113 protein-coding genes, 1 pseudogene and 1 riboswitch (2 of these 115 cut by a window edge) are annotated in these 115,343 nt (G+C 43.9%); of the genes and pseudogenes, 37 read left to right on the forward strand and 77 right to left on the reverse strand.

Translation table 11 applies throughout. The features are described 5' to 3' along the window. Window positions 1-428, reverse strand: the 5' portion of a protein-coding gene (locus ACNAZ4_RS04780) for an alpha/beta fold hydrolase (RefSeq protein ID WP_415813065.1). 364 nt of this gene lie to the left of the window's left edge; 428 of the gene's 792 nt are visible here — the first part of the coding sequence; its start codon is at window positions 426-428; the stop codon falls past the left edge of the window. Between the two features lie 161 nt (window positions 429-589). On the opposite strand from ACNAZ4_RS04780, the gene ACNAZ4_RS04785 reads away from it, so the two are divergent. Beyond that, window positions 590-1,735 carry a glycoside hydrolase family 18 protein gene (locus ACNAZ4_RS04785; RefSeq protein ID WP_415813066.1) on the forward strand — a complete coding sequence of 382 codons (1,146 nt, stop codon included), beginning with the start codon at window positions 590-592 and terminating at the stop codon, window positions 1,733-1,735. Window positions 1,736-1,835: 100 nt separating this feature from the next. Next, window positions 1,836-3,896, forward strand: coding sequence for a metallophosphoesterase family protein (locus tag ACNAZ4_RS04790; protein ID WP_415813067.1), 2,061 nt, complete (start codon window positions 1,836-1,838; stop codon window positions 3,894-3,896). Window positions 3,897-3,915: 19 nt separating this feature from the next. Here the strand turns inward: ACNAZ4_RS04790 and ACNAZ4_RS04795 are convergent, their stop codons facing one another. The 5 genes from ACNAZ4_RS04795 to ACNAZ4_RS04815 all read right to left on the reverse strand — a co-directional run bounded on the left by ACNAZ4_RS04795 (window position 3,916) and on the right by ACNAZ4_RS04815 (window position 8,704). Further along, a complete protein-coding gene (locus tag ACNAZ4_RS04795; protein WP_415813068.1) occupies window positions 3,916-4,185 on the reverse strand; it encodes a hypothetical protein in 270 nt (89 codons plus the stop codon). 131 nt (window positions 4,186-4,316) lie between these two features. Continuing rightward, window positions 4,317-4,586: a DUF1292 domain-containing protein gene (locus tag ACNAZ4_RS04800; protein ID WP_415813069.1), complete on the reverse strand. Its 270-nt coding sequence runs from the start codon at window positions 4,584-4,586 to the stop codon at window positions 4,317-4,319. Window positions 4,587-4,652: 66 nt separating this feature from the next. Then, window positions 4,653-5,567 carry a CBASS cGAMP-activated phospholipase gene (locus tag ACNAZ4_RS04805; RefSeq protein WP_415813070.1) on the reverse strand — a complete coding sequence of 305 codons (915 nt, stop codon included), beginning with the start codon at window positions 5,565-5,567 and terminating at the stop codon, window positions 4,653-4,655. 123 nt (window positions 5,568-5,690) lie between these two features. Then, on the reverse strand, window positions 5,691-7,151 hold the full coding sequence (locus ACNAZ4_RS04810) for an alanine/glycine:cation symporter family protein (protein ID WP_415813071.1): 1,461 nt from the start codon (window positions 7,149-7,151) through the stop codon (window positions 5,691-5,693). A 686-nt stretch (window positions 7,152-7,837) separates the two neighbouring features. Continuing rightward, entirely contained in the window at window positions 7,838-8,704 is an 867-nt protein-coding gene (locus tag ACNAZ4_RS04815) for a dimethylarginine dimethylaminohydrolase family protein (protein ID WP_415813072.1), read from the reverse strand. 173 nt (window positions 8,705-8,877) lie between these two features. Between ACNAZ4_RS04815 and ACNAZ4_RS04820 the strand changes: the two genes are divergently transcribed. From ACNAZ4_RS04820 to ACNAZ4_RS04850, 7 genes are all read left to right on the forward strand, one after another. After that, on the forward strand, window positions 8,878-9,021 hold the full coding sequence (locus tag ACNAZ4_RS04820; RefSeq protein ID WP_415813073.1) for a hypothetical protein: 144 nt from the start codon (window positions 8,878-8,880) through the stop codon (window positions 9,019-9,021). Between the two features lie 13 nt (window positions 9,022-9,034). Further along, window positions 9,035-9,181: a Fur-regulated basic protein FbpA gene (locus ACNAZ4_RS04825; RefSeq protein ID WP_415813074.1), complete on the forward strand. Its 147-nt coding sequence runs from the start codon at window positions 9,035-9,037 to the stop codon at window positions 9,179-9,181. 79 nt (window positions 9,182-9,260) lie between these two features. Next, window positions 9,261-9,584 carry a MerR family transcriptional regulator gene (locus ACNAZ4_RS04830; protein WP_415813508.1) on the forward strand — a complete coding sequence of 108 codons (324 nt, stop codon included), beginning with the start codon at window positions 9,261-9,263 and terminating at the stop codon, window positions 9,582-9,584. Window positions 9,585-9,721: 137 nt separating this feature from the next. Then, window positions 9,722-11,023: an ammonium transporter gene (locus tag ACNAZ4_RS04835; RefSeq protein ID WP_415813075.1), complete on the forward strand. Its 1,302-nt coding sequence runs from the start codon at window positions 9,722-9,724 to the stop codon at window positions 11,021-11,023. A gap of 98 nt (window positions 11,024-11,121) precedes the next feature. Then, a complete protein-coding gene (locus ACNAZ4_RS04840) occupies window positions 11,122-12,084 on the forward strand; it encodes a DUF294 nucleotidyltransferase-like domain-containing protein (RefSeq protein WP_415813076.1) in 963 nt (320 codons plus the stop codon). A 4-nt stretch (window positions 12,085-12,088) separates the two neighbouring features. Further along, window positions 12,089-12,823: an exonuclease domain-containing protein gene (locus tag ACNAZ4_RS04845; RefSeq protein ID WP_415813077.1), complete on the forward strand. Its 735-nt coding sequence runs from the start codon at window positions 12,089-12,091 to the stop codon at window positions 12,821-12,823. 157 nt (window positions 12,824-12,980) lie between these two features. Beyond that, entirely contained in the window at window positions 12,981-14,000 is a 1,020-nt protein-coding gene (locus tag ACNAZ4_RS04850; RefSeq protein WP_415813078.1) for an LLM class flavin-dependent oxidoreductase, read from the forward strand. A 46-nt stretch (window positions 14,001-14,046) separates the two neighbouring features. Here the strand turns inward: ACNAZ4_RS04850 and coaW are convergent, their stop codons facing one another. From coaW to ACNAZ4_RS04945, 19 genes are all read right to left on the reverse strand, one after another. Beyond that, window positions 14,047-14,850, reverse strand: coding sequence for a type II pantothenate kinase (gene coaW / locus ACNAZ4_RS04855; RefSeq protein WP_415813079.1), 804 nt, complete (start codon window positions 14,848-14,850; stop codon window positions 14,047-14,049). A gap of 209 nt (window positions 14,851-15,059) precedes the next feature. Beyond that, window positions 15,060-16,259 (reverse strand): ABC transporter substrate-binding protein, encoded by a 1,200-nt coding sequence (locus ACNAZ4_RS04860; protein ID WP_415813080.1) that lies wholly within the window; start codon window positions 16,257-16,259, stop codon window positions 15,060-15,062. A gap of 90 nt (window positions 16,260-16,349) precedes the next feature. Continuing rightward, complete coding sequence (locus ACNAZ4_RS04865; RefSeq protein WP_415813081.1) at window positions 16,350-17,057, reverse strand: ABC transporter ATP-binding protein; 708 nt, start codon at window positions 17,055-17,057, stop codon at window positions 16,350-16,352. Then, window positions 17,050-17,814: an ABC transporter ATP-binding protein gene (locus ACNAZ4_RS04870; protein WP_415813082.1), complete on the reverse strand. Its 765-nt coding sequence runs from the start codon at window positions 17,812-17,814 to the stop codon at window positions 17,050-17,052. The genes ACNAZ4_RS04865 and ACNAZ4_RS04870 overlap by 8 nt, the downstream gene beginning before the upstream one ends. 2 nt (window positions 17,815-17,816) lie before the next feature. Next, the gene (locus ACNAZ4_RS04875; RefSeq protein ID WP_415813083.1) at window positions 17,817-18,836 is read right to left on the reverse strand and encodes a branched-chain amino acid ABC transporter permease; all 1,020 of its coding nucleotides are present in this window, start codon (window positions 18,834-18,836) and stop codon (window positions 17,817-17,819) included. Beyond that, entirely contained in the window at window positions 18,836-19,699 is an 864-nt protein-coding gene (locus ACNAZ4_RS04880; RefSeq protein ID WP_415813509.1) for a branched-chain amino acid ABC transporter permease, read from the reverse strand. Before ACNAZ4_RS04880 ends, ACNAZ4_RS04875 begins: the two co-directional genes overlap by 1 nt. 42 nt (window positions 19,700-19,741) lie before the next feature. Further along, window positions 19,742-21,421, reverse strand: coding sequence for a long-chain fatty acid--CoA ligase (locus ACNAZ4_RS04885; protein WP_415813084.1), 1,680 nt, complete (start codon window positions 21,419-21,421; stop codon window positions 19,742-19,744). A gap of 12 nt (window positions 21,422-21,433) precedes the next feature. Then, entirely contained in the window at window positions 21,434-23,158 is a 1,725-nt protein-coding gene (locus ACNAZ4_RS04890; protein ID WP_415813085.1) for an alpha/beta hydrolase fold domain-containing protein, read from the reverse strand. Between the two features lie 8 nt (window positions 23,159-23,166). Then, window positions 23,167-24,225: a phosphotransferase family protein gene (locus tag ACNAZ4_RS04895; RefSeq protein ID WP_415813086.1), complete on the reverse strand. Its 1,059-nt coding sequence runs from the start codon at window positions 24,223-24,225 to the stop codon at window positions 23,167-23,169. Window positions 24,226-24,250: 25 nt separating this feature from the next. After that, window positions 24,251-25,420, reverse strand: coding sequence for a thiolase family protein (locus ACNAZ4_RS04900; protein WP_415813088.1), 1,170 nt, complete (start codon window positions 25,418-25,420; stop codon window positions 24,251-24,253). Between the two features lie 15 nt (window positions 25,421-25,435). Then, a complete protein-coding gene (locus ACNAZ4_RS04905) occupies window positions 25,436-26,209 on the reverse strand; it encodes an SDR family oxidoreductase (RefSeq protein ID WP_415813089.1) in 774 nt (257 codons plus the stop codon). A gap of 12 nt (window positions 26,210-26,221) precedes the next feature. Continuing rightward, the gene (locus ACNAZ4_RS04910; protein WP_415813091.1) at window positions 26,222-27,427 is read right to left on the reverse strand and encodes an acyl-CoA dehydrogenase; all 1,206 of its coding nucleotides are present in this window, start codon (window positions 27,425-27,427) and stop codon (window positions 26,222-26,224) included. Between the two features lie 57 nt (window positions 27,428-27,484). After that, entirely contained in the window at window positions 27,485-28,630 is a 1,146-nt protein-coding gene (locus ACNAZ4_RS04915; RefSeq protein ID WP_415813092.1) for an acyl-CoA dehydrogenase family protein, read from the reverse strand. A 147-nt stretch (window positions 28,631-28,777) separates the two neighbouring features. Continuing rightward, window positions 28,778-29,185: a MaoC/PaaZ C-terminal domain-containing protein gene (locus tag ACNAZ4_RS04920; RefSeq protein WP_415813094.1), complete on the reverse strand. Its 408-nt coding sequence runs from the start codon at window positions 29,183-29,185 to the stop codon at window positions 28,778-28,780. Then, window positions 29,182-29,631 (reverse strand): MaoC family dehydratase N-terminal domain-containing protein, encoded by a 450-nt coding sequence (locus ACNAZ4_RS04925; RefSeq protein WP_415813095.1) that lies wholly within the window; start codon window positions 29,629-29,631, stop codon window positions 29,182-29,184. Before ACNAZ4_RS04925 ends, ACNAZ4_RS04920 begins: the two co-directional genes overlap by 4 nt. Window positions 29,632-29,648: 17 nt before the next feature. Continuing rightward, complete coding sequence (fabG, locus tag ACNAZ4_RS04930) at window positions 29,649-30,413, reverse strand: 3-oxoacyl-ACP reductase FabG (RefSeq protein WP_415813096.1); 765 nt, start codon at window positions 30,411-30,413, stop codon at window positions 29,649-29,651. A 46-nt stretch (window positions 30,414-30,459) separates the two neighbouring features. Beyond that, the gene (locus ACNAZ4_RS04935) at window positions 30,460-31,635 is read right to left on the reverse strand and encodes an acyl-CoA dehydrogenase family protein (RefSeq protein ID WP_415813097.1); all 1,176 of its coding nucleotides are present in this window, start codon (window positions 31,633-31,635) and stop codon (window positions 30,460-30,462) included. A gap of 175 nt (window positions 31,636-31,810) precedes the next feature. Next, window positions 31,811-32,122 carry a DUF3892 domain-containing protein gene (locus tag ACNAZ4_RS04940; RefSeq protein WP_415813098.1) on the reverse strand — a complete coding sequence of 104 codons (312 nt, stop codon included), beginning with the start codon at window positions 32,120-32,122 and terminating at the stop codon, window positions 31,811-31,813. A gap of 81 nt (window positions 32,123-32,203) precedes the next feature. Further along, the gene (locus ACNAZ4_RS04945) at window positions 32,204-33,097 is read right to left on the reverse strand and encodes a superoxide dismutase (RefSeq protein ID WP_415813099.1); all 894 of its coding nucleotides are present in this window, start codon (window positions 33,095-33,097) and stop codon (window positions 32,204-32,206) included. Between the two features lie 150 nt (window positions 33,098-33,247). On the opposite strand from ACNAZ4_RS04945, the gene ACNAZ4_RS04950 reads away from it, so the two are divergent. Then, window positions 33,248-34,297 (forward strand): M42 family metallopeptidase, encoded by a 1,050-nt coding sequence (locus tag ACNAZ4_RS04950; RefSeq protein WP_415813100.1) that lies wholly within the window; start codon window positions 33,248-33,250, stop codon window positions 34,295-34,297. A gap of 264 nt (window positions 34,298-34,561) precedes the next feature. Here ACNAZ4_RS04950 and ACNAZ4_RS04955 read toward each other — a convergent pair whose 3' ends face one another. From ACNAZ4_RS04955 to ACNAZ4_RS05040, 18 genes are all read right to left on the reverse strand, one after another. Next, on the reverse strand, window positions 34,562-35,776 hold the full coding sequence (locus tag ACNAZ4_RS04955) for an acyl-CoA dehydrogenase family protein (RefSeq protein WP_415813510.1): 1,215 nt from the start codon (window positions 35,774-35,776) through the stop codon (window positions 34,562-34,564). A 203-nt stretch (window positions 35,777-35,979) separates the two neighbouring features. Then, the gene (locus ACNAZ4_RS04960) at window positions 35,980-37,194 is read right to left on the reverse strand and encodes an iron-containing alcohol dehydrogenase (RefSeq protein ID WP_415813101.1); all 1,215 of its coding nucleotides are present in this window, start codon (window positions 37,192-37,194) and stop codon (window positions 35,980-35,982) included. Between the two features lie 348 nt (window positions 37,195-37,542). After that, window positions 37,543-38,436 (reverse strand): R2-like ligand-binding oxidase, encoded by an 894-nt coding sequence (locus ACNAZ4_RS04965; protein WP_415813102.1) that lies wholly within the window; start codon window positions 38,434-38,436, stop codon window positions 37,543-37,545. Between the two features lie 23 nt (window positions 38,437-38,459). Next, a complete protein-coding gene (locus ACNAZ4_RS04970; protein ID WP_415813103.1) occupies window positions 38,460-39,977 on the reverse strand; it encodes a class I adenylate-forming enzyme family protein in 1,518 nt (505 codons plus the stop codon). Window positions 39,978-40,019: 42 nt separating this feature from the next. After that, window positions 40,020-40,907: an MBL fold metallo-hydrolase gene (locus tag ACNAZ4_RS04975; protein ID WP_415813104.1), complete on the reverse strand. Its 888-nt coding sequence runs from the start codon at window positions 40,905-40,907 to the stop codon at window positions 40,020-40,022. Between the two features lie 92 nt (window positions 40,908-40,999). Further along, the gene (locus ACNAZ4_RS04980; RefSeq protein ID WP_415813105.1) at window positions 41,000-41,998 is read right to left on the reverse strand and encodes a phosphotriesterase family protein; all 999 of its coding nucleotides are present in this window, start codon (window positions 41,996-41,998) and stop codon (window positions 41,000-41,002) included. A 14-nt stretch (window positions 41,999-42,012) separates the two neighbouring features. Beyond that, window positions 42,013-42,987: a quinone oxidoreductase family protein gene (locus ACNAZ4_RS04985; protein WP_415813511.1), complete on the reverse strand. Its 975-nt coding sequence runs from the start codon at window positions 42,985-42,987 to the stop codon at window positions 42,013-42,015. A 17-nt stretch (window positions 42,988-43,004) separates the two neighbouring features. Further along, the gene (locus ACNAZ4_RS04990) at window positions 43,005-43,796 is read right to left on the reverse strand and encodes an enoyl-CoA hydratase/isomerase family protein (protein ID WP_415813106.1); all 792 of its coding nucleotides are present in this window, start codon (window positions 43,794-43,796) and stop codon (window positions 43,005-43,007) included. Between the two features lie 21 nt (window positions 43,797-43,817). Further along, complete coding sequence (locus ACNAZ4_RS04995; protein WP_415813107.1) at window positions 43,818-44,597, reverse strand: SDR family NAD(P)-dependent oxidoreductase; 780 nt, start codon at window positions 44,595-44,597, stop codon at window positions 43,818-43,820. A gap of 45 nt (window positions 44,598-44,642) precedes the next feature. Further along, complete coding sequence (locus ACNAZ4_RS05000) at window positions 44,643-45,044, reverse strand: acyl-CoA thioesterase (protein ID WP_415813108.1); 402 nt, start codon at window positions 45,042-45,044, stop codon at window positions 44,643-44,645. A 90-nt stretch (window positions 45,045-45,134) separates the two neighbouring features. Beyond that, on the reverse strand, window positions 45,135-45,698 hold the full coding sequence (locus ACNAZ4_RS05005) for a TetR/AcrR family transcriptional regulator (protein ID WP_415813110.1): 564 nt from the start codon (window positions 45,696-45,698) through the stop codon (window positions 45,135-45,137). 82 nt (window positions 45,699-45,780) lie between these two features. Beyond that, window positions 45,781-47,394, reverse strand: a complete 1,614-nt coding sequence (locus ACNAZ4_RS05010) for a long-chain-fatty-acid--CoA ligase (RefSeq protein WP_415813111.1) — start codon at window positions 47,392-47,394, stop codon at window positions 45,781-45,783. 28 nt (window positions 47,395-47,422) lie between these two features. Then, complete coding sequence (locus ACNAZ4_RS05015; protein WP_415813112.1) at window positions 47,423-48,175, reverse strand: SDR family NAD(P)-dependent oxidoreductase; 753 nt, start codon at window positions 48,173-48,175, stop codon at window positions 47,423-47,425. Window positions 48,176-48,318: 143 nt separating this feature from the next. Beyond that, window positions 48,319-49,098, reverse strand: a complete 780-nt coding sequence (locus ACNAZ4_RS05020; RefSeq protein WP_415813113.1) for a class I SAM-dependent methyltransferase — start codon at window positions 49,096-49,098, stop codon at window positions 48,319-48,321. A gap of 19 nt (window positions 49,099-49,117) precedes the next feature. Next, window positions 49,118-49,612, reverse strand: coding sequence for an NUDIX hydrolase (locus ACNAZ4_RS05025; protein ID WP_415813114.1), 495 nt, complete (start codon window positions 49,610-49,612; stop codon window positions 49,118-49,120). Between the two features lie 130 nt (window positions 49,613-49,742). Beyond that, a complete protein-coding gene (locus ACNAZ4_RS05030; RefSeq protein ID WP_415813115.1) occupies window positions 49,743-50,804 on the reverse strand; it encodes a DUF3900 domain-containing protein in 1,062 nt (353 codons plus the stop codon). A 105-nt stretch (window positions 50,805-50,909) separates the two neighbouring features. Further along, entirely contained in the window at window positions 50,910-54,047 is a 3,138-nt protein-coding gene (locus ACNAZ4_RS05035) for an SbcC/MukB-like Walker B domain-containing protein (RefSeq protein WP_415813116.1), read from the reverse strand. After that, entirely contained in the window at window positions 54,044-55,189 is a 1,146-nt protein-coding gene (locus ACNAZ4_RS05040) for an exonuclease SbcCD subunit D (protein WP_415813117.1), read from the reverse strand. The genes ACNAZ4_RS05035 and ACNAZ4_RS05040 overlap by 4 nt, the downstream gene beginning before the upstream one ends. Before the next feature lie 250 nt (window positions 55,190-55,439). Here ACNAZ4_RS05040 and ACNAZ4_RS05045 point away from each other — a divergent pair, with 250 nt between their 5' ends. Beyond that, window positions 55,440-56,282: an STAS domain-containing protein gene (locus tag ACNAZ4_RS05045; protein WP_415813118.1), complete on the forward strand. Its 843-nt coding sequence runs from the start codon at window positions 55,440-55,442 to the stop codon at window positions 56,280-56,282. A 167-nt stretch (window positions 56,283-56,449) separates the two neighbouring features. Here ACNAZ4_RS05045 and ACNAZ4_RS05050 read toward each other — a convergent pair whose 3' ends face one another. Next, on the reverse strand, window positions 56,450-57,703 hold the full coding sequence (locus tag ACNAZ4_RS05050; protein ID WP_415813120.1) for an ATP-binding protein: 1,254 nt from the start codon (window positions 57,701-57,703) through the stop codon (window positions 56,450-56,452). A gap of 130 nt (window positions 57,704-57,833) precedes the next feature. Between ACNAZ4_RS05050 and ACNAZ4_RS05055 the strand changes: the two genes are divergently transcribed. Beyond that, window positions 57,834-57,998, forward strand: coding sequence for a hypothetical protein (locus ACNAZ4_RS05055; protein ID WP_415813121.1), 165 nt, complete (start codon window positions 57,834-57,836; stop codon window positions 57,996-57,998). A 254-nt stretch (window positions 57,999-58,252) separates the two neighbouring features. On the opposite strand, the gene ACNAZ4_RS05060 is transcribed toward ACNAZ4_RS05055, so the two are convergent. From ACNAZ4_RS05060 to ACNAZ4_RS05080, 5 genes are all read right to left on the reverse strand, one after another. Continuing rightward, complete coding sequence (locus tag ACNAZ4_RS05060) at window positions 58,253-59,326, reverse strand: thermonuclease family protein (protein WP_415813122.1); 1,074 nt, start codon at window positions 59,324-59,326, stop codon at window positions 58,253-58,255. 85 nt (window positions 59,327-59,411) lie between these two features. After that, entirely contained in the window at window positions 59,412-60,089 is a 678-nt protein-coding gene (locus ACNAZ4_RS05065) for a hypothetical protein (protein WP_415813123.1), read from the reverse strand. 81 nt (window positions 60,090-60,170) lie between these two features. Next, window positions 60,171-61,133 carry an ArsA family ATPase gene (locus tag ACNAZ4_RS05070; RefSeq protein WP_415813124.1) on the reverse strand — a complete coding sequence of 321 codons (963 nt, stop codon included), beginning with the start codon at window positions 61,131-61,133 and terminating at the stop codon, window positions 60,171-60,173. A gap of 11 nt (window positions 61,134-61,144) precedes the next feature. Beyond that, the gene (locus tag ACNAZ4_RS05075) at window positions 61,145-61,408 is read right to left on the reverse strand and encodes a cory-CC-star protein (RefSeq protein ID WP_415813125.1); all 264 of its coding nucleotides are present in this window, start codon (window positions 61,406-61,408) and stop codon (window positions 61,145-61,147) included. Window positions 61,409-61,464: 56 nt separating this feature from the next. Then, entirely contained in the window at window positions 61,465-63,207 is a 1,743-nt protein-coding gene (locus ACNAZ4_RS05080; RefSeq protein ID WP_415813126.1) for a carbon starvation CstA family protein, read from the reverse strand. A gap of 317 nt (window positions 63,208-63,524) precedes the next feature. Between ACNAZ4_RS05080 and ACNAZ4_RS05085 the strand changes: the two genes are divergently transcribed. The 6 genes from ACNAZ4_RS05085 (at window position 63,525) to ACNAZ4_RS05110 (ending at window position 73,474) form a co-directional block, all read left to right on the forward strand. Then, the gene (locus ACNAZ4_RS05085) at window positions 63,525-65,111 is read left to right on the forward strand and encodes a M4 family metallopeptidase (RefSeq protein WP_415813512.1); all 1,587 of its coding nucleotides are present in this window, start codon (window positions 63,525-63,527) and stop codon (window positions 65,109-65,111) included. A gap of 172 nt (window positions 65,112-65,283) precedes the next feature. Next, a riboswitch (SAM riboswitch) is annotated at window positions 65,284-65,395 on the forward strand. 135 nt (window positions 65,396-65,530) lie between these two features. Beyond that, complete coding sequence (locus tag ACNAZ4_RS05090; protein WP_415813127.1) at window positions 65,531-66,646, forward strand: methionine biosynthesis PLP-dependent protein; 1,116 nt, start codon at window positions 65,531-65,533, stop codon at window positions 66,644-66,646. Continuing rightward, window positions 66,643-67,824: a cystathionine beta-lyase gene (gene metC, locus ACNAZ4_RS05095; RefSeq protein WP_415813128.1), complete on the forward strand. Its 1,182-nt coding sequence runs from the start codon at window positions 66,643-66,645 to the stop codon at window positions 67,822-67,824. Before ACNAZ4_RS05090 ends, metC begins: the two co-directional genes overlap by 4 nt. Then, entirely contained in the window at window positions 67,824-69,686 is a 1,863-nt protein-coding gene (locus tag ACNAZ4_RS05100) for a bifunctional homocysteine S-methyltransferase/methylenetetrahydrofolate reductase (protein WP_415813129.1), read from the forward strand. Before metC ends, ACNAZ4_RS05100 begins: the two co-directional genes overlap by 1 nt. Next, window positions 69,667-73,119: a methionine synthase gene (metH, locus tag ACNAZ4_RS05105; RefSeq protein WP_415813130.1), complete on the forward strand. Its 3,453-nt coding sequence runs from the start codon at window positions 69,667-69,669 to the stop codon at window positions 73,117-73,119. Before ACNAZ4_RS05100 ends, metH begins: the two co-directional genes overlap by 20 nt. Before the next feature lie 136 nt (window positions 73,120-73,255). Further along, window positions 73,256-73,474, forward strand: a complete 219-nt coding sequence (locus tag ACNAZ4_RS05110) for a hypothetical protein (protein ID WP_415813131.1) — start codon at window positions 73,256-73,258, stop codon at window positions 73,472-73,474. A 40-nt stretch (window positions 73,475-73,514) separates the two neighbouring features. On the opposite strand, the gene ACNAZ4_RS05115 is transcribed toward ACNAZ4_RS05110, so the two are convergent. The 3 genes from ACNAZ4_RS05115 to ACNAZ4_RS05125 form a co-directional block, all read right to left on the reverse strand. Continuing rightward, entirely contained in the window at window positions 73,515-73,817 is a 303-nt protein-coding gene (locus ACNAZ4_RS05115; protein WP_415813132.1) for a hypothetical protein, read from the reverse strand. Window positions 73,818-73,906: 89 nt separating this feature from the next. Beyond that, window positions 73,907-74,056 carry a hypothetical protein gene (locus ACNAZ4_RS05120; protein WP_415813134.1) on the reverse strand — a complete coding sequence of 50 codons (150 nt, stop codon included), beginning with the start codon at window positions 74,054-74,056 and terminating at the stop codon, window positions 73,907-73,909. A gap of 108 nt (window positions 74,057-74,164) precedes the next feature. After that, complete coding sequence (locus ACNAZ4_RS05125; RefSeq protein ID WP_415813136.1) at window positions 74,165-75,172, reverse strand: VanW family protein; 1,008 nt, start codon at window positions 75,170-75,172, stop codon at window positions 74,165-74,167. Window positions 75,173-75,339: 167 nt separating this feature from the next. Between ACNAZ4_RS05125 and ACNAZ4_RS05130 the strand changes: the two genes are divergently transcribed. Next, window positions 75,340-75,768 carry a DUF4395 domain-containing protein gene (locus ACNAZ4_RS05130; RefSeq protein WP_415813137.1) on the forward strand — a complete coding sequence of 143 codons (429 nt, stop codon included), beginning with the start codon at window positions 75,340-75,342 and terminating at the stop codon, window positions 75,766-75,768. A 26-nt stretch (window positions 75,769-75,794) separates the two neighbouring features. Here the strand turns inward: ACNAZ4_RS05130 and ACNAZ4_RS05135 are convergent, their stop codons facing one another. Both ACNAZ4_RS05135 and ACNAZ4_RS05140 read right to left on the reverse strand, forming a co-directional pair. Beyond that, window positions 75,795-76,316, reverse strand: a complete 522-nt coding sequence (locus ACNAZ4_RS05135) for a DUF1572 family protein (protein WP_415813138.1) — start codon at window positions 76,314-76,316, stop codon at window positions 75,795-75,797. A gap of 100 nt (window positions 76,317-76,416) precedes the next feature. Further along, window positions 76,417-77,784 (reverse strand): MATE family efflux transporter, encoded by a 1,368-nt coding sequence (locus tag ACNAZ4_RS05140; RefSeq protein ID WP_415813139.1) that lies wholly within the window; start codon window positions 77,782-77,784, stop codon window positions 76,417-76,419. A gap of 244 nt (window positions 77,785-78,028) precedes the next feature. On the opposite strand from ACNAZ4_RS05140, the gene ACNAZ4_RS05145 reads away from it, so the two are divergent. After that, window positions 78,029-78,865, forward strand: a complete 837-nt coding sequence (locus tag ACNAZ4_RS05145) for a GDSL-type esterase/lipase family protein (RefSeq protein WP_415813140.1) — start codon at window positions 78,029-78,031, stop codon at window positions 78,863-78,865. A gap of 24 nt (window positions 78,866-78,889) precedes the next feature. Here the strand turns inward: ACNAZ4_RS05145 and ACNAZ4_RS05150 are convergent, their stop codons facing one another. Together ACNAZ4_RS05150 and ACNAZ4_RS05155 are read right to left on the reverse strand one after the other, a co-directional pair. After that, window positions 78,890-79,039 (reverse strand): hypothetical protein, encoded by a 150-nt coding sequence (locus ACNAZ4_RS05150; protein WP_415813141.1) that lies wholly within the window; start codon window positions 79,037-79,039, stop codon window positions 78,890-78,892. A 232-nt stretch (window positions 79,040-79,271) separates the two neighbouring features. After that, window positions 79,272-80,810 carry a DHA2 family efflux MFS transporter permease subunit gene (locus ACNAZ4_RS05155; RefSeq protein ID WP_415813142.1) on the reverse strand — a complete coding sequence of 513 codons (1,539 nt, stop codon included), beginning with the start codon at window positions 80,808-80,810 and terminating at the stop codon, window positions 79,272-79,274. Window positions 80,811-80,994: 184 nt separating this feature from the next. On the opposite strand from ACNAZ4_RS05155, the gene ACNAZ4_RS05160 reads away from it, so the two are divergent. Further along, window positions 80,995-81,861 carry a TetR/AcrR family transcriptional regulator gene (locus tag ACNAZ4_RS05160; protein ID WP_415813143.1) on the forward strand — a complete coding sequence of 289 codons (867 nt, stop codon included), beginning with the start codon at window positions 80,995-80,997 and terminating at the stop codon, window positions 81,859-81,861. Between the two features lie 270 nt (window positions 81,862-82,131). Here the strand turns inward: ACNAZ4_RS05160 and ACNAZ4_RS05165 are convergent, their stop codons facing one another. Further along, the gene (locus tag ACNAZ4_RS05165; RefSeq protein ID WP_415813144.1) at window positions 82,132-82,845 is read right to left on the reverse strand and encodes a DUF2161 family putative PD-(D/E)XK-type phosphodiesterase; all 714 of its coding nucleotides are present in this window, start codon (window positions 82,843-82,845) and stop codon (window positions 82,132-82,134) included. A gap of 121 nt (window positions 82,846-82,966) precedes the next feature. Between ACNAZ4_RS05165 and ACNAZ4_RS05170 the strand changes: the two genes are divergently transcribed. Next, window positions 82,967-83,269 (forward strand): hypothetical protein, encoded by a 303-nt coding sequence (locus tag ACNAZ4_RS05170; protein WP_415813145.1) that lies wholly within the window; start codon window positions 82,967-82,969, stop codon window positions 83,267-83,269. A gap of 38 nt (window positions 83,270-83,307) precedes the next feature. Here the strand turns inward: ACNAZ4_RS05170 and ACNAZ4_RS05175 are convergent, their stop codons facing one another. Together ACNAZ4_RS05175 and ACNAZ4_RS05180 are read right to left on the reverse strand one after the other, a co-directional pair. Beyond that, on the reverse strand, window positions 83,308-83,757 hold the full coding sequence (locus ACNAZ4_RS05175) for a CoxG family protein (RefSeq protein ID WP_415813146.1): 450 nt from the start codon (window positions 83,755-83,757) through the stop codon (window positions 83,308-83,310). Between the two features lie 567 nt (window positions 83,758-84,324). Beyond that, window positions 84,325-85,290 carry an alpha/beta hydrolase gene (locus ACNAZ4_RS05180; protein ID WP_415813147.1) on the reverse strand — a complete coding sequence of 322 codons (966 nt, stop codon included), beginning with the start codon at window positions 85,288-85,290 and terminating at the stop codon, window positions 84,325-84,327. Between the two features lie 148 nt (window positions 85,291-85,438). Here ACNAZ4_RS05180 and ACNAZ4_RS05185 point away from each other — a divergent pair, with 148 nt between their 5' ends. From ACNAZ4_RS05185 to ACNAZ4_RS05200, 4 genes are all read left to right on the forward strand, one after another. Continuing rightward, window positions 85,439-85,747, forward strand: a complete 309-nt coding sequence (locus ACNAZ4_RS05185) for a hypothetical protein (protein ID WP_415813148.1) — start codon at window positions 85,439-85,441, stop codon at window positions 85,745-85,747. Window positions 85,748-85,918: 171 nt separating this feature from the next. Then, window positions 85,919-86,509 (forward strand): biotin transporter BioY, encoded by a 591-nt coding sequence (locus tag ACNAZ4_RS05190; protein ID WP_415813149.1) that lies wholly within the window; start codon window positions 85,919-85,921, stop codon window positions 86,507-86,509. 240 nt (window positions 86,510-86,749) lie between these two features. Next, entirely contained in the window at window positions 86,750-86,950 is a 201-nt protein-coding gene (locus tag ACNAZ4_RS05195) for a cold-shock protein (RefSeq protein WP_023614374.1), read from the forward strand. 186 nt (window positions 86,951-87,136) lie between these two features. After that, entirely contained in the window at window positions 87,137-87,835 is a 699-nt protein-coding gene (locus ACNAZ4_RS05200) for a DUF421 domain-containing protein (RefSeq protein ID WP_415813150.1), read from the forward strand. A gap of 189 nt (window positions 87,836-88,024) precedes the next feature. Here the strand turns inward: ACNAZ4_RS05200 and adhE are convergent, their stop codons facing one another. The 3 genes from adhE to ACNAZ4_RS05215 all read right to left on the reverse strand — a co-directional run bounded on the left by adhE (window position 88,025) and on the right by ACNAZ4_RS05215 (window position 92,073). Next, window positions 88,025-90,628: a bifunctional acetaldehyde-CoA/alcohol dehydrogenase gene (adhE, locus tag ACNAZ4_RS05205; protein WP_415813151.1), complete on the reverse strand. Its 2,604-nt coding sequence runs from the start codon at window positions 90,626-90,628 to the stop codon at window positions 88,025-88,027. Window positions 90,629-90,762: 134 nt separating this feature from the next. Beyond that, on the reverse strand, window positions 90,763-90,990 hold the full coding sequence (locus ACNAZ4_RS05210; RefSeq protein ID WP_415813152.1) for a hypothetical protein: 228 nt from the start codon (window positions 90,988-90,990) through the stop codon (window positions 90,763-90,765). 189 nt (window positions 90,991-91,179) lie between these two features. Further along, window positions 91,180-92,073 (reverse strand): oxidoreductase, encoded by an 894-nt coding sequence (locus ACNAZ4_RS05215; protein ID WP_415813153.1) that lies wholly within the window; start codon window positions 92,071-92,073, stop codon window positions 91,180-91,182. Between the two features lie 134 nt (window positions 92,074-92,207). On the opposite strand from ACNAZ4_RS05215, the gene ACNAZ4_RS05220 reads away from it, so the two are divergent. From ACNAZ4_RS05220 to qoxD, 5 genes are all read left to right on the forward strand, one after another. Further along, complete coding sequence (locus tag ACNAZ4_RS05220; RefSeq protein WP_415813154.1) at window positions 92,208-92,372, forward strand: hypothetical protein; 165 nt, start codon at window positions 92,208-92,210, stop codon at window positions 92,370-92,372. A gap of 291 nt (window positions 92,373-92,663) precedes the next feature. Beyond that, the gene (gene qoxA, locus ACNAZ4_RS05225; RefSeq protein WP_415813156.1) at window positions 92,664-93,668 is read left to right on the forward strand and encodes a cytochrome aa3 quinol oxidase subunit II; all 1,005 of its coding nucleotides are present in this window, start codon (window positions 92,664-92,666) and stop codon (window positions 93,666-93,668) included. Continuing rightward, window positions 93,658-95,637, forward strand: coding sequence for a cytochrome aa3 quinol oxidase subunit I (gene qoxB / locus ACNAZ4_RS05230; RefSeq protein ID WP_415813157.1), 1,980 nt, complete (start codon window positions 93,658-93,660; stop codon window positions 95,635-95,637). Before qoxA ends, qoxB begins: the two co-directional genes overlap by 11 nt. Then, window positions 95,627-96,232, forward strand: coding sequence for a cytochrome aa3 quinol oxidase subunit III (qoxC, locus tag ACNAZ4_RS05235; protein ID WP_415813159.1), 606 nt, complete (start codon window positions 95,627-95,629; stop codon window positions 96,230-96,232). The genes qoxB and qoxC overlap by 11 nt, the downstream gene beginning before the upstream one ends. 1 nt (window position 96,233) lies before the next feature. Then, window positions 96,234-96,536 carry a cytochrome aa3 quinol oxidase subunit IV gene (gene qoxD / locus ACNAZ4_RS05240; RefSeq protein WP_415813160.1) on the forward strand — a complete coding sequence of 101 codons (303 nt, stop codon included), beginning with the start codon at window positions 96,234-96,236 and terminating at the stop codon, window positions 96,534-96,536. An 86-nt stretch (window positions 96,537-96,622) separates the two neighbouring features. Here qoxD and ACNAZ4_RS05245 read toward each other — a convergent pair whose 3' ends face one another. Together ACNAZ4_RS05245 and ACNAZ4_RS05250 are read right to left on the reverse strand one after the other, a co-directional pair. After that, entirely contained in the window at window positions 96,623-96,832 is a 210-nt protein-coding gene (locus tag ACNAZ4_RS05245; RefSeq protein WP_415813161.1) for a hypothetical protein, read from the reverse strand. Between the two features lie 158 nt (window positions 96,833-96,990). Beyond that, window positions 96,991-97,803 carry a DUF2935 domain-containing protein gene (locus tag ACNAZ4_RS05250; protein WP_415813162.1) on the reverse strand — a complete coding sequence of 271 codons (813 nt, stop codon included), beginning with the start codon at window positions 97,801-97,803 and terminating at the stop codon, window positions 96,991-96,993. A 160-nt stretch (window positions 97,804-97,963) separates the two neighbouring features. On the opposite strand from ACNAZ4_RS05250, the gene ACNAZ4_RS05255 reads away from it, so the two are divergent. Continuing rightward, window positions 97,964-98,431, forward strand: coding sequence for a hypothetical protein (locus tag ACNAZ4_RS05255; protein ID WP_415813163.1), 468 nt, complete (start codon window positions 97,964-97,966; stop codon window positions 98,429-98,431). A gap of 56 nt (window positions 98,432-98,487) precedes the next feature. After that, window positions 98,488-98,643 (forward strand): hypothetical protein, encoded by a 156-nt coding sequence (locus ACNAZ4_RS05260; RefSeq protein ID WP_415813164.1) that lies wholly within the window; start codon window positions 98,488-98,490, stop codon window positions 98,641-98,643. A gap of 332 nt (window positions 98,644-98,975) precedes the next feature. On the opposite strand, the gene ACNAZ4_RS05265 is transcribed toward ACNAZ4_RS05260, so the two are convergent. The 3 genes from ACNAZ4_RS05265 to ACNAZ4_RS05275 all read right to left on the reverse strand — a co-directional run bounded on the left by ACNAZ4_RS05265 (window position 98,976) and on the right by ACNAZ4_RS05275 (window position 101,907). Next, a complete protein-coding gene (locus ACNAZ4_RS05265) occupies window positions 98,976-99,599 on the reverse strand; it encodes a class I SAM-dependent methyltransferase (protein WP_415813165.1) in 624 nt (207 codons plus the stop codon). Window positions 99,600-99,818: 219 nt separating this feature from the next. Next, complete coding sequence (locus ACNAZ4_RS05270) at window positions 99,819-100,985, reverse strand: TraB/GumN family protein (protein ID WP_415813167.1); 1,167 nt, start codon at window positions 100,983-100,985, stop codon at window positions 99,819-99,821. Window positions 100,986-101,349: 364 nt separating this feature from the next. After that, complete coding sequence (locus ACNAZ4_RS05275) at window positions 101,350-101,907, reverse strand: YdhK family protein (RefSeq protein ID WP_415813168.1); 558 nt, start codon at window positions 101,905-101,907, stop codon at window positions 101,350-101,352. 171 nt (window positions 101,908-102,078) lie between these two features. Between ACNAZ4_RS05275 and ACNAZ4_RS05280 the strand changes: the two genes are divergently transcribed. Then, window positions 102,079-104,016, forward strand: a complete 1,938-nt coding sequence (locus ACNAZ4_RS05280; protein WP_415813169.1) for an alkaline phosphatase family protein — start codon at window positions 102,079-102,081, stop codon at window positions 104,014-104,016. A gap of 36 nt (window positions 104,017-104,052) precedes the next feature. Here the strand turns inward: ACNAZ4_RS05280 and ACNAZ4_RS05285 are convergent, their stop codons facing one another. The 5 genes from ACNAZ4_RS05285 to fdhF all read right to left on the reverse strand — a co-directional run bounded on the left by ACNAZ4_RS05285 (window position 104,053) and on the right by fdhF (window position 109,474). Beyond that, on the reverse strand, window positions 104,053-104,520 hold the full coding sequence (locus tag ACNAZ4_RS05285; RefSeq protein WP_415813170.1) for a GNAT family N-acetyltransferase: 468 nt from the start codon (window positions 104,518-104,520) through the stop codon (window positions 104,053-104,055). Between the two features lie 253 nt (window positions 104,521-104,773). Then, complete coding sequence (gene fdhD, locus ACNAZ4_RS05290) at window positions 104,774-105,568, reverse strand: formate dehydrogenase accessory sulfurtransferase FdhD (protein ID WP_415813513.1); 795 nt, start codon at window positions 105,566-105,568, stop codon at window positions 104,774-104,776. Window positions 105,569-105,795: 227 nt separating this feature from the next. Next, window positions 105,796-106,008, reverse strand: a complete 213-nt coding sequence (locus ACNAZ4_RS05295; protein WP_415813172.1) for a heavy-metal-associated domain-containing protein — start codon at window positions 106,006-106,008, stop codon at window positions 105,796-105,798. A gap of 12 nt (window positions 106,009-106,020) precedes the next feature. Further along, window positions 106,021-106,518: a helical membrane plugin domain-containing protein gene (locus ACNAZ4_RS05300; protein WP_415813174.1), complete on the reverse strand. Its 498-nt coding sequence runs from the start codon at window positions 106,516-106,518 to the stop codon at window positions 106,021-106,023. Continuing rightward, a complete protein-coding gene (fdhF, locus tag ACNAZ4_RS05305; protein WP_415813176.1) occupies window positions 106,493-109,474 on the reverse strand; it encodes a formate dehydrogenase subunit alpha in 2,982 nt (993 codons plus the stop codon). Before fdhF ends, ACNAZ4_RS05300 begins: the two co-directional genes overlap by 26 nt. A gap of 192 nt (window positions 109,475-109,666) precedes the next feature. Between fdhF and ACNAZ4_RS05310 the strand changes: the two genes are divergently transcribed. Continuing rightward, window positions 109,667-109,885, forward strand: a complete 219-nt coding sequence (locus tag ACNAZ4_RS05310) for a hypothetical protein (RefSeq protein WP_415813177.1) — start codon at window positions 109,667-109,669, stop codon at window positions 109,883-109,885. Between the two features lie 151 nt (window positions 109,886-110,036). Here the strand turns inward: ACNAZ4_RS05310 and ACNAZ4_RS05315 are convergent, their stop codons facing one another. Continuing rightward, window positions 110,037-110,585 (reverse strand): lysozyme inhibitor LprI family protein, encoded by a 549-nt coding sequence (locus ACNAZ4_RS05315; protein WP_415813178.1) that lies wholly within the window; start codon window positions 110,583-110,585, stop codon window positions 110,037-110,039. 118 nt (window positions 110,586-110,703) lie between these two features. Then, window positions 110,704-111,414 (reverse strand): DUF4230 domain-containing protein, encoded by a 711-nt coding sequence (locus ACNAZ4_RS05320; protein WP_415813180.1) that lies wholly within the window; start codon window positions 111,412-111,414, stop codon window positions 110,704-110,706. 208 nt (window positions 111,415-111,622) lie between these two features. On the opposite strand from ACNAZ4_RS05320, the gene ACNAZ4_RS05325 reads away from it, so the two are divergent. Then, on the forward strand, window positions 111,623-112,408 hold the full coding sequence (locus ACNAZ4_RS05325) for an SDR family oxidoreductase (RefSeq protein WP_415813514.1): 786 nt from the start codon (window positions 111,623-111,625) through the stop codon (window positions 112,406-112,408). A gap of 50 nt (window positions 112,409-112,458) precedes the next feature. Here the strand turns inward: ACNAZ4_RS05325 and ACNAZ4_RS05330 are convergent, their stop codons facing one another. Together ACNAZ4_RS05330 and ACNAZ4_RS05335 are read right to left on the reverse strand one after the other, a co-directional pair. Continuing rightward, window positions 112,459-113,004 (reverse strand): GNAT family N-acetyltransferase, encoded by a 546-nt coding sequence (locus ACNAZ4_RS05330; RefSeq protein WP_415813181.1) that lies wholly within the window; start codon window positions 113,002-113,004, stop codon window positions 112,459-112,461. Between the two features lie 286 nt (window positions 113,005-113,290). Further along, window positions 113,291-114,280 (reverse strand): annotated as a pseudogene (locus ACNAZ4_RS05335) (glycoside hydrolase family 1 protein); the annotation flags it as partial. A gap of 292 nt (window positions 114,281-114,572) precedes the next feature. Here ACNAZ4_RS05335 and ACNAZ4_RS05340 point away from each other — a divergent pair. Next, window positions 114,573-114,791: a hypothetical protein gene (locus tag ACNAZ4_RS05340; protein ID WP_415813182.1), complete on the forward strand. Its 219-nt coding sequence runs from the start codon at window positions 114,573-114,575 to the stop codon at window positions 114,789-114,791. A 39-nt stretch (window positions 114,792-114,830) separates the two neighbouring features. On the opposite strand, the gene ACNAZ4_RS05345 is transcribed toward ACNAZ4_RS05340, so the two are convergent. Next, window positions 114,831-115,343, reverse strand: partial view of an amidohydrolase gene (locus ACNAZ4_RS05345; RefSeq protein WP_415813515.1) — the 3' portion only. It continues 666 nt past the right edge of the window; the window shows 513 of its 1,179 coding nt (coding positions 667-1,179); the start codon falls outside the window, past its right edge; its stop codon occupies window positions 114,831-114,833.

Consider the following 115,343-nt stretch of genomic DNA (forward strand, 5'->3'; position numbering starts at 1 on the left):
TCCTCCTGTATTTTTTCGGAATTCGCATCCCTGCCTTTTTTAGCTTCTTCACTGTCAGCATTTGCCGTGGAGTGGACCAATGAAAACCCATTCAAGTACTGAGGATAAAGCTCAGCAAAAGCCAGAGTAATATAACCGCCAAGTGAATGGCCAAACATTGTCACTTCCTCAAGCCTTAAATGATCTATAAGTTCCTTAATCGTTCCTGCCATATCCTCAACCGAATAATGATCCTTCGCCATGCCAGATTCTCCATGTCCATGGAGATCCACGGCAATCACGCGATTCTCTTTAGCCAGAACAGGAATGATTTTGTCCCAATACTCTTTCCCGCCGGCAAAACCATGAATAAGGACAATCGGTTTTCCCTTTCCTTCGTCATAAAAACTAATTTCTGTGTCTGCTGCCTTTATTTTTTGTGTATTCATTGCATTCGCTCCAATCTTTTATACTAATTAGTTTATTCCCTGAAACCCAGTTACTAATCTCTTGCTTAGATAATTTAGGATTTAGCCTGATATTACCACAGCTCTTATGACGCTTTCTCTGTTACAATTTTGAAGTTGACTAAACTCAGGAGGATTCCTAAATGAGAAAACGTTTCCTGCCCATATTGATTATCATGCTAACCTTCATAGGGGGCTTTTTATCAGGCTCATTATTTGCCAATAAACCACATAACAATGAGAAAGTCTCCAGTACGCCTGCCTCATTGTCTGCCAAATCATCCATTTTGAAAAAAGTACCTGAGAAAAGACAGGACTCAAAGGTATTGATCGGATATGTACAGGACTTCCGTAATCCTGCGGAAATCGATTACAAAAGTCTGACCCATGTCATATTTTCGTTTGCGCATCCAACTGCTGATGGCAGGATTCTATTGAATGGAGACCAGGCAATCAAAAATCTGAGGGCAATCGTGGACAATGCCAGGAAGCACGAGACAAAAGTCATTTTGGCAATCGGTGGCTGGTACCATATCAATGGTGGAGAATCTTATGATTATTTCAAGGCGGCCATTTCAACTCCGGCTTCTAGAAAAAAACTAGTCCACGAGCTTGTTAGTATTGCAGAAAGGGAGAACCTCGATGGGATTGACATCGATTTCGAGCATCCCAGATCTGCAGATGATGCCCAATTTCTGGCTGAGTTCTCTAAAGAAATGAGTGAACAGCTGCAACCAATGGGCAAAGAACTATCGATAGCTGTAAACGCCAAGGTGCACAGTGTAACAGGGACTGAAATTCATTCTGTTGTTTTTGAGCCTGCGATGTTCGGGTATTTTGACCATGTCAATTTGATGGCATACGATGGTCAGTGGGATGGAGAGTATAACGCGGCGAATCTGTCTCCTTTCTCCTATTCAGCCAATATCGTAAACTATTGGACCTCTCTATTTGATTCACATGGATTTTCGAGGGAGAAACTTGTCCTTGGAGTCCCTCTTTATGCACAGCCAGAGGACCCTTCGGCAAAGCAAATCTCGTATGAAGCACTTCTTGATCATATCCTTGAAAATGCGGGCAAGGATCAGGTCAATATCAATGGAACCACATACCATTATAATGGCCATTCTACTTTGAAAAAGAAGACTGACCTCGCTCTTTCTGAGCAGTTAGGCGGCATGATGCTATGGGAAGCAGGGCTTGACGCGCAAGGAAATCAGAGTGCAGCCAAACTGATTGCTAATGAATTGGTGGAGCACCAAGACGCTCGTTACTTTACAAGAAAGTGAAAAAAGCCTTATACGGGCTTTTTTTGCTTTATACTGCTGGACACCGTTCCGAACCTGCTTGAATAAGGTAGCAGTAAAGAACATAACGGTGGTGCGTGCGATGAAGTTACCTTTTATTTTATCCGGTCCAATCCTCAGGAGGGTTGAACCGACATCCATTTTCATTTGGATTGCTTTGAGCCGCGATGTCAAGATGGACGCTCAATTATTTCAAATCGATGAGGATACCTATATCCCTTTGGAAATTAATACTGAGACAAAAAGGTTCAGAGCCGGCAATCAATTATATATTTACCTGATTAAGATTTCACCGAGCAAGGCTCCTTTCCCTTCCTGCACTCTCCTGGGCTATAATTTATTTTTTAAAAAAGGCCAGGTGGTCCGTGATCTGGGAAGCTATGGCCTTCTTACCAAGGAGTTTAACCAATCTATTGTATACGGGAACCTCAAGTATCCAGCATTTTATATCGATCATGAAAGCCTGCCGACAAATTTGCTTTATGGCTCCTGCCGAAAGCCCCATGGCGTTGGGGATGATGCCTTGATTGCAGCAGATTCGCTTGTGGAGCAGAAACATCTGGATCATTCACAAAGGCCCAATGGATTATTTTTTATGGGTGACCAGATTTATGCTGATGATGTTGGGGACCCTCTGTTCCCGATTCTGTCTGTGCTTGGCTCGGAATTAATCGGGCATAGTGATCACAGTAAATTGACTGATTTGATTCCTGATGTATTGTACCCGCGGCTTCCTTTGGTAAATGGACGCCAATTCCTGATTGAAAACCTGGCAAATTTTTCGACCGGAAAAGGTGATAACCATTTGATTACATTTGGAGAATATGCAGCTATGTATTTAATCAGCTGGAGCCCAGAAATTTGGGAATCCATCCAGGAAAACGATCTAATCCATTCCTTCAGGCAAATGATTGATGACAAACAGCTGCACTTGAAATTCGAGGGGGAACCGCAAAAGCGGGAAAAGGAGCTTTCCATGCTGAAAGCCAGATATGAAGAACAAATGGAACAGATAAGGGAATTCATAGTTTCTATTTCCGCAATCAGACGATTAATGGCAAACATACCAACCTATATGATCTTTGATGACCATGATTTGACGGACGATTGGAATATATCCGAAAAGTGGACAGAAACGGTCAGAAACTCACCGCTGGGCAAATATATCATTGGCAACGGATTGGCGGCTTATTGGCTGTTCCAAGGCTGGGGCAACAACCCTGAAACCTTTGACGAACCTTTCCGAAATAAAATCGAAAAATATCTCAGGTCCGGTAACGTGGAATCACTGGATTATAAAGAAGGACTGGATTTTTTATGGGACTATCATTCCTGGCATTTCATTGCTCCTACCGTTCCTAAAACCGTTTTCCTGGATACGCGTACACATCGTGAATTCGATCCAATGCCGAGAACAGTTAAGTTTGGCAGTTTGATTGAGGAGACATCCAGGACACCTTTGCTGATTTCTGAAAAAGGCTGGCAAAGCACGACCGAAAAACTTCTAAAGAGCGGCTGGAACAAGCATACTCCTTTGAATATTGTCTCACCTACCCCTGTATATGGAATGGGCCTGATCGAATCCTTCCTCCATAAATATGTATATCCATTCAAAGTATTAGGTTTTCCTGTCCAGACGTCCTTTGATTTTGATGGCTGGAAGTATAACGGGAAAGGATTCTATGCCTTCCTTTCAAGAGTCTCCAGCTGGGACCCAAGTTACGTCATATTGCTATCAGGAGACGTCCATTTCTCCTCAGCGGTAAAATCAGAAGTCGAACTAAATGATGGTAAAAAGCTTTCTTTCTATCAGTTCACAAGCAGCCCCATCAAAAATAAAAGTTTTACAGGAATGTGGGGATTTCTAAAGAAGTCGATGATGTGGCTCAATGCTCAAAAAAGAAAGGATCAATCCCTGTACCGCAGCTGCAGCACTAACTATAGCCTGAGCCTTACCAAAGATAAAACAGGTCTCCCGAAGCAAAAGCTCTGGGAAGAAACGATTAACTACTATTCATTCGATGGCGGCACCATTGCTGAAACAAAAAACTCGATCGGTTACCTACATTTTAATAACTCAGTATTTGAGAATACCTTACTGTTGGCAACGGAACCGATCGCGAATGATGAAAATGTAAAATAAAACCGATTGTCTTAGCGTCCTATGAACCTATCTCTTCAAATTCTTTTATCTTCTCAAGTCTCTCTACCACCACCATGCATTTTTTATCCCCAATTTCATATATATACATTTTGTGGCCATGCTCTTTTAGGAGCTTCTTGAATTGGATTTCGCCAGATAGATCATATCCCTTAGCCAAATCAGTGATTTTTTTGAGGATCTGCTCTCTGCTTGGTTCCGTAGTAGATGCTATTTTAATAGGAATCGGTATTCCCTTGATTTTAAAGGTTACGAGGATGACGCTATCCAATGGTATCAACTCCTTTAAAAGTCTATTCGACAGTCGCGAATGATTTCCTTCTATTTACCACTTTTTTACGAATATACTTCATATGTATATATACCAAAAAAGGAGAGGAGCTTAACCTCCCCTCCTCCCCACTATTCTTCTTCATTCATCATTTCATCAAAAGCTGCAGAAACCTTTTCGAATTCCTCATCAGATTCGATGGCAGCGAAATCTCCTTCTTCATCGATCTTGAGGAAAAAGATATCAATATCTTCATCAGATTCTGTTTGCAGGTCGTCAACAAAGCTGACAGCTACATAGTCAGATCTGTCAATGTTCAATGTTCCGATTACTTCGACCTCCTGCTCCATATCGTTTTCATCGCTAATTGTAAAAACTTCACCAACTTCAATTTTTTCCATTGGGATTCCTCCTCTAATTAATAAATATATTATTCCCGAAGATGCTCATTCTGTAAAACAAATGGCTTAACTCTCGGAAAGAAAAGCTGTGATTTGTTCTTTGTTCTGCTCAAAAACCTGTTTTCCCAGTTCCTTTAATTTCGCCGTATAGCTAAAATCGTCAAATGGCACTTCCTCCGATAACTCTGTATTCAAGCGGAGGTAATGGTCGCGCAGCAAAAGCCTGCAATGGTATGAGACAGATTCAGAAGATAAGTCCATTGCCAGATCCAAAAGCTTTGGGGTCACTTTCATCGATGGAAAATGGAATGGCAGCCACTGGCGAATGCCCCAATGTTTGTCTTCCTGAATCGTAAAGTCGATGTTCTGCTGGCCAGTTCCAATTGAGAGAATATGAATTTCATCCAAACTGATCTTAAAATGGTGCAATGCCTCCGTCACACAAACCAATGAAGGATTATTGGCCCACAACCCCCCGTCTATCGATAAATATTGGTTGTTTACATTGTTGGGAGGAAAATAGATTGGCGCAGAACAGGATGATAGCACTGCATCCCACAACTTGATGGATAGTTCACTTTCCGACGAATAACCAAAGTCAGTACGGTGTACATAAGGTTTTCCATGGGTGATATCAACAGCGGGTATCAATAAAGGCTTTTTAATTTCCCCTAGGCTAAGGTCTTTGAAAGCATGCTTTAACAGCCTCCGCAAATAACGGTCACTGTATACACTTTTGAAAAAGCCTACCTTCGATTTTTTGACAAAAATCTTTTCCCCATAATTCTCGTACTTTTCCATCAACTCTTGCATTGAAGTATTCAATGCTACCGAAGCAGCAATGATAGCCCCGGTGCTGGTGCCTGAGATCACATCAAAAAGCTGGCCTACAGGCTTGCCATACTCTTCTTCAATCGCAAGGAGGATGGCAATCGGGAAAACTCCTCTAATTCCGCCACCGTCAATGCATAACAACTTCATGATATTCCCCCGCTACGTCCTTGATACTATCATCCTTCCCATTCCACCAAAACAATATGAATAAACCGTCTGGACTGAAAGAAGAGCTGCCTATGTTTAGGCAGCTCTTCATAATGATCCATCTTATGATACTTTTTCTTTTTCATGATTGAAAGAATATTCTTCTTCCCAGTACTCAGCATTCTTAATGCCCAGCTTTTTGGAATTGAAGACCGGATCCAGCCCTTGCTTCCTCTGTTCCTCGTAATCCTTCAAGGCTATCAGTGCCGGTTTCGCAAGCAGGACGATGGCAATCAGGTTGAGCCATACCATCAATCCAAGACCTGCATCGCCAAGTGCCCATGCAAGTGATGCTTCTTTTACAGCACCATAGAAAGTTGCCCCAAGGATGACAATTTTAAGGATAAACATCGGAACCTTTCCGTTTCTTCCTCTGAGAAGATAGGCGATGTTAGTTTCTGCCATGTAATAGTAAGCCATGATTGTCGTAAATGCGAAGAAGAATAAAGCAACTGCAACGAACTCAGCACCGAATCCTGGAAGGACCGAATCAACGGCAGCCTGAGTATATCCTGGACCTGCTTCGACACCTTTAAGGTTTTCGACGATGAAACCTCCGTCAGCGCCAACCGTGTTGAACATGCCTGTGAACAGGATCATGAATGCCGTAGCGGAACATACGAATAAGGTATCGATATAAACGGAAAATGCCTGTACAAGACCTTGTTTAGCCGGGTGGGAAACCTCAGCCGCAGCAGCTGCGTGAGGACCTGTACCCTGTCCTGCTTCATTGGAATAAACCCCGCGTTTTACCCCCCATGCAATCGCACTGCCCAGAATTCCTCCAAACATGGAATCAGCACCGAATGCACTTTTAAAAATCAAAGCGAAAACCGCAGGGACTTCGGCGATATTCATGCCGATAATGACAAGGGCAACTAGAATGTAACCAACAGCCATGAAAGGAACTGTATACTGAGCAACTGTAGCGATCCGTTTCACGCCGCCAAAAATGATCAAGCCCAGCAGAGCGATGACAACCAATCCTGTCACAGATTTGCTTACACCAAAGGCATTCTCAAGGCCTAGTGCAATCGAGTTCGACTGGATTCCCGGCATCAGCAGGGACATTGCCAGAAGTGCCGCGATGGCGAACGCTACTGCAAACCACTTGATACCAAGACCTTTTTCAATGTAGTAAGCAGGACCGCCTCGATAAAGACCATCTTGCTTAACCTTATAAATCTGGGCCAATGTTGACTCTACAAAGGCACTTCCTGCCCCGATGAATGCAATCGTCCACATCCAGAAAACCGCACCAGGACCACCCATTGCAATCGCAGTGGCGGTGCCAGCGATGTTACCAGTTCCTACACGGCCGGATAAAGCGATAGATAAGGCCTGAAAAGATGAAACCCCCGCATCGGAACTTCTCCCTTTGAACATAAGCGTAACCATGTCCTTCAAGAGTCTAACTTGCAAAAAACGTGTCAGGATTGAAAAAAGCAGACCGATACCAAGAATGATATAAATGACCGGGTTACTCCACAAAATCCCATTGAGCCAAGAAATAAAAGCTTCCAAATGAATCCTCCTTTACTTGTTTGATTTCTTTCTATTTTGAATTATAAGATAATTAAACTCAAAGGACAATCAAAAATTGATATTAAACAGCAAACTATTTTTTGTACTGTTGCAAGTACAGATTTCGACAGCATTAGCTGGGACATTGGTTCGGTCGGCTTTTCGACTTTGGATACCAAAGCTGTCCGAAGTAGTTCCAAGTTCGGACAGCTTTTTGTCTGTGAGCACCGAAGCTGTCCGAAGTAGCTCCAAGTTCGGACAACTTTTTGTCTGTGAGCATCAAAGCTGTCAAAACTAGATCCAAGTTCAGACAGCTTTTCGATTGTAAGCACCAAATCTGTCCTAATTAGCTCTAAGTTCAGACAGCTTTTCGCCTGTAGACACCAAATCTGTCCGAAGTCACCCTGAGTTCGGACAGCTTTTCGTCAGTGAGCACCAAATCTGTCCGAAGTAGCTCCAAGTTCGGACAGATTTTCGCCTGTGAGCCCCAAATCTGTCCGAAGTCACCCTTAGTTCAGACAGCTTTTCGATTGTAAGCACCAAATCTGTCCGAAGTAGCTCCAAGTTCAAACAGCTATTCCCCTGCAGTCACCAAAGCTGTCAAAAGCAGCCATAGTAAATATGAAAAAAGCAAATGACGGCGGTCACCTGCTTCAGGATTTCTCATAATTTAGGGAAAGGAAAAACTATTGTACATTCCTCTCGCGTAAAATCGGCAATGTGCAGCAGCGGAATGAGCCTCCTGATTTGATAATCTCTGTAATATCGACTTCTATTACTTCAAACCCTTTACTGCTGAGCTGTTCATTGACTCCTTTATTCACTGGAAGGCTGAGGATCTTTTTGTTTCCGATTCCCAGGACATTGGTCCCCAGTGTGAATTGTTCCTCTTCACTTACATCGATCAGGTCATACCGTGAGCTGAATAATTGGATGTCTTCATCTGTCAATGCAGGACGATAAATCAAAGCGATTTCCGGTGAGACGACGTTGAAAACACAATCAAGGTGAAGGTACTCAGCTTTGAAGGGAATGGCCCGGACCTTAAAATTCGGCATCAATCCTTGTAAATGATCAGCCGCCTGCTGGTTGGTACGATTGCTCAAACCTACATATACTGTGTCTTGGTCAATGACTACGTCTCCGCCTTCAATCTGATCCCCCAGCAAATTATAATAGGATATTTCTTCATCCTCTAACCACTGTTTCAAGACATCCTCTTCGCCTTTACGGACTTCACTGGCCATATCTGCTACAAAAATAGTTTCACCCAGGGTAAACCCTATGTCCCTCGTGAAGACTTGCTCTGGAAATTTTTTATGGTACGGGAGCAGGATGACCTCTATGTCATGATTTTTTAAAGTGCTCACAAACTGATTATGCTGCTCCAAGGCAACGTCAATATGTATGCCTTCATCTTTAAAGTGTTTCTGAGTTTCATTAATGACATCCCGGATGGTCATATATTGTGGCTGGCAAAGAATGACTTTCTTCAGTACATCATATTCATTTATGATATACCCTCGATTTTGGGGCTGTATATTCTGTTCCATCCTTACTCCTCCTTATGGACAAATGATCATTATAGGTTTTCCGGTTCGTGCGCAATTCATTACTTCTGACGTTAAAAATCCTGTCAGATATCCTTCCGAACTTAATGAATGCACTAGAGCTATGAGCTAATATGAATAAAATTAAATCAACTAAAAGGAATGAGGAGAGTTCAATGAACAGAAAGAGCCAAAAGGATTTAGCGCACTTGATTGTCATGATCGATCTTTTTTGTGATGAATTGTATGAGCAGCTTTTGAAAAAAGAAGGCATGAGGGCTTTAGAAATTCTGCGTGAAGTTCAAAATGACTATTTTTAAGGAGGGATTCTCTGTGTCATTACATTTGCGGACTGCCGTGGATAAACTGAAAGAACATTATATCCAGCATTTGATAAATTCAGGAATTTCGAAAAAAGATGAAAAGGAATTAAGGAAACTCACACTGACTGAACTGAAGAATTTATTAAATGGGTGTTAATCGAAACTGTTTTTATTTACAGCACGCTATCTCATGTGAGAAAATATAACATATAAATAATAAGAGTGTGGTGATCATCCTGGCTGCCGATTCATCCTATAAAGATAAAAAAGTCATTACGATCGGGATTGTAAGTGAACTTACTGGACTTTCAGAACGGCAAATACGGTATTACGAAGAAAGAAAATTAGTGTTTCCCGATCGTACCAAAGGCGGAAGCAGAAGATATTCTTTTGCAGATGTAGAGCTGTTAGTGGAGATTGCCAATAAAATCGAAGACGGTGTCCAGACGTTTGAGATCCGGCAGGAAATGGCGAAACAAAAGAAACGAAATGAAGCAGAAGAACATAAGAAAATGATTCAGGGCCAAATAAATGCCAGGTTTGGTATTCGAAAAAAATGATGGCAGAACCTTCTTAAAGAGAAGGTTTTTTCTTTTGCTTCAAAAAAGCATGTAAGGTTACCTTACATATATGTAGTTTCATTCCCGATTAGATGACAAAATACATATAACATTCAAACAACAAGGGAGTTGAGTAAATGGATACTGTTTTTTTATTGAATAGTTTATGGGTGATGATTTCTGCAGTATTGGTGATTTTGATGATTGGTGGTTTCATTTTACTTGAAACAGGATCAACAAGGATGAAAAACGCCGGACATATCGCTGGCAAAACGATTTTAACCTTCGGAATTTCCTCGATTGTTTTCTGGGCTATAGGCTATGGGCTGATTTTTGGTGAAGGAAATTCTATTCTGGGCTTCTCGGATTTCTTTTATTCAGGCTATGAAGTTGAAGGATTAGGACTTTCAGGGCCCGTCTTCTTCCTTTTCCAATTAGCTTTTGCCGGCATCTCGTTAACGATTGCCTTTGGCGGTTTTGCTGAAAGAGCAAAACTATCTGTATATCTAGGTTTCGCCCTGCTGTTCTCCGTTTTTGTTTACCCTTTTATTGCCCACTGGATTTGGGGAGGCGGTTGGCTTGCTGAGCAAGGGAAGCAGGATTTCGCCGGCTCTACGGTAGTCCATCTTACAGGAGCAATGGCCGCACTGGCAGCAACGATCCTTCTGAAGCCGAGAATCGGGAAATTTAACAAAGATGGGTCACCGAATAATATAGAAGGCCACAATCAGGTGTTTACTGCATTAAGTGTGTTGTTATTATGGGTAGGCTGGTTTGGGTTCAATGCCGGGAGCACTTTATCGGCAGATGGTGCATTTTTCGGATTTGTCGCTCTTAATACTAATCTTGCCGCAGCAGCCGGTACTGTAGCAGCGATGCTGATTTCCTGGATTGTAGTTGGAAAGGCAGATGTACCGATGATGTTGAACGGTGCACTTGCAGGGCTTGTTGCAATCACCGCATCCTGTGCCTTCGTCGACACCTGGGCCGCAGTTCTGATTGGCTTTGTAGCAGGAATCCTCGTATTTTACAGTATACGTTTCTTTGAAAACAGAAAAATTGACGACCCGATCTTTGCACTTTCTGTACACGGGACAGCAGGTGTTTGGGGAACATTATCTACCGGTTTCTTTGCTACCAAAGAACTTGCAACAGTTGGCAGACCTGGCTTGTTCTATGGAGGAGGTTTTGAACAATTGGGCGTGCAGGCTCTCGGAGTATTGGTTTGCGGTGGGTTCGCCTTTATCGTTTCTTTTATCCTTTTATCGATCCTAAAGGTTTCCATGAGGGGCCTGCGTGTAACTGAAGAGGAAGAAATCATCGGTCTTGACCTTAGTGAGCATGGGAGCTACGGATATCCCGAATTGGTTAAAAGAGAAGTTGAGTCAGCCGGCACTGTAAATGGTGCTTCCCCTCATTCAATTAACACGGCTAATTAGTACTTTAAAGAAATATCAGCAATAGACCAATTATTAGGCGGCCTCTATATTAATAGGGGCAGCCATCTTTTAGTTTTATAGGATCGGAGGAATGCATCATGGCGAATGAATACTCGGAAATGCACGAAATTTGGTTGCTGAATATGAATGACGATGCCCAGGACAATGAGACATTAAATCTTTTTCATGATTCAGTTTATCAAAGGATTATCTCCATGGCACTGAAAAATACATCACTGAAATACGGCTCTCCCCCCTCTCCATTCGTATTCTTTGTTATGGGGAGTGCCGGTAGGAAGGAACAATCTCTATGGAGTGACCAGGATCATGGAATGGTTTTTACCGCGGATACATCAGAAGCACAGGATTATTTTCTCAGGCTCGGTATTGAAATCTCTAATGGACTTGAACAATCAGGCTACCAGAGGTGCACAGGTAATGTAATGGCTGACAATCCCCTCTGGTGTAAATCCTTGAAACAGTGGGAGAAACAGCTTGATTCTTGGGTCAGGGAATCCTCCTGGGAATCGATTCGTCATTTGTTGATTTTCGCTGATGCACGAGCTTTATATGGTGAGTCATACCTGATTGCCACTTTAAAAGAGCGGTCAATCGAGGCGGTGAAGCAATCGAACCTGTACACCAGAATGCTTCAAAATACTATGCATATCAAAAAAGGCGTCGGTTTGCTTGGTCAGTTTTTAGTTGAAACCCATGGTTCGCTTTCAGGTTCAATCAATTTGAAGGAAACCGCTTTTTTACCATTTGTAAACGCATCAAGGCTGATTTCCTTCATCGAGGAAAACAAGGAAACTACAACGTTATTGCGTATCAAACAAGGAGATACGTGTTTATCCTTTGAGGAAAAGGAGTATTTCAGCAAGTCCTTCGCTCTCCTTTTGGAATTCCGCCTACACCACAGTGATCATAGGGATTATGAATCCGGCCATTATATCCATGTTGGTCATCTGACGAAACAAGATAAAAAAACGCTCAAGGAAATCCTTAAGGCCGCAGAAAGGTTTTATGAAAAAATCAGGAATTTAATTAATGGGATGTGAAAGTATGGGTATGAATGATATGGTTCGTTTCATTAGAGAAATGACTGGTAAATTAGGATCAGATATATATGGAGGCATCCAAACTCAGTCCAATCCGCAGCAAATTTCGTTTTTAAGACAATTACAAAAAGAAATGAAGCAAACTAATATCCTTGATTGTCCGTTGGAGAAATTGAACATAGTCGTTTTTGATTTGGAAACGACGGGGTTCAACCCGGATAAAGGTGATAAGATCATCTCAATCGGGGCTGTGAAAATGGTTGGTTCCATAATAAATGAAGAGGAAACCTTCTATTCATTGGTAAACCCGGAAATTCCCCTTCCTGAATATATTTCAAGATTGACAAACATTACTGAAGAGCAGTTAGCAGGAGCTCCTTCAGCGTCTGAAGTCCTACTGGATTTTTATAAATTTATTGGGAGTTCTGTCTTAGTTGCCCATCACGCTAGGCATGAACAGGCATTCATGAAAAAATTATCAAGTAGCCTCTTGCGGATGAATTTTGATCACAGAGTAATAGATACTTCTTTCTTAATTAGATTATTCCAGCCTGCAGCTCCAACCCTGCAACTTGAGGAAATATGCAATGAATGCGGAGTAGAAGTTAGCGGGAGGCATCATGCTCTCTCAGATTCAATGATGACCGCTAAAGTTTGGAGTTTTTATATTGAAAAAGCACATGAACATGGCTACACAAACCTAAGGGAAATATATGAATTTCTTTCCCGCTTAAGGTAAACCCCTACTCACTGTCCCCTCCCTTCATTCCTCGTGCCTCAAGTCATTTTATTTTGATTGCCGAAAGATTATTGTTACTATTGGATTGTATAAACGCTGGGAATAGTATAAAAGCTATCCTGTAAGTTAATATCATTCAATAAAGGAAGATGTAATTATGACGGACGGCAAACGTTTAAACGATATCAAATTTTCTGTGCTCGATCTTGCTCCTATCCTTCAAGGGGGCACAGCTTCAGATGCACTTCAAAACACGCTCGATCTTGCCAGGCATGCGGAACAATGGGGTTATCAACGCTACTGGCTGGCAGAGCATCATAATATGCCAGGAATCGCCAGCTCTGCGACTTCGGTTGTTATTGGACATGTAGCAGCAGGAACATCGAAGATCAGGGTAGGCTCAGGCGGTATCATGCTGCCGAATCATGCCCCGCTTGTGATTGCAGAACAATTCGGGACACTGGAATCTCTTTTCCCAGGGCGGATCGACCTTGGTCTCGGACGCGCCCCTGGTACCGACCAGGTGACAGCCTATGCCTTAAGGCGCGAACGGCGCAATGATGGCCAGGACTTTCCTGAGCAATTAGATGAACTCCGTGCATACTTTAACCCGGAACTTGATTCACAATTCCGAAGTGTCCGCGCAATTCCGGGTGAGGGCTTGAACATACCGGTCTGGCTGTTGGGATCCAGTGGTTATAGTGCCCAGCTTGCTGGACAACTCGGCTTGCCTTTTTCTTTCGCCAGCCACTTTTCACCGGAGAATACATTAGGAGCTCTCAAGCTCTACCGGAGGAACTTCCAGCCTTCTGATGTATTGGACCAGCCATATGCAATGGTTGGCGTAAATGTGATTGCTGCGGAAACAGATGAGGAAGCGGAATTTCTGGCCACATCCATGCAGCAGCAATTCCTGAATCTTTTCAGGAATAACCCAAGTCCCCTGCTGCCGCCTGTAAAAGATTTTGATAACCAGGTCAGCGATTATGAAAAGATGCTGCTGGACAGCCGAATCGGTTCTTCGATTGTTGGCGGCCCGCAGACCATTAAAACAAGGCTGCAGCAATTCCTTGATGAAACTCAGGCAGATGAAATGATCATCAACGCACAAATCTTTGATCACAAAGCCAGATTGAAATCCTTTGAAATCGTCTCTGATGTATTTAAAAACAGATAAAATCAGCAAAAGAGAAGGAGCCAAAGCGGCTTCTCCTCTTTTGCCATTATGAGAGCATTGCGCCGATCGCCCCGCTAAACTCACCATTTTCCAGGAAAAACGGTTCAATGCCAGACATTCTGCAATATGTCTCCAGACTATTCTGGAGAGGTTTATTTCCTGCAAGTGTACTGCCGATAAAGACGGCCTGTTTAATATTGTGGAGACTGGCAGCCTGGACCGTGAGAAGAGTTAAAGTTTCTGCGATCATATTGTTCAGGGAAGCCATTTTGTCCGCCGGAGAGCTTGAGGTAATCTCTTGTGACTTTGCGAAATTGCTCGCTGTTAACTCACCATCAATCGGAGCTTTTTCCGGATAATAGATATCCTTTACAAGCAGGTCAACATTCGACTTATCACCAGAAGCTGCCAAACTTACGAGATCGAAGAAACCATCACCTTCTGAGAAAATCCTGCCCAATCCCATAAAAGTTCCGCCGCCCATTCCACTGCCAAGAACCCGTTCATACTCTGCCCCGTCAACAGTAAACCAGGAAGTGCCTGTCCCGATGTTGACCAATATGTAAGGAGCACTGCCAGACATCGCTTCCTTCATTTTCAAATGCCTGCTGCCTTCGCATACAGCAGAAAATTCATCTATTATATTTGCCTCAGGGAAAAAATTTGCTTTTATGGTCCCTGCCTTACCGCCAGTCAGATAGAATGATCTATTTCCTGCAATGATTTTCAGCCATTGCAATGCCTCATCCAGTTCTGAATTGGGCTGTTTTCGAAAATGCAATCTGCCATTTTCTTCATATGCAATTTTAATTAATGATCCTCCCGCGTCAATTCCGATTCTATTATCCATGCTAACCACTCCTTTCAGGAACGTGCTTGCTGACAATAACTTATTTCTTATTGTATTGCCTTGCGGTGCGCGAAATCAAAGAAAAAGCGGCAGTTCATCTTGACTGCCGCTTCGATCATTCCTTTACTCGCTTGATTGTAGACTGATTGACAAGCAGCCAGTCTTTGTTTCTCTTCTAACCGGCTATTTTAGAACTGTGCTACATTGAATTAATCAACTTTAATTGGCACGATTTTTCCGTCCTCAATTGCCGCTACGACCAATTCACTTTCAAACCCGCCATTTGGGTCGATTTTCGGAATAACATATACTCTTTTGTCTTCCGGAAGGTTATCCAAGCCATCCTGCATATGGGCCATGATTTTTTCAGGATCATCGACAGACCCGGCAGCTTTTATGGCTTCAGCAAAAACATGCATGGCAATGTAATTCAATCCTGCTTCAGAACCTGGATCCTCTTTGTATTTTGCATTATAGTTTTTCACAAACTCAGGAATGGCGGGACTTTCGGAATTGACGAGCGGCATGACACCGATTGCACCATTTAGCACGTCATAGGTGCCTGTTACCTTCTTCATCTCATCGAACTTTGCCTGGTCCATGACGATAAAACCGCCTTTGAAGCCAAGTTCTCTAGCCTGTTTGGCAACCTTTGCAGTCGGTTCGGATGCTCCGCCGATAAAAAGTACATCAGGCTTTTCCTTTAAGGCATTTGTGATGATCGTGAAGAAATCTGTATCTTTCGCAAAATCGATTGCTGAATTGTAGACCACTTCACCGCCAGCTTTTTCCCAGTGAGGCTGTAGCTTTTCGGCCCAGTCCTTTCCATACTGTGATGCAGTCGGCAGGAAGGCGATTTTTTTGCCGAACTTCTCCATCGTATAATTGGTGAAAGGTTCAAGATAGCCATCATAACGAGGTGGGATCCTGACCGTTAATTTATTCCCAACTTCGGTTACCTTCGGTTCACTGGTGTATGCGCCAATAATGAATTTATCCTGCTGGTTGAACACCTGCAAAGCTGCCACGCCGCCGCTGTGAGGTGTGAAAATGATCGGTGTCTTATTTTCCTGCATTAGCCTTTTCGCGTTCGCACCGGCTTCATTTGGCAAGTATTTATCGTCAAGGGAGACGATATTGAATTTATACTTCTTGCCATTCACTTCGACCCCGCCCGCATTGTTGATTTCTTCCGCGGCCATCTGGACTCCGTTCAACGTCCTCTCTCCATAGAACGCTGCTGGACCGCTCAATGGTCCTGTATATCCAATATTGATTGTACCCTCACCAGCGTCTGCTTGATTATCCTTTCCTCCTGAATCTGTTTTTTCTGAGTTATTGCAAGCGGCTAGACTGAAAATCAAGGCAAACATTACACTTAAGACCAACAGCAATTTGGACTTCTTCATTCGTTTTCCCCCTCGAGAAATAATTTTAAATATTCAGAAATCTGTGTGCGTACCGCTCGTCAACCACCTCCCCAAAAGACAGAAGCAGTTCTAGGCACCGATGTAAGCCTTCTTTATTTCATCATTCGCAAACAATTCATCGGAGGTCCCTTCAAGGACTACGGAACCATTTTCGAATACGTAGCCTCTATTGGCAATTTTCAATGCAGCATTCGCATTTTGTTCAGCCAGGAGGATTGTTGTTCCTTCACGATTGATGGTCTGGATGACATCAAACATCTGCTCAACAATCAATGGAGCAAGTCCGATTGAGGGTTCATCAAGAAGCATCAGTTTTGGTTTTGCCATCAATGCCCTTCCGATCGCTAGCATTTGCTGCTGGCCGCCGCTGAGTGAACCTGCCATATCATGCTGTTTCTCTTCCAGTATCGGAAACAGTTCAAAAACATGCTCAATCGATTCCTTAATCATTTTCCGATTCTTCCGATGAACATAAGCACCCATTTTTAAATTTTCATGTACTGTCATTGATGGGAACAGCTTTCGTCCTTCCGCACATTGGACAATTCCCGACTGGACAATTTTATCTGGTGTTCGTTTATTTATTGATTCTCCTTCAAACAGGATGTCTCCGGATGAATTTTTATTCAAACCGCTGACTGTCTTGAATACTGTACTTTTTCCTGCCCCATTCGAACCCAGAAGGACAACGATTTCTCCTGTGCCGACTTCAAGGTTCACATTGCGGACCGCTGTATAAGACCCATATTTAACTGTAATGTCTTTTAGTTTAAGCACTGGCGCTACCTCCAAGATAAGCCTTGATCACTAAGGGATCATTCCTGATTTCCTCTGCATTCCCCTCAGCGATTTTTTCTCCGTAATTGAGGACCATTATTTTGTCCGCCAGCTTCATGATCATTTGCATTTTGTGTTCGATCAGGCAAACGGTGATTCCTTGATCGGCCATTTTTTTCATCAATTGAGCCAAACCCTCTGTCTCGTCAGGGTTAACCCCGGCTGCAGGCTCATCCAGGAAGACGATTTCAGGGTCTGTTGCCAATGCCAGCGCAAATGCTGTCCGTTTTTTCTCTTCCTGCGTGAGGCTTCCAACAAGTTTATCTGCCACTTTTTCCAATCCTGCGAATCCGAGCACCTCGAACGCCTTCTCCCGGCATTTCTCTTCTTCCCTCTTTAATCTTTTCGACCTGAACACAGCATCCAGCAAATTGGATTTGGTCCTCAACCGATGGCCGACAATCACATTGTCAAGGACAGTCGATTGTTCAAACAGATTGGTACTTTGAAACGTTCGGGCTATTCCCAGTTCAGCTATTTTGTTTGAAGGCAATTTTGTAATATCCTGTCCTTTAAAAATTATGCTCCCCGATGTCGGAGGATGGAAGCCGCTGATGAGATTGAAAAAAGTGGACTTGCCGGCTCCATTCGGCCCAATGATCGCATTGATTTTTCCTTTTTCAATCGAAAAATCAACAGCGTTAACGGCCGTCAGACCGCCGAATTTCTTCGTTAAATTCCTCGTTTCCAGGAACATCTCTACCCCTCCTTCACCTGGTTGTCTACAGTGATTGCATTTTGTGTGAATCCCTCTTTCATCTCAGTTTTTTTCTTTTCAGAACGCTTCAAACTCCAGTCGCTTACTGCACCAGCTATTCCACGCGGGTAAAATATGACCAGGAGAGTCAGCATGGGACCGAAAATTAGCATCCGGTAATCTTGAAGGAACTGAAGCTGCTGGGAAACCCAAACCACTAAAAATGTGCCAACGATTGGTCCGGTTAGCGTGCCGATTCCGCCGATCAGCAGGTATGTCAGCAAATCAAACGTGATGACGATGTTGCCGATATCCGGTCCGATGAAACGGATGAATGACGCGTAGAGGGCTCCTGAAAGACCGGCGAAAAAAGTCGAGAGCACGAAAACCTCCAATTTATTTTTCATTGTTGAAATTCCGATTGTCTGTGCAAGGTCTTCGCTATTGCGGATTGCAATGTACGTCCTTCCAGTCAGGGAATGCACGATTCGATAAACAATCAGGATCACGAGCAGCAATACCATCAAAACAAGATAATATTGTGACAGGGATGATTCAAAGGAGATCGGGCCGATATTCCCTGGTGCAGGGATTCCGATCAACCCGCGGACACCTTCAGTTAAACTGTCCCATTTATCAATGACAAGGTAGATGATATAGCCGACACAGAGAGTATAGATGGCAAAAAAATGTTCTTTTGTCCTTAAGGCGATGAGACCGACTAAAAATCCTATAATACTTGTAATGATGAGCGACAGGGCAAAAGCAAGCCAGAAATTCATCTGTGCCTTTACTGTCAGGAGGCCCAATGAATAAGCTCCGATCGCGAAGAATCCAGCATGTGCCAGCGAGAGATAACCTGTATATCCTGCCAATAGGTTAAGCCCATAGACGCCGATCATCCAGATGAATGACAAAGTCATTACATGGATGAAATAGTCGTTTTGCGTTACGAATGGAAAAACGATGGCAAATAACAAGAGTGCTAGGATGATCCTACGTTTATTGATTACTTTTGCCATCAATGTCCCCCCTTTGCAAACAGGCCGGTTGGTTTTAGTGTCAGGATGATGATCAGCAGGATGAACGCAATGATATCTTTATAATCATTGGAAATGTAAGTGGCCCCGAGGCTTTCACTGAAACCCAGGATATAGCCTCCAATGATCGCACCAGGAATGCTGCCCATCCCTCCCAGGATAATGATGACAAAAGCCTTTAAGATAACCAGCTGCCCCATTCCGGGAAAAACCAGATTAATAGGTGCTGCCAGAGAGCTGGCTATTGCAGCAAGCCCTCCGGAAATCAGGAATGTCAGCATTGCCACTCGGTTCGTATTGACTCCTACAAGATTAGCTCCATCGCGGTCCTGGGACATCGCAATGATCGTCGCACCGGTGAACGTCTTTTTCAGGAACAGGTAAAGCAGTACCATCACACCGATTGCAGCAATGATGATCAGCAATCTCTGCATTGTGAACGTCAGGCCGAACACCTTGACGACCTGTCCATAAGGGGACGGCATCATTTGATAATCCGCGCCCCAGATGAATTGGGCAAAGGCTTCCAAAAATAACAGGATTCCGATTGCCGCAATTTTGTCATGGATCGGCGGTGCATGTCTTAACGGGTGGAAGACCAGTCGTTCCATCAGAACGCCGATTAGTCCGACAGCAATGACAGAAATGAGAATGGCCAGCCAGTAATGAAGGCCATATTGGACCATCATCATCAAGGTGATATATCCACCCATCATGTATAAAGCTCCATGGGCAAAGTTCGGTATATGAAGGATACCGTAAACAAGAGTGAGTCCAAGAGCGACAAGAGCATAAACACTGCCAATGGTGAGTCCATTGAACAGCTGCTGAACCAAAATCTCCATCATGATCCTCCTTGTAATTTTGATAGATGCTGTGACAGAGTTTTATTGCCTTACTTGTTTTTCGGCTTTCTCCCTTTCTTCCTCCTGAAGCTTCCGCCACAGGATTTTGCCGCTACTTGTCATAGGAAATTGCGTCCTGAATTCAACCTCGCGCGGATATTTATACGCGGCCATATGTTGTTTGGACCATTCGATGATTTCTTCTTCACTGATCTTGCCGTCATACCCATCATTTAAAATGACAAATGCTTTTACCGATTCGCCTCTTCTTGGGTCAGGTATCCCAACAACTACTGCCTGCTGGATTGCCGGATGCTTGTATAGGTAAGATTCGATCTCCGTAGGCCAAACCTTGTAACCGGATGCGTTGATCATCCTTTTCACACGGTCGACCATGAAATAATAGCCCTCCTCATCATAACGGCCAATATCGCCTGTCCGGAAAAACTCCTTGCCGTCGATCTCGATGAAGGAACTCCTGTTCTCATCCTTCCTGTTGTAATAGCCCACCATCACCTGCGGCCCATTTACGACGATTTCCCCAGGTTCACCAGGACCAAGTTCTTTTCCGGTAGCTGGTTCGATTACCCTCGCATCGACATCAAAGGATGGAATGCCAAGACACTGCATTTTAGGCCGGTCTGGCGGATTGAAATGGGTCTGGGCGATTGTTTCTGAGAGCCCGTAACCCTCTACAAACCTGCGTCCAGTCAACTTGAATAATTTTTCCCCGACTGCCTCAGGGAGAGCAGCGCCGCCGCCGGAAATCGAAGTTAACGTCGCGATATCATTAGCATCAAGGTTTGGATTCGCAAGGAAATCGACGATCATCGTCGCGATTGCTACCCAGTGCGTGCATCCTTGTGACTTGATCAATTCCACGGCTGCCTCACGGTTCCATCTCGTCATCAGGACCATCGTGCTGCCGGAAAAAATCGGCATATGCATGCTGTGTACCATGCCTGTCACATGGAATAACGGCAATGTCGTCAGGTGAACGGCACTTGTTGTCGAGCTCGACCAGTGATAGGCACCGATGGTATTCGCCTGGACGGTCCGATTGGTATGCATGCAGCCTTTTGGAAGCCCAGTTGTGCCTGAAGTGTAGGGAAGCACAACAAGATCATCTGCTTTTGTACTATGGACATCTGGCTCGTACTGCGCAGACATCGCTTCTTTCCAGTGAAAATGTCCATGCTGGTCATAGACCACCCGTGCGGCCTCGACCTCTGGCGGAACGATGCCATTAAAACAATCTCCTTTGTAATCTGAATAAGCAGCAACCACCACATTCTGTAAAGGGGTAGTATCAATCAGCGGTTCAACTTTGTCATAAAGCTCCTGCCCAACCAAGGCCGAAGTAATCTCGCAATCCTTGATGTAAAAGCTCAATTCGTCTGCCGTCAGCATAGGGTTGATTGGCACGACAACCGCATCAGCACGTGAAATTGCATAGAATCCAATGACGAACTGGGGAGAATTTTGCATGAATAATAAAACTCTGTCTCCCTTTGCAACCCCAAGTTTCTGCTGAAGGAATCCAGCAAGCGAATTTACTTCTTGATCAAGCTCTTTGTAGGAAATGTCATTTCCATAGTAAGAGATTGCACTTTGGTCTGGATATCTCTCTGCACTGACTTTCAGATTTTCATAGAGTGAGGTTTCCGGCAAGGTAAGTGATTTAGATATTTTTGGCCAGTGGTCAAAGTGTAGATTAGGCATCGAAATTCCCCCTCATAGATTATTATCGACCGGCTTAAGAGCGCTTCTTTTCTTAAAGGCTTCCGCAGCAGCCTTGATTTCTTTCTTTCCATCATGCAAATATTCGGTCATCCCCAGGAAACCATGGAGCATCCCTGGAGCGCAGACATACTCGGTCTCCACGCCTGCATTCCTTAACTTCATTGCAAAATGCTCTCCGCCATCACATAATGGATCGAGCTCCGCTGTCAGGATATACGCCGGAGGCAGCTGTGATGCAGATTCATCAGGAATCAACATTGGTGCAGCCAGCGGATTATGAGTGTCGTCTGGTGAGTTCAGATATTGTTCACGGAACCAATTCATTGTTGCCTTCGTCAAATAATAGCCTTCGCCGTATTTTTCATAGGAAGGAGTGTATTCAAAGCCTGTAGACGGATAAAACAGCATCTGATAAGCAATCGATGGAGTCTTCCTCTGGATTGAAAGGTAACTGACAACAGCAGCGAGATTTCCGCCTGCACTATCTCCTGCCACAGCAATAAAGTTTTCATCGATATTCAACCCGTCAGCATTGTCAAAAACCCATTTGGCTGCCAAATAGGAATCTTCGACAGCAACTGGGAATTTACTTTTTGGTGCGAGACTATAATCCACGGAAACTACGATGCATCCTGCTTCATTGGATAAAGTGTGGCAAAGGGCATCGTGAGTTTCGATATTGCCGATCACCCAGCCGCCTCCGTGATAGTAAACAATCGCAGGAAGCCTGGTTGCTGAAGCTTCCTCTGGTGTATAAACTCTTATCTTAATCTCATCCTTGTATCCTTTGATTTTAAGATCCTGTGTGTTTGCAAGTTTCTCAGCTTTGCTCATAAGTTTTGCAGACTGTTCAAACCCTTTTCTTGCTTCCTCAAGCGGGAGCTGCTCCAATGGGGGCATTGGACTCTGGGCAAATGTTTCAAGCAAAGCTTTTACTTCGGGCTTCAATGCCATATTGCCATCTCCTTTTATGAAAACGCTGTCATTTTTAACGGCGACCATCCTTTTTTTATCTATTAACATAGGAACAGTGGAAAAAATATTCTCTTGGGAGACAAATTCAATTTCCTCATCAAATCCATGTTTACTAAGCATCCGGCCGACTCTTGAAGCTTTTAATATATGATCACTGTTCTGATTGTGGGCATGGTAGTAACTATGTGCAGCATAGGCTGAATCCGTAAGGTATACATCCTTGCCATATTCCTTGATCAGACAGTCTATCAAGCAGCCAGCTCCCTGGAAATCTTCTACATTGAACTCATTAGAAGAACCTGAGCAGACAACGACAATCGTCTCGCCCTGAAAATCTTGTAAAATATGTCGGGCAACTGCCTCGCAGTTCAAAAGGGACGCAGCATAGACTCTGTTCGCATCTGCAGAGTTTTTAAGTGCCACAGTTCCGTTGGTGGTCGATAGGATGACGGACTTTCCCTCGATTTTCTCTCTCAATTCCAGCGGATTCGGTGACAGGAAACCATCGATTGTTCTCCCCTGATATTCGCCGACGAGTACGAAACGATCTTTTTCCCTGCCTTCAGCTTCTTTTTCGGCTTCCTTTCCATCAAGGACCGGAATCACTTCTTTGGCACCGAACTGCAGGGCTGACGAGATCGTGGAGGTAGCCAACAGGACATCAAAGACGACTGCGATCTTGTTATTCGCCATCTTTTTTCTGTCGATATCTTCTTTTTTTAATAAAAGGTGAATTTTCATCCTGTTCCTCACCCTTTCTTTTCTGCGGTATACAACGCATATTGGATCAGGCTGCTGACAAACGAGTCAAGGTGCGCAAAGCGGCTATCCTTTGTCTGTCCCTTTTTCCACCTGTAATAGATTTGCTGGCAAATGACGGCAAGCTTGAAATAAGCGAACGTTTGGTAAAAGTTCATGTTTGCAAGGTCCCAGCCGCTTTTCTTCGCATACCTCTCCATGAATTCATCACGGTTCATAAAACCTGGTAAAACTGTGACTGGCGGCTTTCCCATCCCTCTTTTTAACAGATCGGGATCATCCGGTTGAATCCAGTAGCTCATCGCCACACCCAGATCGGCCAGCGGGTCACCTACCGTCGTCATCTCCCAATCGAACAGGCCGACCATTTCCGTTAAATTCTCATTGAACATGGAATTATTCAATTTATAATCGTAATGAATGATCGCAGGCGTACTGGATTCAGAAACATTTTTCAACATCCACTGCTTCAAGTGCTCCACACCTTCGACCACATCCGTCTCAGCCCTCTCATAGCGGCGGATCCAGCCTATGACCTGCCGTTCCATGAAGCCTTCGGGTTTTGTCATTTCAGTCAGCCTCGTCTTCGTATAATCGATACTGTGCAGCTCAACAAGGTGGTCGACCATCGTTTCCGACAGGGATCTGCACATTTCGTTAGTCGGCGTGACACCTTCAGGGAAGTCTGTATCAAGAACAATGCCGCGCTTTCTTTCCATTACGAAAAATGGACTGCCAATGACATTTTCATTCGCAAATAAATAGGGCTTCGGAGCAGCTGCAAAGTGGGGGCTGATCTCTTTAAGTATCTTGTACTCCCTTTCCATGTCATGCGCTTTTGGAGCTACAGGACCAAGCGGCGGACGCCTTAAAACAGCTTCCCATTCTCCGATTTTCAACTCGTAAGTAAGATTTGATTTTCCGAAACTGAACTGGTCGATTGTCAAATTGCCTTCAGGGAGATTGGGCAATTGCTCCCTCAGGTACTTTTCGATTACTTCCGTATCAAGTTCTTCTCCTTGCCTGATCGGTATCGTATCAGAAGCCATAAATCCCATTCCTCCTTTTGAAAATTCATTCTCTTTCAATAATAGCGGCAATTCCCTGGCCGCCTCCGATGCAGGCCGTGATCAGCGCGTAACGCCCATCTCTTCTTTCAAGCTCATAGACTGCTTTCGTAATTAAGATCGCACCGGTCGCTCCCAGCGGATGGCCATGTGCAATCGCACCGCCATTCACGTTGACCTTTTCCATATCCATGTTGAGCTCCCGGTTGCAGGCAATCACCTGGGCTGCGAAGGCTTCGTTTATCTCAATCAGATCCATGTCCCCGAGTTTGAGACCGGACTTTTCAATCACTTTTTTAACTGCAGGTACTGGGCCAATGCCCATGATGTTCGGGTCGACCCCTGCTATAGCCTGCTCCCTGATTACGGCCAGCGGTTTAACGCCTAATTCCTTAGCTTTCTCTCTGGACATGATGACTAGTGCGGCTGCAGCATCATTCAGGCCGGAGCTGCTTCCGGCTGTTACGGAACCTCCCTGTAAAAAGGCAGGGTGCAACTTGGAAAGTGCTTCAATTGTAGTTTGCGGCCTTGGGTGTTCATCTTTCTTAAAAACGATGGGTTCCCCTTTACGGATCGGAATCGTGATTGGAACAATTTGCTCGTCAAAACGCCCTTCAGCCATCGCAGCAGCCATTTTTTGCTGACTTGCCAGGGAGAATTCATCTTGTTCTTTTCTTGAAATTGAGTACTTTTCTGCAAGGTTTTCTGCTGTGATGCCCATTGGCGGATTGCCGATTTCCTCCGGGGACAGCCGGGACTTCCTGAAGCTTGGCGGAACAGGGCTATATGGTTTCTCGGGTTTATCCATCAAGTATGGTGCACGGCTCATGCTTTCAATCCCGCCTGCAACATAGACATCACCATCACCTGCCTTAATCGCCTGGGCAGCGAGGATGACCGCGTTGATTCCCGATCCGCACTGACGGTCGATCGTCAGGCCGGGCAATTCGAGTGATAGTCCCGTTTGCAGGGCGGTCAGGCGGGCAATATTGCCACCGCCGCTGATGACATTACCCATGATTACATCTTCGATCATTTCAGGCTGGACATTCGCCCTCCTGATAGCTTCCTTTATGACTTCTGCTCCAAAGACATGGGCAGGGACGGAAGCGAGCGCTCCGCCCTGTCTGCCGATGGCTGTCCTGACAGCGGAAACGATAACAGCATCTCTTTTCAAAACAGTATCCTCCTTTTAAAGCACATGTGTCCCGCCATCCACAACGATCACGTCGCCAGTGATGTAATCAGAAGCCGGTGCCGCCAGGAATACAGCGACCCCTTTAAGGTCAGTATCAGATCCGAATTTCCTTAGTGGCGTTCCTTCGAGGATTGCCTGGCCGCCTTTTTCCAGCAGGCCTTTTGACATCTTTGTCGGGAAAAAGCCAGGCGCTATGGCATTGACAAAGATGCCCCGCGGTCCCCATTTTACTGCCAGGTCTTTCGTAAAAGTGATCACGGCTCCCTTGCTGGCGTTATAGCCGATTGCATCCATCACCTTTGGATTGGAACCTTTCAATCCTGCCACCGATGCAATATTGATGATTTTGCCTGAACCCTGTTCAAGCATGACTTTACCTACTGCCTGCGACATCAGGAATGTTCCAGTGACATTGACATTCATGACTTTCTGCCAGGCCTCCAGCGGCATCTCTTCCGCCGGCGCCCCCCATGATGCCCCGCTGTTATTGACGAGGATATCGATCCGGCCGAATTTCTCTACAGTTTGGTCGACGACATTTTTCACGTCTTCCGGGTTCGTGATGTCACATTTCAAAGCAAGAGATTCCACACCGATTTCCTTCAGTTTTTGGCTTACTTCCTCACACGCCTCAACTCTGCGGGAACATAAAACTACATTGGCTCCTGCTTCCGCAAAACCAACAGCGATCTGTTCTCCAAGACCGCGTCCGCCCCCGGTGACAATGGCGACTTTTCCTTTTAGTGAAAAAAGTTCTGATACATGCATTGCTGCTCCCCCTTACATATATTTTTTCAATTCGTACCTTGCGATTGCCCGTTTGTGCACTTCATCCGGGCCATCCGCCAGCCTCAGTGTCCTGATGTTCGCCCAGGAAGCAGCTAGTGTGGTATCATCACTTACTCCGGCTGCGCCGAAAGCCTGGATCGCCCTGTCGATGATTTTCAACGCCATATTTGGGGCGACGACCTTGATCATCGCAATTTCTGCTTTCGCTTCTTTGTTACCAACCGTATCCATCATATAGGCAGCTTTCAATGTCAGGAGTCTGGACTGCTCAATTTCGATTCGTGCCTCCGCGATCCATTCCTGAATGACCCCCTGCTCGGCAAGTTTCTTGCCAAAAGCAGTTCTCTCAAGGACCCGTTTGGACATTTCTTCAAGCGCTCTTTCAGCCGCTCCGATCGTCCTCATGCAGTGATGGATCCTGCCAGGGCCAAGACGCCCCTGAGCAATTGCAAAGCCTTTCCCTTCATCCCAAAGCATATTGGAGGCAGGCACTCTGACATTCTTGTATTCTATTTCTGCATGGCCATGCGGAGCATGATCATAACCAAAGACAGGCAGAATCCTCTTGATTGTCACTCCGGGGCTGTCCAGAGGTACGAGAATCATAGATTGCTGCTCATGCTTTGGAGCATTTGGGTCATTTTTGCCCATTACGATCGCAATCTTGCAGCGCGGATCGCCAGCACCAGAGGACCACCATTTCGTCCCGTTGATGACATACTCGTCGCCATCGCGAATGATGCTAGCCTGGATATTCGTTGCATCAGACGAAGCGACATCGGGCTCTGTCATCGAGAAACAGGATCGGATCTCACCGTTCAAGAGCGGTTTCAGCCATTTTTCCTTATGCTCTTCAGTTCCGTAGCGGACAAGCACTTCCATATTCCCGGTATCAGGTGCCGCACAATTGAATACCTCTGGCGCGATGCTGGACCTGCCCATGATTTCACATAGGGGGGCGTACTCGAGGTTTGTCAGTCCTTCACCATATTCGCTCTCTGGCAAAAACAGATTCCAAAGACCTTTTTGTTTTGCCTTTTCCTTCAGCTCTTCCATGATGGGAGGAACTTTGGAAAACGGGTCCTTCTTGTCAATTTGTTCTTTATACAGTTGTTCATTTGGATAGATAAATTCATCCATGAACTCTGTCAGCCTGGCCTGGTATTCTTTGACCTTTTCTGTATGGTCAAAATTCATTTACTCCACCTCTTTCTAATATTTTCATGCATACTAACTAGTAGGTATGTTTGTGGTCTAATATTCCTTTTCCAGCTGTGCCGCTATGATGTTTTTCTGGATTTCGGAGGTACCTTCGTAGATCCTTGTAATCCTGGCATCCCGGAAAAATCTTTCCACAGGATAATCAGAAATGTAGCCGAGCCCGCCGTGGATTTGAACGGCTTTATCTGCCACCCGGTTATACACCTCCGAACCATAAAGTTTCAGCATGGCCGCTTCCTTGATGACCTTCTTTCCAGAATCCACCATCCAGGCGACTCGGTATGTAAGCGACCGGAGCGCTTCGATTTCAACTGCCATTTCCGCGAGCATATGGCTGACCGCCTGGTGCTTGATGATCGGGGTCCCGAATTGGATCCTTTCCTTTGCATGAGCAACAGACATGTCGAGGAGCTTCTGGCAGGACCCAAGATTGCGTGATGCAAGTCCCGCCCTACCGTTGGCAAGGATTTTCAAGGCGTTCACATAACCCTTTCCTTCTTCTCCAAGCACATTTTCAACAGGTACTTCGCAATCCTCGAAAACCAATTCAGCTGAATGAGAACCTTTAAGTCCCATCTTTTTTTCGACTTTGCCAAGCTTGAAACCAGGGAAGTCTTTCTCGACAATGAAGGAAGTGATTCCCTTTGCACCTTTTTCAGGATCGGTCACCGCCATCACTGTAAAAACACTTGCCTCTACAGCATTTGTTATATAATGCTTCAAACCATTCAGTACGTACTTATCGCCTTTCCTTACTGCTGTCGTCTTGATGTTTGCCGCATTGGAACCGGCATCAGGCTCTGTGAGGGCGAAAGCGCCGATTTTTTCACCACTGGCCATCGCCGGCAAGTATTTGCGTTTCTGCTGCTCATTGCCCATCTCGACAATGCCTACCGTGCCAATACCGGTATGCGCACCTATTAACGTCGTATAACCGTTGTGTGTCTGGCCGATTTCTTCATACAGGGCACATTTTTCAACCATGCCGATTCCGAGACCTTCGTATTCTTCCGGGATACTGAGACCAAAAAGCCCCATTTCCTTTGAAAGCTGGATAATCCGCTCTGGGATTTTGTCTTCTTCTTCAATTTGCATCGCAACGGGCTCGACTTCACCCTGGATGAAATCGCGGACATTGCTTCTTAATGCTAATAAATCATCATCAAAGTCAAAATTCACTTTTATTTGTCACCTCGTTTCTGGAAAAAACAAAAGTTTTTTAGTAAAAGGAGATATTGCAGAATCGATTGGCAGCAGATATGCCACCTATATGCTGCACCATCTATAGCAATAAACCCAGCAATGGTTTGCCGGGTCTTTGTGTTATTAAGAAGCATACAGCTGGTACGAAACATCACCCTTAATGACTTCATTGCCGTTTTGGTTCACTGCGCGGACGAGGAAGCGCAGATTGTTTTCATTTTCTTCTGCCAGTTCCGCTTGGAGAGTGACAATGTCATTCAGGAAAACCATCCCTTTGAAGCGGATTTTATAGTCCTGAATGAATCCTTCCTCGTAAAAATCAGTGAACAGTTTTGCCAGGTTGCCCATCGTCCACATTCCATGTGCGATAATTCCCGGCAGTCCTGCCTTCTTTGCTTCTTCGTCTATTGTATGGATCGGATTATAGTCGCCGGACGCACCAGCATACTTAATCAAGGTAATCCGGTCCACCGGATCAAGCTGGATTTCCTTTAGAGAATCACCAAACTTCATTTCTGCCAGTCTGCTCATCCAATCAGCTCCTTCCTTACTGCTTCAGTAATAATGACTGTTTGTTTAGAGGTAAAAACAATCTGGCCCATTTCGTCCTCGCCAAAGCTCTCCAGGACAAGGAATCCCATGTCTCCTTGAGTGCCTTTCTTTTCAATGTAATTTTTAACTACGGAATAGCAGGTGATTTCTTCACCTACCAATAATGGACGTTCGTAGTGGTAGGTTTGTTCACCATGGATCAGTCCTTTATTAGGAAGGTTCAGTCCGTCGATTGTTCCATAGTCAAAAACCCTCGGAAACGTTGGCGGTGCGATGTTTCTGCTGTATCTGGAGTTTTTGCCTGTCTCCTCGTCGACGAAAATGGGATGCAGGTCCCCGATAGCTTCAGCGAATTTTTTGACAGCGCCGCGCTCGACCATGTTTTTCACTTTATTCGATTGCTTGCCAATATGCTCTTTGAACATGGATCCTTCACCTCACGTTAATTTTTTGGCCCGCCTGCTACATAGATGACCTGGCCATTTACAAAGGATGATTTTTCATCTGCAAAGAATGCGACAGCATTGGCAATATCCTCCGGCTTACCGCTTCTGCCAACAGGAATTCCCGCTACACTGTGTTTAACCAAATCCTCAAAAGGGATGCCTATTCGGGCTGCAGTTTCTTTTGTCATTTCTGTTTCGATAAACCCAGGTGCGACTGAGTTCGCGGTAATGCCATAACGCCCGAGTTCAATGGCCAGGGTTTTGGTGAATCCCTGAAGGCCTGCCTTGGCTGCAGCATAGTTTGCCTGTCCTCGGTTTCCGAGTGCGGATGTGGACGAAATATTGATGATTCGGCCATATTCCTGCTCGACCATGTACTTTTGAGCAGCCTTGGCAGCATTGAATGATCCTTTCAAATGGACATCCATTACCGTCTGCCAGTCAGAGTCGGTCATCTTGAATAGAAGGTTGTCACGAATGACGCCCGCATTATTCACCAGGATATCGACAGAACCAAAGGCATCATTCACCTCTTTGAAAGCCTGTTCAACTTGCTCTGCGTCGGTGACATTCGCTACCTTTGAGTACACTTCATATCCTTTTTCACGAAGCTCATTCGTTGTCCCAGCCAGAGCTTCCTCGTTCAAATCAATAAAAGCAACTTTCGCTCCTTCTTGCGCGAAAAGCTGGACGATCCCTTGTCCGATACCCCGGCTTCCTCCAGTTACAAAAGCCACACGGCCATCAAATCTTCCCATCATGATTCCTCCCTATCTAGTAAACTGTTAACGCTTACAAATTCACTTATCAAACAAACTGTCCAATTTTCACATGTCCTTTTAACAGGTCCCTCGCGATGATCATGCGCTGGATTTCATCAGTGCCGTCGTAAATTCTCCAAAGCCTTGCTTCACGGTACCAGCGCTCGATTGGCAATTCCCTTGTGTATCCCATGCCGCCATGAATTTGCATGACACGGTCAACTACTCTGTTCCCCATATTGGAGCCATACAATTTAGCCATCGAGGCCATATGTCTGTTGTCTTCACCTGCATCCAGCGTATAGGCAGCGTTCAATACCAGCCACCTGGCAGCTTCAATTTCCACAGCCGAATCAGCAATCATCCACTGGATGGCTTGTCTTTCAGCAATCGGCTTGCCAAAGGTGATACGTTCTTTGGAATAGTCAATCGCCATTTGGAGGAGGCGTTCAGCAGAACCGATTGCCCTTGCGCCAACAACCCATCTCGCAAAGCCAATCCATTCAAGTCCTAATTTGTAACCGCCATCGACTTCACCAAGAATGTTTTCTTCTGGAACGCGGACATTATCAAACACAAGCCCGGCTGGACCCCACTCGCCCATCGTATGTATATACTCCGACTTCCAGCCCATATCCCGGTCAACGATAAAGCAGGTCACTCCATCCCGGCCAGTTGCACGGTGCTTCTCTTTATCGGTGATGGCAATGACCATGACGAAGTCCGCTTCATTCCCGCCTGTTATAAACGTCTTTTCACCATTCAAAACCCACTCGTTGCCATCCTTGACCGCGGTCATTTTAATATTCCTTGTATCCGATCCCGCGCCTGGCTCTGTCATAGCGAAGCAGGACTTTTTCTCCCCGTTGATGGTTGGGATTAAATATTTCTGCTTCTGCTCTTCGTTCCCATAGTAAAGAATATTGTCTGCTGACCCACCGAATTGGAAAGGAACAAAGGTCTTGGAAATTTCCATCAACACGATGGCCATCATCATCTGCCCAAGGTCGGCACCGCCATATTGTTCCGGTGTGTTGATTCCCCAGAACCCTGCTTCCTTTGCCTTTAATTGCAGCTCCTTTAATTTACCTGGCGCAAGGCTTGGACGTCCTTCCCTCTCATTCCTGAGAACCTCATTTTCCAGAGGGATCAGTTCTTTTTCCACGAACCTGCGGATGGTCTTCTGGACCATTTTTTGTTCTTCTGTAAGACGTAAATGCATTCAAGTCACTCCCCTAACTTTTTCTTGTAATCTGCATCATCTCTATTAAAAATTGTATGCTACCAACCTTTTTCACATACCTACCGGTTGGTATGTTAATTTTAATTTTAGATTGAAATTTCTGAAAAATCAAGTTTTTTATCGTAAAAACAAAAATAGCAGGGGAAGTTCCCTGCTAAAAATCTGGAAGATGATCGAGATTGTTCTCTTTGATTCCGTCCGGCTCGCTCCTGAGGATATCCCGTCCGTATTTATGGAATACATCCACATGTGCGAGATTTCCCGCCTTTGCTTCATTAAGGGCAGTGACATAATCGAGTTCCCTGCCGCTATCTGTCTTGAATGCGATCAGGTCCCCGTCGTCATTTTTCCGCACAGCCACAATTTGTTCTTTCCCAGGTTGGGCTGTGTTTGCTTCGGTTACTGCCTGTGTTCTGCTTTGTTCCCTATATTCATTGTAGATCTGGTTAAAATCTTTATTATCCAAAATACCACCTCCCGAACATATGTTTAGTCTTTGCCAAAGGGAAGGATTTATACAAAAAAAGAGTGACGATCAGTCACTCCTCTAAAATGGCTGCCAAGCTAAAGTCCTTGCTTTGTTGAACCGCTGCTCGACTTCCTTCCAGTTGACGACATTCCACCAGTTTTCAACATATTTTGCCCGTTCGTTTTTATATTGCAGATAGTAGGCATGCTCCCAAACATCCAAAACGAGAAGTGGAACAACATCCCACTGTGTCAGGTTTTGATGCTTCTCAGCCTGGAGGATTTCAAGGCGGTGTGAGCGCGGGGACCAGACTAGGATGGCCCAGCCTACAGCTTCTACATTTTTAGCGGCTTCTGAAAAATGTTTTTTAAATCCCTCAAAGCTGCCGAATGTATCATTGATGGCTTTACTTAGCTGTCCCTTTGGAGTACCTCCGCCGTTCGGGGTCATGATGCTCCAAAATATCGTATGAAGATAATGTCCTGCTCCGTGGAAAGCTGCTTCCCTTTCCCAATGTTTGATCAATGAGAAATCGCCGGTTTGCCGGGCTTTCTGCATTTCTTTTTCTGCTTTGTTCAACCCATCCACATAGCTTTGGTGATGCTTTAAGTGATGAAGCCTCATGATTTCTCGATCGATCACAGGCTCTAGCGCACTATAGCCATATGGCAATGGCGGCAATTTGTGGCCTCCTATAGGGACCGGCTGAAGTCTCTGGTCTTGCTCGCGGCCATTTTCCTTCTCATTCGTAAAATTTGAAAGTTCATCAAATAACTTTCTCGCTTGGACATATAACTCTTCCTCATCCGAATTGTTTTCTGCCTTCTTTTTTAAAGTGGACAGATTTTCTTCCCATTGGTGCAATGTGTCTTGATGTTCTGATTCTCTAAGCTGGTCTTTCACGGAATCCCATTTCACTTCCATTTCCCTGCACCATTCAAGCAATGAATATCTGAACCAATAGCCGTTCATTTTATCGCCTCCCCAAAACTGCGTCCATAATCAAAATATGAATAGTCTGCTTTGGAGATTACAGTATTTAGCGATTAAAGGTACTTTGAGTGAGGGAAAAAGTTTATAATAAGAATTATGTGAAGATTTATTTTAAGGAGGAGCTATAGTATGACATACCCAAATACGGATGAGACTTTGAACCTGTTAAATGAACTGGTCAGCATCCCGAGTCCTTCAGGGAATACAAACGAAGTGATTACATATGTAGAAAATTATTTAAAGGAATTGCAGGTAGAAACGAAAAGGAATCGCAAGGGAGGCTTGATTGCCACCTTGCCTGGAAAAGATGATCAAAACCACAGAATGCTGACTGCCCACGTCGATACCCTTGGCGCAATCGTAAAAGAAATTAAGCCAAGCGGACGCCTAAAGCTTGATTTGATTGGGGGCTTTAAGTACAACTCAATCGAAGGCGAGTATTGTGAAATTGAAACTTCCAGCGGCAAAAAATTCACGGGGACGATTCTGATGCACCAAACCTCCGTCCATGTCTATAAAGATGCCGGGAAAGCAGAGCGCAACCAGGATAACATGGAAGTGCGCGTCGATGAAAAAGTCCATAACGCTGATGATGTGAGAGCACTTGGCATCGAGGTTGGCGATTTTGTTTCGTTCGATCCGCGTGTACAACTTACGCCATCCGGATATATTAAATCACGTCATCTGGATGATAAAGCAAGCGTCGCGATCCTGCTTCAATTAATCAAACACATGAAGAGCAAGATTATTGAATTGCCATATACAACACATTTCCTGATTTCAAATAATGAAGAAATCGGCTATGGAGGCAACTCGAATATCACACCAGAAACCGTCGAGTACCTGGCGGTGGATATGGGTGCGATGGGTGACGGTCAATCAACCGATGAATATACGGTTTCGATCTGTGTGAAGGATGCGAGCGGTCCATATCATTATGATCTCCGTAAGAGGCTGACACAACTGGCCATCGAAAATGGAATCGGCTACAAACTTGATATCTATCCGTTTTACGGATCGGACGCTTCAGCTGCAATCCGTTCAGGACACGATATCATCCACGGTCTGATCGGACCTGGGATCGATTCATCACACGCATTTGAAAGAACACATAAAGATTCAATTGAAAATACGGCTAAGCTGCTTTATCACTACGTACAATCTGAAATGGTTTTATAATTGGAGGTTGTATTTCGTAAGTATTGTTGTTAAAATCCTTAAGCCGATTTTAACGTGATCATAGCCATTGTGTATATCGGTACTAAGTTTACAAGCTCTTTTCTCATAATAGTCTTGAATTGTGTGAACAAACTTAGGTAATTCAATCCTATTTTGTAGCCAATAGCAACAAAGTTTGAGAAAAGAGCCTAATTGGAAAAAGGAGATGCGCTTCGGTATAGAAGTGCATCTCCTTTTTTCATAGACTGAAGGAATTACCAGGATTCATTTCATGATTTCTTCTGATACCGACTCGAAAGGCCATGCTGGGAGCATATTTGAAAGAGGTTTATCAGCTCGATAGCCTAGCGCATATTCCGCCTGCATGACTGTATGGATTTCCCGCGTTCCTTCATAAATCACCGGCGCTTTGGCGTTTCGCAAATATCGCTCGACAGGATATTCGTTTGAGAAACCATAGGCACCATGGATTTGCACGGCATCATTTGCCGCTTCAAATGCATAGTCGCATGCCTGCCATTTTGCCAGAGATGTTTCGCGGGTATTCCGTTTGCCCTGATTTTTGAGGCAGCCTGCACGGTAAACAAGCAAGCGGGATTGTATCAGCCCTGCTTCCATCTTCGCAATCATCTGCTGTACGAGCTGATGCCTGCCGATTTCCTTGCCGAATGTACTTCTTTCATGGCAATATTTCAAGCTAGCTTCAAGACTTGCCATGATTGTTCCGCAAGCACCTGCGGCCACCGTGAAACGGCCATTATCCAGGGCGGACATTGCGATTTTAAAACCTTCACCTTCACTGCCAAGCAGATTTTGCTTTGGAACCTTTACATTGTCAAAAAGGATTTCACCGGTATTCCCCGCCCTGATCCCAAGCTTTCCTTTGATCGCCTTGGAGGAGAAGCCTTCCCAGCTCCTCTCCACGATGAAGGCCGAGATTCCATGGTGTTTCTTACTTTTATCCGTATAGGCAAAAACGAGGAAATAGTCAGCAACATCACATAATGAAATCCATGTTTTCGACCCATTCAGAATATAATGATCTCCCGCATCTGTGGCGGTTGTCTGCATAGCCGCGACATCCGATCCCGCATTCGGCTCGGTCAATCCAAACGCCCCAACCTTTTCCCCTTTTGACTGAGGAATTAAATACTTTTGTTTTTGCTCTTCATTCCCCCATTGCAGGATAGTCATGCTGTTGAGGCCAGTGTGAACGGAGACCGCGGTCCTGAAGGCAGTATCACCGCGCTCCAGTTCTTCACACACGATCGCCAGGGAATTATAATCCATCCCGCTGCCGCCATATTGTTCAGGTATGCAGACTCCCATCAGGCCAAGATCGGCAAGTCTACTCAAAATACTGGTCTCAAAATGCTGCTTTTCATCCCATTCTTTAATATATGGCATGATTTCCCTATCAACAAAACTCCTGACTGTTTTCCTTAATAACTCTTGTTCATCAGTAAAATCAAAATTCATCATTGAAGATCACTCCTTAAAGAAAAGCATAAGCGCCATGGTCAGCCTCGACATGCGTTGGAGGGCCGGGTCGGTGAGGTCGTTCTTTCACTTCATTGGTCGGACTGAAACGACTCGAGAGGCTGGGCGCAGAATGTGGGCATTTTTATAAGTTATTCTGCTAAAAGGGGAAACCAGTGATGGATTCCCCTTTATTAGTATTTTTACTTTACGCCAATCGGCACAACCTGCTGGCCGACAGCACGGATCAGTTCAGGCGCCATTGGGAATGCTGCCGCTGCAGGGTCTTTTGCTACAGCTAAGGCAACCCTCTCCAGGTCTCCCTCTGTTAAGCTGTACTGTGAAAAATCTGACGGCAAACCAGTTTTATGCTGAAGTTCCCTGATCTTTTCAATGACTTTTGCCAGCACAGTCTCATTATCATCGACTTCATTGAATGTAACCCGCAAAGCAGATGCAAGCTCTTTTACCTTAGGAAGATACAAATCTGGCACATTTTCAATGACGACAGGAAGGAAAACAGCATTCGCCAGGCCATGGGGAATCCTGAAGATTGCGCCGTAGGCATGTGCAAAGTTATGGACCGGGATCGCGTTCAACGCAAAGCTGAACGCGGTGATTCCCATTAAGCTTGCCTGCAGCATTTCCATTCTTGCATGAACATTGGAGCCATCAGACACAACGACAGGGAGATTCTTTTCAATGAGCCTGATTGCGTGCAATGCATGGGCATCTGTCAGTGCATTTGCGTTTGGCGATGCGAATGCCTCAATAGCGTGTGTCAGTGCATCGAAGCCTGTGAACGCAGTGATTGCCGGCGGCAGCCCCACGGTAAGTTCAGGATCGAGCACGGCAATATCCGCGCTGATGAACGGATTGATGATATTTCCTTTCATTTGGCTATCTTCATTGAAAATGACCGCAATCGGCGAAACCTCTGAACCGGTACCAGCTGTAGTTGGTACTGCGATATGCGGGATCGGAATCTGGGTTGCTTGCGGGAATTGTTCATATAAAAAGCCTCCAGGAATAGCTTCCTTTATGTCAGTCAATCCTTTATGCATGGCAAACTTTACGCCTTTGACCGTGTCCAGTACGCTTCCGCCGCCAACAGCAAGCAAGCCATCGGCACCAACTTCCCTTGCATACCGTAGTGCCTCATTCACTGACCGGCTTTCCGCGTCCTGAGCAATATCCACATAAATACCAGCTAATTCAGGACCCGCCCCTTTGGACGTCAATTCAAAAATCTGTGCAACCTTTTCGACTACGCCTGCTTTTTCAAGACCCCTGTCGCTAAAAAGAACCACCCTTTTCGCACCCAATCCTTTGATTAGATCAGGCACCAATGCCCGAGAGTTAGAGCCGCTATAGATTGCAGAGCGGAGAGAGAATTGCGATAATGTTATACCTTGCATCCTTTTCACCTCGTTATTATTTTTACAGCACTGCCGGAAAGCAGTAAACCGCCGATAGAATTTCGAAACCGCTTATTGGAGCCTCGGTTTACCAGAAAAAAGGAGAATTACGTTATCAATACGGCTTATTGGAACCNCTGTTTACCATAATGTGGAAATNNNTGTCGCNNATGCGNCTTATTGGAGCCTCGATNTNCCAGAANAAGGAGATTNGNGTNACCAATACAGCTTATTGGGACCTCGNTTTACCAGAAAAAGGAGAACCACGTCACCAATGCAGCTTATTTGAACCTCGTTTAACTATAATCTGGATTCTTCTTTCACCTCTAAGTACATATTAACTAGTACTTATAAAACTCCCATCTCAGTCTCTGAAACCCTATAAATCTCTTCAATACGCTTTCCTCTTGCTCGCGAAAGGATTTCCATCCGGACAGACAGTTGTTTTAAAGTGAAGTTCATTGTGTCTTCTATCTGGTTGCCAAAGGTGCTGACATCCTTGCCACGGAAGCCTTCCTGGTTCAGGCGGATGGCCAGCGGAGTGAGCTCCTGCATTTTCCCTTCTACATATTCGTATAAATGTGGATGCTCGCAGATCAACCTTTGCAGCAGAAAGGTTCCATAGCCGATATGTCTAGACTCGTCCCTTTTCAAATTGCCGATTCCCTTGAGAAGCCCTGGCATCAGGCCGAGGGTTTCGAGATTTCGATAGAAGGAATAATAGCCTGTTTCGGCAAGGACTCCTTCAACGAACATGTTATAGACGGTGGCTGCTTCTGTGATGGCTTCCGGTGATTGGTCAGTCAGCAGGCGAGACATCGCTGTTGGCAAAATTTCATAGAATATCGTTTTGTAAGTCTCTGTATGGTGTCCAGAAAGGTCACCTGTTTCTCCCAAGGCGTTCAGAACAAGCCTGAAGAACTCAGTATGCTTGGCTTCTTCAAACAAGAAGGTCGTTAAGAACATTTCTTCCTCGAGCCTGCCTTCTTTGGCGATTGCCATGATCAACGGCAGCAGGTCGAGTGTGACTGCCTCCTCACCGGCCTGAAATTGCGAGATCAGGCGGAGGATATCATTTTGCTGTTCGGCGTTCAGCTGCTTCCAGTCTTTTTGATCCTGGGAGAAATCAATATCTGCCGGATTCCAGATTCCGAATTTCTTCGCTTTTTGATAGAGCCGAAATGGGAATGATTCGACCTGCAGCCCTCGCTTGCTTGTCGTTAAAATCGTTCTATGTTCCATTTGCAATCCTCCATGATAAAAGTTTATTGAGTACTGATTCCTGCAGCCGTTTCCCGTAATCTTGTTTTGAGGATTTTGCCTACACCATTCCGTGGCAATCCCTCCATGAATACAATTTTTTTTGGTGTCTTATTCCTCGCAAGGTGATCCTGGCAGTATTGAAGCAGTTCCTCTTCTGTCGGATCGGCTTCCGGATTTTTCACTACACAGGCAACAATCTCCTCACCCATCCTTTCATCAGGAATGCCTATGACTGCCGCTTCCGAGATAGACGCATGCGCATTAAGGAGCTCTTCGATATCACGAGGATAGATATTGAAACCGCCCCTGATGACCAGATCTTTTTTCCGGTCGACGATAAAAAGATAGCCGTCTTCATCAACTCTCGCCAGATCACCGGTATGCAGCCAGCCATCTTTGATGACACGGTTTGTCTCTTCTTTGTTCTGATAATATCCGGGGGTGACGTTGTCGCCGGAAACGAGCAGTTCGCCAACAACTCCAACTGGCACCTCGCTGCCCTCGTTATCAATGATTTTTATCTGGACACCTGGAATCGGGATTCCGACTGAGCCAGGTTTAATGGCGATTTTTTTATTATGTGCGGTCACGACGGGGGCAGCCTCCGATAATCCATAGCCCTCCAATACCTTCGCACCAAATCTTTGGCGGAATCCATTCAACAGTACGATTGGCAGTGGTGCCGAGCCCGAACCAATCCATTCCAGAGAGGAAGTATCATATTGATCAGCCTGGGGACTCCCAACCATAGCGTGAATCATGGTAGGTACTGCTGAGAAGGATCTAACTTTGTAGGTCTCTATGGCTTTAAAAATTTCCTGTGGATCAAATCTTGAGAAGACGACAACAGAGCTTCCCGTTATATAGCACGTATTCGAGATTGTCAGGCCATATACATGTGCTAACGGGAGGACGCCGATTGTGACGCCTCTGTCGGTTTCATTATGGGCTACAGAGTTAAAGGCGTTGGTGTAGAGATTTTTGTGGGTCAACAGAACGCCTTTTGGGTTTCCGGTCGTTCCCGAGGTGTATAAAATGACAGCGGTGTCATTTTCATGGGCATTTTCTTCGTTGGCAGTTGAATTCACGGACATTAAATCATAAAGATTGACCATCTCATCGCTTCCTGGAAGATCGGCTACAACAAGGACCGGTTTCACTTCGAGCTCATCAATGGCCTTCTTCATGTTTTCTGCCGTATAAGCAGATGCAATCACGACTTTGGCCAGGCAGTTTTTGATAATATACTGGATTTCCTTAGGATGAAGGGTGAACATGATTGGAACGATCACGGCACCGCTTCTGGTAATTCCCTGATAGGAGAAAATCACCTCAGGATTGTTCGGCATGCAGATGACAACCCTGTCACCATTTTCGACGCCGAGTTTCCTAAGGCCATTCGCGACCTGGTCAGCATACTTTTTTGTTTCCACATTGGTAAACTGCTGATTCTGATAAAAAATAAATGGGTATTCACCATATTTGCTGATATTGTTTTCAAGCAGTTCTGCAAGCTTCATATAACCCTCTCCTTTTCAAAAAGAAAGATAGGCCTAGCGACTTCACAGCAATCGATAATAAAAAATGGCGTCTCGTTGCTCTTTCATCACCTCATTTTGTGCTTCCATCAAATCGAGATGCCCCTGGATTTGCGAGAGTCCGAGAAAAACAATCGACCGTTTAAGATGCGGGTAGACTTCCTGGCAAATCTCGTAAACATTCTTTTCCCGCTGCTTCAGCAGTCGAAGGATCTGCAGGCAGCGAGCGTCGTGTTGGGCTAACCTTTTATCAATCAGTTCTATATGCCCCGTGAAAGGTTTTCCATGTCCGGAGTAACACTTTCCGAGCTGTAGGTCTCTGGACCGACGCAATGATTCCCTATATTGGATCAATGGTGCCGGGCGTTCTTTCTCTCCAGGTGGTGGAGGCTCAATAAAAGCATTAACTGCGAGCTCCGGGATGATATGGTCGCCAACAAATGTAAACCCTTGTAGGTCATTTATCAGCAGGATATCTGTCTGGCTATGACCGGGAACATGCAGGACCCTGTAAGGCTTTCCTCCTATGTAAACCTCTTCCCCTTCGCTAATATAATGGACATCACGCCAGGTTTCGTCTTTGTATTTACGGGCATGCTGATGAACCGAAGGGTCTGCTCCACACTGTTTGATGAAATCATTAAAAAAATCGTTCATTCTATTAAACTCTGTTTCGCCTCCGGTGATCACTGGTTCGGCCAGCTCATGAACATACACCGGGAGTCCGGCTTCCTCTTGAATCAGACTGACACCGCCAGAATGGTCAGTATGCATATGCGTAACAACCATATGATCAAAATCGCTAAATGTCAGTTTATGTTCTTTTAAGAGAGATTTGAGCTGGTAAAAGGATTTCTCACCCGGGTTGCCCGTATCGATGAGTGTTGCTGTTTCACCAAGAACAGCGTACACGACAACGATTCCTTCAGAAAAAGGCGAATCCAGAGTAAGTGGTATGATTTTTTTGATAGGTCATCGCCCCTTTCTTATAGAATCAAAGTATTCTAGGAAATTACTTTTACGGCAGATCCCTTGAATAACCCAACTGCATTTCCGCCAAGCATCTTATCGATTTGTGTCTCGGACACTCCGTTTTCCCTCAGCTGCGGCAGGATGTTGGTGAAAATATGTCCTGGCTGCCAGTTCTCCATGATTTTTGCAGCCTGTTCAGGCATGACAGGAGGACGGCCCAGCCAGATATTCACAGTATCATGGGCGAGTAGGATCTGGTCCTCATATCCTGCATTAAGCAAGGGAAGAAGTGTCTGCACCCGCTCTTGATCGAACGGTGCTCCTACCATCCCCTGGATGCCAAAGCGATCAAAGCCGATCCTTACACCCTGGTCAAGCACCTGCTTATGATATTCAGGATCGGTATTGCCGCACATATGGCCAATGATGATTTTTCCTGGATCGGCTCCATTTTCGATCAATAGCCGAACCTGTTCGGGACCCATTGTACCTTCCTGTGTGTGGGTCAGGATGACAGCACCTGTTTCCTGCTGGATGCGCGCGCCCGCACGGAAGAACATCTTTTCGTATTCGGTGATTTCGTCTTTGCTTGAAGCCAGTTTGATGACTCCTGGCTTGATTCCAGTACCGGCAATGCCTTCGGTCAGCTCTTTCTTGAACATTTCATAGATTTCTTCTTCTGCAGTACCTAACGCCTGCCTAAATTTGAAATAAGGAGTAGCCCCCTCACCTTCATAATAATAGCCGGTAGCACAAATGATCTGGAGACCAGTTGCCTCAGCTATTTTCTTTAAAAATATCGGATTTCTGCCACATTCATTAGGGGTCGGATCCACGACAGTCTGAACACCAAAGCTCTGCATGTGCCGTGCAATGGTGATTGCTTCTTCCAAAGCGGCTTCCTCATTGAAGGCACCCAGCGTCACATCTCCCTGGAAGCCTGGATAGCCAAAGATAAAGTGTTCATGAATCAAAGTCTTTCCCAACTGCTCTGCATTGATTGGACCTGTTACCGTATTGATCATTGACATACTGTTGCACTCCTTTAAGGTTTTAGTATCAGCTTGCCTTTCGTTTGCCGTGATTGTAAAAGACGATGGACTTCTGCAGCCTGTTCGAGCGGGTAAACACCACCGATTGTCAGCTTTAGATTCCCTTCTGCTAAATACCCGAGCATTTCTGCCATGCTCGATTGGATCAATGCCGGCTTCCTCATGATCTGCGGCAGGAAAAACCCAATGACAGATTGGTTCCTGGCCATCAAAGATGAAGGATAAAACCTGCTCTGCTCTCCGCTGGCAACGCCATAGATGACAAGCCGGCCAAATGTTGCAAGACATTTCAGCGTCTTATTGAAGATCTCGCCGCCAGCCATTTCGAGGGCGACGTCCACCCCTTTGCCTCCGGTCGCTTCCAGAACCTTTTCTTCCCATCCCTGTTCGGTATAATTTATCGTGACATCCGCTCCCATATCAACTGCGAGCGCCAGTTTCTCCTGATTGCTAGCGGTTGCTATTACTTTGCCAGCGCCTAATAGCTTGGCAAGCTGGACTGCCAGAGTGCCTACACCACCGGCTGCTGCATGGACTAAAACGGTTTCATCTTTTTCCAGCCGACCCATCGTTTTAAGAATGTGATAGGCGCTTAACCCCTGCAGAGGAAGTGCAGCTGCCTGCTCAAAATCCATATTATCCTGCAAAGGAATCAGCCCGCGGCTGTCGGCCAGAGCATACTCAGCATAGCCTCCAGATTCAATCAGCGTCACAACGCGGTCACCTGGCTTTACATTTGTAACTGCTTCCCCAGCTTCAACTACTACACCGGCAATCTCTGCACCAGGAATAAATGGCAGTTTAGTAGGAACGACATACTGGCCTTCCCTTCGTGCGGTGTCGGCATAGTTAACGCCAATGGCATGGATTTCAATCAGGACTTGCTGCCCTTTTGGCATTGGCCGGTCCAGTTCCACGGTATGCAGTACTTCCGGTCCGCCGTATTCTGTAAATTGAATTGCTTTCATCATAAGCTTCAGCCTCCTCAGTTGCCTGTAAAGTTTGGTTTCCGTTTTTCCTTAAAAGCTGCGATTCCTTCTTGATGGTCCTCTGTTGAAACCATCATCGTCTGGGTAATCCGTTCCTGCTCAAGGATTTCCTCTAAAGAAGCGGTCATAGAATGATCCACCAGCTTCTTGATCATGCCATACGTCCGAGTTGGTCCTTTGGCAAGCTTACCGGCCAGTTTAAACGTTTCTTCCTGTAGGTTTTCCAACGGCACCAGGTAGTTGATGACTCCGAGCTGGTACAAGCGTTCTGCTGGAATAGGTTCTGCAGTAAACATAAATTGTTTTGCCAGGTGCGGTCCAACCAGTCTCGGGATAAAATAGGACCCACCGCCATCAGAGACCAGCCCAACCTGGGAGAAACTCAAGGCAAATTTGCTGTCGCTTGCGGCGATGATCAAATCGCAAGCCAATGCCAGGTTGAATCCAGCGCCGGCAGCAAACCCATGTACTGCAGCGATAATTGGCTTCTCTGTTTCCTTGATGGTGAGAATGCATTCATTCAATTTGCCGATATGGTCATAAACGCCAACGGCATTTGCCTGTCCCATTGTCTTAACATCTCCTCCGGCACTGAAGGACCGGCCGGAGCCAGACAGGACGATTACTTTTACATCAGGGTCCTCCTGGGCTTTCCTGATTTCATCTTTCAATCCGAGAATCATTTCCGGACTGAAAGCATTCAGGCTCTCAGCCCTGTTAAGTGTCAATGAAAGAACCGCTCCGCTTCTGTTTACAATTAAATGGTTGCTTGTTTTTACATTTGTCAATTCGTTCACCCTTTCTTATTTTTACTTGATTAACCATCCGCCGTCGACAAGGACATCTGAACCCGTCATGTAAGATGCCTCTTGAGATGCCAGAAAAGCAATGACACTTGCGATTTCTTCCGGTCTGCCGGCTCGTTTCAACGCAGTATTCTTCCTAATCGCCTTCACGAATTGTTCATTCTTCAATCCTTCCTCCGTTAATGGCGTTTCCACAAAACCAGGAGATACAGAGTTGACCCTGATCCCGAATGGAGACAATTCCAGAGCCAATGCCCTTGTAAAATTGATGACACCCGCTTTTGCGGCACTATAATGAGGAATATGTGCCCCCGCCTGGTGTCCCGACAACGAGGCAACGTTCACGATCGAACGGCTATGGTTATGCTCTTTTTCTTTGTCAGCATTATTCGCCATCAAGTCACCAAGTATTTTGGAAACAAGAAAGACACTTCTAAGATTCGTATTTTGAACAAAATCCCAGTCGCTTGCCGAGGTGTCCATGATTTTCGAATGGACCGAGCCGCCCGCATTGTTAACCAGCACGTGCAGGTCTCCAAATTGCTCCCGGACATAGTCAGCTAATTCCTTGATATCTTCTTCATCAGTCACATCGGCAGAGAAGATTTCTGCTCTTGGAAGTTTATGTGCTTTGTTTATTTCTTTAGCTGCTGCTTCAAGCTTTGATTTTGTCCTCCCGACCAAAATCACCTTTGCCCCTTCTGCCGCCAGTCGGGAAGCAGCCGCCTTTCCAATACCGCTGCCAGCTCCTGTAATAAGTGCTACAGTTTCTGTAAACCTCATTCCTGTCACCTCCAGATTTAAATAGATTACAAAATCTTCTGAATTTTAGGCGGACAAAAAATAGCTTTTTAAACCTTCTTTAAGCAATTCTGGCAAGGCTTCGCTCTGTTGATTTTTAAAGTCATAATACACAATGATGGCATTTCCCTTTGCGATCAGCTCATTGGTTTGCGAGCAGACGATGTCATGCTCCAGTTGGAAGCTTTTTGAACCAATCCTTGACACATATGTTTTCACGATCAAAAGCTGGTCAAAGTAACCCTGGCTGACAAAATCGCATTTGGTCGATGCTAGGATGAATTTCCACTCATCCAATTCCATGCTGTAGCCCAATGATTCGAAAAAGCGGATTCTTGCTTCTTCAAGATAGACAAAATAGCTGGTATTGTTAATATGGCCTAAGGCGTCCGTTTCGCCAAAACGAGCCTGGACTTGAATTTCCTGCATTCTTTTCTCCTCCCCTTTCTTCCTACTGACCGGTTGGTATGTAAAGGGTGTAGGAAGAGCCTAAAACTAGCCTCTTCCTAACTTTATTCTTCAGTTGACCTCTATTCCCTTCAAGATCATTTCGACAAATATCTCCGCTACTTCCCTGTCAGATACCTTTCCATCCGGATTGAACCACTGATAACTCCAGTTGGCAGCGCCGAGGATCCCAAACGTAACAATAACAGGGTTTAAATCCTTTCGGAATTCTCCATTTTCGATTCCTTCCCGAACCAGCCGTTCGACGTTAAGACGGAAATCATCCCGCTTGGCGACAATCAGGGCCAGTCTGGAATCGCTTAAATGACGCATCTCCCTGAAGAAAATCTTTGCAGATGCCCCACTTGTTTTAATGCTGCTGATTAGCATATAGACGATGTCAAACAATTTTTGTTTGCTTGTCGACGGTTCTGCCAATATCTGTTCCTGACGGCCAAGCAATTCGTCTATATATCTCAGGTGGATATCCATCAGCAGCTCTTCTTTGCTGGAAAAATAATAATAGAAAGACCCCTTTGTGACTCCAATTGAGTCCACGATATCCTGGATGGATGTCTCACTGAAGCCTTTTTTCTCGAATAATTTTATGCTGTACTCAGTTATTTTTTCTTTCATTTTGATATCCTCGCGATCCTACTAGTCTGCACAGAAATTATACCATATTTTACCCCCTGTCCCATCAAGTTCCCTGGAGATATTAACTTTTTAATAATTCATCTCTCAGAGCCCTGCGCAATATCTTCCCAACACTTGTTTTAGGCAGCTGTTCACGGAATTCAACTACGTTTGGCACCTTATAGGCTGCCATGTTCATTCGGCAAAACTCCTTGATCGCTCCCTCATCGGTATCCTTGCCTGCCTTCAGGACGATGACGGCTTTTACGGCTTCCCCTCGATATTCATCAGGAATCCCGATGACTACAGCTTCCTGAACGGCGGGATGCTCATAGAGTACCTCCTCGATATCACGAGGATAGATATTATAGCCGCTTGCGATAATCATGTCTTTTTTTCGGTCGACAATAGACAGATAGCCATCCTCATCAACTCTTGCGATATCTCCTGTATACAACCAGCCATCTCTCAAGGTGCTTGCTGTTTCCTCAGGCATATTCCAGTAACCCTTCATAACCTGTGGACCTTTAATAATGACTTCTCCAAGTTCTCCGACTGGTACTTCTTCTGTCCCAGTAGCCAGGTCGACAACCTTGTACTCAGTTGATGGCATGCCGATTCCGACACTTCCAGGCTTCCTCTCGGCAAAGCTTGGATTGCAATGCGTCGTTGGCGATGCTTCGGAAAGGCCGTAGCCCTCCAGGATTTTCGATCCGGTTTTCCTTTCGAATTCACGCAGCAGCTCAACCGGCATGGGAGCACTTCCGCTGTTGCAAATTTCAATGCTGCCGATTCCATATTCCTCCGCTTTTGGGTGGTTGGTGATCGCAACATACATAGTCGGTACTCCAGGGAACATCGTCGGCTGCTCATTTTTAATCGTATTAAGTACTTCTTCCAGGTCAAAACGTGGCAGCAAAATGATTTCGGCGCCCGTATAAATTGATAGATTCATACAAGCGGTCATGCCAAAAACATGGAATAACGGAATGACTGTCAAAGAACGCTCTTTTCCCAATTTAATATCATGCTTGAAAAATTCATGTGACTGAAGCACATTGGCAAGAAGATTCTGATGTGTCAGCATGGCACCTTTGGACCTTCCTGTCGTTCCGCCCGTATATTGCAATACAGCCACATCCTCTGCAGGGTCCACATCCACCACAGAGGTCCTGCCGCTGCTTTCTGATAGAAAAGCTTCAAACCTTGTGTCAGGATTAAAATCATGCTCAGAAGGCTGGAGGCTCGCGACAATAATATTCTTTAGGTTGGTCGAGGCCTGCACACTTTTGACCTTTTGATAAAGTGCATCAAAAACGACAATTGTTTCTGCGCCGGAATCATTCAGGATGTACTCCAGCTCTCGTTCCACAGACATTGGATTGACCTGAGTAACGACTGCCCCGGCTGTCAATGTGCCGTAGTAAGAAATAACATATTGAGGACAGTTTGGCAGCATGATCGCCACCCTGTCACCAGATTCTACACCTCTGTTCTGAAGGGCTGATGCGAAATGGGTGACACTTTGTAATAATTGTTCATAGCTGATTTTCCTGCCATAAAACGAAAGTGCGTTGTTTTGAGGGTACTTTTCTGCAGATTCACGGAGCATTTCCGGCAAAGATTTTTCAGGCATAGTGATAGTGGTTGCAATGGAGTCAGGGTATTTGGAAAACCAGACGTTTTTCTCGCTCATTTCTATTCCTCCATTCATGGATTATATGCTAAAATGTCAGCCCACCGCCGTCGACTGACAACGTCGCACCAGTAATAAAAGATGCTTCATCAGAGGCAAGGAACAGGACTGCGTTCGCAACCTCTTCTGGTGTGCCGATTCTTCCCAGTGCATTTGCCCTCGAAATGATCGGCCATTTCTTTTCATCATTCTTCCAGCCTTCGATGATTTGTGTATCGATGACCCCTGGTGCAATGGCATTTACGCGAATGTTGTCCCGTCCGTATTCCAGTGCTGCATTTTTAGTCAGCAGAACCACTCCTGCTTTCGATGCATTATAGGCAGCGAGGTATTTCTGGCCTTTGAGCCCAAGCAGGCTTGACGTATTGATGAATGCACCGCCGCCTGACTTTTTTAATTGTGGGACTGCGTGTTTTATACCTAGAAAGACACCTTTAAGATTGATATCAATGATGCGGTCCCACTCTTCTTCATCAAGATCGACACTCTTAACATCCGGGTGTCCGATGCCGGCATTATTGAAGAGGATATCCAGCTGTCCGTAACAATCCACAGTCGCTGATATAAGATTTTTCATTTGTCTGGAATCGCTTACATTTATTTCGTAAAAAAAAGCGGTGCCGCCCTGTTCCTCGATCAGCTTAACTGTTTCCCTCCCACCTTCAATATTTAGGTCTGCGATGGCAACTTTTGCTCCTTCTTTAGCGAAGATCATAGCGGCTGAACGGCCAATTCCGCTGGCACCGCCTGTAATGATGGCTGTTTTGTTGGCTAATCTCATTAACTTCCCCCTTAATATCAATCTACTAACCGGTCGGTATGTATTTTAATTTTATTATAACGTTTATATTGAAATATTCAACTATTAGTCTAAATATTCTAAAAATAAATGCCGCCCGGTTAAATCCGAGGCGGCAAAATAAGTCATCCATTCAATTTAACAGCTTTTGTAGCGACAAAGCATTTTATATACTCATCCAGCGGCCTTCTGCCTCCGAAATCATCTTCGTATAACCCGGTAATCATCAGGCCTGCATCAATTTGCCCTTGTATTTGGTCCTCAAGTGTATGAAAGAACTCTATCGTATTTCCCAATTCAATATAATTAGCTCTTTCATTGTCTGAAAGGTTGTCCAGGGAAGAACCAGGAACTTTGTTGCTTACTACAAGATTTCCTTTAATATCTTCTTCATCATCAAAAATGAAAAGAAGTGGATTAGTGAATCCAGATATGAGTGTCCCTTTGTTTTTCAACACTCTTGATGCTTCGGTCCAGACTTGTCTTACATCTTCTACGAAAACATTGGCCACAGGATGGACGATGAGGTCAAACTCCTCAGTGTTGAATGCCGAAAGATCGGTCATACTGCATTGCAAAGTCTTCAGGTTAAGTCCATCCCTTTTTGCAACGAATTCATCCTGTTCCAGCTGTTTTGCAGAAGTGTCGACAACCGTTACATCAGCTCCAGCTGCTGCCAAAACTGGCCCCTGCTGTCCGCCGCCTGAAGCAAGACAAAGAATCTTTAATCCTGCCAGAGAATCTGGAAACCAGCTTCGCGGAACCGGCTTTCCGGTAGTTACGGTGATTTCCCAATCGCCTGCACGACTCCTTTCGATCACCTCTTTTGATACTGCCTTAGTATAAACCGATCCTTCTTCGACCTTCTTGTCCCAGGCCCTGCTATTTTGTTTAATTGCATCCATACCTATCACCCTAACTATCTTAGTTTCGTTTTTTCCTGACACAACCTAAAACATGTTCATAGAGTTTATGCCAGCCTGGATAATACTCCTGCACCCTATTGTGATCGATAAAAATCCGTTCAGTAGATTCAAATCCTGCGTCAAAATCATAGACTTCAGTAATGTCCATTGAGTAAAACACCTGGAAACCAATCTTTGGATATGGACTATTTTCGTTCCATTGAGGATTTTGACTATGGTCTACAATCACATGGCCCAGCAGGCTGCAGTCTCCTGCCACATAGGCCTCTTCCATCGTCTCCCGCCTGAAACATTCCTCGGGAGACTCATTCGGTTCTATATGTCCACCTGTCATATCCCAGCCTCGGTGTTTCAGCTTTACCAACAGCAGCTTATTTTCAAGAAAGCAAAAACCGTGGACACTGGTGATCAATTTCACCGGTGGCAGCTGGTTAGTTTCTTTCCATGTCAATTTCACTCTCGACTCTCCCCAATTCACATATGTAGAGACCAACCTGTGCCACCTCTTACTAACTTTAATACTATTAACCTGCTTACCAAGTATACCCATAAAATGGAATGGTTGACAATATAAAAGGAGAGCATCGAATCATCGATGCCCTAAGAATCTAATGGATTTATGTTTAGCCTTTTTGCCTGATTCTTTCAACTACTGTGCCGATTTCATCAGGTTTTGCAAATTCGACTGGAGAAAAGCCTTTTTCAAAGGTGACCGTATCGGCTTCAATCATTAAGACATATTTTCCATTTAATTTTGCCAGGTGAATGCTGTCACCATAGTCTGCAAGCAGCCCTTTTACTGATACATGGTCAAGCTTCATCTTCAATTCGAGCTCGGGTGTATGCTCGATTAGCTGCGCGGCAGCCTCGATGACTTGTTCAGGTTCAAACCGCTCCTGCAGCTCCCGTTTTTCGCTGGCAGCCCAGATTTCCATGGCGTTTTCGAGCTGCTCCCTCTCTTCACTTTCCGGCTCGAAGGTTTCCTCCATGTGTCCGCGCACCATCTCGATGACTTGAGTTTTTACGATTTCGGGCATCGACTGGCCGTATTCAACAAATTTCAGGAAATCCTCAAAATAACGGGCATGAGAAGATTGGTTGATTTTCAGTTCATTATCCTGGATCATGCCTTCTTCAGGCATGAAAGGATACTGGATTGACTTCATATTCTTCGTCGTAATGGCCATTTCAACCTGGCGGATCAGGGTGGACTCATCAGAGATGGAAGCTACTTTTGGTTCGAAATCACATTTCAGGATGAACACAAAGGCGTCATCAAAATATTTACGAAGCTTTGCCCTTGCTACAATGAATGCACCTCCACGGACAGCGCTTGTATCCACATAGGCAATCGCGAATTTTTCACTCTCCTGCTGGAAATCCTCCTTAGATTCCGCAAACCGGGCACGGTGAAAGAGATTATAGTTTGGGTTTGAGGTAAGGTCATGACCTTCCTCAACAATGAAGTAGCCGATCTTTGTCGGAACTTCATCTGTTTTCGGATGGCGTTCGACCTTTCGTTTGACGATTTTTGTGAATTCACCATCCAGGAAGTCTTTCAAAGGACTACTTTCATACTCTGCCTCATTCAATGTCTGGAAATGCTTGTACCTTTTATCTGCCTGCTCGCCTTTGCCTTCTACCTGTACAACGTAGAATGAAAGGTATTGAACTTCAAATTCCATGATTTAACTCCCTGCTGACTATATTTGATGACTGCTCTATCAATTTTTTGGACTTTCCTTTAAGCGTGAAAATACAGCACCTATTTCAAGATGCTGTAATCTCGGTTAATTCATTAACACAAATTGAGTCTTGCTTCCTGTTTGTGTGGAGATAACCTCCAGCCTTGCATCAATTCGTTCTTTTAGTTCTGGAACGTGGGATATGATGCCGACTAGGCGTCCGCTGCTCTGGATATCGATCAATGCTTCGATAGCCTGATCGAGCGATTCTGGATCTAGCGTTCCGAATCCTTCATCGATGAACATCGTCTCAAGCGAAACTCCTCCTGCGTAATTCTGTACCACATCCGCAAGGCCCAGTGCCAGGGAGAGTGCTGCCTTGAAGCTCTCACCGCCTGAAAGGGTTTTGACATGCCTTTCCTGCCCTGTGTAAGCATCAAGTACCAGCAATTCCAGGCCACTTTGGACATTGCCTTTAGAACGGTCCGTCTTCCTTAATAATCTGTAGCGGCCGCTCGTCATCTTGTGCAGCCTGACATTTGCCTCCCGAAGGATATCATCGAGGAAAGCAGCAAGTACGAATCGTTCAAATGTAACTCTGTATGTGTTTTGTCCTTTGGAAATTTCATATAGGTGGCCGACCAGTTTGTATTTTTCCTCAAGCTGCTTCATTTGTTCATTTAATGAGACAACTTGTTTAAGAATAGACTGATTATCACGTTTTTTTAGATTCAAATCCTGATATGACTCATCCGCTTCTTTAATCTTTTTATTCAGCGCTGCAAAACTAGTTTGAAGTGTTTCCATATCAGGCTTTTTAACATCCTTCAATATTTCCGAGAGTTCTGTAAATCGGTCCCTGACAGATCTCACTTCTTCACGATAATTTCTTGCTTCCGTTTCAAGTTGCAGGATTGCCTGTTCCGGGATCTTCGACTGGTGGTATGCCTGATAATTTTCGAATCCCTGGGCTGTCATGTTATTTTTGAATGTTTCCCGTTCTTCAGCCAGCTTTGCTTCGAGTTCTTTCAAGCGCTTTTCAGCTTCTTCAAGACGGGCTTTCTCCGACCCTAAAAATTCCCTGGAATCCTGGAAGTTCTTTCGGGCCTGCTCCAGTTCCTGCTCAAGCTGTTTCTGCTGTTTTTCTGCCATTTTCAGCTTAGCTTCGAATGCTTGCAATGATCGGAGTTCTTCCGGTATTTTCTCTGTCATTCTCTGGAGCGTAGTCTTCTTTTCGGTATACTGGATGATCAGCTTTTGGAAATCATCTTCTAGTTCTTTCAATTGCTTTTGCAAGTTTTCCCTGCCAGCATCAAATCTCTTGATCTCCGCTTTAATTTTTTCAAGTTCCTTATATTTTATGGAAAGTTGATTCTGTTCCTTTTTCAGCTTTTCAATATCACTTTCTGTCATGAGGATGACATCCGGGAGCTGGTCTTCCTCGAATCCAGGACGGAAACCAATGATTTCAGTCATCAGTTCTTCTCCAGTTGTGTTCAAGGATCTTAGTGTTGTCTCTGCTTCAATAAATGCTTTTTCAACAGTGCTCTTTTCTTTCTCGAGACGGGAAACCTGCTCACGTGCAGCCTTTAAGTCCTCTTCGGTTGGGATGAAGCCTTCACTTGCTTTTGCTGGTACAGGATGATGTTCGGACCCGCACACCGGGCAGGCACTGCCACCCTGCAGCTTCCCGGCCAAAACAGCAGCCTGGGAATGCAGCCATCGTTGATCCAGTTCTTCAGCTGCGGTTCTTCCGTCGTTAAAATGAGAAACAGCCTGGGTAAGTCGTCCTTTGCTTGTTTCAAAGTTCTTTTGAGCTAAAAGCGTTTTTTGGGTGTGGTTCTTAAATTTTAACAGCTTGTCCATTTCCCGAAGCAGCTTTTCTAATTGCCGGTCATTCTCAAGATAAGTGAAATGAGCCTTTTCCGCCTCTTCTTTCTCGATTTGCAAGACCTTTAGACGCTCTTCTGCTGTATTCAGGGTATGTTCACCCTTTTCAAGGTCGTGTTTTTTGGATTCGAGGGATGCTTTCATTTCCTTAACCATAGAATCGATACTGTCGAATGCCAGTACCTCTTCTCTCATATTCTCGAGCCGGTTCATTTGTTCTGCGGCGGCCTTCCGCTCAGGTTCACGTTCAATTTGTCTTTGGTGTTCCTGTTCAGCCTCGTTCAGTTTTGCTGATAGAAGTCCAATTCGCTGGGTAATCTGTGAGACCTGGTTCGTAATTGAATCCAAATCTGCTTTCAACCTGTGGCAAAGCTGTTCCTGGGCATCGAGCAGCGCAGCTTTTTTCGCGAGTACCGTTTGCTTTTCTTTTTCTGCAAACAAGGCTTCTTGGGATTCAAGCTTTTCCTTTGCGGTTGTCAAGGTTTCAAGGGATTGAATCTGTTTCAAAGTAGCCTCGGCTTCGAACAAGCGCTGCTGCATTTGATCGCGGTCTTTTTGGAGCAATTCCCGGCCTTGGGCAAGCTCTTGAAGCTTGCTCTCCATAGCGTCTATTTCGTTTTGCAAAAGCGGAAGAATAAGGACATCATTCACGCTTCCGGCATCAACTAGTTCTTTGAGCTCTTCGTTTTCAACTGCTTTAATGCCTCGCAGATGAGCGTTCCTTTTTTCTACCTGGTCCTCGACCGTCTTTTTTAAAAGGGTTGCTTCTTCTTTTAATTTATCTTCCACTCTTTTATAAATTTCAGTATGGAATAACCTTTGCAGGATGACTTCCTTTTCTTTGCTGTCAGACGTCAACAGCTTCCGGAATTCCCCTTGCGGAATCATCAGGATCTGCCGGAACTGATTGCTGTCAATGATCATGATTTCTTTTATTTTTTCATCTGCTTCACGAACATTGGAAGCCAGCAGCTGCATTTCTCCATCTCCATCAATCAGATAGAGCTCTGCTTTTGCTCCGGCGGTGGTTGTTCCTTCCCCTGACTTCTTTTTCCGCTCCTGTTGAGGGGACCTGGTGATTCGGTATGTCTTCTGACGCAGGGAAAAATCGAGCGAGACTTCAGTCAGGACATCATCTTCGGCGAACTGGCTGCGCAATTCAGGGCCATTCCTGTCCTCCCCGCTGGCCTTTCCATAAATCGCATAACTGATTCCGTCAAAAATCGTTGTCTTGCCAGCGCCAGTTTTACCGGAAATGACAAACATCGTCCTGTTTTCCAACTCTTTGAAATCAATCGTTTCCGTTCCGGCATATGGACCGAAAGCCTGCATTGTCAGTTTAAGAGGCTTCATTTTTGTCCCTCCTCTTTTAACACTTTGCCAATCACATCAGTCATGACTCCGCGTTTCTCCTCGGTGAATTCGCTCGTCGTCATTTCCTTGTAGAACTGTTCAAAAAGCTCGAGCTCCGACTTTTTCTCTTCCTGGATGGAGGTGAAGTGCAGCCTGTGCTTCTGGTCGATGGATTCGATTTTCCGTTCAAGATGGAGGACATTAGGAAAGACCTGACGCAGCTTGCCCATAGGGTCAATCATTGCACCATCATCCAGCAAAGTTACTTTCAAGTAATCCATGGTGTCTTCTTTTTCATAAAAAGAAGGATCCAAAAGCTCTTCAAGATGCCCTTCTAATTCACGCATATCCTGCTTCGGCTTGAGGCTCTTGTACCTGATATCGAAGCTTCCATTCTCATTCATTTCGATAATCGATACGGATTTACGCTGTTTTGCTTCGGAAAAAGAGTATTTTAAAAGTGAGCCAGAATATTTGACCTTATCATGCTTTATCGCATCAGGGCTGTGTAGGTGCCCAAGAGCTGTAAACGAAAATGGTTCAAATAAATCCTGTGTCACACACCCAGAACCGCCCACCGAGAGTGCGCGTTCAGAATCAGAGGAGTCCCCTCCAAGAACGAAAGCATGTCCGACAAAAACGTTTGCTTCGTTTGGGTTCAGGTTTTCTTCTATTTTACCGATGACTGCTTTCATCGCATCCTGATGCGAATGGATGGAAGAATCGCCAAGCAGGTGACGGACTACGCCAGGTTCGGCGTACGGAATCAAATGGAAATTAACCCCGTTGATATGTACAGGGCTAAAATCATTCGTCAATTTTCCAGTAAGGTAAAAATGATTATGGCGGTACCATGAGCTTCCAAATGACAAACGTTCTGCACTATCGTGGTTACCGGCTATCGCCACAATTGGTGTGTTCAGTTCGACATTGATCCGGAACAGAACTTCATCAAGAAGCTCCACTGCATCAGTCGGCGGAACAGATCGGTCATAGAGGTCGCCAGCAATCACAACTGCGTCAGGCTGTTCCTCAGCAACAAGATCAACAAATTGATTCAATACCTCCCGCTGGTCTTCTGTCATGTAAATACCATGGACAAGCTTACCAAGATGCCAGTCACCTGTATGGATAAATTTCATGTTCATCCTCCCACACTTGAAAATTATTTATCTATATCTCTCATTTTGTCCTGCGCAATTTGAATGTTACTATTATATCAAACACAAAAATTTAATGGGAACTCAAATTAAGGAAACAGAAACGAACTAGTGTTCTAGAGTAATTTTAACAAGTCATCTTCTATATTAAAAGCAATACATTAAAATTTGACTTTTAGACAGCAGTCTTGAAGAATAGAGTTATTCAATAACAAATAAAGCAGGGATTGAAATGGATCAAAAAACAGAAGCGTTATACCAGTTTTTAGTGGATAATGCAACAGACTTCACTCAAGATTGGCTAAAGCGTCAGCGTATTATATCAGGCTCCGATTATTCCGCTTATGCACCGTCTGAAATCATGGAAAGGGTGAAGGAACAAAACTCAAATTACGTACGCCTAGTGGCAAAGTCGCTTAACCAGACTGAGGAAGAGATGAAAGAGACCATTTCGGCATGGACCAGCCAGACCGCTGCGGACAGGATCAAGTCCAAAACAGATTTGACGGAAGTTGCCTGGAATTCAGGTGTATTCCGCCGTGTCTATTGGGAGTATGTGCAAAAGTTTGTCAGCCAGACGGACTTGGAAATTACCTTGGATGATGTTTTTACCTGGGAAAAAAAGCTGAACTATACACTTGATTATGTATTTGAAACCTTTATCATCGTTTTCATGGAAATTCTCATGAACCGACTGGCATCTCAGGCAACTTTGATCAGGGAGTTAAGTGCACCAGTCATTACGCTTACAAGAGAAGTCGGTCTTTTGCCATTAATCGGGGAAATCGACACGACCAGAGCTAGGGGGTTAATGGAATCTACACTGACGCAGAGTATTGATGCCCAAATTAATACACTGATCCTCGACCTTTCTGGAGTCGTGATGGTAGATACGATGGTCGCCCACGAAATCTTTAAATTAATGGACGCTCTCAAGCTGATTGGAGTCCGTACGATTGTAACAGGCATCCGGCCTGAAGTTGCCCAAACCGCGGTGCAGCTTGGAATCAAATTTTCGGAGATTACAACCGAAGGCAATCTCCAAAATGTCATCAGGAAGATCTTTCAACGTTAAAAGCCTGCCATACCTGGCAGGCTTTTTTCTTCAGGAAGATTAACCTCCTCAACAGCTTGTCTCTACTATCATTCAATTCATGTATCCCGCCAGACCGGCAGTATGGCGGGCATCAACCTGAACAAGCGAAAATGGAGATTCTGCAAAATATACCTCAAGAAGGAAACTTACTCTTCAATGTTCTCAAGATGATTAAAACGGATATGGAAAGTCGAGCCTTTGTCAACCTGGCTTTTGATTTCGGCTCTCCCTTTCATGACACGAAGGATACTGAAGGTCACCATCATTCCCAGACCAGTTCCCTGCTGCCCTTTTGTGGTATAATATGGTTCCCCAAGTCGGGCGATTTGTTCGTTAGTCATTCCAATTCCTGTATCCCTTACAATAATGTGAATGACACTTCCTGTACGAAAGGTTTGAACAGTGAGTGCTCCTCCATCCGGCATCGCCTCAAGCCCATTTTTAATCAGATTGATGAACGCCTGTTGGAATTTCGATCGGTCCCCTGAGATCGTCAAACCCGAAGTATACTTCTTCTTGACCTCCACGCCGTTAAGGTTAGCGAGTGGATTCAGGACATTAAGAACGTGATTCAATTCTTTTTCAATGTCTATGTCTTCGATCTTTTCAAACGCAGGCCTGGCAAAGGTAAGATAATCATTGATAACCTCTTCTGCGCGATCCAGTTCCTGAACTGCAATATGAATGAATTCTTTCTTCTTTTCATCAGGATAATTCTGTTCACTGAGAAGCTGAAGGAATCCCTTCACGGTTGTGAGCGGATTGCGGATTTCATGAGAAATTGCTGCACTCAGATGGCTGACGGCTTCAATTTTATCTGCCTTTGCAAGCCTCTGGCGAATAATCAATGATTGTTTGATCGTTTCAATTGAGTAACTGATCAGCCCACTTGTGAGGGCCGGGATCAAAATAAAGCTAATCCAGGCTTCGGGATGCCTTATAGGTTGGTTGAAAACCGTCACCATTTGCATCAACACAAATGAAGACATGACAGTCAAAATAATGGATACACCTACACGCTGGTTGATGGTAATCCGGTTAAACCATGGACGCATCCATTTTAAAATGAAAGCAAGAGTGATAAAGACAACTACCGATATCCAAAACCCATCATTAATTCCTAGAAGACCTCTCATCAAGATGGTTAAACCTGCAAACAAAAAGCTGTAGCCTGCATAAAGACTTCCCAGGATCATTGGTACCTGGCGAAGGTCAAATCGGACACCATCCTGGACGTGTACCGAAAAAATATAACATGTAAAAATGGCAATGACGAAATAAACTAATTGAAGCTTTTGTCGACTCTCTTCTTTCACTTGCCTCTCCATAATCAACTGCGTAAAAAATAGCAGGACAAGAAGAAGCGATAGATTCATTAATAAATGCTTGGTAATTTCCACTGCAACACCACCATAGATAGTCAATAAAATAGTATTATAAACCAGGATCCAGTGCAATCTTTATCCATTTTAGCCTATCCATTCCATGATATTTACCTTATATTAGAAATTATAGAAGGGAGATATGTCGATGCTTTGGATAATACTTGCGCTGCTGCTGCTGATTTTAATTGACGTCGTGAGACTACATAGAAAAATAGATAAACTCACCCAATTCCTGAAACCAGAAACACCTCCGACCAATGAAGAAATCGAGAACATGCTCATTTCTCAGGATCATAACAAAAAAAAATGAGTTTACTAGTAGAAAGTTCTTTTATTGGTTTATAAAAATGTCCGTCATGATAGCGATGACGGACATTTTTTCTGGAGTTCATGCGATTTTTGTCCATCAACCCTCGATGACGGACAGTTTTTCCGGAATTCCAAAGTTTTTTGTCCATCATACCCTCGATGATGGACAGTTTTTCCGGAATTCCAGTGATTTTTGTCCGTCATGCCACCGATGATGGACAGTTTCGCGAGCATTCAATATCATTTTGTCCGTCATCACCGTCTGCGCTTTTTACTCTTGAAAAGATGAAGCAATTCTACAAACAAAAAAAGCAGTGGTATGTAGCACAAAAATGCGTAGAGGAGGCCAAGCAAGAGGTCAAGCCACCATTTCTCACTCCACATTCGGTGAGCGATCAGTGTCCTCTTTCCCAGAGCTTTCTTAAATGGGATGGTCAGATAAAATAACAGCGCGGATATAATGCCGCTTACAAATCCACATTTGAGCTCGTCAAAAAGATTGGTATCTTCCCCGTTTTCGCTTTCCTGTTCTTTCGGTGTATCGTTTGCAGAGTCTTTGGGGGAATTTTTATCACCTTTTCCGGCGTACATTCCTTTCCCATTTTCTTTTGCAAAATCCATCGCTGCCCAAATCCGGTTTTCGTATTTATAATTTCCGTAGTCATAGAAGTCTTCTACCAGGCCAGCTTTCGTAATCTCTTCCTGGTGAAGTTTGTCCCCTACCCACACCCAGGCTAGGAGACGATCATATCTATCGAACAGGCTGGATCCGTCTGTTTCAAGAATGATCTTCCCTTGTTTTAAAAAGGAACATGTATAATCAGCTGCCTCTGGTCCAAATGGCTCCGTCGTCTTTGTGCTTTCTGGTGTGTCAATGTATAGAAAACGAGTTTTATAGTCTTTCCCGTTTATGGTAAAAACAGCGGTATCGCCGTCAGTGCACTTTGCCAACTGAGCTTCATAGGCTGAGCCAAGCTGCAATTTGCCATTCGCAGGTGGTGCGGCAGGAATTGGTACTTTGGCTGGCTTTGAAGTTTTACTTCCTTCTCCCTGGAAAGCAAATCCTTCCAGATCGATTTTTCCTTCATCAAGGCCTGCGGCACAAGCAGAATTGCTGCTATACTCCTGGATCAGGCGAATCAGTTCATCTATGTTACCAGCGCTTTTTGCCAGTGCAGTCGGTTCGTGCAGGAAATACTTGCAATCCGAATTACGGAAATGGCCCCCAAGTTCATCTCGAGAACCATTATGGGCTGAAACAAGATTTGGCAAAATAAAATATGCCATAAAGATGGCAAGTAATATTCTCGTCGTATTTTTGTAATCCACTGCTGCTCCCCCTTTTAATCCCTCCTACTATACCAAAATAGATCCTGATTGAATAAAAAACAGCCTCATCTGAAGCTGTTTCATTTTAGATCAATTTCTTTTCGATTTGCTCTCTTGTCATCTCTATTTTCCCCGGTAATACAAACAGGTATTGAATCAAATCTTCAAGCAGATTCATTACTAATTCAGCCATTTCATCATCCATTTCTGCTTCAAGCTCTAGCATTCGATGAAGTTCTTTATCTGAAGCCATCAGCGGACTTAATGAAGTGACTGACTTAACTAAATTGATATGTTCTGGCAGAAGTTCGAGCTGCTTGTCAAGCGGTTGGCCATTCGCTTTGTCTGCAAGGAAATTTTTCAATACATTTTCCAAAACCCTTTTAGCCAAAACTGCAGTCGCCAGATTTTCTTTCGACAGGTAGACGCTGACGGCGGATTTGTATGCCCGGATTAACTCTTCAGGCATTCCAGGTATATGTTCGATCTGGCTTAACGCGTCTGTCGATCGATGTGGATCATATATGTACACATCAGGATGCGTGTCATTTTCTTTTGTAAGGATGATAAACGGAATACTTTTTTTGCAAGAAGGACAGGCACTTTCAGTCATTAATCCATGTTTGCTGCTCTGATAAGTCGATTTGAGAACGAATTCCACTTTCTCTTTGCAAACAGGGCAAACATTATTTAAGCTTTTAGGGACTTTCAAATGTCCGAACTGGCTATAAGTTGTAATCGAACCGGGAAAAATCCGTCTCATTCTTCGAGCCCCTTTCATTTCAGCAATTGTTTCAATTTTTATCCATATAGATATATAACCCTAATCATTGAAGCGAAAACGCTATTGATGATGAATAGCTAAAGTTTCAATCTGGGCGCCTAAAAGACCTGAAATATGTTCAAGGTTGGCCAAAGATGAAATATCGTGTTCAAGGAGCGGCAGGAAGATTTTTCTCTCATGTTCGAATTTCTCATTTATTTCATCGAGGTAGACTTTTTCGTTCGTTCTTCTTTGTTCCATGAACTTGCCATCTGCTTCCTCGGGGATCACTTTATTGACAACGATTGAATTGACATGGATTCCATGCTGATGCAAAGTGTCGATTGCCTTGGCGGTTTCAAGTATTGGCAGCCGTTCAGCATTCAGGACGAATATATACTCTGTTCGAGATTCATCAAGCAGAAGTTCCCGGACACGCTTAAAACGTGTTTTTCGTTCATTTAACTTGTCATATAAAGGATCCTCAGTGATTTCGCCGTCATTCATCCACTGTGCGTAATTCTCATTCACTTTTTTTCTCCGCTCCAAAAGCCCGTCCATCCAGACACCCATCAATTCAGGGAGAGTTAAGAGCCTGATTGTATGACCTGTTGGCGCTGTATCGAATACGATTGCATCATAATTTGCAATTTCCTCTAGTATCAGCGAAGTGATTTTATCAAATAATGCTGCTTCCTCTGCTCCCGGGGAAGCGGCTGCCATATCAATCTGTCTGTTTACCTCGTCGAGCATGGTCGCTTTGACCAGCCCTTTCAGATTCCCTTTTACTCCATTTATATAATTTCTGGATTCCTGTTCTGAGTCAATCTCGAGTACATCCAGATTGTTTGTGGCTCTTTCAATTTTTCCGCCGCTGAAATTTTTATGGAATAAATCCCCCGTGTTATGGGCGGGATCGGTTGAAACAAGCAGCACCTTTTTTCTTTTTTTCCCAAGTAAAAGCGCCATTGCTGCTGACGTTGTGCTTTTGCCAACACCGCCTTTTCCCCCGATAAAATAAATTTTCTTCTCAAGCAAATCCATACAATCTCCTCCTAACAGCAGCGTATTCCATCCAGCGGGGATTTCTCCATGCCCGCCCTCAGATGCCAATCATGGAATCTCTCGATGATGACTGGGTAGAGTTCCAGGGTATAGTAAAAAGCCGGGTTAGGCAGTCCCAACATTTCTGAAAAGCAAAGCAGCATGAACAAATCCTCTTCGTCCCTTAACTCCCGGGCAATTTCTGTTCTATGGGGCTGCTTCAGGATTTCATCATACAAATGAATGGCACGTTTGAATTGTTCGAAAAACCCCATTCTTTTCCCTCCTCGCAAAAATAACAATAGAGACCGGTCGCCCGGCCTCCTTTTCATTACATTTCCTTAGTCATTGGCGGTGGATTATTCCTGCTGAAGGCTGTGATTGCCTCGATGATGATCCAGAAAACAAAAATCAAAATCAGGCCGCCTATGCCGAAAAGCAGCATATTCAGCTCTCCGCCTCCATAACCAGACCACTGGAAAACGACCTGCTGGATCATGGCCCAAAGTGTCATGAAGAAGACAAATACCATTGGGATGAAGGTGACAAGATAGTTTCTTCCCTGTCGCTTCAGCCAGATGGAAATCAGAAGCAGGCTGACTCCTGCGAGAAGCTGGTTGCTCGTTCCGAACAATGGCCACAATAAATATCCGCCTGAACCAAATCCGTTTGGTCCTTTTGGCAGTAAAACGAGCGCCGCACTGGATACAACCGCGACAGTCGTAGCGACGTGAGTCTTAGTTAAAGCCTGGATATTGTATTCACTTCCAATTTCCGCAATGATGTAACGCATTAACCTTACTGAAGTATCAAGAGTGGTAGCAGCAAAGCTGACGACAATAATAGATACAATTGTCCTGGCAATGTCTGCAGGAATCCAGATTCCAGTCGCGAGCTGGGCAGCACCATTAATGAAGTTGCCAAGGCCGCCTGAGCTTGCCGCAGCAAAGCTTGAGTATGCAGCTGTGAAATCAGCTTTTGTCGCAAATACAGTGACAACGGCGATGATGGCGATCAAGGCAAGGATCCCTTCACCAACTGCACCAGCATAACCAACAAAGCGGGCGTCCGTTTCTTTTTCCAGCTGCTTGGAAGATGTTCCTGAAGAAACGAGTCCATGGAACCCTGAGATGGCTCCGCAAGCAATCGTAATGAACAATAATGGGAACCAGGAAACATCCGTTGCCGCTGCATTCATTGCTGGAGCAGTAACATCAGGCTGAAGGAAAACAAGGCCTGCATAAAGGATGAATAAGCCTACAACCAGCTGGTGTGAATTGATATAATCACGCGGCTGCAAAAGCTTCCAGACCGGCAAAGTTGAAGCGATGTAAACATAAACCATCAGCACGATAATCCAGACCAGGAAAGCCATGGATACTCCGCTCAGCCCAAACATGACAGTGTTATCCGCCCCGCCAAAATATTTCACAAGATCAATTTGCAATGCCGGCACACGGCTCGCCAGTATAGCGGCGCCATACATGACGGCAAGTGCGACCAAGGAAGGCAGGAGCATTCCTTTTTTCTTTTTGTAAACTGCGTAGCCAATCCAGATTGCAAGCGGAATCTGCAGGAATACAGATAGCACACTTGCCGGGAAGCTGACAAACAAGTTGGCGATGACCCAGGCGAAAACAGCGTTAACCATCAATACAAGTATTAAAATAATGAATAAGAACATGATTTTTGCACGTTTGCCAATCAGCTTGTTTGTGATGGTTCCTACTGACTGCCCTTTATTCCTGACGGAAAGGACCAGAGTTCCAAAGTCGTGCACACCTGCTGCAAAGACCGTGCCTAAAGTAACCCACAGGAATGCAGGAAGCCAGCCCCAATACACTGCGATTGCCGGCCCTACAATTGGTGCAGCCCCGGCTACAGACGTAAAATGGTGTCCCCAAAGGATCATTTTCTTTGTCGGAACAAAGTCCACGCCATCTGAATACTGGTGTGCCGGTGTCACATAGTTCGGATCAAGACGGTAAATCTTTTCAGCTACCCACCTAGAATAGAAACGATAGCCAATCGCAAACACAATCATTCCAATTACAGCTAACCATAAAGAATTCATTCATTTAAACCTCCTTTTTTATGAGTTGGTACTACAACTTAATAATAAAAATATATTAGTTGATTAGTCAATAAATTCTGACTTCTTTTTTATAAAAAGCTCTTATTTTTAAAAGTACCTTATTTAAAACCGCTATCTTCATCCGAAAATTTTCCCAACATGCTTGTTCGACATTTTTAGACTTTATTGTTGAAATGTTCAGATAATGGGAGTATAACTATGATAATCTACTAATTTTTATTAGCTAGAATTTGATTTTAGGAGGAGTTCATTTGAAGAAGAAAGTCATCTCATTAGGTTTAACAGCAAGCTTAGCTATGAGCGGATTAGTTGCAGCCACGGGATTTGCTGCACCATCAGCGGATTCTCCGTCAAAGAAGTTCACGAAGAGCCACGGTGCGCCAGAATTTGTTGCAGGCAAACTTACAAACCCTTCCGAGAAAGCAGCAAAGGATATTGTTCTTGGTTATTTGAAGGATTCAAAAGGGAAATATAATCTCCATGCAAATGATAGTTTCGTAGTCAAATCGCAGGAAGCAGATCAGCTTGGCGGAGATGTAGTCCGACTACAGCAAGTATACAACGGAGTGCCAGTATGGGGAGCCACCCAGGCTGCACGCGTCGATGAAGCAGGAGTGCTACAAGTTTTCACAGGTACAGTCAGCAAGGGATTGGAAGGAAAACTGGTAAAGGCTTCAAATAAGAAATCACAGAGAGATGCAATTACAGCAGCTGAAAATGATTTGGGCTTCAAACCAGAATATGAATCATCTCCATCTGCTGAATTGGTTGTTTATCCTGCAGAAGATCAGGCCGTATATGCCTACCATGTGACATTGAATTTCCTGAGTCCTGAACCAGGTAACTACCAGTACTTCATCAATGCGGTGACAGGTGAAATCATCAATAAGTACAATGCCATTCATACTGCCGGCAAAACCAATCCATCCTTAAGTGGAACCAATACGGTAGGTTCTGGTGTGGGAGTGCTCGGAGACCAGAAATCATTGAATACTCTTCTTTCAAATGGCTCTTATTACCTGCAGGATAATACCCGAGGAAATGGCGTTTTCACTTATGATGCGAAAAACCGTCAACAAACTCCTGGTACACTATGGGCCGATGCTGACAATAACCTGAATGCAAAATATGATGGTGCGGCGGTCGATGCTCATTATTATGCAGGCCTGACTTATGATTACTATAAAAACAAGTTTGGCCGGAATTCGTATGACAACAAAGGCGCAGCATTAAAGTCAAGTGTCCATTATGGCCGAAGCTACAACAATGCATTCTGGAACGGACAGCAAATGGTGTACGGTGACGGCGATGGCACAACCTTCATTCCTCTTTCAGGTGGCCTTGATGTTGTGGCACATGAATTGACACACGCTGTGACAGATTTCAGTTCCGACCTTGTTTACCAGTATGAATCAGGCGCACTAAATGAAGCGATTTCTGATATCTTTGGTACACTAGCTGAATTCCATGACAACAATAATCCTGATTTCGAAATCGGTGAAGATATCTATACACCAAACAAGGCCGGTGATGCACTCCGCTCCATGAGCGACCCGACAAAATACGGCGATCCAGATCACTATTCCAAGCGTTATACTGGAACTTCTGATAACGGCGGTGTCCATACGAACAGTGGAATCATCAACAAAGCAGCCTACCTTCTTAGCCAGGGCGGCACACATTATGGTGTGACAGTATCAGGAGTCGGTACTGAAAAATTGGGTGCAATCTTCTATCGTGCAAACACAGTGTATTACACTTCTTCAACCAACTTCAGCCAGGCACGTGCTGGAGCTGTACAAGCTGCTAAAGACCTGTACGGATCAACTTCCCCAGAGGTAGCTGCTGTCAATAAAGCTTTTGATGCAGTGGGAGTAAATTAATAGCTTCATATTTAATCAGACTGGCTCTTGTTTCAGAGAGCCAGTCTTTTCATATGGTTCCCATTCCGCGGTGATTTTATCTCCCCATTACTTCACCGCTTTAATTAAATGATTGACAATCTTATAGAAGAGCGGTAATATTTAGAGAAATTTAATAATTCAATTATATGTAATCTTATCCAGAGAAGCTGAGGGTCCTGGCCCTATGAAGCTTCAGCAACCTTCAACTTTGTTGAAAAGGTGCTAACTCCAGCAAGTTTTTTTTAAAACTTGGCAGATAAGAAGATGGCTGACATTTTTAAAGTCTTCTTCTTGAGAAGGCTTTTTTGTTTTTTGTTTAATTTTCCGCTATGAATTTAATAGCGAAAATTCCCATTCAAAAATTGCCTCCTGCCGATCAATCATTAGGAGTGAGAATATTGGTTAAAATTGATACAAAGTTAGCACAGCTTGGCAACAGGAGTGAAACTTCAACTGGTGCAGTTAATCCGCCCATCTACTTAACGACAGCATACCGTCATGAAGGTATTGGTCAGTCCAGCGGTTATGACTATGTCCGCACTGGCAATCCTACTCGTGAAATATTGGAAAAAGCGATTGCGGACCTTGAAGAAGGCGATCGCGGATATGCCTGCAGCTCAGGGATGGCGGCCATCTGGACTGTTCTCTCATTATTCCAGTCTGGCGATGAATGGATTGTCTCTAAAGATTTGTATGGTGGCACATACAGGCTTCTTGAGCAGGGATTCAAAAAGTGGGGATTAAATAGTACATACGCTGACATGTCCGATTTAAATGAAATCAAAGCAGCCATCAATCATAATACGAAGGCACTGTTCGTGGAAACACCGACAAACCCGTTGATGGAACAGGCCGATATCCAGGCGATTGCGAAAATTGCCAAAGACAACGGGATATTGCTGATCGTGGATAATACCTTCTACACTCCCCTTCTTCAAAAGCCATTGACACTAGGCGCGGATATTGTGATCCATAGTGCGACGAAGTATCTTGGCGGCCATAATGATGTGCTCGCAGGACTGATCGTTGCCAGAGGAGAAAAAATCTGTGATTCCCTCTTCCTCCACCACAACGGTGGCGGAGCGGTGTTGAGTCCATTCGATTCCTGGCTTCTGCTCCGCGGCATGAAAACATTGTCATTAAGGATGGAGCGTCATGAGCGTAATGCCAGGAAGCTGGTTGCATTCTTGGAGAATCACGGTGCTGTAAAGGATGTCCTTTATCCTGGCAGAGGCGGAATGATTTCTTTTCGAGTCCAGTCACCTGCTACCGTAAATCCATTTTTGAAAAGCCTTTCCACGATCACTTTTGCAGAAAGCCTTGGAGGCATTGAGAGCTTCATCACCTACCCGGCTACTCAGACACATGCTGATATTCCGGCTGAAGTCCGTGAAAAAACCGGCGTTTGTGACAGGCTGCTGCGATTCTCTGTGGGAATTGAGGATTGTGAAGATTTGATAGAGGATTTGGAAGCCGCTTTTAAAAAGGCATATGAGGAGGCTGGAGGTAAATGAGCCATCCATATACCTTCGAAACCAAGCTTCTCCATAACAAATATAAGGTGGATCCTGCAACTGGCGGAGTGAGTGTCCCGATCCAGCATGCTTCTACCTTTCATCAGTCTTCAATCGATCATTTCGGAAAATACGATTACAGCCGCAGCCTGAACCCTACCAGGGAGGCGCTTGAGGATATAATCGCTGAACTGGAGGGCGGTCTCAGGGGATTTGCATTTTCATCTGGTATGGCTGCGATTTCAACTGCATTTATGCTGCTTTCGCAGGGAGATCATGTGGTAATCACCGAGGATGTTTACGGCGGTACATACAGGATGGTGACACAGGTGCTGAACCGATTCGGGATTGAACACACGTTTGTGGACATGACAGACCTGGATGCCGTGGAACAGGCAATCTGCCCTAACACTGCTTTGCTGTATGCAGAGACACCTTCCAATCCTTTGTTAAAAATTACGGATATCAAGGCCCTTAGTTCAATTGCAAAAAAGCATGGTGCCTATACTTTTGTGGACAATACCTTCATGACCCCCTACCTCCAGCGGCCGCTGGAACTGGGAGCTGATATTGTGCTTCACAGCGCCACAAAGTTTCTGTCCGGCCACAGTGATACAGTTGCTGGCCTGGCTGTTGTAAAGGATGAACAATTGGCAAACAGGCTATATGCACTTCAGAACTCCTTCGGGGCAGTTCTTGGAGTGCAGGATGCCTGGCTTGTGATGAGAGGGATTAAGACATTATCTGTCAGAATGAACCAATCACAGGATAATGCAAGAAGGATTGCTGATTTTCTGAAAGACCAGCCTTTAATAAAAAATGTCTTTTACCCAGGACTGGAAAGTCATCCTCAGTCTTACCTTCATGCTCAGCAAGCGGCTGGTCCCGGGGCTGTCCTTTCTTTTGAGTTTGCAAATGAAGCTCTCCTTCCTGGATTTGTTGATTCTGTTAAACTACCAGTCTTTGCAGTCAGCCTCGGGGCGGTAGAGTCCATCCTCTCCTATCCCGCAAAAATGTCACACGCTGCGATGCCGCCGGAAGAGCGCAAGCTGAGAGGAATCGGTGATGGTCTTCTCCGTCTTTCGGTAGGACTTGAAAACGCCGATGACTTAATCTCAGACTTTCAGCAGGCCTTGTATGGGATCGAAACGGCAGCTGCAAGCAGGGAGGGATTATAATGAATTTCCTGAAACGTATGGAAAATGAAATTTTAATAGCCGATGGAGCGATTGGTACGCTCCTCCATTCCTATGGAGCCGGTACCTGTTTTGAAGAGTTGAATCTCTCTCAGCCGGAAGCGATTGTTAAAATCCATAAAGCATATATGAATGCTGGAGCCGATTTGATCCAGACGAATACGTATGCTGCTAATTATATTAAACTTGAAAGATATGGTCTTGAAGACCAGGTAAAGGAAATCAACAGCGCAGCAGTCCGGCTCGCCCGCCAGGCTGCAGGCAGCGAAGCAAATGTCCTTGGTACGATGGGCGGCAATCGCGGAATCAGACCGTCAGCCATCCCCATCGAAGAGATCAGGCGAAGCTTCAGGGAGCAGCTTTATTGCCTGCTTCTTGAAGGCGTGGACGGACTGTTGCTCGAAACCTTTTACGATATGGAAGAAATCGAGACAGTACTTGAAATTGCCAGAAAGGAAACAGATTTGCCGATCATTGCCCAGGTATCGCTCCAGGAAATTGGCATCATGCAGGACCAGACTCCTCTTCAGGAAGTTTTCAATAGACTGGAGGAGCTTGGCGCTGACATTGTCGGACTTAATTGCAGATTAGGTCCCCACCATATGATTTCAAGTCTCGAACAGGTTGAGCTTCCGGCAAAAGCGTTCCTATCTGCTTATCCCAATGCAGGCTTGCCAGCCTACACCGATGGAAAATTCCATTATGAGGGCGACCCGGAATATTTCAGGAAATCGGCCCGCAGCTTCCGTGACCAGGGGGTCAGGCTTATTGGCGGCTGTTGCGGAACCACTCCGGAACATATTGCAGCATTAGCTGATGAGCTAAAAGGTTCGAAGCCAGTAATGGATAAGAAAACAACGGTAAAAAAATCCATGGTTTTGGTCGCTCCAGTCGATGTTAAACGGCCAGAAGCTCCCCTGCATGAATTAGTAAAAGAACGACCTTCTGTGATTGTCGAGCTGGACTCTCCGCGGAAACTTGATACGACTCGTTTTTTTGAAGGTGCGAAGGCTTTAAAAGAAACAGGAATCGATGCCCTGACACTGGCAGATAATTCTCTTGCTTCACCAAGAATTTCAAATGCCGCCATCGGCCATTTGGTAAAAGAAAAAATCGGAATGCGGCCGCTTGTGCACCTTACTTGCCGGGACCGGAACATTATTGGGCTGCAGTCGCATTTAATGGGGCTTCACACCCTTGGCCTTCATGATGTCCTGGCGGTTACCGGAGACCCGGCCCGTGTAGGGGATTTTCCCGGAGCCTCTTCTGTATTTGATGTTTCTTCCTTTGAATTGATTGAGATGATCAAACAGTTCAATTCAGGACTTTCCTACTCTGGCAAAGATTTAGGACAAAAAGGCGCCTTTTCCATCGGCGCTGCCTTTAATCCAAATGTCCGATCTATTGATAAGGCTGTCGTGAGGATGGAAAAGAAAATCAGGGCCGGTGCGGATTATTTCATAACCCAGCCGGTCTACTCAGAAAAAATGCTTCTGGAGGTCCATGATTCTACAAAGCATCTGGATACACCTGTCTATATTGGACTGATGCCGCTTACGAGCAGCAGGAATGCAGAATTTCTCCATAATGAAGTTCCTGGCATCAAGATTTCACAGGAAATACTCGAAACGATGGCGAAATTCAATAACGAACCCCTTCAATCCAAGAAAGAAGGCATTGCCATCACGAAGGGTTTGATTGAGGCTGCAGCTGAACTATTTAACGGGATCTATTTGATCACCCCTTTCATGAACTATGAAATGAGTGTCGAATTATCTGGATATGCCAATGAATACAGCAGCCTTCTAAAGAGGAGGAAACAAAATGTCAACCTTGTTAACTGAGCAGATGAAACAAAAAATCCTCATCATGGATGGTGCAATGGGAACAATGCTCCAGCAGGCCTATCTTACCGCAGATGATTTTGGCGGTGAAGAATTCGAAGGCTGTAATGAAATCCTGAATCTTACTGCACCCGAAGTGATTGATCATATACATCGGGAATATTTCGCTGCTGGCGCAGATATCGTAGAAACCAATACATTTGGAGCCACCAGTCTGGTCCTCGACGAATACGGTTTAGGCCATAAAGCTTATGAAATCAACAAGAAAGCCGCACTGATTGCCAGGGTTGCCGCAGATGAGGCTTCTACTCCTTTCCAGCCCAGATTCGTCGCTGGTTCAATGGGACCGACGACGAAGACGTTGAGCGTTACTGGTGGTTCCACTTTCGAGGAAATGGCAAAATCATACGAAGAACAGGCCCTCGGGTTGATCGATGGCAAGGTGGACATGCTGCTTCTTGAGACCAGCCAGGACCTGCTTAACGTCAAAGCAGCCTACAGCGGAATCAAACGGGCTTTCGAACAAAGCGGCAAAGAACTACCAATCATGATTTCTGCCACAATCGAACCAATGGGTACGACTCTAGCTGGCCAATCGATTGAAGCATTCTATATTTCGGTCCAGCATATGAATCCAATTGCCATAGGGCTGAACTGCGCGACGGGCCCTGAATTCATGCAAGAGCACCTTCGATCTCTGTCCTCCCTCTCCCAGTCCGCAGTAAGCTGCTATCCAAATGCAGGCCTGCCTGATGAAGAAGGCCAATATCATGAAACGCCAGATACTCTTGCACAGAAACTGTCCGATTTTGCCACACAAGGCTGGCTGAATATCGTCGGTGGCTGCTGCGGCACCACTCCGGCACATATAAAAGCGATATCTGAAAAAATGAAAGCACGAGCGCCAAGGCAAACAGAAGTAAACCAGCTGCATATGGTTTCTGGAATAGAACCCTTCATCTATGATGATCCAACATTGAGACCAATCATGGTTGGTGAACGGACGAATGTTATTGGTTCGCGGAAATTCAAACGCTTGATTTCCGAGGGGAAAATAGAAGAAGCAGCCGAAATTGCAAGAGCTCAGGTTAAAAACGGAGCCCATGTCATCGACATTTGCCTTGCGGACCCTGACAGGGATGAACTGCAAGATATGGAACAGTTCATTAAGGAAGTTGTTAAAAAGGTGAAGGTTCCGCTGGTAATTGATTCGACTGATGATGCAGTCATTGAAAAGGCTCTAAGCTATTCTCAGGGGAAGGCAATCATCAATTCCATCAATCTGGAAGATGGCGAGGAGCGCTTTGAAGCAGTTGCTGAACTGATCCATAAATATGGTGCAGCAGTGGTGGTCGGCACGATTGAAGAAGAAGGTATGGGTGTTTCCGCTGAAAGAAAATTGGCGATTGCCAAACGTTCATATGACCTGCTTGTCAATAAATATAAGGTTCCTGCGCAGGATTTGATCTTTGATCCGCTTGTCTTCCCAGTCGGTACCGGGGATGTACAATATATCGGTTCAGCCAAAGCGACTGTCGACGGCATCAGGATGATCAAGGAGACGTTTCCGGAGACCCAAACAATTCTCGGAATCAGCAATGTTTCATTTGGTCTTCCCCCAGTGGGCCGTGAAGTCTTGAACTCTGTCTTTCTTTATCACTGCACCCAGGCTGGCCTGGATTATGCGATTGTTAATACGGAAAAGCTCGAGCGTTTTGCTTCAATTAGTCCAGAAGAAGTAAAAATGGCTGAAGATTTATTGTTCCATACTACAGATCAAACACTTGCTGACTTTACTGATTTTTACCGGGATAAAAAGAAGGAAGCTAAAAGCACCCTGCCTGATATGACACTTGAAGAAAGACTGGCCTACTATGTGGTCGAAGGCACGAAAGAGGGCCTTCTGCCTGACCTGGATATTGCACTTGAAACATACCCTGCCCCGCTGGATATCATCAACGGTCCATTGATGGACGGCATGAAAGAAGTTGGCAGACTGTTCAATGATAATCAACTGATCGTGGCTGAAGTTCTCCAAAGCGCAGAGGTCATGAAGGCAGCTGTGTCTCACCTGGAGCCGCATATGGAAAAAAATGATACAACCGCTGCTAAAGGGAAAGTGCTTCTTGCTACGGTAAAAGGCGATGTCCATGATATTGGGAAAAACCTTGTCGATATCATTCTCAGCAACAATGGCTATGATGTCGTCGATCTCGGAATCAAGGTTGCCCCGACTGCTCTCATTGAGGCAATCAAAAAAGAAAAGCCAGACATCGTCGGTCTTTCGGGTCTGCTTGTGAAATCTGCGCAGCAGATGGTGCTCACCGCACAGGATATGAAACAAGCAGGCATCGATCTTCCGATAATGGTAGGAGGCGCTGCCTTATCAAGGAAGTTTACTGATACAAAAATCGCGCAGCAATATGACGGACTTGTATTATATGCAAAAGATGCGATGAACGGCCTGTCCCTCGCCAATCGACTACGAGAACCAGACGGCTATGAACAGTTTTTGCAAGAACAAAAAGAAAAGCAAGAAGCTGCATTGAACAAGCAAGAAATCATAGTACCTGGCAGGAAATCTGCTACCGTGGTACTTGAACGTCCGAAAGTAATTGAAAAGGCACCGGTATTTATACCGCAGGATTTGAATAGGCATCTCGTTAAATCCTACTCCCTTTCCCATATTGAGCCCTATATCAATCAACAAATGCTGTTGGGACATCATCTGGGTTTAAAAGGAAAAGTGGCAAAGTTGCTTGCTGAATCGAATAAAAAGGCAGTCAAGCTGCAAGAGGTTGTCCAATCGTTGATAAAAGAGGCAAAAACAAATGGTTGGATCAAACCGGCAGCAGTTTATCAGTTCTTCCCTGCTCAGTCCGAAGGGGATAAACTCTATATTTTCGACCCTCAGCAGCAGGACCAAATGATTGAAACCTTTGAGTTCCCGCGGCAAGAAGTCTCTCCAGGTCTTTGCCTGGCGGATTTCGTAAGGCCTGTAACAGATGGTGAAAAAGATTATGTCGGAATGTTTGCAGTAACGGCAGGAGCTGGAATTCGACAGGCAGCAGAAGAGCTGAAACATAAAGGGAACTTCCTGGAAAGCCATGCCCTCCAAGCTCTGGCCCTTGAAACCGCCGAAGGCTTTGCTGAGTTGATTCATCGACAAATCCGCGACCGTTGGGGCTTCCCAGATACACCCGATATGACAATGAAGGACCGATTCGCGGCCAAATATCAGGGCCAGCGTTTTTCCTTTGGCTACCCTGCCTGTCCAGATTTGGAAGATCAGAAAAAATTGTTCAAGCTGCTCGAGCCAGAAGATATCGGCATACAATTGACCGAAGGCTGCATGATGGAACCCGAAGCATCCGTCACAGCGATTGTATTTTCACATCCAGAAGCAAGGTATTTCAATGTGTTGAAGAATTAGCAGCAGTTGCAAGAGGGGTTTCCTCCCTCTTGCTTTTTTGTTGAAGAGGTTCAACATTAACCTTGAAACGAAAAATGGATAATTCATCTGTTTCTGGCAAATATTATATCCATAAAGAAATTCTGGAGGCTTTTTTATGGAATATAAACATAATATGGAGTTTGAAATCAGGAATGGTTTTATGCCGAATATGTACAACTCTGATCGGTTAAAGGTTTTGGAGGTTTCTGAGAGCAGTGTGATCATCCAAATGAACAATGCTGAAAATCGAAGTGTCTTTCCTGTTGACCATCTGGATTATTGGATCAAGCGCGGATTGTTGGTTAATGTGAACGAAAAGAAACGTACCTCATGAAATCTAAAAATGAATATAAATGGAAAAACAGCGAATGTTCTCATCCGCTGTTTTCTTTTTTAATACTATTCATGAAGGTAAAACCTGCCCCAATCATTGCCAACTTAAATGTTAAATGGGTGTCTACCAAAAAATCCGGGATTGGATAAGTGAAAGGAATGAACCAGAAGAAAGAAATATAGATAAACGGGATAGAGATCAAGAAAATTTTCAGCCAATTTATTTTCCATTTACCGTTACCCCTTGTTTCTTTTAGCAGTCCCGGAATCCCAAGATAAACACCTAATGGAAAATACAATAATACAGACAGGAAGCTCCAGGGATAGAGTCTATATGTTTCCATTCCGACAGTCTCAAAAAATTGCTGGAACTTCCCAATCACGATCTGTAAAATCACAAAACCTGACGTAAAAATAAGGTATTTAATTATTTTTATTTATTTTCCCTCCTTAATGCACTCAGCCAGCCAAATTTTTTCTTCTGCGGATATAGCTGATAAGTTTCTCTAAAGTGAGATTTCCTTTTGAGTTCTTCCTGTTTTGAATTCCATATATATTCTAGTGCAAGATAATTCATTTCCATTTGAATCGCCTCCCTGTTCTTAATTTAAGAATAAAGGAAGGCAATAATGGAAACATTCCCCATTGGATTGATTCTTTCTACGCCTTATGACGGATTTTTTTTAAGTCCTTAGATTCCCTTTTTTATTTGGGCCTGATAGTCTTTTGAAGTCCTCACTTCCACAGTGAGGCTTCCCTTACTTACAATGGCTTTGAGCAATAAAGGCACGCCTGTTGTATTTTCAAACCTGAAATCCTTGCCTCCGTATGAAACGGTGGCGTCCCTTCCTTTTGGCACGTACCCGACTGAAAGCGAATGATGATGTTTTTCCACATATCCAACACCCAGAACATCGATCGCATTGAATAGGGTTGAAGAAGTCTGGCAGATTCCTCCTCCAATACCCATGACCAGCTTTTTGTTCACAATCTCCTCAGCAGGCTGGTAACCATGGGCTTCATCACTTGGACCGACTGTCGTGTTGAAGGAAAAGACATCTCCTACTCCCAGAATGACATTGTTAATGGCCTCGGCTGACAACTCGATGTTCTTTGTTCTGCCGGCAACTCCCGCATTAAAATACGTCGTATATTTACCTACAACCACTTCGTCGAGTCTGGCTGCATCATTTAGTTCATAGCTGCTGGCAGTTACGTAAAGCGGCAGCTCAACTGTCCCGCCTTTTTCGGAAGCCTTGATGATGCTGTCTACCAATTCTGTTTCCTCCAAAATGATAAGTGGGCTTCCTTTTATCACTTGGCCGTCTGGACCGAGCTTATCCGGAATCATGCGACTGTCAAGACCCGGTGTCGTTTCTGAGCCGCGTGCCAGTTCACGGGCCCACTTCTCCAGTTCGGCTTTGTATTTCGCATCTTCTGTGCCATAGCCTAATTCGATTGGTGTCAATGACCGGACAACTTCTTGTGTTGTAGGTTCAAGGATATCCACCACAATTGGCTCGACCACTTCTGGCTCCTGTACTTCTTTTTCCTCTTCTTCCTTGGTAATTTTATCCTCGGTTGGTTCAACCACCTTCGTTTCCGTTTCATCCTTTGTCGATGTCTGTTGAGCACAGCCAGAAACACCAATGCATCCCACAAAAATCAAGATCCATACACCCTTAAAAAATCGCCCCATACTTTCCCCCATCATTTCTATATATAATTTTTACAGCATTCCATTATATTCAGGAATACTTTTCCATATTTCAATGTTTGCGATATTTATTAAAATTATTTCCGCTTAACATTTTTTAAAAAATAAGTTAAAATACATATAAACCAATAAGAAAGGTCGGATTAATTTTGACTGACAAAATACGGTCCATCCCTCAGCCTTTGGTAAGGACAAATCAATGGTTCATTGTCATTAGTGTGATTACTGCCTGGTTTACAGGTTTTGAATGGATATTGATCTTACCGTTAGCTGCAGGGTTATCAGGATTGTTCTTCGGATATAACCCAATAATGAAAGCTGCGAGACATTTCTTGAAAAAAGATCTCTCAGAATATATTCCTGAAGACTGGGAGCAACAACAGTTCAACCAAAAAATCGCTGTCATCTGTTTAGCAGGAGGACTTGTTTCATTTGTGACCGGATTTACAGCGCTCGGGTACTTCTTTACGATCATGGTCGCACTGGCGGCCTTTATCGCGATTTTAGGATTCTGCATCGGGTGTTTTATTCGTTTCCAGTGGACAAAATACAAAGCAAAGCATGCACCCACTTCTTGAGAGGGACCTTAGCTGGTTTCTCTCTTTTATTTGTCCCTTCCGTTCATGGTTTCGTTGAATTCACGAGATTTTCCTCTTGGAATACTGAGTGTTTCCCATTCCTCATTTTTAATCATTTTCGCCAGATAAACAATCTGACCAGAATGGCTCGACTGATGAACTATTTGGCGTTGGATTGCCTGCATGGCATTATGTGGTTCACTTCTTATATAAACCGTTCGACCAAGGTCGTCTTCTGTTAATTTTGAAAGTGTTTCAAAAAGGACAGACCAGCCTTCATTCCAGAAATTGAGTAAATCTTCTTTCGATCGAAAAGCACCTTCGAATTCCCCATCCCTGTTACGGTCCGGTTTTTCACCGTCGGTAGTCAGGAAATCACGGAACCTTGATTTCAAATTTCCGCTCATGTGTTTGGCAATCACAGCGATGCTGTTTGATTCACTGTTAGGCGAGTAGTGTAGCTGTTCGAGGCTCAATTGGGACATAGCTCTTTCTGCTTGATTCTTTATACTTTGGAAATTATCATAGGCAAGTTTTAAATATGCCATAAATCCACCTCCCTTTTTTAAATATTCCTCACAGAGGTCATTAATTCCTTCGGAAGTTCCAAATAAAGGAATGAAAAAAGAGATCCCAAAAGGAATCTCTTTACACAGCCTCTGCTATATTGCTTTTGAATCTTCTTTTTTGGATATAGATCAATCTTGCTGACAAAGATATGCCGGCTGCCAGCAATCCGGTGGTAAGGCCGACCCAATATCCTGAAGCACCCAGGCCTGTATGATGGGCGAGAAGATAACCGACAGGCAGACAGACTAGCCAGTAAGCGATCAGCGTAATGATGAAGGATAAATTTACGTCCTTATATCCGCGAAGAGCCGCTAGTGCGGTTGCCTGAATCGCATCAGAAATCATGAAGAATAACGCATAAATCAAGAATTGTCCGGTTAACGCAATGACGGCGGGCTCATTCGAATAAAAACCTGCCACCTTATACCTGAACAACACGACAAGCAATCCTGCTCCAATCGCGATAAGAGCTGCCAAATAAATTCCAAGCCAGCTATAGGTTTTGGCATCCTTGTAACGGCGTGCTCCCACTTCGAACCCCACCAATACTGTTAGCGCTATCGATATACTCATTGGAATCATATAAAGGAATGAAACAATATTCAGCGCAGACTGATAGGCTGCAATCGTCGTGATATTGAATTTGCTGATCAAGATTGTCACGACAGCAAACATGCTTGTTTCAAAAAAGATGGACAAGCCCATTGGCACTCCAATTTCCAAAATTTCCTTTACTTTCTCTCCCGAAAACTCCTTGAAATGATCGAGCCCCACAAATTCTGAGAAAGGTTGTTGTTTGACAATGACAAGAGCTGTCATGGCCGCAATTACATAATATGTAATCGACGTTGCATAACCTGCACCCGCACCGCCAAGTTCCGGGAAGCCCCAATTTCCGAATATCAGGACATAGTTCAGGAAAAAGTTGATGGGCAGGGACATTAGCAGGATATACATGACTACTCTTGTTTTGCCAAGTGCATAAATGAAAGAGCGCAGGACATTAAAAATAAACAATGGAATTATTCCATAGCCTAATCCCGAAAGGTACCAAAATGCCGTTTCATGTACACTCTCAGGCAAATTCATCGCATCCAAAATAGGATTTAGCAGTAAAACACCCAAAATGATGACAAGCAGGGCGATGATCAAAGCCAAATAAATTCCGTGGGTAAGGATGGATGATACCTCTTTCTCCTTCTTTTCTCCGAATCGTTGGGCAGCAATAGGTGATACCGCTAGCAAAATCCCGCTAAGTCCTGTGAACACAGGACTCCAGATTGATGACCCAATCGCCACCCCAGCAAGGTCCGAGGAACTATATTTCCCCGACATTATGGTATTGAAAAAGACCATTGAAAACATTCCTAATTGCGTGATCAAGATTGGGATCAGCATGACAAAAATCTGCTTTATTTTTTCCTTTGTCGAAAAAGTCTGGTACATCTGTGAACTCCTTGAATAAAGTAATAATATAAGTCTCTTTTCCTATATGAGGCTGCAATTCTGACTCTGCAACGATAATAATTCAAGTCAAAGCAGTCTTGTCTAGTATATCAAAATCTTAAGTGTGCGATGGAAGTTTTTTCGATTAACTAAATATTATTATAATTTAAAAAATGGAAATACCCCCCTAATTATTTTCTTCGAAATCCTTGATACAATAGACATATATCGAGGAGTGAACATCATGAAAATCATAAAATACTTTCTGCTCTTAATTCTCATTTCAGCTTTGTCTATTTCCGCATGGATTTACTATCCTCAATACCAGCTTAATAAGATGAAACAGGAAAGTACCCCTGTCAACGAAAAAACCAATAAGCTTACTTATATAGATTATTATCGTACATCACCTGACAGTACCATCAACCACCTTGCGCTTGGAGACTCAATTATTCGCGGTTACAGAATTTCCGAAGAGGAAAATTTCATCAGCCAATTCTCAAGCAAGCTTGGTGCTGAAACTGGAAAAAAGGTCGTTTCCCAAAACGAAGGAATTATTGGGATCACCAGCGAACGCCTGAACGTGCTGGTACAGGATGGGGTTTTTGATGAGGAAATAAAAGATGCCGAATTAATTACTCTTAATGTAGGCGGTAATGATATTCTTAAACTTGTCAAAAAAAGTGACATCTATAGTGCACTTAAGTCATTCGACAGTCTTCAGGGAGGCTTTTCTAAGAATCTTTCTGAAATAACCACTCGAATTAAAGAATTGAATCCTAAGGCGACAATTGTTTTCCTAGAGCTGTATAACCCAATGCCGACGGATCACCAATTTTACTCATTAGCGGATAAGTTGCTGCCAAAATGGAATTTAATGATTTACGAAACGGCAAAAAATACTCCTTCTTCCATTGTGGTGCAAACAACAAATGTCATCAACAGTGATAATTTGCAATATCTATCCAGTGATGGAGTCCATCCCAACCCGTTAGGGAATACTGCGATTTCAAGCCAGATGATGGAACAATTTAAACAACAGCATAAAGCGGATGCCGTACTGGCAAACCGCGAGAAATAAGCTGGGCTATATGCCTGGCTTTCTTTATTTTTGAGGATCTTCCTGAACATGTTCGTTCAACAGGATACTTTCTGCAGTAGCAAAATTGACCGATTGCAGACTCGTTTCTTTATCTAGGCCAAATAATTGGGCGATACCATTTTCGTCATCCATATCTACCCGATCTTTATTCATGACTCAGCCACCCCCTTTTTTACATCTTTTGATTCAAAATTCAGCCTGATTGGGGCTGTAACAGTTAGACTCCCACTCCGAGAAAAAATTATGATGGAATTCAAATTCCGGAAATGGTCTGGTTTAACAGTTGAAACCTGGTCAGGAAAAAAAACAAGCTCCCTTTCAGTTAACTTAGGGGGCCGGCTCGCTTTTGAAGAAAAAAAAACCCCTGGAATCCAGGGGTTTAATCTTAATTATTGGCCAATTTGTGAGAATGTTTCTTGGCAGGAGCCTTTTTGCCAATTGTATCTTCTGCCTGAGTTGCGCGTTTGATAAAGAAAGCAAGCACCAATGCAAGGGCTGAAAGGAACACTGTCACATAAAAGGCATCATTGATTCCGTGCAGCATTGCCTGCATCGCAATCTGCTGCTCCATTTCTGCTTTGGCAGCTGGTGTGACGGCTTTTCCTGCAGCTGCAGCCTGCTTAAATGCGTTTGCTGCCAGCTCTGTACCATAACTTTTAGCACGAGTAGACATTACAGTAACCAACAACGCCGTACCAATAGCACCAGAAACCTGCTGCAACGTGTTGTTCATAGCTGTACCATGCGGATAATATTTTGCGGGTAATTGGTTTAATCCATTTGTAGAAACTGGCATATTGACCATTGACATCCCGAACATTCTGATTGTATAAAGGATGATCAACTGTGTATAGGTAGTTTCCAGCGACAGCTTGCTGAAGTAATAGCTCGTCACAAGAGTGATCGTCAGACCAATGATTGCTAATGCCCGTCCGCCGAATTTATCGAATAACCTGCCAGTGATCGGCATCATAATGGCCATGATGATGGCACCTGGCAACAGCATCAAGCCAGCATCAAGTGGTGATATCCCCCTGATTGTCTGTACATATATAGGAAGCAATAGCATGCCAGAGAACATGGCCATCGTCACGATCATCGAAATAACTGAAGATAAAGCAAACATTGGGTATTGATATATCCTGAAGTTCAGCATCGGATTATTCTGCCTTAATTGACGCAGGATAAAGGTAACAAGAGATACCGTACCGATTGTAAGAGTCACATATACATGCGGACTGTCCCATCCCTTCGATCCGGCTGAACTGAAACCGTACAACAGACCACCAAATCCAAGGCTTGAAAGTGTCAGTGAAACAATGTCCAATCGCATTTGGATTTTCTCTTTTTTGTCTTTTAACATGAAAAACCCTAACAGGAGAACGAGTGCTGCGATAGGTGTGACAAAGTGGAACAACATTCGCCAGTCATAGTGCTCGATCAGCCATCCTGAAAGTGTTGGACCAGTTGCTGGTGCAAACATGATGACCAGACCAAACACTCCCATAGCAGCTCCCCTTTTTTCAATTGGGAAGCTTACAAGCATAACGTTCATTAGTAGCGGCATCATGATTGCCGTGCCGGATGCCTGGATCATTCGCCCTCCGAGTAATGGCGGAAAAGAGTGTGCTACTCCCGCCAGGATCGTCCCTGCTGTGAACAAGCCCATGGCTGTAAGGAATAAACGTCTTACTGAGTACTTTTGAATCAAATAAGCACTAAGCGGAATCATCACCCCGCTGACAAGCATGAATCCAGTTGTGAGCCATTGTACTGTCGTGGCCTCCACTTTCAAGTCTGCCATGATGGATGGCAAGGCTATATTAAGCAAAGTATTATTTAAAAATGCAATAAAAGCTCCGACAATCAATACCGCGAGAATACCGTACGGTGGTTTTTCGGGCGCTTGAAAGTTTTTTTCCATTTTGAATTTCCCCCTCTATTGTTCACAAATTTGTAAACAATGTGTTTGCATAGACACTAGCATATACCATCGGTCCATTTTTTGCAACCCTTTTAAATCACTGATATTAAAGGGTTTGTAAAGTCCGAAAATTTAATGTAGTATATTTTTATACAACCGGTACAAAAAAGTTAAGGGTGATGAAATGAACGATAGAAAAAGGAATGTTATCGAAAAAGCGCACGAGCTATTTATAGAAAAAGGATTCCATGCCACCTCTATTCAGGATATCCTTGATTATAGCGGAATATCAAAAGGTACCTTCTATAATTATTTCTTGTCGAAAAATGAGCTGCTGATGGAAATCTTCAGGGCTGCTTTCAGGAAAATGGAATTTGCCCGAGACGCCTTATTGATTGGCCAGGATTCTGGTGATCCAGAAGTGTTCATCAGGCAAATCGACCTTCAGATGACAGCCAATAGGGAAAATAAAATAATTCCACTTTTTGAGGAAGTATATTTCTCAGGGGATAAAGAACTGAAGAAATTCATTGAAATTGGCCAGATGAAGACATTAAGATGGTTTTCAGACCGGCTTGCCAATATCACAGATGATTTATGCAGACCTTACCTTTTAGACGCTGCCATTATGCTTAATGGGATCCTGATTCAAAATGTCCGGTTTTACAGGAAAGCAAACGGTGATTCAACTGATTTGCTGCCAGTTGTTCGTTTTAGTGTAACCCGAATCCTGAACTTGATTGAGGAAGTGACACTATCGCAGGACCAGTTGATGCCTCCTGAAGTCCTTGATGCATGGCTACCTGTATCAAGTAGAGAAGCCCTCGACTGGAGGTCCAAAATCCATTCTGTGATTTCTCGTTTAAAGAAGCTCGACTGTGAAAATAAAGACCTTCAACAAAAGCTTAATTTCATTGAAGAAGAACTTCGCTCCAAGGTACCAAGAAAATTTTTGATCGATAGTATCCTTTTTTCGATGTCCCCGGAATTCAACCGTGAAATACAGGAATTACAGGCTTTGATTGATGAACACTTGCTTGAAAAGGCATAAAGACTCAGTTGCTATGAATGCTAAAAAAACACGGGCAAAAATCAACATGTGATTTTTGCCCGTGTTTTTTTTATGTACTCCGTTTTGGCGATTCTTCATCAGTCGGGGAAAATATGTTACTTTTATGTGGCTGGTTTAAGCGATTCCCTTCCAGTCCGGTCACATATCCATCTTTTATGTGCCCTGTTTTAGCCAATTTCCCTAAGTCCGAGCACATATTCTTCTATTATCTTACCCATTTTTGGATCAACTCTTCCAACTGGCTCCTTATCATTGACCTGGCTGTTCCAGGTTCGCTGAATAATACGCTACGAGTTCAGGGTAATCTTTCAGATCTGCCTTTCCCTGGTCTGATATTACATAAATGCCTCTCTCGACTCTTTCAAACCATTTATAATAATTTTTCTGGAGGATTGACGGTGTTTTCTCGCCGGTCCCAAGTGCTGCGAGTGCTTTTGGTGACAGCTGGCCGAGTCTCTCTAAATAACAGGCTATCTGGATACAATTCTCTTTATACGCGGTCATGATCTTGCTTTTGTTGCTGCCGCCGATATTATAATCTGCGCTTCTCCCTTCGATTTCTTTTATCAAAGCCGCTTTTTTTCGCCGGTTCTTGCCCGATTTGCGATCGAATGGTTCGGGGTGCACTTTAAATTCAACACTTTTGCGGTTACCAGCAAACGAAACGATGATCAATCCAATTTCCAGCCTTTTTACCAGGTGGATGACGTCATTCCAGCGTTTTCTTGACATCCTTTTTGGTTTTGGTATCGCAATGTATACCATATCAGTAAGGCGCAGCCTTCTCGTTGCCTGAAGAAGCAAATCAATATTCAGCAAAAGTTTTAATTCGACGATGATTAGTTCATCATCCTTTACAGCCGTTAAATCACAATCGTGCACCTCTCCATTGACTCGGTATCCCTGTTTTGTAAAATGCTTCCTGATCGGCTCATATAGATCGGCTTCCAATAATTTAGTCATGCTCAAACCCTCTGTCCATCCGCAGTTTTCTACCATTATAGCAAACTTTTTAATAGATGAAGTCATTTAGACATGCCATGCACATATACTGTTTGATGATGAAGCGTTGGAGGGGAAAAACATGAGAATCCTTGTCTTATTCTTATTAACACTTGTCCTGGGTCTGATGATTTTCCTTAATATTCAAATGGACCAGGCCAAGAAAAGCTCTAATGAAATGAAATCCGATTATGTTACTGAAGAGTATACAATCAACAAGGTTGATGCATCGGGCAATTTTGGGGAAGGCAACGGGAAAAGCATTTATTTTAAAAAAGATAAATTACACCCAGAAGAATATGTCCAGCCTGGTGATAAGGTTACGGTCTACTTCGACAGAAGCGGGCGTATCGATGGTCCTGTCAAAATTGAAAAAATTGAATAGGGAGCCTGCATCCTGCAAGCACCCTTTTTTCAACCCTATTAAATTGCTTTACGTCCTTCTAACTCTTCCGCGATTGCGGTGGTTAATTCCTGGCCGCTTTTTGGCAAGGAAGTCTTCATTACCGCATTCATGACCGGGGCGAGAGCACCTTCTGCGGTCATCTCCAGATAGCCAGTCATCCTAGTCTTGTTCACCCCAACAGGATCTGCCTTGAAATAACCGGTGCCTGTCAGGTTTTCATTGATTCCTTTAAGGTCAAATGTAACCATGCTAGGCTCAATCCATTCTTTAATAGTGACTTGCAAACTGATTTTCTTCTTTAAGACACCAACTGTTTCCTTAAATGTCCATATTGACTGTTTTTCATTCAGTTTTTCATGGCTGATGTAGCCGGGCAATAACGGTGCCCAATTATCCATATCCTTAACGAAATCCCATACGGTCTCTATCGGTACATTAATCGTTATTTCATGTTTCCCATCAGGCATTGCTCCCACTCCTATCCGCTGATTTATCATCCTTTAACAGATATATGTTTTTCAGTATTTTTTATACTCTGTTCCTCACTGAGACTTTATCAAACATAAAAAGAAAAAAACACACCAATCATGGTGTTTTAGATGAAAGAAAAATCAAGAGCTGCTTCCATATTACGGACTAGATGGTTCCGAGGAACCTGTTGGTCTTATGCAACCATATAGAATTGGTCTCACTGGATTTGGTTATTTTTCTAAAGCATCTTCATCACCTCAAGCGTTATATGTATCTATTTTAAAAGAGATATGGTAGTTCCACACTAAGTTGAAGAATCCTGTTGATTGGAGTGGAAGGCGCGTAGACTCCTGCGGGATCAGACGGACAGGTGAGACCCCGCAGACGCCAACGGTGGCGAGGAGGCTCAGCGCCGGCCCCGCGGAAAGCGAAGCGCCTGGAACGGAAATCAACAGTCCCATCCCAGCACAAACCAAAAAAACTGTAGACAAGCTCAATTTCCATCGAGTTTGTCTACAGTCTGAAACACACCAATCAAGTATGTTTCCCTTGGTTATTCTCGATTAATTATCAAGTGCTGAAGACCAGAAAGCCTTCAGTTTGTCTTGATATTCCTGTTCTGCAATTGTATATGCCTCAGTGTGGCCTGCCCCGGGAACGATCCATAGATGTTTCGGACTGGTCGCACTATCATAAATCCTTTTCCCCATGTCCGTTGGAACCAATTGATCCTGATCACCATGGATAATGAGTAAAGGAAGTTTATTTCTTTTTATACTGTCAATGGCTGAAGCCTCAGTAAATGAATAGCCGGCCCTGATTTTCGTCACAGTGCTTGTCACCTGCATGACTGGAAAAGCGGGGAGATTATAGAGATATTTTAACTGGTGGCTTAATTCTTCATGGACTGTTGTATAGCCACTGTCAGCAATGATCCCGTTGACCTCTTCAGGAAGCTTTTCGCCGCTTGCCATCAGTACTGTTGCGGCACCCATTGAAAATCCGTGCATGAAAATAGTTTCTTCTCCTTTTTGCTCAGCTAAAAACTGTGACCATCTTACTAAATCCTTGCGATCATGCCAGCCATACCCAATATACTCTCCTTCACTCAAACCATGCCCCCGAGCATCCGGTTTTAGCACATCGTAGCCTTGTTCATAATAGAACTTCGTGATGCCAGGCATTTGCTCACTATTCCCTTTATAACCGTGAGCAAGAATCACTGCTTTTGAACCTGGCTTTTCATTCTTTAAAAACCGGGCCTTAAGTTTCAAGCCGTCATCGGATTGTATTTCAACCATTTCAAAATTCTGCTTTTCTGTCCAGTTGGTGACCTCCTCCAGTTTCCTCTGCTCCTCTTCATCACTTAAAAGAACAGCCGCTTTCACGCTCTCTCCCCCTCCATGGAGATCCACAGCATCATGGCTTCGGTTGATTGCGACGTTATAAAAATAATTGCCAGCTCCAATTAAACCAATGATGATCGTTAAAAATAACACGCTGATTGTCCAAATGATTTTCTTCTTCAATTCCCTAATCCCCTTTATCCAGCTTATCTTTAAAAATATTTTACCAGATTGGCAGCTTAAAAAGAGACAGCTGACATAAAAATACAAAAAGTTAAATTAAAGATTTTATTGGGTATAAGTAATTAAAACCATTAGGAGGCTGATCGATATGGAAATCGAGAAAAAGCATTTCCTTAAATCTTATAAGAATGAGAAAGAAGAGATAGATTCCATCGAAGGCATCAAAAAAGAAAAGCAAAAGGCGGTCAATAGTTCCACTTCAGGCTATAATGTAGGAAAGAAAAAGAGGAAGGAATATCCGGTGAATTCATTCAGTCCAGGAGAACTTGATATGGGAGAATCAGCATTTAAGGATTACGAAGATGATCCTTCCGAAAACCCGGGAATTGAAACGGATAAACAGCTGGATATTGACAGGCCGCTGCATGAACGGGAAATGAATAACCGCATTAGATAATTTTAAGTGCACGGAAATTTCGTGCACCTTTTTTATTTACCAAGTATGCATCAGTAACCACCTGCAGTTTTAATCTCTTTTATTTATGTTAACTTAAATAAATTTTGGTTGACATAAATAATTCAGAAAGTTTATTCTGAATATAGATTATAGAAAAGGAGAGCAATTAGCATGAAGTTTAAAGCACTTGATCTAACACTGGCTTCCATGTTCGTCGGTCTTATGGCGATTGGAGCGAATATTACTTCGTTTGTACCTTTTATGGTAATAGGCGGAGTTCCCATCACTTTGCAAACCTTCTTTGCAATTTTAGCAGGAGTGATCCTCGGAAGCAGGCTTGGCGCGATTTCAATGATTGTATATGCACTCGTAGGATTGGTGGGTGTCCCTGTTTTTGCACAATTCAGTGCAGGCTTTTCAATTTTAATCAGTCCAACATTCGGATTTATTCTTTCATTTCTTCCAACAGCCTATGTTGCAGGCAAAATGGTTGAGAAGCATCGGACACTTTCTGCTTTCATCATGGCTTCACTGGCCGGTCTTGTTATTAATTATGTGTTCGGAACAAATTGGATGTACTTTGCCTATAAATTCTGGGCTGCTGCACCAGAAGGATTTACATATAAAATGGCATGGCTATGGATGGTTGCTCCACTTCCCAAAGACATCATCCTTGCTGTATTTGCAGGTATGATGGGGCATAGACTTGAAAAAACTGTCCTTTCCAAGTCTAGTTTCAAGCATTTAAGAAAAGCGGCTTAACTATTTTTAGCTTTGTGAAATAGTCGGTTCAATAGTTTTTCTTCTATATGTAATATAACTTCTTTCATTATAGGACAATAGAACGAAATCTCTTTTTATGTTTGCTATTGATTCCAGTATCTGTTAAGATGAAATAGAATTATTTTTGTTCGGTGTAAAGGATAGAAATTATTTCGTCTTAATGATCACTTTGGGCAAGGATAGTAACATTTGTGCGAATTGCACTAGGAGGTAACAGTAATGGAACAAGGTACAGTAAAATGGTTTAACGCAGAAAAAGGTTTTGGATTCATCGAGCGCGAAGGTGGAGACGACGTATTCGTACACTTCTCTGCTATCCAATCTGAAGGTTTCAAATCATTAGACGAAGGTCAAAAAGTATCTTTCGACGTTGAGCAAGGCGCTCGCGGACCACAAGCTGCTAACGTATCAAAACTATAATATTAGTTTTGCTTAAAGAAGAAGGTTCCTATGGGACCTTCTTTTTTTATGTCTTGAAACCCCCATTTACCCCTCCCCTGGCAAATCTCCCTTTAACTAAACAAAATGAATTAAAAGGTTATATGAAGAATAAGTTCCCGCCAACACGCAAATAATGCGAAATAAATAGATAAGGCGGGATTGAAATTGAATCAGTGGGAATTGTTCCTCAGAATCGCTATTGCTTTTATTGTATTACTTTCAATGGCAAGGTGGGCTGGCAGAAAAGAAATAAGTCAAATGACGTTCTTTAATCTTGTATCTGCCATCTCTTTTGGCTCTATAGCAGCTGCACTCGTGGTTAATCCAAGTGTTACGATACTGAACGGTATTTTTGCTTTACTTGGTTGGGCTGTTTTTACGGTTCTTACCGATTTTATCCATTTAAAATCTAAAAAAGTTAGAAAACTGTTAATGGGTGAACCTGTTATTGTGATTAAAAAAGGGAGAATGATGGAGGATGCTATGAGGCAGACAAGGCTTGATACAGACTCCTTGCAAGCATTGCTTCGTCAGCAAAGCATTTTTTCAATTAGCGATGTGGATTATGCCATATTTGAAACCGATGGGAAATTGTCGGTGTTGAAAAAGGAATATAAGCAAACTGTCACGAAAAGCGACCTGAACCTGGCAATGACACAAAAAGATTTTGTTCCACTCTCGACAGAACTAGTAGCGGACGGAATAGTTAATCTAAGTAATTTGTCCATGATGAATAAAGATGAAGCCTGGCTGCAAGATCAGCTGAAGCTCGCTGGAGTCAAGTCAGTTGATGATGTCTTCTATGCAGAAGTCCAGCCTGACGGAAATGTATTCATTGATAGTAGAAATGATTTGGTGCATTAAAAGAGGCCCCGCTTTTATTGGCGATAGACCTCTTCAGTGTTCTTCATGCTGTACTGACTGCATTTTTAATAGACTTTCAAGAACACACTTACAGCAGTGAGCACATAAAATAGAATTTCCAGGTCTTAATAGAAATGATGTCTTCCCATTAAAAAAAGGATGGAACAATTCGTTCCACCCTTTTGGCTTTTATACCCCTTTATATGCTAAACGATAGATTTCGGCCAGTTCCGTTACCAACGGAAGCTTAGGGTTTGCTGTTGTACACTGATCCTCAAATGCTCGATCTGCAAGCTGATCGACCTTTGCATCGAATTCAGCTTGGTCAACTCCGTTTGCTTCGATGCTCATCGGAATTTCCATTTCTTTAGCCAGCTTGATGATTGCCTGGACAAGGCTTTCGACGCCTTCTTCAGTTGTGCGGGCAGGCAAACCTAGAATTCGGGCGATTTCTGCATAACGCTGATCCGCCACAAAGCTTTCGTATTTTGGAAAAGCTGTGAATTTTGTTGGTTTGCTCGCATTATAACGGATTACATGCGGCATCAGGATGGTGTTTGAACGTCCATGTGCAATATGGAATTCGGCTCCCAACTTATGTGCCAGACTGTGATTGATTCCAAGGAAAGCATTGGCAAACGCCATCCCAGCGATTGTCGATGCATTATGAACCTTCTCCCGAGCCACTTCATCCTGGCCATTGCGGTATGCCCTTGGAAGATATTCAAAGATCAACTGGATGGCTTTGATTGCCAGGCCATCCGTATAGTCATTGGCCATGCAGCTCACATATGCTTCAATTGCGTGTGTCAAAACATCCATGCCAGTATCTGCAGTAATATGCTTCGGAACTGTCATGACAAATTGTGGGTCAACGATCGCTACATCTGGCGTCAATTCATAATCAGCAAGCGGATATTTTATATTTGCCTTTTTATCTGTGATGACTGAGAATGATGTAACTTCAGACCCGGTACCTGAAGTCGTCGGAATCGCTACAAACTGGGCTTTTCTGCCAAGGTGCGGGTATTTAACAATACGTTTCCGGATATCAAGGAATTTTTGCTTCAAACCATGGAAGTCTGCCTCGGGATATTCATAAAACAGCCACATACCCTTTGCTGCATCCATTGCCGAGCCTCCGCCTAGCGCAATGATGACATCCGGTTGGAAGCTCGCCATCATGTCAGCACCTTTCATAACGGTTTCAATGGATGGATCTGGTTCTACATCAGAGAAGATTTCACAGTGAACATAGTCTGGCCGTTTTCTTAAGTGATAGAGAACTCGATCGACATAGCCAAGCTTCACCATTCCTGGGTCTGTGACAATGAATGCTTTTGAGATCTTCGGCATTTTTGCCAGGTATTGTGTCGAGTTTTTCTCAAAATAGATCTTTGAAGGTACTTTGAACCACTGCATATTCACATTCCTTCTCGCAACTTTTTTCACATTGATCAGGTTGATAGCACCGACATTTGTGGAAACGGAGTTGCCTCCATATGTTCCGCAGCCAAGGGTCAGTGAAGGAAGATAGGCATTATAAATATCGCCGATTGCTCCCTGGGATGAAGGTGCATTTACAATAACACGGCCGGCCTTCATACGTAGACCGAAGGCTTTGATCACTTCATCATTTGTAGAGTGGATGACAGCTGAATGGCCAAGTCCCCCAAACTCAAGCATTTCTTCGGCACGTTTCAGACCCTGCTCCGTTCCATTCACTTTATAACAAGCAAGTACAGGACTTAATTTTTCGCGTGACAGCGGGTATTGCGGACCTACACCTTCAAGTTCTGCAATGAGGATCTTGGTCTCTTTTGGCACAGTGACACCTGCCATTTCCGCAATTCTGTGTGCTGGCATTCCTACTATGTCAGCATTGACGGCACATGAGTGTTCATTGATGACAAGTTTTTCTACTTTTGCCTTTTCTTCTTCATTTAAGAAATAGCAGCTGTTCGCAATCAGTTCAGATTTGACATCGTGATAGATTTCCTTGTCAATGATGACGGCCTGCTCAGAAGCACAGATCATGCCATTATCGAAGGTTTTTGATAAAATCAGGTCATTGACTGCCCTCTTTACATTTGCTGTCCGTTCAATATAGCAAGGGACATTGCCCGGGCCAACACCGAGTGCAGGCTTTCCTGAGCTGTATGCAGATTTCACCATACCCGCCCCGCCTGTAGCCAATATCATCGAAATCTTAGGATGGTTCATCAATTCTTGAGTGGCTTCTAGAGAAGGCTTTTCAATCCATTGTACACAGTCTTCCGGCGCTCCTGCCTTAATGGCAGCGTCGCGAAGAATCCTTGCAGCTTCACTGCTGCATTTTTGTGCAGACGGATGGAACGCGAAAATGATTGGGTTGCGTGTCTTAATGGAAATCAAAGCTTTGAACATCGTTGTCGAAGTCGGATTGGTGACAGGTGTTACTCCCGCTATCACTCCAACTGGCTCAGCAATGGTGATCATGCCTTCATGGTCGTTTTCGTCAATGATCCCGGCGGTTTTATCGTATTTGATATTGTGGTATACATACTCAGTAGCAAACATGTTCTTGATGATCTTATCTTCATAAACTCCGCGTTTCGTTTCCTCGACAGCCATCTTGGCAAGGGGCATATGCTGATCAAGCCCTGCCAGTGCCATCTCCTTCACAATACCATTGATTGTCTCCTGATCCAGCTCACGCATTTTTGTTAAGGCATTTAAACCTTTCACTACTAAACCATCAATCATTTCAGAAACGGAAGGTTGGTTTTTAACCACTTTTTCTATTGTGCCCATTTTTCAGGACCTCCTTAAGTTTTTCGGGTCAGATTTTCATCGGGTAGGTCAATGATGCAATGTACATTTGTTGAGGCTCTAGAATTTCATAGCGTTCCGATTTGTGAAACTTTTCACATTAACAGTTAAATAAATCACTCACAAACTGGATTCCTTGGGATCTTTTCAAAACTGATGTCTGTTAGAAACTTTGTGCTTCTTTTTACAATGACCACAAAATTGACTGTCCAGATATAGGCTGGTATATTCTCATCATCTTTGAACATCATTGCTTCAAATTCATCACCAATTTGCTCCTCAAGCATTTCTTGGGTATAGGTCTCAGTATCGGTGGAGAAGGGTTTGAATTCACAGTACATCATTTTGATCACTCCTTTTCTTCTTTCTAAATTAAGATTACCACATTAAAAGTATAATAGTTTGTGAAATATTGAACAATATTTGAACGATAATACTCCACCTTAATAAGCCTCTTGAAACAAATTAATGGTAACGCTTACATATTAATATTATTTTAATATAACGAAAAGAAGACTCTGCACTCAGAGTCTCTAAAATTTGAAGATAACTTTTGTTAATTCCTCAGAAACAGTCCATAACCTTTTCATCGTTTCTTTATTATACACACCTGCTGCAGGCACTTCAATCGCAGGATTGCCTTTACGGTTTCCTCTTCCATCTGGACCTATAAACTCACCACCCTGCAAACTTTCTTCAGTAGCAGCATAAATGGTTGGCAGAGCTCCCTTTTCTGCAGGCTGGGAAAAAAATTTGACCAGCCCTTTCATGAATGCAGGAGTTTCTCCCTTACCACGATGGAATAGATTTGTATTGGATATACCCGGATGGCAGGCAACACTGATTGTCTCTATTCCATGCTGCTTAAACCGGCCATCCAGTTCCTTTGCAAATAGGAGATTGGCCAGCTTGCTCTGTCCATAGAACTTCATTGCTTTATACCCTTTTGTGCCATCTAGATTATCAAAATCGATGGAAGCGCCTCTATGAGCGATACTGCTTAAAGTCACCACGCGGGATGCGGGGGTTGTTTTTAAAAGCGGCAATAATAATCCAGTCAAGGCAAAATGGCCAAGGTGATTGCTGCCAAACTGAAGCTCGAATCCGTCCTTTGTCTTTCCATAAGGCGGAATCATCACCCCGGCATTATTGATTAAAAGATCCAGAGAATCGTATTCTTCCAGGAAGGACCTAGCGAATTGCCGGACACTATGTAAGTCTGCCAGGTCAAGCTTCATCAGTTCTATTTTACCCTCTGGATTATTCTGCATGATTCTTTCGACTGCTGCTTTCCCCTTTTCTTCGTTCCTCACTGCAAGGACGACAATTGCCCCCTTTGCAGATAAATCCTTTGCTGCCTCAAAGCCGATTCCGCTGTTTGCGCCTGTTATGATGGCTGTTTTTCCTGTTAAATTTTCTGACAACATTCTTACACCTCTATTTCCTTTTAAGACCAGATTCCAGTCCGATTAATGGTACCATAATTGTGCCTATTAGCCATTGAATTTTAGTCCAGTTGAATCCATACTAGATACATAGGAATTATAGAAGGTATGCGATTATGAAACTATTTGAAGAAAAATGCCCCCGCTGTAATGCAACACTTGATGTAAAAACTCAGCCTGGAAGCAAAAAGATCATTGTCAAAGCCTGTCCAGCTGGCCATTATGAAAAAGAATTCCATCCAGCATTGGAAACATATATAGAAACCTATAAAGTCTCCTAAATCAGTGAGCACACCCAGGGCCTGTAATTTGGCCCTGTTTTTTTCGTCAATATATCCTGTTCGAAATTCACTAATATGACATTTTTTGTTTTCATAATTTGTTCACATTTGTCACAAAAACCGTCACATTTTCCATGTTAGAATGATTACAAATAAACAGGTGTGACATTTATCACATCCTTTGCCACAACTTACCGTTCAATTTGGGAGTACTTTTGACAACATTGTGAACAAATGAACATAAGTTTGTGATAAAATGAACAAGGTTTAATTTTGAAAGGAGCTGCAGTGATGAAGAAATCAAAACTTTTTTTGGTCTCCCTCACCTCGATCATGGCTATGCTGTTGCTTAGCGGCTGTGAAAACAATATGGTGGTTTTCAATCCAGCGGGACCAATCGCAAGGCAAATTCTTGAGCTTATCAACTTTTCAATAGCTTTGATGCTGCTTGTAACAGTGGTTGTATTCGGACTTTTCGCGTTCATCGTCTGGAAATACCGCGAACGAAAAGACAATAAGGATTATGAACCTCCAGAAGAACACGGCAGCACAGTATTGGAGATAATTTGGACAGTGATTCCAATTTTGATAATCGTTGCTTTGACCATTCCAACTGTCAAAACAATATACGCAATAGATGAAATTCCTAAAGGCTACGAAGATAAAGAACCGCTAGTCATTAAAGTAACTTCGGCTGACTGGAAATGGATTTTCAGTTATCCAGAACAAGGGATAGAGACTGTCAACTATGTGAATATCCCTGAAGACCGTCCGATCGACTTCAAGCTGACTTCAGCCGGAACGATGCAGAGCTTCTGGATTCCTGCACTCGGCGGACAAAAGTACTCGATGGCCCATGCCGAGACACAGCTTTATCTGGTCGCTGACAATCCTGGTTCCTATGTTGGACGGAATACCAACTTTAATGGGCAGGGTTATGCAGGGATGGAATTCGAAGTCCTCTCCCAGACACAAGAAGATTTCGATCAATGGATCAAGGATGTAAAAGAAACCGCGCCAAAAATGACGCTTGAAGAATATGAGAAAATGCTTGAGCCTTCGCACTTCGGCCGCAAGACTTTCTCAAATACACATCTTGAATGGGTAGATCATTCTGATCCTCACTCTAAGAATTACACCAACCCTGAAATGTATGACAGAGGACATGGATGGCCTGGAAAGATATTTGAGGACAAGGACAATTATAAAAATAAAGACGGAAACAACTCTGATTCTATGAATCACAAGGAATCAGAAACTGAGGAATCTCACGGAGGTGAGCACAGTGGGCATTAAATGGGATGAATTTTTCGTAACCGGTGATCCATTGATTTTTGCTTCACAGATTGGTATCGCTCTGACAATAGTTGGTGCAATAGCCGGAATCACTTACTTTAAGAAATGGAACTATCTTTGGACTGAATGGCTGACGACTGTTGACCATAAGAAAATCGGGATCATGTATATCCTCCTTGGTGTCGTGATGTTCTTCCGTGGCGGGATCGATGGTCTGATGATGAAAGGCCAGACGGCAGTTCCTGAAAATGAGTTCCTGAATGCGCAGCATTACAATGAAGTCTTTACCACTCACGGTGTCATCATGATCCTGTTTGTGGCGATGCCACTGCTGATTGGACTCATGAACTTTGCGGTTCCATTGCAGATTGGCGCCCGTGATGTTGCTTTTCCACAGCTGAACGCACTTAGCTTCTGGCTGACTGTGAGCGGCGCGGCGCTTTTCAATATTTCTTTTATTATAGGCGGGTCGCCTGATGCAGGCTGGACTTCCTACTTCCCTCTTGCCGGGAAAGAATTCAGTCCTGGCATAGGGAATAACTTCTATGCTGTGGCCCTGCAAATAGCCGGTGCCGGTACTTTGATGACGGGTATTAATTTTGTTGTCACAGTGTTAAAAATGAGAACTAAAGGCATGACATTGATGAAGATGCCGATGTTCACATGGACATCCTTCATTACATCGATCATTATCGTTGCCAGCTTCCCTATATTTACAGTGGCGCTTGCTTTGATGACATTCGACCGCACATTCGGGACACACTTCTTCACGATTTCCGGCGGCGGTATGGATATGCTATGGGCGAACCTGTTCTGGTTATGGGGACATCCGGAAGTATACATTGTCGTTCTGCCAGCATTCGGGATGCTGTCAGATATCATCTCGACTTTCGCACGCAAAACGCTTTACGGTTATAAATCAATGGTCATTTCGATTGTAATGATTTCAGTATTGAGTATGCTCGTTTGGGTCCACCACTTTTTCACTATGGGCAATAATGCCGCAGTGAACTCGTTCTTCTCGATCACGACGATGGCGATTGCCATTCCGACCGGGGTAAAAGTGTTCAACTGGTTGTTCACGATGAGAAAAGGCCGGATTAAATTTACGACCTCAATGCTCTGGGCTCTTGCATTCGTTCCTAACTTTGTCATCGGCGGAGTCACGGGTGTCATGCTCGCAATGGCTGCAGCCGATTACCAGTACCACAACACATTGTTCCTGGTGGCACACTTCCATTATGTATTGATTCCAGGGGTAGTGTTCCCAATATTTGCTGGCCTTTACTACTGGTGGCCGAAGATGTTCGGCTATATGCTGAATGAAAAAATCGGTAAATGGCATTTCTGGCTGTTCGTGGTAGGCTTCAACGTCACATTCATGCCAATGTTCTTCCTAGGTCTAGATGGCGCGGTTCGCCGTGCGTACACTTACTCAGCCGAAACTGGCTTCGGGCCATTGATGATGCTTTCAGCAGCAGGTTCAATTATTCTTGCAGCAGGTTTCGCAGCACTTGTATACAACATTTACTGGAGCGCCCGTTACGCCGACCGCAACATCGGCAATGACCCTTGGGATGCAAGAACGCTTGAGTGGGCTACTGCTACACCAGTACAGCATTACAACTTCGCTTCCCTTCCGGAAGTAACAAAGCTTGATGCATTCTGGCACATGAAAAAGAACAATGAAATTCAGCCTCTGACTGAAGATGAGATTGAAGAAATCCACTTGCCTAGCAACACATGGATCCCGATTTATATGGGAGTAGTGTTCGGAATCTCAGGGTTCCTGCTTGTATTTGAATGGACAATTGCTGCCGGCGTAGCAGCACTTGGGATTTTTGCCGGATTGGCTTTCCGTTCATTTGATTATGATGAAGGATTCCATGTTCACAAGGATGAGATCTTCGAAACAGAACGCAAATGGAGAAAAGGCGCGAACAAAGGAGTGAAGAACCATGTCAGCTAAAGTCAATGCGGCTTTGCAGCTTGAATACCAGACGGAACAAAACAGGATGAACATCCTCGGCTTCTGGATCTTCCTTGGAGCAGAAATCGTGCTTTTCGCTACTCTTTTCGGCGTGTACGGTGTCCTGGGTCATCGCCATGCAGGAGGTCCGACCCAGAGCGACATTTTTGTCATCAGAGACGTCATGATTCAAACCTTCCTGCTTTTGACCAGCAGTTTTACGATGGGCATCTCGATCTTCGAGATGCGCCGCAGCAATATAAAAGGAATGCTGATGTGGCTAGTATTTACATTATTGCTCGGCGGCGGTTTCTTATTCATGGAAATTCGCGAGTTCATGCACTATGTCCATGAAGGTGCGACGATGCAAACAAGCGCATTCCTGTCCAGTTTCTTCGTCTTGCTGGGAACACACGGATTGCACGTCACCATCGGGATCGGCTGGGCAATCCTGCTGATCATCCAAATGCTGCAACGGGGATTGACTCCTGTGACAGCCCGCAAGACGTTCATTTTCGGACTGTACTGGCATTTCCTTGATGTGGTTTGGATTTTCATCTTCACATTTGTATATCTTAGAGGGTTGGTGATGTAAAATGGATAATCATTCTAAAGGCTTCCCGATCAGCCATGTCATCGGCTTCTTCATGTCACTCGTCTTGACGTTCGGCGCAGCATGGATTGCACTTCAAAGCTCCCTCTCGATGAAGGCAGTCATGTGGATTATCGGCACACTGGCAGTTGTTCAGGCCGGTATCCAGCTGTATATGTTCATGCATATCAATGAAGGTGATGACAAAGTAACAAACAATATCAATATCATTTATTCAGCATTCATTGCGGTCGTCATTGTTGCAGGCTCCATCTGGGTCATGTCTTCAGGACACTCGCATGGTTAAAATGAAAACCAGGCCCTTTAAATAAGGAGCCTGGTTTTCTTGTTTTATGACAGCCAAAAGTGGTGCTTTAATTAAAAGGTTTCAATCTATGCAATTTCGCTTTTATGTCCTTTAACCAATCGCAGTCGAGGCAGTTTCCCTTCTTTCTTGAATAAAGAAAACATCGCAAAATTGAAGACCGCAAGGAATAATGACAGTACTGCATGCTGGAATCCATGTGAAACCACTGCCAGGAATCCGCTTACAAGACAATAAACACCAACAATTAAATAAAAGTACATAAGAAGTTTCCCCACTTCTCATTCCCCCACTTTTTCGTATGTACTGTTTATATTAACAGAATTTACGAAAAAATGTCACATAATGTTCACAATTAACCTAATAATTTTCACATTTATTTCATTAAATTGCTTTCTCTCGTTTCATTTCAGGAAATATCGGTAAATGTCCTTCCCTAGAATGACGGCTTGGAAAGCGAGCAAGTTCCTATTTCGGCCTTCAGCCTCGGCTCATAATAACTTAAATTAGTCAGGAAATAGCATGTTTCCGGAAAATGATGCTCCAGGAATCGAAGTGTGGATTTATTCAGCAGCGTATGCTCTTTATATTTTTTAACCATATCTTTGATGAATTGATTCATTTCCAATGTGGTTCTTCCCACTTCATAAACAAATGCTTTTTGACGGGCAAAGCCTGGTTCTTTCACCCTCAGATAATTTTTCAGATGATGATTCTGGACGATGAACAACTGGTACCTTCGCTTAAATCCCTCTGCTGCAGCATAGGCTCCTGCTTCTATAGGGTCAAGCAAATTTTCAAAAAGCACCGCATGTCCTAGTTGATCCTCGAGCCAAAGGTCCATAAGCTCGACAATTGAAAGCCTGGCCGGCTCCTGTCCATGCACGAGGTATTGTAAAATCCTTAAGTACTCCTGATTTTCACTAAGTGTGCCATTTAAGTACGTTGGTGAAAGGTTCAAGTTGATCTGGTTGTCAATTCGCATTGCCTGCAATGTTCCTTCAAAATCAAAATAGTTTTTTGCTACAGTCCATGCCCTTCTTGCAAAATCAATCATCTGGCTATCTTCGTAGCCTGCATCTCTTGGAATATTCTGCAGCCTCTCCAAAAGATCGGTATACAATCGGATAAACTGCTCTGCCTGATTAACATAATCCACCTCAACCGGTGACAAAGCATCCCTGACAAAATAGGCATGATCCTGCAGCATTTCCAGCCAAAAGCTATGTTCATCCCAAAGAGTTATCATCCTTTATCCCTCCCTTATCTTCTAAATCATACTGTTCATAAAAGAAAGAAATGAATACTGTGATAATAAATTTTTATTGAGACTCATCTTTTAACCCTAAATAGAGATAATAGGAATAATGGAGTAGACATCATAAGATTTTCAAAAAAAGGTGTGGCTTATGAAAAATTTAAAACTTTACATCGCAATCATGGCTATAGTTCCGTGGTTTTCACTGATTTTTCTCGATAAAAAAACATTCCGCAAGTTCCTTCCAGGCACACTATTCATGGCCATCTATTTAATATTTGAAGGAAGATTGGCGGAAAAAAGGAAATGGTGGTGGTTTCCTTTTAAAATAAAACCGAATGTACTTGGGGAACTGCCACTCATTTGGGGGCCATTTTTCATCGGGTCATTTTGGATCTTGAAGTACACATATAGGAAGTTTAATTTATATTTGCTGGTCAATATCCTGGTTGACTCACTGTTCACTTATTATGTTTTAGATATCTTCAAGAAATTCGGATATGTCACGTTGGTCAGGTTGACTAAGTTTCAGTTATCCATCGTCTTCCTATTCAAAACCTTTGTCTTATATGGGTTCCAGCTTTTCTATGATAAAGTCGTCAGAGGAGTTTCAGACTGAAAGTATAAAATAGGGACAGTTACAAAGATTAAATCAAGGAAAGCGAGGTGGAATCAATGGCAAGACAGGGCATGAAAAACAGGGACCAAACAAGGGAACAAACCGAAAAGCATGATAAAAGGAATGATATTGAATTAGGATCCGAATTCCAGGTTGGAAATACGAAGTCACAAAGCCAGAAAAAAAGCGGTAAGCAGATCAATAAAAAATAACAGGAAGGCGCTTATATGGGCGCCTTTTTCCTATTTTTTCAATTTGAAATTTCATGTTTTACTCCCCATATCACAGGGAACGAAGGTAATAAGAATGACAAGCAAAAAGGAGGTATGAAAAATGAGCTTACTTTACAGCAAGGCAATGGAAGAATTTAAGAAGGATGCAAAACGCCAGGACGAATACCAAAAGAATACATCCCGTAAGTCAAAATAGGTTTTTTATTCGAACAGAACTTTCTGCTTTTCATCATCCTGTAATCGAGGATGATTTTTTTTCGGCTTTTCAGATTTAATAGTTCAACCCCTAAATCTGATTGAGAATCGTTGAATCACTTTTTACCCGCAACTGCAATTGTGTGATAATGTCTTGAATTTGGTCCTTTCACTACTTCAACCCCCGAAAAGCCCTGGTTCTTCATGATCGGTATTAATTGTTCATTTATCATACTTCTTATTCCTTCCCAAATAATATCGTTTTTGCCATCACACAGGGTCAGTATAAAGTCACCTCCAGGCTGTAATACTCTATATATTTCCGATACTGTAGTCGATAATTCATCCCAAAAATAAATAGTATGGATGCTAAACACTTTGTCAAATTGTCCATCTTCAAAAGGCAAACTCTTTACATTTCCTTGTATAAAATCTGCTTTTTCTTCTATAAACGCTTTTTTATTTCGCATCTTAGCTGACCGGATCACAGTTGGAGACAGGTCTAATCCAATTACTGAATTTGATTCATCTTGCTCAAGGATAAGTTTCATTGCATAACCTGCACCACATCCAAGTTCGAGCACACTTTCACCCTGTTTAATATTTAATAATTCAATAGTCCATAAAGTTTCGGGCTTATGCTGCTTTACCATCTTTTCGCCGATTACAGTACCAATTAGTCCTTTTGGTGTTCTGTATTGGTTATCAATAAATACTCGTACTCTCTCCATTAATTTCATGAGCCACCAACTTATTTTTATATTAATTCGCTTACATTACCACTTATTCCTTTTTCAATGATCTGCCTGATAGTAACTGTGGTGATAATTCATTTTTCACATGGCAGTTGAATACCTTCGTAAAAAAAAAGCAGTTCAATTCTGTTGCGAAATGAACTGCTAATTTGCATATTATAATTTACTGTATTGTACAAGTATTCAAGGTCCCGTTCATTGCTCCTAGAGATTTTCGATGAATACCCTGATGACATCGGCTCCGCCAATGAAGGTCCCGAAAGAGCTTCCGAGATTTGCAAGGACAACGATCAGTAAAATCCGGCTGACTTTGTTTCTCCAGAATCCTTTCACACTGAAAACATCTTCAGAGAGGCTTTCAAAGTCCTTCACATTTGGTCTGCGAATATACGCTTGTGTCAGACCGGCAAACCAGCCTGCTGCAAGCAAAGGGTTCAACGATGTAATAGGCGCTGCTATAAACGCCGTCAAAATGGTCAGTGGGTGTCCCATTGCAATAGCTGCTCCCAGTGCAGAAAGGCTGCCGTTCCATAAAATCCAGCTGACTGTCTGAGAAAAACCTGCAGTCGGATTTGCGGCAAATGTGTAGACGATGATTGCCAGGATAATCACCGGAATGCTCCAGCCTATGATCTTTGGCCAGTTGGATTTTGGCGGTAATGCCCTGAGTTTTTTTAAGTCATGTTCTTTTTTAATCTGTTCCTTGATGCCAGGTACGTGAGCCGCACCCAGTACAGCGACGATTTTTTCTCCTGGTGCGTCCTTGATTTTTTGGGCGAGATATTGATCGCGTTCATCGATCAACGGCTTTTTCAAACGAGGAAAAGTCTCGGTAAACTCGTTCAGCATGGCGTTGATTGTGTCCTGTTCCTTTAGTTGTTCAAGATCTTCCTCAGATATGCTGTCTTTGCTGAAGATGCTTGTAATGATCTGGCTGAGCAGAAGGGCCTTTCCTTTCAGGCCCAGATTGCCCCAAATCCGTGAAAAAGTAATCTGGATATTGCGATCGGCAAGAACCAGGTGTGCTCCCACTTCCTTTGCTGATTCAATTCCCTGGATCATCTCCTGGCCTGCTTTTATGCCAAGATCTTTCGCCATCCGGTTTTGAAAAGATGAAATAGCCAAATTCATTAATAAAAGCGAGGCTCTTTTTTCCTTAATGACCTGGATAATATCCATTTCCTTCCATTTAGAGCCTTCCATAATCGTTTTATATCGCTGCTCGTCCAGTTCGACACATACGGAATCCGGCCTCTCTGCCTCAATTACTTCCTTCACCTGCTGTGCACTGTGCCTGGATACATGCGCCGTACCGATTAATATGTATTCCTTGCCATTCATGTCGATTCTCGTGATATTATCCTCAACCATAGATACCTTCCTTTTAAGAGACCAATGAAAGCCAACTATATGTATTTTATTCCCCTATTATAACATGAACAATAGGTCCAAATATAATGAATATTTTCATTGCTTGATTGGATGCTGAAAAAGGCCGCACATCGTCATTCCCTGACGATGTGCGGCCTCTTGTAAGACTTATTTTGAGTAGCTGCTTTTCATTTTCGTGGATTTCCTGCTGTCCATCATTTTCTTGACGATTGGATACAGTACAGGTCCCCATTTGATTGCTGTTTTGATCAGTCTCCTCATGAGTCAACCCTCCTCATTTCTTAAAGGTTATATACCCATACTTCTCGAAGGACAACCGTGCATATTTTGGTAAAAGCGTAACTTATTCTGCAGGAGTCAGTTCGTCTTCTGTAACCCACTGGTGATTTGTTACCTTATCCGATCCGTCTGTCGGCGTAAAATCGACCATATAAACAGTGGTAGAAACAGCTGAATCGATCACTGCTTTTGCCCCTTTCATTCCTGCCATATGGTCTGTATTGATGATCGCTTCATCCCCTGGATTCAAAGGCTCGTCCCCTGCGTCCTTCAGTTCTTCATGAATCACCCATTCATGGTTCTCCACTCGTTCTCCTCCATTTGTAGGATCGTAAGACAGTGCGTAGACGACTGTGTCATATGCACCCACGATTGTTGCTTCCGCTCCATCCATCCCAGGCATGTGGTCATCGGTTATGATGGCCTTGCTGCCCACTTCATATTTGGGATTTTCCGCTGCTTTCAAATTCTCAGGAAGTTCCCCTGAACCTGAATGCTCCATATTTTCATGAGCACTATGACCAGCCGATCCAGATTTTCCTTCCTCCCCTGCGCAGCCTGTTAAAAATAATGCCACAGACATTGAAACTATGACCATTAGCCCTTTTATACGAATACTCATTTTTAAAATACCTCCATCTTCATTTGATATAACAAAATTATAACAAATAAAGATGGAGATTTTATCGAGGAAGTAAGATTTATCTCCAAAACTAAAGAACTAATTTTCTAAAAGTTTTACAAGCCTTAAAAAAAGGTAAATTCCAGTTATAACATCAGCGAGGGAGAGTTTATGACAACAAGAATTTTTAAGTTCATCACCTTTTTTATTTTTTTATCAGGGATTTTCGCTACAAGTGCTAATGCGGAAAACAAGAATCAGGTAGTCCTGATCTCATTTGATGGCATGAGAAATGATCTTACAAGGAGTTATGTAAAGGACGGCATGCTGCCTAATATAGAACATGTGATACAGAATGGAACCATCGCCAAATATTCCACTACCGTTAGCCCGTCTCTAACTGCACCTTCACACGCCGCGATCGCAACTGGAGCGACTCCACTGAAAACATCGATCGTCAGCAATGTATGGAAGCAGAAAGATGCAGCCATGACAAATAAGAAAGATGCTTTTATGAGTAAGCTTGAGGTGGATCCTTTGTGGGTATCAGCCAGGAAACAAGGTAGAACGACAGCCACCGTCGCATTCGCAGGAGCCAATCCGGCCCTAGGGAAGCAGGCAGACTATACGATATATTATGGAGATACTTGGTCCCAAAGCAAACAGGAGAAACTTCAATTCAGTGATGCTTCAGGATGGAGTGACACGCCCAATAGTTTCAGCCCATTAAAGGAATCAACTTTTCAAATTAAGGTCAAAGAGGGTGAAAATCAAAAGCTTCATGTGCTTGCTTTAGATTCAACCAATGATCATAAAAAAAATTATGATTCATTTATCGTAACTGACAATAAAACGGCAAAAAACAAAGCTGTGAAACCGGATGGCTGGGGGTCCTTGGAACTGCAGATTAGAAAAAACAGGACCTCAGGCTGTTGGTACAAGTTCACATCAGTTGACCCAAGCCTGGATGATGGTGCTGTACTCTACCATTCAGCGGTAACCTCGGGTGTGATTGATGGGCCAGAAGGTTTTTCAGAACAAATAAAGGAAAAATTCGGTTTTTTTCCTCCACAGGACGATGACCAGGCACTTGAAGAGGGATGGATAACCAGGAAGGAATACGAACAAATATCAGAAAGATTTGCAAACTGGGTAACTGACGTATCCCTTTTTATCAAAGATGAATATCAGCCTGATTTACTGATGTTCTACGCTCCACAGATTGACCATCAGGAGCATAAATATTTACTGACAGACCCGAGACAGCCTGGTTATACCAAAGAAAAATCGAAGAAGCACGCAGAATACATCCGCTGGGCCTATAAAACCGCTGACAAGACGGTGGGCAGAACAGTTAAAGCTCTTGATGAAAACGACTACCTGTTCATCGTTTCGGACCATGGAATGGAACCAGCACATTCAGCGCTTGAGCCGAATAAAGTCCTAAAGGACAATGGCTTTCTCGTTCTTGATGATGACGGTAAGATTGATTACGAGAAATCCAAGGCAATTGCGATTCCAAGTGGTTCTGCTGCTCATGTTTACATTAATCTCAAATCGAGAGAAAAGTATGGCATCGTACCTCCTGAGAAATATGAAGAAACGCGTTCTGAAATCATCCAAGCCTTCAAAGGCGTCGAAGTGAACAGGAATGAGAATGGCCCCGTCATCAAGTACCATCTTAATGAAATTTGGGAAAGCACCGTCAACCTCTCTTTTAAGGGTTTAAGGGAGAACACTAAGAGTTTGTATGGCTACGTAACGAATGCCAAGGTACATCCTTATGAGGAAATTAAGAAAATTCCACGAAAAGGCAAATTAACAGAGCAAAATGCAGGAGATGTTCTTTTAATGGCATCTCCAGGATATATAATGGGACAGGGTGTTTCAAATATTGTCAAATCGACGACTGAATTAGGAACCCATGGCGGGAACCCTGACCGGGAGAAGCTGAAAGCTGTCTTCATGGCTATGGGACCAGACGTCAATGAGGGCAAGCAAATCAAACCCGTCTCAAATTTGGATATCGCTCCGACCATCTACCAGCTGCTTGGATTGGAAATACCTTCATATGTTGAAGGTAAAACGATCGAAGCACTTACTGAATAAAAAAAGGCGAATCAAGACTCCCTTGATTCGCCTTTTTTATGCTATTTTTTTCTCCATGATCCATAACGGCTGTTCTCTGAATTCGATTTGCTTTACCTGTTTAAAACCATGCTTCTTCCAAAATGACAAGCCAGGCTGATTCGCTGCAAAACATCCTAAACGGACTTCAGTGATTCCCCTTTCCTTCATCATTTCCTCATACGCAGAGAGTGCTTTTTCCGCCAAAGCTTTCCGGGTCCATGCTCTATGTATGATCATCAAGCCAAGCCATGGCTTCCCGTCCCTGGGATTTTTCATGATAAAATCAATGATTCCGATGCTTTTTCCCTCCAATTCAATGAGGTAGCGCTCTTTTTTGAGATCTTTATCCTCTTCATGCTCCTCCAACAAATCTTTTTCATCCAATATCCTTTTTCCATCGGCCAGCAAATTATAGTCAGGATGGGAATTCATGATTTCCATCTCTTCTGAAATTCTGTCCTTACTGCTTTTTATAAATTTCATCAATAAATCTCCTATACTTGCAAGTTTTTATAAGATAAGTATGGTGTGATATCGAGGAATTTGCAACGGGTAAAGGATAGACTGAATTCAGAAGCTGAAAAATCCGTCAGCTGCCACAGTGTATCGATTGGATAGAAAGCATCGATAAGTCTTAAAGTATGGTGATCAACTCTGCAGGATCAAACGTCGTTGACTCTGGGCACTGAAAAAGGGCTCGCCATTTTGGAAAGCCCTTTCACTTTACCTATATAAATCAGTCGAGATAGACCCTTTCCTGTCCAGTATAGACATTAAGGGAGTCATCGCGGATAAAGCCGATTGTGGTAATGCCCAGATCTTCTGCGAGCTTTAAGGCGAGTTCTGTCGGAGCCGATTTCGATAAAACAATTTCGCAGCCGATTTTCGATGCCTTCAGCAGGATTTCCGCAGATATTCTGCCGCTGAAGGCGAGAACCTTATCCGAGAGGGGGATCCTGTTTTTTAGGCAGTGACCATAAATTTTATCAAGAGCATTATGCCGGCCGATATCCATCCTGGAAATCACCACTTTACCTGCCTGGCAAAGTGCCGCATTATGGACTCCTCCCGTGTTTTGAAAAACTTTTGATGATTCCTGCAGTTCTTTCATCAGCGAAAAACAGTCCTGAGAGGAAATCTTGACTCTTACCTGGTTCATTTTTTTCGCGGTCATGGCATCGTTGATAAAAACAAATCCTTGTCTTCCTGCACCACAACAGGAGGTAATATATCTTTTACCCTGGAAATCCAGGTAATATGGATTCACCTTCTTCGTTTTTGCATGTGCCGTCCCTGATTTTTCTTCAACCCATAAATCCTCTAAGTCATCCAGCTTACGGATCACGCCTTCCGAAGCCAAAAAACCAATTACAAGATCCTCGATAAAATCCGGGGAACAAATGAGGGTGGCAAACTCTGTGCCATTGATTTTTATCGTCACTGGGTGTTCTGTTACAATGCTATCCTCAACCCGTTCGGCAAAACCGTTATCGAAGCGGATGATTTCCCGTTTCACTTCAATTGGTTCCAGCTGATGCCACCTCGATTCACATGGTATTGGCAAGCCAATGGTTTCCTGACCATTCCCTTACGATCAATAAGCCCAGTCTCCTAATGGCTGTATCTTCCGATCCTCGCGGCAACTCTCACAAACATGAAGCTTTACAGCTTGGAACATCTCTTCTTGTTGTTCTACAAAGCCTTCTTTTCTTCCGCAAACTTCACATATTCTCATCTTCGTCACCTCATTTTATATAGTTATTCACTTGTCAGGTCAAATCCGGCTTCACGCACCGCCTGCATAAAATCCTCCTGTGACGACATCCTTTCATCGAATTTTATTGTTACGGTTTTGTGATGCACGCTCGCTTCTGTACCGGATATTCCCCACACCCCGAGGATCGCTCCGTTGAGTTCCCTGGCATCTTCATCAGAATTTAAATTGCTGATTTTGAACGTCTTTTCCTGCACAGTGACTCCTCCCTACTCACGTTTTTCCCGGCTTCTCAGGAACGCCTCACCCATTCCTTCCATAAAATCAACCATCGTTGTCATCGCAGCCCGGATTTCCGGACTGCGAAGCCTAATTCTCATTTTCCAGATACTTTGCTTCTTGCCTTTTTCACCAGTTTGTGACATTCGCTTCAAGCCAAGAGTGACACCATTCAAAAGCGTTTCAAGCTGAGATGGCTGCAGTGCTCCTAAAAACTTGAACAAGCCAAAACCGCTTTTTATGACATTATGCACTGCTGGCTGATTGACCTGTTGCATGGCAATAACCCCCACTTCATTACGCTGTTTCAGTAAAGAACCGGCTGCCTCGAAGACTTTAATCTCGTGCAGTTCTTTCGCCATGTCAATCATTGAAAGGACGGCTTCCTTATTGTCGGCAAGTGCCTGCAGGATTTCTTCCACAGCCTGAGAACGTTCTTCTGTTTCATTTGATAACTGCCTGCTAATTTGCCTGATCGCTTTCGCCATAATATCCCTCCTTCAAATCATCTATTTCCGAAATTGGTATATAATCAGAACGCTGCCACTTTTCCTCTACCTTCACGCTAATTTGCGGAATCCTGTTCCCATAGCGGTGGTTATGTTTCGGCAGCGGCGGTTCGCCTGAAGTTTCGAGCACTTCCATCTTGACTCCCATTTCCTTATAGGCAGGAGTATGGGTAATAATATCGTGATAGCTGCTAGTCAGCCTGTTCACAGCCTCAGAATCCTCTGCTGTATTCATCGGCAGGTACAATTCATGCCCTTTTACCCTGTCGGTCACGATCACCCGGACTTCAACATGGCCATACGGCGAAGTCAGCCCGACAAGTGCTCCATCCTCTAGATTTCGTTCAGCTGCAAGTTCAGGTGAAATCTCGAGCCATACCTCAGGCACTTTATGCACCAGACCCTCGATTTTATGTGTCATATTGCCTTCATGGAAATGCTCAAGTATGCGTCCATTATTGAGATGTAAATCAAAATCCGCGCCCGGATTGAATGGTACTGTCCAGTCGACAGGCACTAGCCTTGCCTTTCCATCAGGGAAGCCAAATTTATCGGTGTATAGCAGAGGTGTGTCGGTTCCATCCGGGTTAACCGGCCATACAAGCGACTCCCACTCCTCGAGCCGTTCATAGCTTACTCCAGCGAATATATTCGCGAGCTTGGCCGCCTCGTCCATGATTTCGGAAGGATGCTGATAGTTCCAGTCAGCACCAAGTCGATTCGCCAGTTCCTGGAATATCAGCCAGTCAGGCTTTGAATCTCCCAGCGGCTCAAATACTTTGTAGAATCTCTGGATTCGCCTTTCAGTGTTCGTGAACGTTCCATCTTTTTCAAGACTTGGTGCAGCCGGTAACACAACATCTGCAAATTGCGCCGTCTTGCTGAAGAAAATATCCTGGACTACAAAGAAATCAAGTTTTTCAAAGGTTGAATGGACATAATTGGAGTTCGCGTCCACGATCGCCATGTCCTCGCCGAACAGATAAAGAGCTTTCATCTTCCCTTTGTTGATTGCCTCGACCATATGGTGGTTGTCATAACCTGGATCCTCAGGAAGGTCAACACCCCAGGCAGCCTTATACTTGGCACGAACTGCTTCATCGTTCACAGGCTCATAACCAGGCATCCATGGCGGCAGCGTTCCAAAGTCACAAGCACCCTGTACATTGTTATGGCCACGCAATGGGTAAGCGCCGGTACCGGTACGTCCATAATTCCCGGTTACCAGAAGAAGATTCGAGATTGCAGTGCTTGTGTCAGAAGCGCCCATATGCTGGGTAACTCCCATCGCCCACAACATACAGACAGATTTGGCTTCCTTGATCATTTCAGCCAAACGCAGCAACTGTTCCATGCTGAGGCCTGTTTTTTCAACAGCATATTCCAGGGTGTATTTTTCAAGCGATGCCTTAAATTCTTCCACGCCATTTACGCGTTCAGCGAGGAAGCTTGCATCCTCCCAGCCCTGTTCAAAGAAGTATTTCGCAAGGGAATTCAGCAGTATGATATCTGTTCCTGGCTTTGGATGGAGAAATAAATCAGCCCGCTCTGCCAGTTCATTTTCCCTTAAATCCACAACGACGAGTTTCTGGCCATGGAGTTTATGGGCCCGCTTGATCCTTGTTGCCAAAACAGGGTGGGATTCAGCTGGATTCGCGCCAATCACCATCACCAGTTCCGATGCCATGATATCTTCCATTGTGCCTGAATCTCCGCCAAGACCCACAGTCCGCATCAATCCAGTAGTTGCAGGTGATTGACAGTATCTGGAGCAATTGTCGACATTATTGGTTCCCATGATTCCCCGTGCAAACTTTTGGAACAGGAAGTTTTCTTCATTTGAGCATTTCGATGAAGCGATATAGCCTACGGCATCAGGGCCATGTTCCTCTTTGATTCCAGATAGTTTTTCGGCAATAAGGGAAAGAGCTTCCTCCCAGGTCGCCTCAACAAATTCTTCTCCCTTTCGAATCAGCGGCTTTGTCAGGCGTTCCTCACTGTTAACGAAATCCCAGCCGAATTTCCCTTTTACACAGGTGGAAATTCCGTTGACCGGTGCCTCTGTCTTTGTCTGGATTTTTAAAATTTCCCGGTCCTTTGTCCAAACCTCGAAGCTGCAGCCGACTCCGCAATAAGTACAGACCGTCTTGGTCCGGTTAATCCGGGCCTTCCTCATCGCGGCTTCGACTTCGGAAACGGCAAAAATCTCTCGATATCCCGGTTCTACTTCTTTAGTCATATCAATCATAGGGGCAAGAACATTGGGAGCGATCCCTGTAAGGAAACCAGCATTCCCAAGCATCGTTTTTTCCATGAGTGCGTTGCATGGACAAACATTGACGCAATGCCCGCAGGATACACAAGAGGATTCGTCAATCGGAACATCATTATCCCAAATGACCCTTGGCACTTCCCTGCTCCAGTCAATCGTGAGCGTTTCATTCACCTGCAAGTCCTGGCAGGCTTCGACACAGCGGCCGCAAAGGATGCATTGATCTGGCTCGTACCTGTAAAATGGGTGCGAATTATCAGGCGGATACGGCTTTGCTTCAAATGGATATTTTTGATGGGCGAGCCCCATATCTTCAACAGTATTATGGATTGTACAATTGCCATTGTTATTATCACAGACCGTGCAATACAATTCGTGATTTTTAAGGATCCTTGACATTGCTTCATACTGGGCAGTCTTCACCTGATTGGACATGGTGTCGACTTTCATCCCCGGCTCAGCCTTCATCGTACATGACCGTGTCAATTGCCCATCCACCATCACATAGCAGGTGTCGCAAGTCTGGATGGTTCCGAGGTCTGGATGGTAGCATACTCCAGGAATGAAAACCTCCTCGGCCCTGGCAATTTCAAGGATCTTCTGTCCTTCGACGGCACTGAAGTCCTTGCCGTTAATCTGAATCGTGAAATTCAAATCACTCATTTCCCTGCCTCCTTAATCCTGCTCTCGCCAGACCATGCCTGTTTGTTCCAGCCTGGTTCGGCCTTCGCTTCGTTTCCTTCCGGGATCCGGTTTCCACGGAATTCAACTCCTTTAATTTCCCTAAATAATATTTACATAACTGGGAAAATTATTTAGCATCATTGCAATAATATTAAAAAGGGAGTAATATTCATGGATAAAAACCAATTGCTGCAGCGTGTCCAGTCGATGATCCAATCATCAGCAAAAAAACCAAAATACATGACGATTTCAACCGTGAAAGTTGCGGATCTCTTTGGAGTAAAACCAGAGGAAGTACAAAAAGGCTTGGATGAATTAGTCGAAGAAGGATATTTGAAACAGTCGAAACTCGAGAGCCCGCCCTATCATGATATCTTTTTGTTGCCGTAACCAGGAAAGTGAACACTCGCCTTAATACAACAAAAACTCAGAGTCACAGGATACTCTGAGTTTGTGTATATATCTAGGCTAATCTCAATTTAATTGGATCAAAATATGAAAGATTCGGTTTAACCTCTGACATTCCAAAGATGATTTGGTATTAATTCATATAGTTTTCAACTAATTGAAAGCATCTTTCTTCAGTAAGTTTATTCTCGACTATCACATATTCAAGCTGCTCCATTGTTCCGTTTTTATATTTCAGAGATGCCTCTTTTGCCGCCTTTTCCCGGTATGTTAACCATTCACGCTGCTCTTCCCTCAGCTGGTCCATTGCATCTGAAGGAAGTTGGTCAATTAAAACCCCATAGATTTCATTGATTAATTCATCCAGAAGATCGTATATATCTCCTTCGACTTTTTTGGAAGCGATTGTCGTATCATCGATTGGGTTTTCCCTCATCTCGACTATTTCTTTATCTGTGTCATTTAATTTTCCCATGTACTCAGCCTTAAGACTGTTCGGCTTATTGGTTGTGGATTCATCTGCATTTTTATTTTCCGGTTCTTTTTCTGCGACAATAGTATCAGAATTGATATCAGTTACAGTCGTAGAATCATCTTTTTGGTTTTTGATTTGTGACTGTTTTTTCACCTCACCACTTGCTTCGTCAGTGGAGTTGCTGCACGCTCCTAATAGGACGAACATGACTATCAATAATCCTAAAAATCTGTATTTTTGTTTGATTTTACTGCACAACCTTTCCTTTGATCAGAAAATTCTTTTCGCATTCTAATCTATGATTTTTTTAGTTTACATAACAATATTATTGTCTCTTAAAGACTGTCTTATATCCAATATGACCGAAAAACTCTTTTATAACGGTTTGAGCGTTTTCGTCAGCCTTTTGTAAAATTCCCGAATCCAATGCTTCCTGCTTAATTTGCTCCTGGGCTGCGGCAGCAAGATCAAAGCCTTCATCCCAGTCTACATTGCCCCGTAAGAGTCCTTCATCCGAAAAAGTCCTGATCTGATCCATTTTAATGGAAGGATCCTGGAGGAAAGTTGCTTTAGGCAAGAAAATTTCTATTACTTTACGCTCCTCGTCCACCTTCATGTCCTTTGGTTCAATAGTCTCCAAATCCACTCCAGCAATCACCGTAGCTGGGATGATCAGCAGCAGTTCACGTTTTGTCCCCGGGAAGTTATAACGGATTTTCTCTCCAAAAAGTTCATTGTCTTCCTCTTCGATGACAACCTTAACTTGTGCTTCCGCAGTTGCCAATGCAGCAAGGCCGTGAACTTGTTCAATAAAGACCGTCGATTCTGCCTTGCTCGTACTTCCTTTGGAATACCAGAGTGTCAAAGCGACAATTACACTTAAAAAGAGCGCTAATACCAGAAGATTGGTAAACTGTTTTCGCTTTGGCAAATACTGTTGTTTCAGTGCAAGAGATGCTGCGCTTTCTGCCCTTCCAGACCTTATTTCTTCCAATAACTCATCCATTTTTGAAACGATATGTTCCTGCTTGTCCATTGATCCAACCTCCTGGCAAGTTGCAAATTATGATGACATTCGACATTTTCAGGTGTTGAAAAAACCTCCAACTGTGAGGAGGCTATCAATTCATACGTTTTTCTGTGGCAAAAGTTTCATAGAATCCCATATTAGTAGTTTACACTGTTTTATTTTCCAATAAAATGGGCAAAGTTAAAAATATCGAAATACACTGAAGGAGGAAGGAATTGTGGGGCAATTAGATGGGAAAGTCGCTTTGATTACAGGGGCAAGCTCCGGTATCGGCAAAGCAGCCGCATTAAAACTAGGGCGAGAAGGGGCAAAGATCGCTTTGATTGATGTTAAGGAGGAAAACGCAAGGAGTGTAAAGGATTTGATTGAAGAATCCGGCGGGACCGCCTTGATCCATGAATGTGATATAGCCAAACCAGAAGATGTGGCGCAAAGTTTTCAAGAGGTGGCAAAAGCCTGGGGGAAAATTGATATTGTCTTTGCCAACGCCGGCATCAATGGTGTCATCGCCCCAATTGAAGATCTGGCACCAAAGGACTGGGACGAAACAATCAACACAAATCTCAGGGGGACATTTCTTACGGTGAAGTATGCCATCCCACTTCTGAAGGAAAATGGCGGAAGCATCATCATCACAAGCTCAATTAACGGGAACAGGATCTACAAGAATTTTGGGATGTCTGCCTACAGCACCTCCAAAATCGGCCAGACCGGCTTTGGCAAAATGGCAGCGCTGGAACTGGCTCAGTATAAAATCAGAGTCAACATCATCTGTCCGGGTGCAATCGAAACCAATATCGGCAAAAATACCTTCCCGCAAAAGGATGATCTCGAGAAAATCAAGATTCCGGTCGAATATCCTGAAGGCAACCAGCCATTGGAAGAACAAGCCGGAAAACCAGAACAAGTAGCGGATCTTGTTTTCTTCCTGGCCTCCGACCTTTCCTCCCATATTACTGGTACAGAAGTTTACATTGATGGTGCTGAATCGCTGCTATAAGTTTTAGACGTGCACATGCTCAGGGTGATTGTCCTGAGCATGTGTTATTTTTAAATGGTAACCCACTCTTCTGCCAGTACCCCATATACAATGTGGTCCACATAATGATCGTATAACCATTCTGCCTGTCTGATCCTTCCTTCTTTCACAAAGCCCAAGCGTTCAGGAATGCTTCTGCTCTTATTATTTCCCTCTGCTGCGCGAATCTCTACCTTATTCAACTTAAGGTGTTGAAAAGCATAATCAGTCAAGCCCTTGGCCACTCTGGTCATAATCCCTTTCCCCTGGTATTCAAGCCCGAGCCAGTAGCCAATATACGCTGTTTTATTTGACCAGTTGATGCTGTTAAAGCCGGCTGTACCAACGATTTCCCCTTCATATAAAATCACTGTCGTCAGGCTTCTGTTCTCTGCATAGCCTAACATCGTGCCTTTGACGAACTCTCTGGTATCATCCACAGTAGCCGTAAATTCCAGCCATGGCAGCCACTCTTTCATATATTCCCTGCCACTTTGGGTTAACTCGAACAGTCGTTCTGCGTCAATCACTTCTGCCTGTTTTAATGATAATTGGTCATCTATTTTGTACAAAAACATTATTGAACCCCCCTTGCATATCCATAATTCGACAAAAAGCTCGGTTTTCCTGTCTCTTTCATAAAGGCTCTTTTCTCAAACTTTGTTGCTATTGGCTACAAAATTGAATTGAATTACCTAAGATTGTTCACACAATTCACGACTATTATGAGAAAAGAGCTTGCAAACTTAGTACCGGCCTACAAAATGGCTACGTTAAAATCGGTTTTAAGATTTTAACAACAATCTTTTCGAAAACAGCCTTCATAAAAATAGCTGCCGATTGCCCGACAGCCTTTAAAACTGGTTATAAATTTCCGCCGTTTGTTTCAATTACTTTTTTGTACCAAAAGGAGGACTTCTTCTTTTTCCGCTCGAGCGTTCCGCTGCCGTCATCGTGTTTGTCAACGTAAATATATCCGTACCGTTTAGAAAATTCACCGGTGGACATGCTGACCATGTCGATACAGCCCCAGCTGGTGTAGCCCATTAATTCGACGCCATCTTCAATCGCCTCGCCCATCGCTTTAATGTGTTCCCGGAGATAGTCGATTCGATAATCGTCGTCTATGCTGCCATCTTCTTCAAGCTGATCATAAGCACCCAATCCGTTCTCCACCACGAAGAGAGGAATCTGGTAACGGTCGTACAGCTTGTTCAAGCTGATGCGCAGGCCAACCGGATCAATTTCCCATCCCCAGTCACTTACCTTAAGGAACGGATTGCGGACACCGCCAATGATATTACCTTCTGAAGAATCCTCGTCTGCTTTCTCTTTCTTCTCGGTACGTGACATATAGTAGCTGAAGCCAACATAATCCACGGTTCCTTCTTTTAAAATTTCCAGGTCGCCATCTTCCATTTTCAGATCAATATTGTGTTCTTTAAAGTACCGTTTAATGAAGGAAGGATACTCACCCCGAACCTGGACATCTCCGCAAAAATAATTGAAAAGCTGCTCTTCCTGTAACGCGTGCAGGATGTTTTCCGGATTGCTGTCATAAGGGTAAACCGGGGCAAACAGGATCATGCACCCGATTTGCGAGCGGGGAATGATTTCCCGGCAAGCTTTGACAGCAAGAGCGCTGGCCACGAACTGATGATGATACGCCTGGAACGTAGGCTGGTAGCGATCCTCTTCTTTTTCAATCGAAAAACCTAAACCATTAATCGGCATCACAAGCGCACTGTTGATTTCATTAAAGGTCATCCAGTACTTCACTTTGTCTTTAAAGCGGTTCAGGATCGTACGTGCATATCTTTCGAAAAAAGAAACCACTTTTCGGCTGCGCCAGCCTCTACTTCGGACAACTTTTTGCTTTCAACCCCAAAACCTGTCCGAACCTGAGCCTACTTCAGACAGCTTTCTGCTTCCAACGCCAAAACCTGTCCGAACTTGAGCGTACTTCAGACAGCTTTTCACTCCTAACCCCAAAACCTGTCCGAACTCCTGCCTATAACTAAATTCTTCCCGCTCCACAACAATTCAATCCTATTAAAATTCCTTCTAGTAACCAGTTCTAAAGCTAGCATCACGCCAATATGTTAGTGATAGGAAAACTAATACTATAGAAAATAGGTGATTTGCTATGTTTGTTGTCCATTTTTTTGAAAACCGAAATGAGCTTTTGAATCAGCTTCGCCAGCAGGTTCCTTCTGTTGGGGAGGATCTGAGAATCAAGGGGCGCAAGGGGAAGGTTACGAGTGTGCTGGCTGTGGATGAGAAGATCTATCATGTGCAGCTGGAGCTTGAATCGAAAGCTAAGCCAACACTGGCTGCTGATCCTGGCAAAAAGAAGAAACGTTAACAACGAAAAGTGGAGAGCCCAGGGGGTTCTCCACTTTTATTAGTTTCTATTCAAAAAGGCCCAAGCGTACTGTGCGTATAGTTCTGCACCGGTGCTCAATGCATCCTCATCGATATTAAACTTGCCATGATGGTGGGCCCACTCGGTATCTTTTTCTGGATTCCCGCTGCCAACCAGGGCAAAGCTGCCAGGAACCTCATCAAGATAAAAGCTGAAATCTTCGCCGCCCATGGTTGGTTTTTCATGGTGAATGACATCCTCGCCAAATGCCTTTGCAGCCACGTGCTGGACTAGCAGTGCGCTCTCTTCATCATTAATGACGGCCTGCGTGCCGCGAGTATATTCGACCTGGGCAACAGCGCCATAAACCGCTGCAACGTTTTTAGCATAATGAGTGAGCTGTGCCTCAATATGATCACGCACTAACGGATCAAAGCAGCGCACTGTTCCCTCGATTACTGCATTTTCGGCAATGACATTGAACCGCGTGCCAACGACCATTTTACCGACAGTCAACACAGCTCCTTGCTGCGGGTCGATTGTTCTAGACAC

It is taken from the genome of Mesobacillus thioparans, assembly GCF_965138835.1.
Lineage (GTDB): Bacteria > Bacillota > Bacilli > Bacillales > Cytobacillaceae > Mesobacillus > Mesobacillus thioparans.

Coding starts and splice junctions, on each gene's coding strand:
- metC (WP_415813128.1), top strand. CDS start 66,643: ATGAGCCATCCATATACCTTCGAAACCAAGCTTCTCCATAACAAATAT.
- ACNAZ4_RS05115 (WP_415813132.1), bottom strand. CDS start 73,817: ATGGAAACATATAGACTCTATCCCTGGAGCTTCCTGTCTGTATTATTG.
- ACNAZ4_RS05135 (WP_415813138.1), bottom strand. CDS start 76,316: ATGGCATATTTAAAACTTGCCTATGATAATTTCCAAAGTATAAAGAAT.
- ACNAZ4_RS04995 (WP_415813107.1), bottom strand. CDS start 44,597: ATGAGGTTTACAGAAACTGTAGCACTTATTACAGGAGCTGGCAGCGGT.
- ACNAZ4_RS05150 (WP_415813141.1), bottom strand. CDS start 79,039: ATGAATAAAGATCGGGTAGATATGGATGACGAAAATGGTATCGCCCAA.
- ACNAZ4_RS05020 (WP_415813113.1), bottom strand. CDS start 49,098: ATGGATGCAATTAAACAAAATAGCAGGGCCTGGGACAAGAAGGTCGAA.
- ACNAZ4_RS05320 (WP_415813180.1), bottom strand. CDS start 111,414: ATGGACAAGCAGGAACATATCGTTTCAAAAATGGATGAGTTATTGGAA.
- ACNAZ4_RS05220 (WP_415813154.1), top strand. CDS start 92,208: ATGAAACTATTTGAAGAAAAATGCCCCCGCTGTAATGCAACACTTGAT.
- ACNAZ4_RS05195 (WP_023614374.1), top strand. CDS start 86,750: ATGGAACAAGGTACAGTAAAATGGTTTAACGCAGAAAAAGGTTTTGGA.
- ACNAZ4_RS05045 (WP_415813118.1), top strand. CDS start 55,440: ATGGATCAAAAAACAGAAGCGTTATACCAGTTTTTAGTGGATAATGCA.
- ACNAZ4_RS05275 (WP_415813168.1), bottom strand. CDS start 101,907: ATGAGTATTCGTATAAAAGGGCTAATGGTCATAGTTTCAATGTCTGTG.
- ACNAZ4_RS05120 (WP_415813134.1), bottom strand. CDS start 74,056: ATGGAAATGAATTATCTTGCACTAGAATATATATGGAATTCAAAACAG.
- ACNAZ4_RS05185 (WP_415813148.1), top strand. CDS start 85,439: ATGGAAATCGAGAAAAAGCATTTCCTTAAATCTTATAAGAATGAGAAA.
- fdhF (WP_415813176.1), bottom strand. CDS start 109,474: ATGAGTGATTTGAATTTCACGATTCAGATTAACGGCAAGGACTTCAGT.
- ACNAZ4_RS04880 (WP_415813509.1), bottom strand. CDS start 19,699: ATGGAGATTTTGGTTCAGCAGCTGTTCAATGGACTCACCATTGGCAGT.
- ACNAZ4_RS05080 (WP_415813126.1), bottom strand. CDS start 63,207: ATGAATTCTTTATGGTTAGCTGTAATTGGAATGATTGTGTTTGCGATT.
- ACNAZ4_RS05005 (WP_415813110.1), bottom strand. CDS start 45,698: ATGAAAGAAAAAATAACTGAGTACAGCATAAAATTATTCGAGAAAAAA.
- ACNAZ4_RS04935 (WP_415813097.1), bottom strand. CDS start 31,635: ATGCATTTACGTCTTACAGAAGAACAAAAAATGGTCCAGAAGACCATC.
- ACNAZ4_RS05190 (WP_415813149.1), top strand. CDS start 85,919: ATGAAGTTTAAAGCACTTGATCTAACACTGGCTTCCATGTTCGTCGGT.
- ACNAZ4_RS04955 (WP_415813510.1), bottom strand. CDS start 35,776: ATGAATTTTGATTTTACTGATGAACAAGAGTTATTAAGGAAAACAGTC.
- qoxC (WP_415813159.1), top strand. CDS start 95,627: ATGTCAGCTAAAGTCAATGCGGCTTTGCAGCTTGAATACCAGACGGAA.
- ACNAZ4_RS05035 (WP_415813116.1), bottom strand. CDS start 54,047: ATGAAGCCTCTTAAACTGACAATGCAGGCTTTCGGTCCATATGCCGGA.
- qoxD (WP_415813160.1), top strand. CDS start 96,234: ATGGATAATCATTCTAAAGGCTTCCCGATCAGCCATGTCATCGGCTTC.
- metH (WP_415813130.1), top strand. CDS start 69,667: ATGTCAACCTTGTTAACTGAGCAGATGAAACAAAAAATCCTCATCATG.
- ACNAZ4_RS04840 (WP_415813076.1), top strand. CDS start 11,122: ATGGCGAATGAATACTCGGAAATGCACGAAATTTGGTTGCTGAATATG.
- ACNAZ4_RS05075 (WP_415813125.1), bottom strand. CDS start 61,408: ATGGGGTTTTTCGAACAATTCAAACGTGCCATTCATTTGTATGATGAA.
- ACNAZ4_RS05165 (WP_415813144.1), bottom strand. CDS start 82,845: ATGACTAAATTATTGGAAGCCGATCTATATGAGCCGATCAGGAAGCAT.
- ACNAZ4_RS05010 (WP_415813111.1), bottom strand. CDS start 47,394: ATGAGCGAGAAAAACGTCTGGTTTTCCAAATACCCTGACTCCATTGCA.
- ACNAZ4_RS04910 (WP_415813091.1), bottom strand. CDS start 27,427: ATGAATTTTGACCATACAGAAAAGGTCAAAGAATACCAGGCCAGGCTG.
- ACNAZ4_RS05260 (WP_415813164.1), top strand. CDS start 98,488: ATGGCAAGACAGGGCATGAAAAACAGGGACCAAACAAGGGAACAAACC.
- ACNAZ4_RS05110 (WP_415813131.1), top strand. CDS start 73,256: ATGGAATATAAACATAATATGGAGTTTGAAATCAGGAATGGTTTTATG.
- ACNAZ4_RS04945 (WP_415813099.1), bottom strand. CDS start 33,097: ATGAACGGCTATTGGTTCAGATATTCATTGCTTGAATGGTGCAGGGAA.
- ACNAZ4_RS05100 (WP_415813129.1), top strand. CDS start 67,824: ATGAATTTCCTGAAACGTATGGAAAATGAAATTTTAATAGCCGATGGA.
- ACNAZ4_RS04985 (WP_415813511.1), bottom strand. CDS start 42,987: ATGAAAGCAATTCAATTTACAGAATACGGCGGACCGGAAGTACTGCAT.
- ACNAZ4_RS05125 (WP_415813136.1), bottom strand. CDS start 75,172: ATGGGGCGATTTTTTAAGGGTGTATGGATCTTGATTTTTGTGGGATGC.
- ACNAZ4_RS05155 (WP_415813142.1), bottom strand. CDS start 80,810: ATGGAAAAAAACTTTCAAGCGCCCGAAAAACCACCGTACGGTATTCTC.
- ACNAZ4_RS04905 (WP_415813089.1), bottom strand. CDS start 26,209: ATGCATGTATCAGAACTTTTTTCACTAAAAGGAAAAGTCGCCATTGTC.
- ACNAZ4_RS04895 (WP_415813086.1), bottom strand. CDS start 24,225: ATGGCTTCTGATACGATACCGATCAGGCAAGGAGAAGAACTTGATACG.
- ACNAZ4_RS05340 (WP_415813182.1), top strand. CDS start 114,573: ATGTTTGTTGTCCATTTTTTTGAAAACCGAAATGAGCTTTTGAATCAG.
- ACNAZ4_RS04965 (WP_415813102.1), bottom strand. CDS start 38,436: ATGGAACATAGAACGATTTTAACGACAAGCAAGCGAGGGCTGCAGGTC.
- fabG (WP_415813096.1), bottom strand. CDS start 30,413: ATGATGGGAAGATTTGATGGCCGTGTGGCTTTTGTAACTGGAGGAAGC.
- qoxA (WP_415813156.1), top strand. CDS start 92,664: ATGAAGAAATCAAAACTTTTTTTGGTCTCCCTCACCTCGATCATGGCT.
- ACNAZ4_RS05280 (WP_415813169.1), top strand. CDS start 102,079: ATGACAACAAGAATTTTTAAGTTCATCACCTTTTTTATTTTTTTATCA.
- ACNAZ4_RS04875 (WP_415813083.1), bottom strand. CDS start 18,836: ATGGCAAAAGTAATCAATAAACGTAGGATCATCCTAGCACTCTTGTTA.
- ACNAZ4_RS05285 (WP_415813170.1), bottom strand. CDS start 104,520: ATGAAATTTATAAAAAGCAGTAAGGACAGAATTTCAGAAGAGATGGAA.
- ACNAZ4_RS05040 (WP_415813117.1), bottom strand. CDS start 55,189: ATGAAATTTATCCATACAGGTGACTGGCATCTTGGTAAGCTTGTCCAT.
- ACNAZ4_RS04925 (WP_415813095.1), bottom strand. CDS start 29,631: ATGTTCAAAGAGCATATTGGCAAGCAATCGAATAAAGTGAAAAACATG.
- ACNAZ4_RS04885 (WP_415813084.1), bottom strand. CDS start 21,421: ATGCCTAATCTACACTTTGACCACTGGCCAAAAATATCTAAATCACTT.
- ACNAZ4_RS05140 (WP_415813139.1), bottom strand. CDS start 77,784: ATGTACCAGACTTTTTCGACAAAGGAAAAAATAAAGCAGATTTTTGTC.
- ACNAZ4_RS04805 (WP_415813070.1), bottom strand. CDS start 5,567: ATGAAGTTGTTATGCATTGACGGTGGCGGAATTAGAGGAGTTTTCCCG.
- ACNAZ4_RS05255 (WP_415813163.1), top strand. CDS start 97,964: ATGAAAAATTTAAAACTTTACATCGCAATCATGGCTATAGTTCCGTGG.
- ACNAZ4_RS05310 (WP_415813177.1), top strand. CDS start 109,667: ATGGATAAAAACCAATTGCTGCAGCGTGTCCAGTCGATGATCCAATCA.
- ACNAZ4_RS04890 (WP_415813085.1), bottom strand. CDS start 23,158: ATGAAAATTCACCTTTTATTAAAAAAAGAAGATATCGACAGAAAAAAG.
- ACNAZ4_RS05170 (WP_415813145.1), top strand. CDS start 82,967: ATGAGAATCCTTGTCTTATTCTTATTAACACTTGTCCTGGGTCTGATG.
- ACNAZ4_RS05265 (WP_415813165.1), bottom strand. CDS start 99,599: ATGAAATTAATGGAGAGAGTACGAGTATTTATTGATAACCAATACAGA.
- ACNAZ4_RS04850 (WP_415813078.1), top strand. CDS start 12,981: ATGACGGACGGCAAACGTTTAAACGATATCAAATTTTCTGTGCTCGAT.
- ACNAZ4_RS05250 (WP_415813162.1), bottom strand. CDS start 97,803: ATGATAACTCTTTGGGATGAACATAGCTTTTGGCTGGAAATGCTGCAG.
- ACNAZ4_RS05000 (WP_415813108.1), bottom strand. CDS start 45,044: ATGCAGGAAATTCAAGTCCAGGCTCGTTTTGGCGAAACGGACGCCTTA.
- ACNAZ4_RS05330 (WP_415813181.1), bottom strand. CDS start 113,004: ATGTTTTTGTACAAAATAGATGACCAATTATCATTAAAACAGGCAGAA.
- ACNAZ4_RS04815 (WP_415813072.1), bottom strand. CDS start 8,704: ATGGAACAGAATATACAGCCCCAAAATCGAGGGTATATCATAAATGAA.
- ACNAZ4_RS05085 (WP_415813512.1), top strand. CDS start 63,525: ATGAGCGGATTAGTTGCAGCCACGGGATTTGCTGCACCATCAGCGGAT.
- ACNAZ4_RS05160 (WP_415813143.1), top strand. CDS start 80,995: ATGAACGATAGAAAAAGGAATGTTATCGAAAAAGCGCACGAGCTATTT.
- ACNAZ4_RS05215 (WP_415813153.1), bottom strand. CDS start 92,073: ATGTTGTCAGAAAATTTAACAGGAAAAACAGCCATCATAACAGGCGCA.
- ACNAZ4_RS05315 (WP_415813178.1), bottom strand. CDS start 110,585: ATGTTCGTCCTATTAGGAGCGTGCAGCAACTCCACTGACGAAGCAAGT.
- ACNAZ4_RS04835 (WP_415813075.1), top strand. CDS start 9,722: ATGGATACTGTTTTTTTATTGAATAGTTTATGGGTGATGATTTCTGCA.
- ACNAZ4_RS05065 (WP_415813123.1), bottom strand. CDS start 60,089: ATGAGACGGATTTTTCCCGGTTCGATTACAACTTATAGCCAGTTCGGA.
- ACNAZ4_RS05015 (WP_415813112.1), bottom strand. CDS start 48,175: ATGAGATTAGCCAACAAAACAGCCATCATTACAGGCGGTGCCAGCGGA.
- ACNAZ4_RS04960 (WP_415813101.1), bottom strand. CDS start 37,194: ATGCAAGGTATAACATTATCGCAATTCTCTCTCCGCTCTGCAATCTAT.
- coaW (WP_415813079.1), bottom strand. CDS start 14,850: ATGGATAATAGAATCGGAATTGACGCGGGAGGATCATTAATTAAAATT.
- ACNAZ4_RS05175 (WP_415813146.1), bottom strand. CDS start 83,757: ATGCCTGATGGGAAACATGAAATAACGATTAATGTACCGATAGAGACC.
- ACNAZ4_RS05030 (WP_415813115.1), bottom strand. CDS start 50,804: ATGGAATTTGAAGTTCAATACCTTTCATTCTACGTTGTACAGGTAGAA.
- ACNAZ4_RS04845 (WP_415813077.1), top strand. CDS start 12,089: ATGGGTATGAATGATATGGTTCGTTTCATTAGAGAAATGACTGGTAAA.
- ACNAZ4_RS04820 (WP_415813073.1), top strand. CDS start 8,878: ATGAACAGAAAGAGCCAAAAGGATTTAGCGCACTTGATTGTCATGATC.
- ACNAZ4_RS05070 (WP_415813124.1), bottom strand. CDS start 61,133: ATGGATTTGCTTGAGAAGAAAATTTATTTTATCGGGGGAAAAGGCGGT.
- ACNAZ4_RS04920 (WP_415813094.1), bottom strand. CDS start 29,185: ATGAGCAGACTGGCAGAAATGAAGTTTGGTGATTCTCTAAAGGAAATC.
- ACNAZ4_RS05270 (WP_415813167.1), bottom strand. CDS start 100,985: ATGGTTGAGGATAATATCACGAGAATCGACATGAATGGCAAGGAATAC.
- ACNAZ4_RS05210 (WP_415813152.1), bottom strand. CDS start 90,990: ATGATGTACTGTGAATTCAAACCCTTCTCCACCGATACTGAGACCTAT.
- ACNAZ4_RS04860 (WP_415813080.1), bottom strand. CDS start 16,259: ATGAAGAAGTCCAAATTGCTGTTGGTCTTAAGTGTAATGTTTGCCTTG.
- ACNAZ4_RS04790 (WP_415813067.1), top strand. CDS start 1,836: ATGAAGTTACCTTTTATTTTATCCGGTCCAATCCTCAGGAGGGTTGAA.
- ACNAZ4_RS04870 (WP_415813082.1), bottom strand. CDS start 17,814: ATGTTCCTGGAAACGAGGAATTTAACGAAGAAATTCGGCGGTCTGACG.
- adhE (WP_415813151.1), bottom strand. CDS start 90,628: ATGGGCACAATAGAAAAAGTGGTTAAAAACCAACCTTCCGTTTCTGAA.
- ACNAZ4_RS05300 (WP_415813174.1), bottom strand. CDS start 106,518: ATGGCGAAAGCGATCAGGCAAATTAGCAGGCAGTTATCAAATGAAACA.
- ACNAZ4_RS05145 (WP_415813140.1), top strand. CDS start 78,029: ATGAAAATCATAAAATACTTTCTGCTCTTAATTCTCATTTCAGCTTTG.
- ACNAZ4_RS04980 (WP_415813105.1), bottom strand. CDS start 41,998: ATGTCAATGATCAATACGGTAACAGGTCCAATCAATGCAGAGCAGTTG.
- ACNAZ4_RS04970 (WP_415813103.1), bottom strand. CDS start 39,977: ATGAAGCTTGCAGAACTGCTTGAAAACAATATCAGCAAATATGGTGAA.
- ACNAZ4_RS04785 (WP_415813066.1), top strand. CDS start 590: ATGAGAAAACGTTTCCTGCCCATATTGATTATCATGCTAACCTTCATA.
- ACNAZ4_RS05055 (WP_415813121.1), top strand. CDS start 57,834: ATGCTTTGGATAATACTTGCGCTGCTGCTGCTGATTTTAATTGACGTC.
- ACNAZ4_RS04950 (WP_415813100.1), top strand. CDS start 33,248: ATGACATACCCAAATACGGATGAGACTTTGAACCTGTTAAATGAACTG.
- ACNAZ4_RS04800 (WP_415813069.1), bottom strand. CDS start 4,586: ATGGAAAAAATTGAAGTTGGTGAAGTTTTTACAATTAGCGATGAAAAC.